This window comes from Pseudomonas sp. HD6422 (assembly GCF_025377065.1).
Classification (GTDB): Bacteria; Pseudomonadota; Gammaproteobacteria; order Pseudomonadales; family Pseudomonadaceae; genus Aquipseudomonas; species Aquipseudomonas putida_U.
This window is the reverse complement of sequence record NZ_JAHWIW010000004.1, coordinates 57357-170528: the sequence shown is the minus strand read 5'-3', so window position 1 is coordinate 170528 and position 113172 is coordinate 57357. Positions and strand designations below refer to the sequence as shown.

General features: G+C 62.8%; 104 protein-coding genes and 1 pseudogene (2 of these 105 running past the window's edge). 49 read left to right on the top strand and 56 right to left on the bottom strand.

The genetic code is table 11. The features are described from left to right. The 10 genes from KY379_RS04280 to KY379_RS04235 form a co-directional block, all read right to left on the bottom strand. Positions 1–804, bottom strand: the 5' portion of a protein-coding gene (locus KY379_RS04280) for an AraC family transcriptional regulator (protein WP_261239120.1). 6 nt of this gene lie to the left of the window's left edge; the window shows 804 of its 810 coding nt (coding positions 1–804); it begins with the start codon at positions 802–804; its stop codon lies beyond the left edge, outside the window. 297 nt (positions 805–1101) lie between these two features. After that, a complete protein-coding gene (locus KY379_RS04275) occupies positions 1102–2070 on the bottom strand; it encodes a peptide ABC transporter ATP-binding protein (protein ID WP_133326442.1) in 969 nt (322 codons plus the stop codon). Continuing rightward, the gene (locus KY379_RS04270; RefSeq protein WP_133326440.1) at positions 2070–3038 is read right to left on the bottom strand and encodes an ABC transporter ATP-binding protein; all 969 of its coding nucleotides are present in this window, start codon (positions 3036–3038) and stop codon (positions 2070–2072) included. Before KY379_RS04270 ends, KY379_RS04275 begins: the two co-directional genes overlap by 1 nt. Before the next feature lie 10 nt (positions 3039–3048). Further along, the gene (locus tag KY379_RS04265; protein ID WP_133326438.1) at positions 3049–3975 is read right to left on the bottom strand and encodes an ABC transporter permease subunit; all 927 of its coding nucleotides are present in this window, start codon (positions 3973–3975) and stop codon (positions 3049–3051) included. 8 nt (positions 3976–3983) lie between these two features. Then, positions 3984–4994, bottom strand: a complete 1011-nt coding sequence (locus KY379_RS04260; protein ID WP_133326436.1) for an ABC transporter permease subunit — start codon at positions 4992–4994, stop codon at positions 3984–3986. A 76-nt stretch (positions 4995–5070) separates the two neighbouring features. Then, positions 5071–6666 carry an ABC transporter substrate-binding protein gene (locus KY379_RS04255; protein ID WP_196171872.1) on the bottom strand — a complete coding sequence of 532 codons (1596 nt, stop codon included), beginning with the start codon at positions 6664–6666 and terminating at the stop codon, positions 5071–5073. 73 nt (positions 6667–6739) lie between these two features. Next, positions 6740–8119: an OprD family porin gene (locus KY379_RS04250; protein ID WP_261239069.1), complete on the bottom strand. Its 1380-nt coding sequence runs from the start codon at positions 8117–8119 to the stop codon at positions 6740–6742. Between the two features lie 133 nt (positions 8120–8252). Beyond that, positions 8253–9845 (bottom strand): ABC transporter substrate-binding protein, encoded by a 1593-nt coding sequence (locus tag KY379_RS04245; protein ID WP_261239068.1) that lies wholly within the window; start codon positions 9843–9845, stop codon positions 8253–8255. 118 nt (positions 9846–9963) lie between these two features. Continuing rightward, entirely contained in the window at positions 9964–11589 is a 1626-nt protein-coding gene (locus tag KY379_RS04240; RefSeq protein ID WP_261239067.1) for an ABC transporter substrate-binding protein, read from the bottom strand. Positions 11590–11884: 295 nt separating this feature from the next. Further along, positions 11885–12598: an SIMPL domain-containing protein gene (locus KY379_RS04235; protein ID WP_133326426.1), complete on the bottom strand. Its 714-nt coding sequence runs from the start codon at positions 12596–12598 to the stop codon at positions 11885–11887. Positions 12599–12797: 199 nt separating this feature from the next. Between KY379_RS04235 and KY379_RS04230 the strand changes: the two genes are divergently transcribed. From KY379_RS04230 to KY379_RS04215, 4 genes are all read left to right on the top strand, one after another. After that, positions 12798–14054, top strand: a complete 1257-nt coding sequence (locus KY379_RS04230; RefSeq protein WP_133326424.1) for an ATP-binding protein — start codon at positions 12798–12800, stop codon at positions 14052–14054. After that, positions 14054–14614 (top strand): response regulator transcription factor, encoded by a 561-nt coding sequence (locus KY379_RS04225; RefSeq protein WP_133326422.1) that lies wholly within the window; start codon positions 14054–14056, stop codon positions 14612–14614. The genes KY379_RS04230 and KY379_RS04225 overlap by 1 nt, the downstream gene beginning before the upstream one ends. 163 nt (positions 14615–14777) lie before the next feature. Further along, positions 14778–15719 carry an AEC family transporter gene (locus tag KY379_RS04220; RefSeq protein WP_196171869.1) on the top strand — a complete coding sequence of 314 codons (942 nt, stop codon included), beginning with the start codon at positions 14778–14780 and terminating at the stop codon, positions 15717–15719. 56 nt (positions 15720–15775) lie between these two features. Continuing rightward, positions 15776–17134: an amino acid permease gene (locus tag KY379_RS04215; RefSeq protein ID WP_133326418.1), complete on the top strand. Its 1359-nt coding sequence runs from the start codon at positions 15776–15778 to the stop codon at positions 17132–17134. 15 nt (positions 17135–17149) lie between these two features. Here KY379_RS04215 and KY379_RS04210 read toward each other — a convergent pair whose 3' ends face one another. From KY379_RS04210 to gatC, 5 genes are all read right to left on the bottom strand, one after another. Beyond that, the gene (locus tag KY379_RS04210) at positions 17150–18193 is read right to left on the bottom strand and encodes a calcium/sodium antiporter (protein ID WP_196171908.1); all 1044 of its coding nucleotides are present in this window, start codon (positions 18191–18193) and stop codon (positions 17150–17152) included. A 78-nt stretch (positions 18194–18271) separates the two neighbouring features. Then, positions 18272–18646, bottom strand: a complete 375-nt coding sequence (locus KY379_RS04205; protein ID WP_196171868.1) for a septal ring lytic transglycosylase RlpA family protein — start codon at positions 18644–18646, stop codon at positions 18272–18274. A gap of 126 nt (positions 18647–18772) precedes the next feature. Next, entirely contained in the window at positions 18773–20218 is a 1446-nt protein-coding gene (gene gatB, locus KY379_RS04200; protein ID WP_133326414.1) for an Asp-tRNA(Asn)/Glu-tRNA(Gln) amidotransferase subunit GatB, read from the bottom strand. Positions 20219–20229: 11 nt separating this feature from the next. After that, positions 20230–21681 carry an Asp-tRNA(Asn)/Glu-tRNA(Gln) amidotransferase subunit GatA gene (gatA, locus tag KY379_RS04195; protein WP_261239066.1) on the bottom strand — a complete coding sequence of 484 codons (1452 nt, stop codon included), beginning with the start codon at positions 21679–21681 and terminating at the stop codon, positions 20230–20232. Positions 21682–21696: 15 nt separating this feature from the next. Beyond that, positions 21697–21984 (bottom strand): Asp-tRNA(Asn)/Glu-tRNA(Gln) amidotransferase subunit GatC, encoded by a 288-nt coding sequence (gatC, locus tag KY379_RS04190; RefSeq protein WP_133326410.1) that lies wholly within the window; start codon positions 21982–21984, stop codon positions 21697–21699. A 204-nt stretch (positions 21985–22188) separates the two neighbouring features. On the opposite strand from gatC, the gene mreB reads away from it, so the two are divergent. The 8 genes from mreB (at position 22189) to tldD (ending at position 33266) form a co-directional block, all read left to right on the top strand. Further along, complete coding sequence (mreB, locus tag KY379_RS04185) at positions 22189–23226, top strand: rod shape-determining protein MreB (RefSeq protein WP_003255163.1); 1038 nt, start codon at positions 22189–22191, stop codon at positions 23224–23226. 212 nt (positions 23227–23438) lie between these two features. Then, complete coding sequence (gene mreC / locus KY379_RS04180; protein WP_243744033.1) at positions 23439–24437, top strand: rod shape-determining protein MreC; 999 nt, start codon at positions 23439–23441, stop codon at positions 24435–24437. Continuing rightward, positions 24437–24925 (top strand): rod shape-determining protein MreD, encoded by a 489-nt coding sequence (mreD, locus tag KY379_RS04175; protein WP_136916487.1) that lies wholly within the window; start codon positions 24437–24439, stop codon positions 24923–24925. The genes mreC and mreD overlap by 1 nt, the downstream gene beginning before the upstream one ends. 33 nt (positions 24926–24958) lie before the next feature. Next, positions 24959–25558: a Maf family protein gene (locus tag KY379_RS04170; RefSeq protein ID WP_133326404.1), complete on the top strand. Its 600-nt coding sequence runs from the start codon at positions 24959–24961 to the stop codon at positions 25556–25558. A gap of 54 nt (positions 25559–25612) precedes the next feature. Continuing rightward, complete coding sequence (gene rng / locus KY379_RS04165; protein WP_133326402.1) at positions 25613–27070, top strand: ribonuclease G; 1458 nt, start codon at positions 25613–25615, stop codon at positions 27068–27070. Positions 27071–27148: 78 nt separating this feature from the next. Further along, a complete protein-coding gene (locus KY379_RS04160) occupies positions 27149–30958 on the top strand; it encodes a YhdP family protein (RefSeq protein WP_261239065.1) in 3810 nt (1269 codons plus the stop codon). Positions 30959–30972: 14 nt separating this feature from the next. Beyond that, entirely contained in the window at positions 30973–31824 is an 852-nt protein-coding gene (locus tag KY379_RS04155) for a carbon-nitrogen hydrolase family protein (protein ID WP_261239064.1), read from the top strand. 2 nt (positions 31825–31826) lie between these two features. Beyond that, the gene (tldD, locus tag KY379_RS04150; RefSeq protein ID WP_133326396.1) at positions 31827–33266 is read left to right on the top strand and encodes a metalloprotease TldD; all 1440 of its coding nucleotides are present in this window, start codon (positions 31827–31829) and stop codon (positions 33264–33266) included. Positions 33267–33323: 57 nt separating this feature from the next. Here the strand turns inward: tldD and yjgA are convergent, their stop codons facing one another. Continuing rightward, positions 33324–33845: a ribosome biogenesis factor YjgA gene (gene yjgA / locus KY379_RS04145; RefSeq protein ID WP_133326394.1), complete on the bottom strand. Its 522-nt coding sequence runs from the start codon at positions 33843–33845 to the stop codon at positions 33324–33326. A gap of 252 nt (positions 33846–34097) precedes the next feature. On the opposite strand from yjgA, the gene pmbA reads away from it, so the two are divergent. The 5 genes and pseudogenes from pmbA to KY379_RS27245 form a co-directional block, all read left to right on the top strand. Beyond that, a complete protein-coding gene (gene pmbA / locus KY379_RS04140; RefSeq protein WP_261239063.1) occupies positions 34098–35444 on the top strand; it encodes a metalloprotease PmbA in 1347 nt (448 codons plus the stop codon). A 149-nt stretch (positions 35445–35593) separates the two neighbouring features. Beyond that, on the top strand, positions 35594–35995 hold the full coding sequence (locus KY379_RS04135) for a FagA protein (RefSeq protein ID WP_196171863.1): 402 nt from the start codon (positions 35594–35596) through the stop codon (positions 35993–35995). After that, positions 35988–37364, top strand: coding sequence for a class II fumarate hydratase (locus KY379_RS04130; RefSeq protein ID WP_261239062.1), 1377 nt, complete (start codon positions 35988–35990; stop codon positions 37362–37364). The genes KY379_RS04135 and KY379_RS04130 overlap by 8 nt, the downstream gene beginning before the upstream one ends. Before the next feature lie 72 nt (positions 37365–37436). Beyond that, entirely contained in the window at positions 37437–38048 is a 612-nt protein-coding gene (locus KY379_RS04125) for a superoxide dismutase (protein ID WP_133326386.1), read from the top strand. A 10-nt stretch (positions 38049–38058) separates the two neighbouring features. After that, a pseudogene (locus KY379_RS27245) lies at positions 38059–38199 on the top strand (ZIP family metal transporter); the annotation flags it as partial. A gap of 35 nt (positions 38200–38234) precedes the next feature. On the opposite strand, the gene KY379_RS04120 reads toward KY379_RS27245, so the two are convergent. From KY379_RS04120 to KY379_RS04075, 10 genes are all read right to left on the bottom strand, one after another. Beyond that, positions 38235–38507, bottom strand: a complete 273-nt coding sequence (locus tag KY379_RS04120) for an HPr family phosphocarrier protein (protein ID WP_133326384.1) — start codon at positions 38505–38507, stop codon at positions 38235–38237. A gap of 20 nt (positions 38508–38527) precedes the next feature. Then, on the bottom strand, positions 38528–39382 hold the full coding sequence (gene rapZ, locus KY379_RS04115) for an RNase adapter RapZ (RefSeq protein WP_133326382.1): 855 nt from the start codon (positions 39380–39382) through the stop codon (positions 38528–38530). A gap of 2 nt (positions 39383–39384) precedes the next feature. After that, positions 39385–39849, bottom strand: a complete 465-nt coding sequence (gene ptsN / locus KY379_RS04110; RefSeq protein WP_133326380.1) for a PTS IIA-like nitrogen regulatory protein PtsN — start codon at positions 39847–39849, stop codon at positions 39385–39387. 12 nt (positions 39850–39861) lie between these two features. Next, the gene (gene hpf / locus KY379_RS04105) at positions 39862–40170 is read right to left on the bottom strand and encodes a ribosome hibernation-promoting factor, HPF/YfiA family (RefSeq protein WP_003255135.1); all 309 of its coding nucleotides are present in this window, start codon (positions 40168–40170) and stop codon (positions 39862–39864) included. Between the two features lie 78 nt (positions 40171–40248). Then, complete coding sequence (locus tag KY379_RS04100; protein ID WP_261239061.1) at positions 40249–41742, bottom strand: RNA polymerase factor sigma-54; 1494 nt, start codon at positions 41740–41742, stop codon at positions 40249–40251. A 169-nt stretch (positions 41743–41911) separates the two neighbouring features. Further along, positions 41912–42637 (bottom strand): LPS export ABC transporter ATP-binding protein, encoded by a 726-nt coding sequence (gene lptB / locus KY379_RS04095; RefSeq protein WP_133326376.1) that lies wholly within the window; start codon positions 42635–42637, stop codon positions 41912–41914. Next, positions 42638–43162, bottom strand: coding sequence for a lipopolysaccharide transport periplasmic protein LptA (gene lptA / locus KY379_RS04090; RefSeq protein ID WP_133326374.1), 525 nt, complete (start codon positions 43160–43162; stop codon positions 42638–42640). Continuing rightward, entirely contained in the window at positions 43149–43721 is a 573-nt protein-coding gene (lptC, locus tag KY379_RS04085; protein ID WP_133326372.1) for an LPS export ABC transporter periplasmic protein LptC, read from the bottom strand. The genes lptA and lptC overlap by 14 nt, the downstream gene beginning before the upstream one ends. An 8-nt stretch (positions 43722–43729) precedes the next feature. After that, complete coding sequence (locus tag KY379_RS04080; RefSeq protein WP_133326371.1) at positions 43730–44254, bottom strand: KdsC family phosphatase; 525 nt, start codon at positions 44252–44254, stop codon at positions 43730–43732. Then, a complete protein-coding gene (locus KY379_RS04075) occupies positions 44255–45229 on the bottom strand; it encodes a KpsF/GutQ family sugar-phosphate isomerase (protein ID WP_133326369.1) in 975 nt (324 codons plus the stop codon). A 245-nt stretch (positions 45230–45474) separates the two neighbouring features. On the opposite strand from KY379_RS04075, the gene KY379_RS04070 reads away from it, so the two are divergent. The 10 genes from KY379_RS04070 to hisC all read left to right on the top strand — a co-directional run bounded on the left by KY379_RS04070 (position 45475) and on the right by hisC (position 53427). After that, positions 45475–46284 (top strand): ATP-binding cassette domain-containing protein, encoded by an 810-nt coding sequence (locus KY379_RS04070; RefSeq protein WP_133326367.1) that lies wholly within the window; start codon positions 45475–45477, stop codon positions 46282–46284. Then, complete coding sequence (gene mlaE / locus KY379_RS04065) at positions 46284–47081, top strand: lipid asymmetry maintenance ABC transporter permease subunit MlaE (RefSeq protein ID WP_133326365.1); 798 nt, start codon at positions 46284–46286, stop codon at positions 47079–47081. Before KY379_RS04070 ends, mlaE begins: the two co-directional genes overlap by 1 nt. Then, positions 47081–47566, top strand: a complete 486-nt coding sequence (gene mlaD, locus KY379_RS04060) for an outer membrane lipid asymmetry maintenance protein MlaD (protein WP_133326363.1) — start codon at positions 47081–47083, stop codon at positions 47564–47566. Before mlaE ends, mlaD begins: the two co-directional genes overlap by 1 nt. A 9-nt stretch (positions 47567–47575) precedes the next feature. Next, complete coding sequence (locus KY379_RS04055) at positions 47576–48226, top strand: phospholipid-binding protein MlaC (RefSeq protein WP_261239060.1); 651 nt, start codon at positions 47576–47578, stop codon at positions 48224–48226. Beyond that, entirely contained in the window at positions 48223–48525 is a 303-nt protein-coding gene (locus KY379_RS04050) for a lipid asymmetry maintenance protein MlaB (protein ID WP_133326359.1), read from the top strand. Before KY379_RS04055 ends, KY379_RS04050 begins: the two co-directional genes overlap by 4 nt. Before the next feature lie 118 nt (positions 48526–48643). Further along, positions 48644–48883 (top strand): BolA family protein, encoded by a 240-nt coding sequence (locus tag KY379_RS04045; RefSeq protein WP_133326357.1) that lies wholly within the window; start codon positions 48644–48646, stop codon positions 48881–48883. Between the two features lie 23 nt (positions 48884–48906). Then, on the top strand, positions 48907–50172 hold the full coding sequence (gene murA / locus KY379_RS04040; RefSeq protein ID WP_133326355.1) for a UDP-N-acetylglucosamine 1-carboxyvinyltransferase: 1266 nt from the start codon (positions 48907–48909) through the stop codon (positions 50170–50172). A gap of 110 nt (positions 50173–50282) precedes the next feature. Then, positions 50283–50918, top strand: coding sequence for an ATP phosphoribosyltransferase (gene hisG / locus KY379_RS04035; protein ID WP_046615762.1), 636 nt, complete (start codon positions 50283–50285; stop codon positions 50916–50918). A gap of 134 nt (positions 50919–51052) precedes the next feature. Further along, the gene (hisD, locus tag KY379_RS04030) at positions 51053–52378 is read left to right on the top strand and encodes a histidinol dehydrogenase (protein ID WP_133326353.1); all 1326 of its coding nucleotides are present in this window, start codon (positions 51053–51055) and stop codon (positions 52376–52378) included. Between the two features lie 2 nt (positions 52379–52380). Then, complete coding sequence (gene hisC / locus KY379_RS04025; RefSeq protein WP_261239058.1) at positions 52381–53427, top strand: histidinol-phosphate transaminase; 1047 nt, start codon at positions 52381–52383, stop codon at positions 53425–53427. A gap of 72 nt (positions 53428–53499) precedes the next feature. On the opposite strand, the gene KY379_RS04020 is transcribed toward hisC, so the two are convergent. Beyond that, positions 53500–55176, bottom strand: coding sequence for a hemopexin repeat-containing protein (locus KY379_RS04020; protein WP_261239057.1), 1677 nt, complete (start codon positions 55174–55176; stop codon positions 53500–53502). Between the two features lie 199 nt (positions 55177–55375). Here KY379_RS04020 and KY379_RS04015 point away from each other — a divergent pair, with 199 nt between their 5' ends. The 4 genes from KY379_RS04015 (at position 55376) to KY379_RS04000 (ending at position 58196) form a co-directional block, all read left to right on the top strand. Beyond that, positions 55376–56026: a FadR/GntR family transcriptional regulator gene (locus KY379_RS04015; protein WP_133326347.1), complete on the top strand. Its 651-nt coding sequence runs from the start codon at positions 55376–55378 to the stop codon at positions 56024–56026. Between the two features lie 13 nt (positions 56027–56039). Beyond that, a complete protein-coding gene (locus KY379_RS04010) occupies positions 56040–57323 on the top strand; it encodes a CynX/NimT family MFS transporter (RefSeq protein ID WP_261239056.1) in 1284 nt (427 codons plus the stop codon). A gap of 76 nt (positions 57324–57399) precedes the next feature. After that, the gene (locus KY379_RS04005) at positions 57400–57870 is read left to right on the top strand and encodes a nuclear transport factor 2 family protein (protein WP_133326343.1); all 471 of its coding nucleotides are present in this window, start codon (positions 57400–57402) and stop codon (positions 57868–57870) included. A gap of 38 nt (positions 57871–57908) precedes the next feature. Continuing rightward, positions 57909–58196, top strand: a complete 288-nt coding sequence (locus KY379_RS04000) for a GIY-YIG nuclease family protein (protein ID WP_133326341.1) — start codon at positions 57909–57911, stop codon at positions 58194–58196. Here the strand turns inward: KY379_RS04000 and yejK are convergent. Continuing rightward, positions 58193–59200 (bottom strand): nucleoid-associated protein YejK, encoded by a 1008-nt coding sequence (gene yejK, locus KY379_RS03995; RefSeq protein WP_133326339.1) that lies wholly within the window; start codon positions 59198–59200, stop codon positions 58193–58195. The genes KY379_RS04000 and yejK overlap by 4 nt on opposite strands. A 28-nt stretch (positions 59201–59228) precedes the next feature. After that, complete coding sequence (locus KY379_RS03990) at positions 59229–59492, bottom strand: hypothetical protein (protein WP_196171858.1); 264 nt, start codon at positions 59490–59492, stop codon at positions 59229–59231. Between the two features lie 103 nt (positions 59493–59595). Between KY379_RS03990 and KY379_RS03985 the strand changes: the two genes are divergently transcribed. Then, on the top strand, positions 59596–59877 hold the full coding sequence (locus KY379_RS03985) for an HU family DNA-binding protein (RefSeq protein ID WP_008098055.1): 282 nt from the start codon (positions 59596–59598) through the stop codon (positions 59875–59877). A gap of 51 nt (positions 59878–59928) precedes the next feature. Here KY379_RS03985 and rlmF read toward each other — a convergent pair whose 3' ends face one another. The 5 genes from rlmF to KY379_RS03960 all read right to left on the bottom strand — a co-directional run bounded on the left by rlmF (position 59929) and on the right by KY379_RS03960 (position 66381). Then, complete coding sequence (rlmF, locus tag KY379_RS03980; RefSeq protein ID WP_133326335.1) at positions 59929–60879, bottom strand: 23S rRNA (adenine(1618)-N(6))-methyltransferase RlmF; 951 nt, start codon at positions 60877–60879, stop codon at positions 59929–59931. A gap of 148 nt (positions 60880–61027) precedes the next feature. Next, positions 61028–63874 carry a valine--tRNA ligase gene (locus KY379_RS03975; RefSeq protein ID WP_133326333.1) on the bottom strand — a complete coding sequence of 949 codons (2847 nt, stop codon included), beginning with the start codon at positions 63872–63874 and terminating at the stop codon, positions 61028–61030. 163 nt (positions 63875–64037) lie between these two features. Continuing rightward, a complete protein-coding gene (locus tag KY379_RS03970; RefSeq protein WP_133326331.1) occupies positions 64038–64403 on the bottom strand; it encodes a DNA polymerase III subunit chi in 366 nt (121 codons plus the stop codon). Positions 64404–64408: 5 nt separating this feature from the next. Further along, the gene (locus tag KY379_RS03965; protein WP_133326329.1) at positions 64409–64837 is read right to left on the bottom strand and encodes a DNA polymerase III subunit chi; all 429 of its coding nucleotides are present in this window, start codon (positions 64835–64837) and stop codon (positions 64409–64411) included. Positions 64838–64887: 50 nt separating this feature from the next. Continuing rightward, on the bottom strand, positions 64888–66381 hold the full coding sequence (locus KY379_RS03960; protein WP_133326327.1) for a leucyl aminopeptidase: 1494 nt from the start codon (positions 66379–66381) through the stop codon (positions 64888–64890). A gap of 314 nt (positions 66382–66695) precedes the next feature. On the opposite strand from KY379_RS03960, the gene lptF reads away from it, so the two are divergent. Further along, positions 66696–67811 (top strand): LPS export ABC transporter permease LptF, encoded by a 1116-nt coding sequence (gene lptF / locus KY379_RS03955; protein ID WP_133326325.1) that lies wholly within the window; start codon positions 66696–66698, stop codon positions 67809–67811. Further along, positions 67804–68865, top strand: a complete 1062-nt coding sequence (gene lptG / locus KY379_RS03950) for an LPS export ABC transporter permease LptG (RefSeq protein ID WP_133326323.1) — start codon at positions 67804–67806, stop codon at positions 68863–68865. The genes lptF and lptG overlap by 8 nt, the downstream gene beginning before the upstream one ends. A gap of 92 nt (positions 68866–68957) precedes the next feature. Here lptG and KY379_RS03945 read toward each other — a convergent pair whose 3' ends face one another. The 12 genes from KY379_RS03945 to arcD (KY379_RS03890) all read right to left on the bottom strand — a co-directional run bounded on the left by KY379_RS03945 (position 68958) and on the right by arcD (KY379_RS03890) (position 83270). Next, entirely contained in the window at positions 68958–69446 is a 489-nt protein-coding gene (locus tag KY379_RS03945) for an RDD family protein (RefSeq protein WP_261239050.1), read from the bottom strand. A 91-nt stretch (positions 69447–69537) separates the two neighbouring features. Continuing rightward, positions 69538–69750 (bottom strand): cold-shock protein, encoded by a 213-nt coding sequence (locus tag KY379_RS03940; RefSeq protein WP_133326319.1) that lies wholly within the window; start codon positions 69748–69750, stop codon positions 69538–69540. 345 nt (positions 69751–70095) lie between these two features. After that, complete coding sequence (gcvT, locus tag KY379_RS03935; RefSeq protein WP_196171856.1) at positions 70096–71217, bottom strand: glycine cleavage system aminomethyltransferase GcvT; 1122 nt, start codon at positions 71215–71217, stop codon at positions 70096–70098. Between the two features lie 27 nt (positions 71218–71244). Further along, positions 71245–72621 carry an L-serine ammonia-lyase gene (locus KY379_RS03930; RefSeq protein WP_261239048.1) on the bottom strand — a complete coding sequence of 459 codons (1377 nt, stop codon included), beginning with the start codon at positions 72619–72621 and terminating at the stop codon, positions 71245–71247. Between the two features lie 134 nt (positions 72622–72755). After that, positions 72756–75611: an aminomethyl-transferring glycine dehydrogenase gene (gcvP, locus tag KY379_RS03925; protein ID WP_261239047.1), complete on the bottom strand. Its 2856-nt coding sequence runs from the start codon at positions 75609–75611 to the stop codon at positions 72756–72758. Positions 75612–75623: 12 nt separating this feature from the next. Continuing rightward, complete coding sequence (gene gcvH / locus KY379_RS03920) at positions 75624–76007, bottom strand: glycine cleavage system protein GcvH (protein WP_133326311.1); 384 nt, start codon at positions 76005–76007, stop codon at positions 75624–75626. A 340-nt stretch (positions 76008–76347) separates the two neighbouring features. Next, entirely contained in the window at positions 76348–77859 is a 1512-nt protein-coding gene (locus KY379_RS03915) for a sigma-54-dependent transcriptional regulator (protein WP_261239045.1), read from the bottom strand. A 120-nt stretch (positions 77860–77979) separates the two neighbouring features. Continuing rightward, positions 77980–78354 (bottom strand): DUF5064 family protein, encoded by a 375-nt coding sequence (locus tag KY379_RS03910; protein WP_133326307.1) that lies wholly within the window; start codon positions 78352–78354, stop codon positions 77980–77982. A gap of 54 nt (positions 78355–78408) precedes the next feature. Then, on the bottom strand, positions 78409–79338 hold the full coding sequence (arcC, locus tag KY379_RS03905) for a carbamate kinase (protein WP_133326305.1): 930 nt from the start codon (positions 79336–79338) through the stop codon (positions 78409–78411). A 121-nt stretch (positions 79339–79459) separates the two neighbouring features. Beyond that, the gene (locus KY379_RS03900) at positions 79460–80470 is read right to left on the bottom strand and encodes an ornithine carbamoyltransferase (protein ID WP_261239044.1); all 1011 of its coding nucleotides are present in this window, start codon (positions 80468–80470) and stop codon (positions 79460–79462) included. A gap of 84 nt (positions 80471–80554) precedes the next feature. Next, a complete protein-coding gene (gene arcA, locus KY379_RS03895; RefSeq protein WP_133326301.1) occupies positions 80555–81808 on the bottom strand; it encodes an arginine deiminase in 1254 nt (417 codons plus the stop codon). Positions 81809–81842: 34 nt separating this feature from the next. Continuing rightward, positions 81843–83270 (bottom strand): arginine-ornithine antiporter, encoded by a 1428-nt coding sequence (arcD, locus tag KY379_RS03890; RefSeq protein ID WP_133326299.1) that lies wholly within the window; start codon positions 83268–83270, stop codon positions 81843–81845. Positions 83271–83681: 411 nt separating this feature from the next. On the opposite strand from arcD (KY379_RS03890), the gene arcD (KY379_RS03885) reads away from it, so the two are divergent. Continuing rightward, positions 83682–85109 carry an arginine-ornithine antiporter gene (gene arcD / locus KY379_RS03885; RefSeq protein WP_196171853.1) on the top strand — a complete coding sequence of 476 codons (1428 nt, stop codon included), beginning with the start codon at positions 83682–83684 and terminating at the stop codon, positions 85107–85109. Here the strand turns inward: arcD (KY379_RS03885) and KY379_RS03880 are convergent. From KY379_RS03880 to gap, 6 genes are all read right to left on the bottom strand, one after another. Further along, positions 85089–85502 (bottom strand): YbaN family protein, encoded by a 414-nt coding sequence (locus KY379_RS03880; RefSeq protein ID WP_261239040.1) that lies wholly within the window; start codon positions 85500–85502, stop codon positions 85089–85091. The two genes, arcD (KY379_RS03885) and KY379_RS03880, sit on opposite strands and share 21 nt — an antisense overlap. A gap of 52 nt (positions 85503–85554) precedes the next feature. Then, positions 85555–86148 carry a biliverdin-producing heme oxygenase gene (locus tag KY379_RS03875; protein ID WP_133326293.1) on the bottom strand — a complete coding sequence of 198 codons (594 nt, stop codon included), beginning with the start codon at positions 86146–86148 and terminating at the stop codon, positions 85555–85557. A 142-nt stretch (positions 86149–86290) separates the two neighbouring features. Continuing rightward, positions 86291–88897 carry a TonB-dependent receptor gene (locus KY379_RS03870; RefSeq protein WP_261239039.1) on the bottom strand — a complete coding sequence of 869 codons (2607 nt, stop codon included), beginning with the start codon at positions 88895–88897 and terminating at the stop codon, positions 86291–86293. Positions 88898–89039: 142 nt separating this feature from the next. Further along, a complete protein-coding gene (locus tag KY379_RS03865; protein ID WP_261239038.1) occupies positions 89040–89999 on the bottom strand; it encodes a FecR family protein in 960 nt (319 codons plus the stop codon). A gap of 91 nt (positions 90000–90090) precedes the next feature. Next, complete coding sequence (locus tag KY379_RS03860) at positions 90091–90603, bottom strand: RNA polymerase sigma factor (RefSeq protein ID WP_133326287.1); 513 nt, start codon at positions 90601–90603, stop codon at positions 90091–90093. Positions 90604–90755: 152 nt separating this feature from the next. After that, complete coding sequence (gap, locus tag KY379_RS03855; protein WP_261239035.1) at positions 90756–91757, bottom strand: type I glyceraldehyde-3-phosphate dehydrogenase; 1002 nt, start codon at positions 91755–91757, stop codon at positions 90756–90758. 265 nt (positions 91758–92022) lie between these two features. Between gap and edd the strand changes: the two genes are divergently transcribed. The 11 genes from edd to KY379_RS03800 all read left to right on the top strand — a co-directional run bounded on the left by edd (position 92023) and on the right by KY379_RS03800 (position 105209). Continuing rightward, a complete protein-coding gene (gene edd, locus KY379_RS03850) occupies positions 92023–93849 on the top strand; it encodes a phosphogluconate dehydratase (protein WP_196172881.1) in 1827 nt (608 codons plus the stop codon). Then, positions 93846–94805 (top strand): glucokinase, encoded by a 960-nt coding sequence (locus KY379_RS03845; protein WP_196172879.1) that lies wholly within the window; start codon positions 93846–93848, stop codon positions 94803–94805. The genes edd and KY379_RS03845 overlap by 4 nt, the downstream gene beginning before the upstream one ends. A 90-nt stretch (positions 94806–94895) precedes the next feature. After that, the gene (locus tag KY379_RS03840; RefSeq protein WP_409977261.1) at positions 94896–95594 is read left to right on the top strand and encodes a response regulator; all 699 of its coding nucleotides are present in this window, start codon (positions 94896–94898) and stop codon (positions 95592–95594) included. Continuing rightward, positions 95575–97026, top strand: coding sequence for an ATP-binding protein (locus tag KY379_RS03835; RefSeq protein ID WP_306466378.1), 1452 nt, complete (start codon positions 95575–95577; stop codon positions 97024–97026). Before KY379_RS03840 ends, KY379_RS03835 begins: the two co-directional genes overlap by 20 nt. A gap of 123 nt (positions 97027–97149) precedes the next feature. After that, positions 97150–98391, top strand: a complete 1242-nt coding sequence (locus KY379_RS03830; RefSeq protein ID WP_261239026.1) for an AGE family epimerase/isomerase — start codon at positions 97150–97152, stop codon at positions 98389–98391. A gap of 104 nt (positions 98392–98495) precedes the next feature. Then, the gene (locus KY379_RS03825; RefSeq protein WP_261239025.1) at positions 98496–99812 is read left to right on the top strand and encodes an ABC transporter substrate-binding protein; all 1317 of its coding nucleotides are present in this window, start codon (positions 98496–98498) and stop codon (positions 99810–99812) included. 134 nt (positions 99813–99946) lie between these two features. Then, positions 99947–100855, top strand: a complete 909-nt coding sequence (locus tag KY379_RS03820; RefSeq protein WP_261239024.1) for a carbohydrate ABC transporter permease — start codon at positions 99947–99949, stop codon at positions 100853–100855. Further along, entirely contained in the window at positions 100848–101693 is an 846-nt protein-coding gene (locus tag KY379_RS03815) for a carbohydrate ABC transporter permease (protein ID WP_133326269.1), read from the top strand. The genes KY379_RS03820 and KY379_RS03815 overlap by 8 nt, the downstream gene beginning before the upstream one ends. Before the next feature lie 3 nt (positions 101694–101696). Further along, on the top strand, positions 101697–102851 hold the full coding sequence (locus tag KY379_RS03810) for an ABC transporter ATP-binding protein (RefSeq protein WP_261239022.1): 1155 nt from the start codon (positions 101697–101699) through the stop codon (positions 102849–102851). A 42-nt stretch (positions 102852–102893) separates the two neighbouring features. Next, positions 102894–104237, top strand: a complete 1344-nt coding sequence (locus KY379_RS03805; protein ID WP_261239021.1) for a carbohydrate porin — start codon at positions 102894–102896, stop codon at positions 104235–104237. A 117-nt stretch (positions 104238–104354) separates the two neighbouring features. Further along, on the top strand, positions 104355–105209 hold the full coding sequence (locus KY379_RS03800) for a D-hexose-6-phosphate mutarotase (protein ID WP_261239020.1): 855 nt from the start codon (positions 104355–104357) through the stop codon (positions 105207–105209). Here KY379_RS03800 and hexR read toward each other — a convergent pair. Continuing rightward, positions 105202–106065, bottom strand: a complete 864-nt coding sequence (gene hexR, locus KY379_RS03795; RefSeq protein ID WP_196172888.1) for a DNA-binding transcriptional regulator HexR — start codon at positions 106063–106065, stop codon at positions 105202–105204. The two genes, KY379_RS03800 and hexR, sit on opposite strands and share 8 nt — an antisense overlap. Before the next feature lie 210 nt (positions 106066–106275). On the opposite strand from hexR, the gene zwf reads away from it, so the two are divergent. From zwf to KY379_RS03780, 3 genes are read left to right on the top strand one after another with little or no spacing between them, the layout of a single operon-like run. After that, a complete protein-coding gene (gene zwf, locus KY379_RS03790) occupies positions 106276–107745 on the top strand; it encodes a glucose-6-phosphate dehydrogenase (RefSeq protein ID WP_133326259.1) in 1470 nt (489 codons plus the stop codon). Continuing rightward, positions 107732–108445, top strand: a complete 714-nt coding sequence (gene pgl, locus KY379_RS03785) for a 6-phosphogluconolactonase (protein WP_261239017.1) — start codon at positions 107732–107734, stop codon at positions 108443–108445. The genes zwf and pgl overlap by 14 nt, the downstream gene beginning before the upstream one ends. Positions 108446–108462: 17 nt before the next feature. Then, positions 108463–109143, top strand: coding sequence for a bifunctional 4-hydroxy-2-oxoglutarate aldolase/2-dehydro-3-deoxy-phosphogluconate aldolase (locus KY379_RS03780; protein ID WP_133326255.1), 681 nt, complete (start codon positions 108463–108465; stop codon positions 109141–109143). 171 nt (positions 109144–109314) lie between these two features. Here the strand turns inward: KY379_RS03780 and leuA are convergent, their stop codons facing one another. From leuA to xseA, 3 genes are all read right to left on the bottom strand, one after another. Continuing rightward, positions 109315–110988, bottom strand: coding sequence for a 2-isopropylmalate synthase (gene leuA, locus KY379_RS03775; protein WP_133326253.1), 1674 nt, complete (start codon positions 110986–110988; stop codon positions 109315–109317). A gap of 328 nt (positions 110989–111316) precedes the next feature. Then, positions 111317–112144 carry a peptidoglycan DD-metalloendopeptidase family protein gene (locus tag KY379_RS03770; protein WP_261239015.1) on the bottom strand — a complete coding sequence of 276 codons (828 nt, stop codon included), beginning with the start codon at positions 112142–112144 and terminating at the stop codon, positions 111317–111319. 3 nt (positions 112145–112147) lie between these two features. Continuing rightward, positions 112148–113172, bottom strand: the 3' portion of a protein-coding gene (xseA, locus tag KY379_RS03765) for an exodeoxyribonuclease VII large subunit (RefSeq protein ID WP_261239013.1). Its footprint extends 355 nt past the window's final position; the window shows 1025 of its 1380 coding nt (coding positions 356–1380); its start codon lies beyond the right edge, outside the window; its stop codon occupies positions 112148–112150.

Here is a 113172-nt window from a genome sequence, read left to right as displayed (position 1 = left end):
GCGTGCACGCAGGGAAATTTGCCGCAGGTAGGCCTTGGGCGTGAGCCCTGTGTGCTCGCGGAAGCACTTGTAGAACGCCGACAGGGAATTGAAGCCGGCATTGAAAGCCAGATCGTCGATGGTCGCTTCGGCGCTGTCAGCGTCCAGGCTGGCCAGCAAGTGTTGCAGACGCGCCTGGTTGACGTAGCGGTAGAAGCTCTGGCCCAGCACCTGATTGAGCAGATAGGAGATCTGGTTGCGGCTGTAGCCGCTGGCGTCGGCCACCTGTTGCAGGTTCAGTTCCGGGTCGAGATAGGGGCGTTGGCGCTGAAAATAGTGCTCCAGGTCCTGGGCCATGGTCGACAGCTGTCGGGGTGACAGGCCCAGCCGGCTGGTGGCAGGGCGTGGGCCGCCGCTTTCCGAGCCGGCGCCATTGCTGCGAACCAGCGTGGCGTATTCATTGACCCGCCAGATCAGGCCATCGCGGACCGTGATTGCCTCGCTGGACTGGAATGCCACCAGACCCGCGCCACCCTGCACCGTGACCTGGTACTGGATGAACGCGGTGCAGCCATCCACGCGGATACGGTCACTGTGTACGATGTCTTCGCCGGCCTCGTGGGGCAGGCAGGCGCTTACGTACTCACGCAGTTCGTGGTAGTCGAGCATGCGGTTCTGAAAGAAGTCGTGGTACTGCACTTCCGGGTGATAAAGCGCGATCACGCCCTCGAGGTCGCGATGCTTCCAGCACAGGTGATAGCGCAGCACGGTATCGGCCGTGAGCGGGGTCTGCTCGGGGCCGTCGGGGAGGGCAGGCGTGGTCATGAAGCGATAGTGCATTGCAGAACACCCCGACGCAATATCGGCGATCTGGCATTTTGCACGGTTTCTTCAAGCGGCTTGGTCGCTAACCTGTTGTTTCATATGCATGTAATTTTTTGACACGTCTGGCATGGGCGCTGCAATGACTTATCCAACCTCACACAAGGAGAAAGGTTATGCGCTCGATACTGCTATGGATGATTGGTGTACCGATTCCGGTGATCATTCTGATCTGGTTCTTCATGCATTGAGGGTTCGCGGGTCCATCGCCGGCTTGCCGGCGATGGAGGCGATACTGTTCTAGAGGAACTGCTCCGCGTAATGACACGCCACCTGCCGCGTCCCAACCAGCCGGAACGCCGGCACCTCACTGGCGCAACGCTCAGTGGCGTAAGGGCAGCGCTTGTGGAACGCACAGCCCTCCGGTGGGTTCAAGGGGTTAGGGAGCTCCCCGGCAATGCGAATCTTAGGTTTCAGCGGGTCCGGGTGAATCGCCGGGGTCGCTGACAGCAAGGCCTGGGTATAGGGGTGCAGCGGCTTTTCGTAGATGTCCTCTTTCGGCCCCATCTCTGCCGGCCGGCCCAGGTACATCACCAGCACTTGATCGGCCACGTGACGCACCACCGCCAGGTTGTGCGAGATGAAGACGTAGGCGGTGTCGAATTCCTTCTGCAGGTCCATGAACAGGTTGAGCACCTGTGCCTGGATCGAGACATCGAGCGCCGACGTCGGTTCGTCCGCCACCAATACCTTCGGCTGCAGCATCATGGCCCGGGCCAGGGCGATACGCTGGCGCTGGCCGCCCGAGAACATGTGCGGATAGCGCTGATAATGTTCCGGTCGCAGACCGACCTGCTCCATCATCCGCTGGACTTTGTCACGCCGTTCGGCCTTGGTCAGCGAGGTATTGATCAGCAACGGCTCGGCCAGTTGGTCGCCGATCTTCTGCCTTGGGTTGAGCGAGGCGTAAGGGCTCTGGAAGACCATCTGCACGTCGCGGCGTAATTGCTTGCGGGCAGCCTTGCTGGCACCGGCCACCTCGGTTCCGGCGATCTGCAGCGAACCGGAGGTGGGTGACTCGATCAGGGTCAGGGCCCGTGCCAGGGTCGACTTGCCGCAGCCGGACTCGCCCACCACGGCCAGGGTCTTGCCGGCCTCCAGTTCGAACGAAACGCCGTTCAGTGCACGCACCAAAGCGTTACCCTTGAACAACCCTCGGGACACCTCGTAGTGGCGGGTAAGCTCCCGCGCGGTGAGTACCACAGCCATCAGGCCACCTCCTGGTTCAATGGGTAGAAGCAGCGGGCCAGGCTGTGGGCCTGGGGTTCCAGCGCCGGGCGCTGTTGCCGGCAGTTGTCTTGCACGTAAGGACAGCGTGGCGATAACAGGCAGCCCTGCGGTCGGTCGTAGCGGCCGGGAACGATACCCGGTAGGGTGGCCAGACGCTCGGCACCGATACTGTGCTCGGGGATGGCCGCCAGCAGGGCCTCGCTGTAGGGGTGGGCAGGAATGTCGAACAACTCCGGCACCTGGCCCACCTCGACCGCTTGGCCGGCATACATCACGCACACCCGTCGGGCGGTCTCGGCGACCACCGCAAGGTCATGGGTGATCAGGATCAGCGCCATGTTGCGCTCTTTCTGCAGGTTCACCAGCAGCTCCATGATCTGCGCCTGGATGGTCACATCCAGGGCGGTGGTCGGTTCGTCGGCGATCAGCAGCTTGGGTTCACCGGCGATCGCCATGGCGATCGCGACGCGCTGGCTCATGCCGCCTGACAGTTGATGTGGATAGGCGTCCAGGCGGCTTTCCGGGGCCGGGATCTCGACCTTTCTCAGCAGCTCCAGGGCTCGCTGGCGAGCGGCCTTGCCTTTGAGACCCAGGTGCTGGCGCAGCACCTCCTCGATCTGGAAGCCTACGGTATAGCTGGGGTTGAGTGCGGTCATCGGGTCCTGGAAGACCATGGCGATGTCCTTGCCGACGATCTTGCGCCGCTGCCGGGCGCTGAGCTTGAGCATGTCGGTGCCGGCAAAACTGAGGGTGTCCGCGGAGATCCGCCCGGGGGCGTCGATCAGGCCCATCAGCGCCATCATGGTCACCGACTTGCCGGAGCCGGATTCGCCGACGATGGCCAGGATCTCGCCGGCGTCCACCGCCAGGTCGAGGCCGTCCACTACCGGTACTGCATTGGCGTCGCCGAAGCGCACGTTGAGGTTGTTGATCTGCAACAGTGACATGACGGGCTCCTCAGGCGGCGTTCTTGAGTTTCGGATCCAGCGCATCGCGCAGGCCGTCGCCCATCAGGTTGATTGCCAGCACGCTGAGCAGGATGGTCAGGCCGGGCAGGCTCACCACCCACCAGGCGCGCTCGATATAGTCACGCGCCGAAGCCAGCATCGTGCCCCATTCGGGGGTCGGGGGTTGCACACCCAGGCCGAGGAAGCCCAGGGCTGCGGCGTCGAGGATGGCCGACGAGAAACTCAGGGTGGCCTGGACGATCAACGGCGCCATGCAGTTGGGTAACACGGTCACGAACATCAGCCGTGGTAGCCCGGCACCGGCCAGGCGCGCAGCGGTGACGTAGTCGCGATTGAGTTCGCCCATCACTGCAGCGCGGGTCAGACGGACGTAGGACGGCAACGACACGATGGCGATGGCGATTACCGTGTTGATCAGGCCAGGGCCGAGGATGGCGACGATCGCCACTGCCAGCAACAACGATGGCAATGCCAGCATCACGTCCATCAGGCGCATGATCGACGGGCCGAGCAGGCGCGGGAAGAAGCCGGCCAGCAGACCCAGAAGAATGCCGGGGATCAACGACATCACCACCGATGACAGGCCGATCAGCAACGACAGGCGTGCGCCGGTGATCAGCCGCGAAAGCAGGTCGCGGCCCAGTTCGTCGGTGCCCAGCACGAATTGCCAGGTGCCTCCTTCGAGCCAAACCGGTGGGGTCAGCAGGTAGTCGCGAAATTGCTCGCTTGGGTCATACGGCGCCACCCACGGCGCGAACAGCGCGCAGAACACCACCACGCACATGAAGGCCAAGCCCAGCACCGCACCTTTGTTGCGGGCGAAGGCATGCCAGAACTCCTTGAACGGGGAGGGGTAAAGCAGACTGGTGTCCACCGGCTGCGCCGGTGCGACGGTTTTGATTGTCGGACTGGTCATGGAGGGCCTCAGCGCTGATGACGGATGCGTGGGTTGGCCAGGCCGTAGAGGATGTCCACCACGAAATTGACCAGGATGACCAGGCAGGCGATCAACAGGATGCCGTTCTGGACCACGGGGTAGTCACGGGCGCCGATGGCTTCGATCAGCCATTTGCCGACGCCCGGCCAGGAGAAGATGGTTTCGGTCAGTACGGCGCCAGCCAGCAGCGTGCCGACTTGCAGGCCGAATACCGTCAACACCGGGATCAGCGCGTTGCGCAGGCCGTGCACGAACACCACGCGGGCCGGCGACAGGCCCTTGGCCCGTGCGGTGCGGATGTAGTCTTCGCGCAGTACCTCGAGCATCGACGAGCGGGTCATGCGGGCGATCACTGCCAGGGGGATGGTGCCCAGCACGATGGCCGGCAGGATCAGGTGCATGACCGCGTCCTTGAACGCGCCTTCCTCATCGCTGAGCAAGGTGTCGATGAGCATGAAGCCGGTTTTCGGCTCGATGTCGTAGAGCAGGTCGATGCGGCCTGATACCGGCGTCCAGCCCAGGCTGACCGAGAAGAACATGATCAGGATCAGGCCCCACCAGAAGATCGGCATGGAGTAGCCGGCCAGCGAAATGCCCATCACCCCGTGGTCGAACAGCGAGCCCCGTTTGAGCGCAGCGATCACCCCGGCGAGCACGCCGATGGTACCGGCGAACAGCAGGGCTGCGAGCGACAGTTCCAGGGTCGCCGGGAACAGCGTGAGGAACTCGGTCCAGACGCTCTCGCGGGTACGCAGCGACTCTCCCAGGTCACCTTGGGCGAGCTTGCCCACGTAATCCAGATACTGGACCGGAAGCGGTTTGTTCAGGCCCAGGCGCTCCATGGCCTGGGCGTGCATCTCGGGGTCCACTCTGCGCTCGCCCATCATCACTTCCACCGGGTCGCCGGGGATCAGGCGTATGAGCGCGAAGGTCAGCAAGGTGATACCGAAGAAGGTCGGTATCAACAGGCCCAGGCGCCGGGCAATAAAACTCAACATTGTCAGGGTTACCTCAATCGGCCGGTCAAGGCAGTGCCGCCAGTCCCCTCGTGGGTTGCCGGCGGTCGTTGTTGTTCTACTTCACCTTGGTCGTGGCGAAGTTGTTGTTGGTCAGAGGGTTGATCACGTAACCCTCCACGTTGCTGCGCATGGCGGTGAACATCTTCGGATGGGCCATGCTGATCCAGGGCTGGTCTTCATCGTACACCTTCAAAGCCTCGGCATAGAGCCTTGCACGCTCGTCTGTGTCGGTCACCTCGCGGGCACGGGTGATCAGTTCCTGGAATTTCGAGTTGCACCAGCGCGCGTAGTTCTCGCCGGTCTTGGCGGCGTCGCAACTGAGCAGGGGACTGAGGAAGTTATCCGGATCGCCGTTGTCGCCGGCCCAGCCAGTGGACACCAGGTCGGCTTCGCCATTCTTGGCGCGGCGCAGCATTTCGGCCCACTCCATGACGCGGACATTCAGCACCAGGCCGATCTGTTTGAGGTCGGCTTGCAGCATTTCCGCCGAAAGGCGAGGGTTGGGGTTGGTCGGACCGCCGCCGCTGCGGGTGAACAGCGTGAACACCGTGCCAGGTGGCACGCCCGCTTGTTCGAGCAGTTCGCGGGCTTTGGCCAAGTCGCGGGGTGGGTTCCTGTTGTCGGTGTTGTAACCGATCATGGTCGGGGGGTAGGGGTTCACGGCGACCAGCGCATTGCCCTTGCCGAACAGTTGGTCCACGTGGGTCTGGCGGTCGAAGGCAATGTCGATGGCCTTGCGCACGCGCACATCGCTCAAATACGGGTGTTCGGTATTCATGGAGATGTAACCGGTGACCAGAGCCTCGATCTCTTCGACCTTGAGCGCAGGGTCGGCCTTGATCGAGGGCACGTCGTCCGGTTTGGGGTACAGCGCGACCTGGCACTCGTTGGCGCGCAGCTTCTGCAGGCGCACGTTGCCGTCGGTGGTGATGGCGAAAATCAGCGAATCGGACGGCGGCTTGCCGCGGAAATAGTCCGGGTTGGCCTTGAAGCGAACCTGGGCGTCCTTGCTGTAGCGCTGGAAGATGAACGGGCCGGTGCCGATCGGTTTGCTGTTGAGGTCGGCGGTCCTGCCGGCCTTGAGCAACTGATCGCCGTATTCGGCGGAGTAGATCGACGTGAAAGCCATGGCCATGTCGCGCAGGAAGGGGGCTTCCGGGCGGGTGAGGGTGATGACCACGGTGTGGTCGTCGGTCTTGGCCACCGACTTGAGCAGGTCCTTGAAGGCCATGCTCTCGAAGTACGGGTATCCGACACTGGCTTTGTCGTGCCACGGGTGCGTTGGATCGAATTGGCGGTTCAGGCTCCACAGCACGTCATCGGCATTGAAGTCGCGGGTCGGCGTGAAGTAGTCGGTGGTATGGAACTTCACCCCCTCACGCAGGTGGAAGGTGTAGGTCAGGCCGTCGGGTGAAATCTCCCAACGCTCGGCCAGGGCTGGCTGGATGTCGGTGGTGCCGGGCTTGAAGTCGACCAGACGGTTGAAAACCGTCTCGGCCGAGGCATCGGCGGTGACGGCGGTGGTGTACTGCACGATGTCGAAACCTTCCGGGCTGGCTTCGGTGCACACTACCAGGGGTTTGGCGAACCCGTGGCTGGCGGCGCTCAGCAAGATCGCTGCCAAGGCAGCACGTAGCGGTAGCGATGTCATGGAAACTCCCTGCGTGTGTTGAATCCAGCGTAGCTGCCACGGCCCGGAGCGATTCGGGCCGTGGCGCCAGCGGTCAGAGAATGTTGAACGGAATGGTGGTGACGATACGTAGCTCGTCCAGGCTGCCATCGGCTTGGGCCTTGCTGGCCCGGTGCGCGGTGTAGGTAGCGCGGATGCTAGTGTCTTTCAGCGCTCCGCTCTGCACCGCGTAGCTGGTGCCGATGCCCCACTCGTAGTGGGTCTCGCCGTCCATGCCGCGGACGTCGTAGGCCGTCCCCTTGTAGTGAGTGCCGTCGATCCCCCAGCCGCGTGCGTTGTACAGGTTGAACTTGAGGCCTGGCACACCGTACTGCGCCATGTTCAGCACGTAGGAGATCTGCAGGGATTTTTCATTAGGGCCGTTGAAGTCCGACAGCAACGAGTTGGCCAGGAAAATGCCATTGGTTTCGTGCAGGTAGTCGAAGTATTCGTTGCCGTTGACCTGCTGCCAGGAGGCGCTGAGGGTATGGGCCTGGTGAGTGAGGCCGAACGACACACTGTAGGTGTCGTTGTCGATCTCCCCCATCTTCTTGCTGCCGGCATCGACGGTCTTGTAGTAGTTCAGCCCGGTACTGAGGCTGAGCGCGGCACTGTCGCCGAGCACGTGGCTTGCGCCGACGTAGTACTGGTTCCAGAAATCCTCGACCTTGGTGGCGTAGAAACTGGTGGTCAGGCTTTTCAGGGGCTGGTAGTTGATGCCCGCCGTGCTGGCCCGATCGGTTTCGACGCCGGTGGCGCTGTATTCGCTGCGAAACTTGCTCAGGCTCTGCTCGGTGCGTGGCGAAACGCGATCGAAGGTGCCCAGGTCGAGGCTCAGGTTCTCGAACTCGGCGCTGTGCAGGAACGCGCCCTGGAAGCTCGACGGCAAGGCGCGGTTGCCGATGTAGGCGATCATGGGCGTATCCACCGACTGGCGGCCGACGGTGAGGGTAGTGTTGGACAGGCGTGCCTTGACGTTGGCCAGGCCCATCTTGCTCCACTGGCCGACCGGGTCGCCGTCACTGTGGGTCAAGGTTCGGTTGTTCGGCCCGGCGACCGCCGCGCGCCCCTGTTCCAGGGCGATGGCGTTGTAGCCAGCGGCCTCGACGGCAAAACCGACGGTGCCTTGGGTGAAGCCCGAGCTGTAGTTGAGAATGGTGCCCTGCACCCAGTTGTCACGGCTGTGGCTGTCATGCCGGCTGCCGTCGCTTTTGTAGTACTTGAACAGCGGAGCACGGGTGGCACGCTCACGGGCGTACCAGTTGCGTGTGCTGCCGGACAGGCTCTGGCCATCGATGAAGCCTTTGGCCTGCTCTTGTTCGCTGCTGGACTTGAGGCTGAACGGGACGTACTCCTGGCTCTGGGTGTCGGCCTGGGCGGTCGCGGACAGGGTGCCGATGGAAACGGCCAATGCGGTTAAGGTGAATAGTCTCAAGGTTGAAGCTCCCTTTCTTTGTTTTAGTTATTGCCTGGCCTTGTGGGCTGGGTCGTTTGTTGCGGTATTGCCAGGGTTGCCCGGGATCGCCGGGGCAAAACGGGGTGTTGTGCGGCTCGAAAGGGGCTATCGCTCAATCGACACTCACACCGGAAAAATCATTGCGCCCGAATGGGCTGACCTTGAAGTCGGCCACCTTCATGCTCAGCGGTTGGTTGACCGTGGAGTGCGCCACCGGGGTGATCGGCACCTGCTGCTTGAGACGCTGCTGGGCCTGCTGGTAGAGGGCCGTGCGCTGTTCCCGGTCGGTGATGCGTTTGGCCTGCTTGACCAGGTCGTCGTATTGCCGATCGCACCACAGCGAGTAGTTGTTGCTGCCGATGGCATCGCAGCTGTAGAGGGTGCCGAGCCAGTTGTCCGGGTCGCCGTTGTCGCCGGTCCAGCCGATCAGGGCGATGTCGTGCTCGCCGCTTTTCATGCGCTTGAGGTACTCGCCCCATTCATAGCTGACGATGCGTACCTTGAACCCCAATGCGCTCCAGTCGGCCTGAAGCATTTCGGCCATCAGCTTGGCGTTGGGGTTGTACGGGCGTTGTACGGGCATGGCCCACAGGGTGATTTCGGTGCCAGGTTGGACGCCGGCCTGCTGGAGGAGCTGCTTGGCTTTTTCCGGGTCGAACGGAGCATCCTTGAGGCTGTCGTCATAGGACCACTGGGTCGGCGGCATGGCGTTGACCGCCAGCTGACCGGAATCCTGATAGACGGCCTGGATGATCGCTTGTTTGTTCACCGCCATGTCCATGGCTTGGCGCACCTCCAGGCGGTCGAACGGCGGGTGTTGGGTGTTGTAGGCGATATAGCCGAGGTTGAAGCCTGGCTGCTGCAGTACCTGGAGCTTGGGGTCGTCCTTGAGCGCTGGCAGATCGGCGGGGCGTGGGTGCAGGGTGACCTGGCATTCGTTGCGGCGCAGTTTCTGGATGCGCACCGATGGGTCGGTATTGATGGAGAACACCAGGTTGTCGATCTTCACCTCATCTGGCGCCCAGTAGTCCTGGTTGCCTTTGTAGCGGATCTGCGAGTCCTTCTGGTAGCGCTGGAACACGAACGGACCGGTGCCGATCGGTTGCTGGTTGATGTCGCTGGGGCGCCCGCTTGCGAGCAATTGCTCGGCGTATTCGGCGGAAAGAATGGAGGCGAAACTCATCGCCAGGTTCTGGATGAATGCCGCATCGACGTGGTTGAGGCTGAACACGACGGTCAGCGGACCGGTTTTCTCGACCCCGGCGATGTTCTTGTCCAGGCCCATGCTGACGAAATAGGGAAACTCGGTGGGGTAGGCCTGGCGGAACGGCTGGTTCTTGTCGAGCATGCGATTGAACGTGAACAACACGTCGTCGGCGTTGAAGTCGCGGCTCGGAGTGAACGCTTTGTTGGCATGGAACTTCACACCTTCGCGCAAGTGGAAGGTGTAGCGCAGTCCATCGTCGGAAACTTCCCATCTGCTTGCCAGCGCGGGCTGCACCGCGGTGCCGCCACGTTCGAACTCGACCAGCCGGTTGTAGATCGGTTCGGCGGCGTCATTGTCGGTGGCGCTGGTGTACTGGGCGGTGTCGAAACCGGCCGGACTGCCTTCGGAGCAGAACACCAAGTTCTTGGCCGCAAGTGCGGGAGCCTGGCTCAGCAGGCCCAGGGCGAGCAAGGTTGAAAGGCGGGTGGCATGGCGCATGGCGATTCCTTTTCCGGCTGTCTACGCCGCCTGACGCGAAGAATGGCGGCAACAGTTACCCGACTCCGCCGCAGGGGGCGGCGGAGTGGGCGCGAAGTGCTTGCTAGTGGGGGCTGGCCTATTTCTCGACGCTGACGCCGTAGAAGCTGTTCAGCGCGAACGGACTGATCTTGAAGTCCTTCACCTTGGCGCTCATCGGTTGGTAAACCGTCGAGTGGGCGATCGGAGTGATCGGCACTTGTTCCTTGAGGATGTGCTGGGCCTGCTTGTACAGCTCGGTCCGCTTGGCCTGGTCAGGGGTGGCCTTGGCTTGCTTGATCAGGTCGTCGTACGGCTTGTAGCACCACTTGGAGAAGTTGTTGCCGTCGATGGCATCGCAACCGTACAGGGTGCCCAGCCAGTTGTCGGGGTCACCGTTGTCGCCGCTCCAGCCGATCAGCATGGCGCCCTGCTCGCCGGCTTTGGAGCGCTTGATGTACTCGCCCCACTCATAGCTGACGATCTTCGCCTTGATGCCGACCTTGGCCCAGTCCGCTTGCAGCATCTCGGCCATCAGCTTGGCGTTGGGGTTGTAAGGGCGCTGCACGGGCATCGCCCACAGGGTGATCTCGGTCCCTTCCTTGATGCCGGCTTCCTTGAGCAGTTGCTTGGCTTTTTCCGGGTCGTAGGGGGTGTCCTTGATGCTTGTGTCATAGGACCACTGGGTCGGCGGCATGGCGTTGACCGCCAACTGCCCCGCGCCCTGGTAGACCGATTCGATGATCTGTTCCTTGTTCACCGCCATGTCCAGCGCCTGGCGTACCTTCAATTGGGACAGTGGGTTTGGCGTGTCGCTGCCCTTGAGCTTGTCCATCACGTTGTAGGCGATGTAGCCAAGGTTGAAGCCCGGTTGCTGGGGCATCTGCAGCTGCTTGTCGGCCTTGAGCGGCTCGATGTCGGCCGGACGTGGGAAGAGGGTGACCTGGCACTCGTTCTTCTTCAGTTTCTGCATGCGCACCGAGGCATCGGTGGTGATTGCGAAGATCAGGTTGTCGATCTTCACATCATCGGGCTTCCAGTAGTCCTTGTTGCCTTTGAAGCGGATCTGCGCGTCCTTCTGGTACTTGCTGAACACGAAGGGGCCGGTGCCGATCGGCTTCTGGTTGATGTCGGCGGCCTTGCCCTGTTTGAGCAATTGATTGGCGTACTCGGCAGACTGGATCGAGGCGAAGCTCATTGCCAGGTTCTGGATGAATGCAGCATCGACCTGGTTGAGCGTGAAGCGCACCGTGTGGTCGTCGAGCTTCTCGACCTGGGCGATGTTCTTGTCCATGCCCATGTCGGTGAAATACGGAAACTCGGTGGGGTATGCCTTGCGGAACGGGTGGTCCTTGTCGAGCATGCGCTGGAAGGTGAACAGCACATCGTCGGCATTGAATTCACGGCTTGGCTTGAAGTAGTCGGTAGTGTGGAACTTGACGCCTTCGCGCAGGTGGAAGGTGTAGGACTTGCCATCTTCGGACACATCCCAGCGGGTGGCCAGGCCAGGAATCACGGCGGTGCCGCCGCGCTCGAACTGGGTCAGACGGTTGAACACGGTCTCGGCCGAGGCATCGAAGTCGGTTCCGGTGGTGTACTGCCCTGGATCGAAACCGGCCGGACTGCCTTCGGAGCAGAACACCAGGTTGGACGCGGCGAGGGCGTCAGGTGCACTGGCGAGCAAACCTGCGCCGAGCAGAAACGGAATGACTGCATGTTTGAGCATGGTGGCCTCATTATTGTCATTGTTGAATGCGAGGTGGCCTCGTGAGCCGACCTGCGGATACTTATGCAGGGGGTATTCCAATGCAATCCTTGAAAGGATAGTCGGCGGGCAAAACGTAGGACGAACGTACACGGATGTCGCATCCATGTAATTTTTGCCGAAGTTGAACGTTTGCGAAGGGGAAAAGGTGGGGTTTTTCTGGATGTTTCTGGATCGGAAGTTTGTAGGACGCAGCCGAATGGTGCGTAGGAACGGTCTGAAAACGCCGTCCCTCTGGCGAGGGACGGCGTGCTGATCAAGGCATCTGCACTTCGATCAAGCCATCGGCATTCATGCTGACTTCGCTGGTGCCCGCTTCGATGTCCGGTGCCGGGGCGGCCTCGTCGGCAACCATGGACTTCATGGCCATCGGTGCGCTGCGCAGGTAGGGGCGAGGGTAGCCGCTGCTGTTGAGGTTGAGGCTGACGATCTTGTAGCCTTTGCCGCCCAGCGCCTCAGTCGCCAGTTGGGCACGGGCCTTGAACGCATTGACCGCATCCTTGAGCAGGGCGTCTTCGCTGGTCTTGCGGGTAGCCGGGGCGATGGAGAAGTCCATGCCGCCCATTTTCAGTTCCTGCAGCAGGTCGGCGGTCAGTTGCGACAGGGCCGGGAAGTCGGCGCTTTCCAGACGCAACTCTGCGCGTTCGCGCCATCCAGTGATCTTCTGGCCCTTGCTGTCATAGACCGGGTAGCTGTTGCGGCTGCCCTGGCTGAGCTTCACATCCTTGACCTGGCGAGCCTGCTGCACCGCCTTGTTCATGGTTTCGGTGATCTGCTTGGCGAGCTTGCCTGGATCGCTGTCCTGGGCTTCGCTGTAGAGGGTCACGACCATCAGATCGCGGGCCACTTCCTTGCTCACTTCGGCGCGCAGCGATATCTGGTTGTAACGCGGCTCATCGGCCAGGGCCGGTAGGCTGGCAAGCAGGCCGCAGGACAGGATCAGGGCGGCGCCGCGACGTGGTATTGGCATGTGTTACTCCTTGGCAATAAAGGCGTGGTTAGAGGTTCTAGGCCACGCATGGCCCATCAGACCGACCCCAGTGTAGTGGGTTCAAAAGTGCCATCATCAACCTGTGACAAAGTGTGGCGCTTTGCCGCATCGCTGCAGCGAGGCGCCCGGCTTCGGTATACTCCAGCCGATTTTCCTGGAGCACTCATCAGGAGAGCTCATGCTCGCTGTCGTACAACCGCTGTCCGCTACCCGCCAGAACCTCTGGCGCTTGACTGTCATTCGTGTGCTGGTGCTGGCCGCCCAGGCGGGCTCCGTGGGGGTCGCCTACTGGACCGACCTGCTGCCGCTGCCGTGGTTGTCCCTGGCCGCCACCCTGGCCCTGTCGTCGATCCTGTGTGCCTTCACCGCCTTGCGCCTGCGCCTGTCGTTGCCGGTCACCGAGCTCGAATATGCCCTGCAACTGGCCTGCGACCTGCTGATCCACAGTGCCTTGCTGTACTACTCCGGCGGTTCGACCAATCCGTTCGTGTCCTACTACCTGGTGCCACTGGCAATTGCCGCAGTGACCCTGCCCTGGCTGTATTCGCTGATTCTGTCGGGTATCGCGCTGACGGCCTACAGCCTCTTGCTGGTGCAGTTCTACCCGCTCGAAGGGCTGCCGATGGCGCGGGACAAGATGCAGGTTTACGGCATGTGGCTGAGCATCGCCCTGGCCGCTGCGGTCATCACCTTTTTCGCCGCGCGGATGGCCGAGGAGCTGCGTCGTCAGGAACAATTGCGGGCCGAGCGCCGTGAAGAAAGCCTGCGTGACGAGCAACTGCTGGCGGTGGCGACTCAAGCCGCCGGGGCTGCCCACGAACTGGGCACGCCGCTGGCGACCATGAGCGTGCTGCTCAACGAGATGCGCCAGGATCACGCCGATCCGCAATTGCAGGAAGACCTGGCGATCCTTCAGGATCAGGTCAAGTTGTGCAAGGAAACCCTCCAGCAGCTGGTGCGCGCCGCCGAAGCCAACCGCCGTCTGGACGTCGGCGAGCAGGAGGTGACCGCCTGGTTGGACGAAGCGTTGAATCGCTGGCACCTGATGCGCCCCGAGGCCAGCTATCGCTTCCAGCGACTGCGTGACGGCCAGGTGCCGCGCCTGACGCCGCCGCCAGATCTGACCCAGGCCTTGCTGAACCTGCTGAACAATGCTGCCGATGCCTGCCCGGATGACCTGGAGGTACGTCTGGACTGGGACGCCGAGGACATCCTGATCAGTATTCGCGACCATGGCCCGGGCGTGCCCCCGGCGATTGCCGAAGCCATCGGTAAACCCTTCATTACCACCAAAGGCAAAGGCTTCGGCCTGGGCCTGTTCTTGAGCAAGGCCAGCGTGACCCGTGCGGGCGGCTCGGTAAAACTCTATAGTCATGAACAGGGTGGCACCCTGACCGAACTGCGCCTGCCCTACGGCAAGCGAGGAGATGAATGATGAGTGACGAAAACCAGGTCGAAAGCGAAGAGCTGCCGCACCTGCTGCTGGTGGACGACGATGCCACTTTCACCCGCGTCATGGCGCGTGCCATGAGCCGCCGCGGTTTCCGCGTCAGCACTGCCGGTTCCGCCGAAGAAGGGCTGGCGCTGGCCAAGCAGGACCTGCCCGACTATGCGACGCTGGACTTGAAGATGGAAGGCGACTCCGGCTTGGTGCTGCTGCCCAAGCTTCTGGAACTCGACCCGGAAATGCGCGTGGTGATCCTGACCGGTTACTCGAGCATCGCCACCGCAGTCGAGGCGGTCAAGCGTGGGGCATGCAACTATCTGTGCAAGCCGGCCGATGCCGACGACGTGCTGGCGGCGCTGCTGTCCGAGCACACCGATCTCGACACCCTGGTGCCTGAGAACCCGATGTCGGTCGACCGCTTGCAGTGGGAGCACATCCAGCGAGTGCTCAACGAGCACGAGGGCAATATCTCGGCCACCGCCCGGGCGCTGGGCATGCACCGCCGGACCTTGCAGCGCAAGTTGCAGAAGCGGCCGGTCCGGCGCTGATCCTCCCGGCCTCTTCGCGGCGGTTCGGCGCCCCGACTGCCCGCGAAGAGGCCGTTACAACCTCCAGAAGAACTGAATTTTCCCTCTAGATCCCCGCATTTCCTGACGCGTTGGCGTATCATCTGCCCCTTGAACGGCAACCCTTCCTCAGGACCGCTTGCGCATGCTCGCCCTTCTCATCCAGACGCTGAACATCACGGCGCCCGTCTTTGCCATGCTTTTCTTGGGTATATTGCTCAAGCGCATCCACCTCATCGACGACAACTTCAATCGCGTGGCCTCGCAATTGGTGTTCAACGTCTGCATGCCGGCGCTGCTGTTCCTCGGTATCTATCACGCCGACCTGGCCGCGGCGGTCAAGCCAGGGGTCATGCTCTACTTCGTCGCCGCTACCCTGGTCGGCTTCGCCCTGTCCTGGGGCTTGGCGATTTGGCGCAGTCCGCTCGCCGAGCGAGGCATCTACACCCAGGGGGCGTTTCGCGGCAACAACGGCGTGATCGGCTTGGCGCTGGCTGCCAGCCTCTATGGTGACTACGGTATTTCTCTCGGGGCTGTGCTGGCTGGTCTGGTCATCCTCATGTACAACGCTCTGTCGGCAGTGGTACTGGCGGTATACAGCCCCGATCTCAAATCCGACCCCTGGAGCATCTGCAAGAGCATTTTCAGCAACCCGCTGATCATCAGCGTGCTGGTGGCCGCGCCCATGGCCTACGGACAGGTGCCGTTGCCCAACTGGCTGCTGACTTCGGGTGACTACCTGGCGCAGATGACGCTGCCCCTGGCACTGATCTGCATCGGTGGGACCCTGTCACTCGCGGCCCTGCGCGACAGCGGCAAGCTGGCCATCGATGCCAGTCTGGTGAAGATGGTCTGGCTGCCGCTGCTCGGCACCCTTGGCGCCTGGCTCTGCGGTTTCCGGGGCGCCGAACTGGGCATCCTGTTCCTCTACATCGGCAGCCCCACCGCAGCGGCCAGCTACGTCATGGCCCGAGCGGCCAACGGCAACCACGAGTTGGCAGCGTCGATCATCGTGATCACCACGCTGATGGCGGCCATTACCACCAACATCGGCATTTTCATCTTGCAGTGGGGCGGATGGATCTAGATCCTCGACTGCATATAACAGCAACAACATTGCCTCACTGAACCAAAGGACACTTCATGCAAGACCAGAGCACGCCCGAGCAGTTGCAGCGCGGGCTGAAGAATCGTCATATCCAGCTCATCGCGCTGGGCGGAGCCATTGGCACCGGGTTGTTCCTGGGGATCGCCCAGACCATCCAGCTAGCCGGTCCCTCGGTATTGCTGGGGTATGCCATCGCCGGCCTGATGGCCTTCCTGATCATGCGCCAGCTGGGCGAGATGGTGGTCGAAGAGCCGGTCGCAGGCAGCTTCAGCCACTTCGCCCACAAGTACTGGAGCGAGTTCGCCGGATTCGTTTCGGGCTGGAACTACTGGGTGGTCTACGTGCTCGTGGGGATGGCCGAGCTCACCGCCGTCGGTATCTACGTGCAGTACTGGTGGCCGGGCTTTCCGACCTGGGCAACAGCGGCGATCTTCTTCGTGGTCATCAACCTGATCAACCTGACCCAGGTGAAGGTCTACGGCGAGCTGGAGTTCTGGTTCGCCCTGATCAAGGTGGTGGCGATCGTCAGCATGATCGGTTTCGGTGCCTGGCTGCTGGGCAGTGGGCAGGGGGGCGCGCAGGCCAGTGTGGCCAACCTCTGGCAGTACGGCGGCTTCTTCCCCAACGGCGTCGGCGGCCTGGTCATGGCGCTGGCGGTGATCATGTTTTCGTTCGGTGGTCTGGAGCTGGTCGGCATCACTGCGGCTGAGGCCGCCAATCCGAAGGTGAGCATTCCCAAGGCCACCAACCAGGTGGTGTACCGCATTCTGATCTTCTATATCGGCGCATTGGCGGTGTTGCTGTCGCTGTACCCGTGGCAGAAGGTGGTGCAGGGCGGCAGTCCGTTCGTGATGATCTTCCACGAACTGGACAGCGACGTGGTGGCGACCATTCTCAACGTGGTGGTGCTCACCGCGGCGTTGTCGGTGTACAACAGCTGCGTGTATGCCAACAGCCGTATGCTGTTCGGCTTGGCCAGCCAGGGCGATGCGCCGCGTCAGCTGCTCAAGGTGAGTCGCCGTGGCGTGCCGTTGACCGCGCTGGGCGTATCGGCGTTCGCTACGGGGTTGTGCGTGTTGATCAACTACTTGATGCCGGGTGAGGCGTTTGGCCTGTTGATGGCGCTGGCGGTGTCGGCACTGGTGATCAACTGGGCGAGCATCAGCATCACTCACCTGAAGTTCCGCAAGGCCAAGTTGGCGGCGGGTGTCACGCCGTTCTACAAGAGCCTGGGTCACCCGCTGACCAACTACCTGTGCCTGGCGTTCATCGTGCTGATCCTGGTGGTCATGTTCCTGACCCCCAGCGTGCGTATTTCGGTGATGCTGATCCCTGCCTGGATCCTGGTGCTGTGGGGGGCGTTCTGCGTCAAGAAAGCCCGGCAAGCTCGGTAACTCAGGCAGTTCCGATCAGTGCTGGCGGCGCCAGGCGCGTAAGGTGGTGTAGAGCAGCACCGCGCCTAGCACCGGCAGCACATAGAACAGCATCAACCGCTCCAGCCGGCCGGCCAGCGGCATGCCCATGGTGAAGGCTGCCACATGCAGGCCATAGGCCAGGTAGAGGCAGAGCAGTACCAGGCCCTCGGCGCGGGTGATGCGGTAGCCGGAGTAGAACATCGGCAAGGCCAGGGCAGCGACGCCGAGCATCACCGGCAGGTCGAACCCGAGGGCATTGGGTGAAATGCTCAAGGGCTCGGGGGTGATCAGTGCGGTCAGCCCCAGCACCCCAAGCAAATTGAGCAGGTTGCTGCCGATCACCGTGCCCACGGCGATTTCCCGTTCACCGCGCAACGCCGCGACCAGTGCGGCGGCCAGTTCTGGCAGTGAGGTGCAGACCGCTACCACTGTCAGGCCGATGACGCGCTCGGAAAGCCCCAGGTCGGTTGCCACCTCGACGGCGGCCTGCAGCAGCAGGTGGCCGGCCAGGCTCAGCAGCACCAAGCCAATGGCCACTTGCAGCAAGGTGGCGGACCAGAAGCGGCCAGGGCGCACGGCGACCAAGGCGGGCGCTGGGTAGGTGCGGGCATAGTGGCGAGACTGATGCCAGAGCATGGCCAGGTAGCCGACCAGGCCGAGCAACAGTACCAGCCCTTCGAAGCGCCCCAGCTGGCCATTGACGCACAGGGCGTAGACCAGGACGCTCGCCAGGATCATCAGTGGGATATCCAGACGCACCAGCTGACGGGAAACCCGCAAGGGAATGATCAGTGCGGCCAGGCCGAGAATGACCAGAACGTTGAAGATGTTGCTGCCGATCACGCTGCCCACGGCAACGTCCGGTGCACCTTGGTAGGCAGCTTGCAGGCTCACCGTGAGCTGTGGCGCCGTGCTGCCGAAGGCCACCAGACTGAGGCCGATGATCAGCGGTCGCACATGCAGATGCTGGGCCAGGCGCAGGGCGGCACGCACCATCAATTCGGCACCGCCGATCAGCAATACGAGTGCCGCGCCCAGTTGCAGCAGGCTGAGGGTGGGAAGGGTGGCCAGGTCGAAGATGGTCAGGGCTCCTGTCAGATGGGGCGTCAGGTCGGATCAGTCGCTCAGCCCTTGTACCCGCACGCGCGCAGTTCCGCTACGCAGCATGCCGATTTTTTCCGCTGCAGCACGGGATAGATCGATCAGTCGGCCCCGGGTGTGTGGGCCGCGGTCATTGATGCGGACCACCACGCTGCGCTGGTTCGACAGGTTGGTGACCAGCACCTTGCTGCCAAACGGCAGGCTGCGGTGAGCGGCGGTGAGGCCATGTTGATTGAAGGCTTCGCCGCTGGCAGTACGTTTGCCATGGTGGCGCGAGCCATAGTAGGACGCGGTACCGGTCTGGTCGTAGCCGCGTGGGTCGATGTCGTGACTGGCACAGCCGGCCAGGAAGGAGATGAAGGCAAGGGTGCCCAGTGATCGCATCAGCAAGTCAGGGGTTCTCCAGGGTGGCCATTCGCGGGCAACCCCGCTCCCACAGGTGAGGCGCCGCCTGGGAGGGTGGCGCGGGGGCTGCGAGGGCGGGCTTGCCCGCGAAGGATTACAGGGACAAAACCGTCACCCTTCGAGCTTGGCCTTGAGCAATTGGTTCACCTGCCCCGGGTTGGCCTTACCTTTGGATGCCTTCATCGCCTGGCCGACGAAGAAGCCGAACATCTTGCCTCGCTTGGCCTCGTCGGCTGCGCGGTATTGTTCGACCTGCTCGGCGTTGGCAGCCAGGACTTCGTCGAGCATCTTGTCGATCGCACCGGTGTCGGTGACCTGCTTGAGGCCTTTGCTTTCGATGATGCTGTCGGCATCGCCTTCACCGGCAGCCATCGCTTCGAACACGGTCTTGGCGATCTTGCCACTGATGGTGTTGTCGCGGATGCGCAGGAGCATGCCGCCCAAGTGCGCGGCGCTGACCGGTGCCTGGTCGATCTCGACCCCAAGCTTGTTGAGCAGACTGCCCAGCTCGACCATGACCCAGTTGGCGGCAAGCTTGGCGTCGCCGCCGATCTTCACCACTTCCTCGAAGTAGTCCGCCTGTTCGCGGCTGGAGGCCAGGACGTTGGCGTCGTAGGCCGACAGGCCGTACTGCTGCTGGAAGCGCTCGACCTTCTGGGTCGGCAGCTCTGGCAGGCCGGCGCGGACGGTTTCCAGGAAGCTGTCCTCGATCACCACTGGCAGCAGGTCCGGATCGGGGAAGTAACGGTAGTCGTTGGCCTCCTCCTTGCTGCGCATCGAGCGGGTCTCGTCCTTGTTTGGATCGTACAGGCGAGTTTCCTGAACGACCTTGCCGCCGTCTTCGATCAGGTCGATCTGGCGCTGGATCTCGCTGTTGATGGCGCGCTCGATGAAGCGGAACGAGTTGACGTTCTTGATCTCGCAGCGGGTGCCGAACTCAGTCTGGCCTTTTGGCCGGATCGACACGTTGCAGTCGCAACGCAGCGAACCTTCGGCCATGTTGCCGTCGCAGATGCCCAGGTAACGCACCAGGGCGTGAATCGCCTTGACATAGGCGACGGCTTCCTTGGCACTGCGCATGTCCGGCTCGGAGACGATTTCCAGCAGAGGCGTGCCGGCACGGTTCAGATCGATGCCGGTGGAACCACTGAAGTCTTCGTGCAGGCTCTTGCCGGCATCTTCTTCCAGGTGCGCGCGGGTCACGCCGATACGCTTGATGGTGCCGTCTTCGAGGGCGATGTCCAGGTGGCCCTTGCCGACGATCGGCAGGTCCATCTGGCTGATCTGGTAGCCCTTGGGCAAGTCGGGGTAGAAGTAGTTCTTGCGCGCGAACACGTTACGCTTGCCGATTTCGGCGTCGATCGCCAGGCCGAACATGCAGGCCATGCGCACGGCTTCGGCGTTGAGCACCGGCAGTACGCCGGGCATGCCCAGGTCGACCAGGCTGGCCTGGGTGTTCGGCTCGGAGCCGAAGGTGGTGGCACTGCCGGAGAAGATCTTCGACTGGGTGGCCAGCTGGGTATGAATCTCCAGCCCGATCACAACTTCCCATTGCATGTGTGAATTCCTCAGAAGCCGTTAGGAGCGCGGGTATGCCAGTCGGTGACTTGCTGGTAACGGTGCGCGACGTTGAGCAGGCGGCCTTCCTGGAAGTACGGTGCCAGCAGTTGCACGCCCACCGGCAGGCCGTCCACGAAGCCGGCCGGCATCGACAGGCCCGGAAGGCCGGCCAGGTTGGCGGTGATGGTGTAGACGTCTTCCAGGTAGGCGGCGACCGGGTCGCTGCTCTTGGCGCCTAGCTTCCAGGCCGGGTTCGGCGTGGTCGGGCCGAGGATCAGGTCGACGCCTTCGAAAGCCGCCATGAAGTCGTTCTTGATCAGCCGGCGGATCTGTTGCGCCTTGAGGTAATACGCATCGTAGTAACCCGCCGACAGGGCATAGGTGCCGACCATGATGCGGCGTTGCACTTCGGCGCCGAAGCCTTCGCCACGGGAGCGCTTGTACAGGTCGGTGAGGTCCTTGGGCGCATCGCAGCGATAGCCGAAACGCACGCCGTCGAAACGCGACAGGTTGGAGGAGGCTTCCGCAGGCGCGATCACGTAGTACGCCGGAATGGCGTGCTGCATGTTCGGCAGGCTGATTTCCTTGACCACCGCGCCGAGCTTTTCCAGCTCCTTGACGCTGGCCTGGACCAGCTCGGCGATGCGTGGGTCGAGGCCGGCGCCGAAGTATTCCTTCGGCAGGCCGATGCGCAGGCCCTGCAGCGAATCGTTCAGGCTGGCGCTGTAGTCAGGCACCGGCTCGTCGATGCTGGTGGAGTCCTTGGCGTCGAAGCCGGCCATGCCTTGCAGCAGCAGGGCGCAGTCTTCGGCGGTGCGCGCCAGCGGGCCGCCCTGATCGAGGCTGGAGGCGTAGGCGATCATGCCCCAGCGCGAGACACGACCATACGTCGGCTTGAGGCCAGTGAGGTTGGTGAGTGCCGCCGGCTGACGGATCGAGCCGCCGGTATCCGTGCCGGTGGTGGCCGGCAGCAGGCGCGCGGCTACCGCCGCAGCCGAACCGCCGGACGAACCGCCTGGCACGTGCTCGAGGTTCCATGGGTTCTTCACCGCGCCGTAGTGGCTGGATTCGTTGGCCGAACCCATGGCGAACTCGTCCATGTTGGTCTTGCCCAGCGTGACCATGCCGGCTTCGGCCAGCTTGGCGACCACCGTGGCGTCGTAGGGCGCCTTGAAGTTGTCGAGCATCTTCGAGCCGCAGCTGGTGCGCACGCCGAGGGTGCAGAACAGGTCCTTGTGAGCGATCGGTGCGCCGAGCAACGCGCCGTTTTCGCCAGCGGCGCGACGGGCGTCGGCGGCCCGCGCCTGGCCCAGGGCCAGCTCTTCGGTGACGCTGATGAAGCTGTTGATCTGTGGGTCCAGTTGCTTGACACGCGCCAGCAGGGCGCCGGTCAGCTCTTCGGAGGAAAACGACTTGTCGGCGAGTCCGCGGGCGATCTCGGCCAGGGTCAATTCATGCATGGCAGGCTCTATCCCTTACTCGATGACTTTGGGAACCAGGTACAGACCGTTTTCGGTCGCGGGTGCGATGGCCTGGTAGGCGTCGCGCTGGTTGTGCTCGGTGACCTGGTCGGGGCGCAGGCGCTGGCTGGCCTCCAGTGGGTGTGCCAGTGGCTCGATGCCAGTGGTGTCGACGGCCTGCATCTGGTCGACCAGGCCGAGAATGCTGTTCAGGGCATCGGTAATGCGCGGAAGTTCGCCTTCATTGAGGCCCAGACGGGCCAGATGAGCGATCTTTTCCACGTCGCAGCGTTCGAGCGCCATGGGAATCTCCAGGGGAAACAAAGAACGGAATAGGGTCCGTGATGAGGAACATGCCAGCATTTTGGCGGTCATACGGCCGCGATCATCTGTCGGCATGCTCGGAAAAACAGCCAATTTAACATATTGGCTCCTTGCCCAAAATCCCTGCCATTGTTAGAGTTTGCCGCACTTTTTTACCCACGCTTTCCCCAGGGTCACTTTCCCATGTTCAAGAAACTGCGTGGCATGTTTTCCAGCGATCTCTCCATCGACCTGGGTACTGCCAACACCCTTATTTACGTGCGTGAGCGCGGTATCGTCCTGAATGAGCCCTCGGTTGTTGCCATCCGTACCCACGGCAACCAGAAAAGCGTCGTGGCCGTCGGTACCGAAGCCAAGCGCATGCTGGGCCGTACACCTGGCAACATTGCCGCCATTCGCCCGATGAAGGACGGCGTCATCGCCGACTTCAGCGTTTGTGAAAAAATGTTGCAGTACTTCATCAACAAGGTTCACGAGAACAGCTTCCTGCAGCCGAGCCCGCGGGTCTTGATCTGCGTGCCGTGCAAGTCGACCCAGGTCGAGCGCCGGGCGATCCGTGAGTCGGCCCTGGGTGCCGGCGCCCGCGAAGTGTTCCTGATCGAAGAGCCGATGGCCGCCGCTATCGGTGCCGGCCTGCCGGTCGAGGAAGCGCGGGGCTCGATGGTCGTCGATATCGGTGGCGGTACCACCGAGATCGCTCTGATCTCGCTCAACGGCGTGGTGTATGCCGAATCCGTTCGTGTTGGCGGCGACCGCTTCGACGAAGCCATCGTCACCTATGTGCGCCGCAACTACGGCAGCCTGATCGGCGAATCCACCGCTGAGCGTATCAAGCAGGAAATCGGCACCGCCTACCCAGGTGGCGAAGTGCGTGAAGTCGACGTGCGTGGTCGCAACCTGGCGGAAGGCGTGCCGCGTGCCTTCACCCTGAACTCCAACGAGGTGCTCGAGGCGCTGCAGGAGTCGCTGGCGACCATCGTTCAGGCGGTCAAGAGCGCGCTGGAGCAATCGCCACCGGAGCTGGCCTCCGACATCGCCGAGCGTGGTCTGGTGCTGACCGGTGGGGGTGCGTTGCTGCGTGACCTGGACAAGCTGCTGGCCCAGGAAACCGGTTTGCCGGTGATCGTCGCCGAAGACCCGCTGACCTGCGTCGCCCGTGGCGGTGGTCGCGCCCTGGAGATGATGGACAAGCACGCGATGGACCTGCTCTCCAGCGAGTGATTTCGCTCGCTGCATCCGAGCGCCCGGTTTACAGGTAGCACGCGCAGTGCTACCTGTATGCGTTGGGCAGGCGCAAATCGTGCGCCGTTTCCGTCAACCCGCAACCAGGCTGGTGCGTTGTCCCATGTCCCATGACTTCCTGAGTCGTCCACGAGGAACGGCCCATTAAACCGCTTTTCTCCAAGGGCCCCTCGCTGGGCGTGCGCTTGCTCGTGCTCGTGGTGTTGTCCGTCGCGCTGATGGTGGTCGACGCACGTTTTGCCGTGCTCAAACCGGTGCGCAGCCAGATGGGCCTGGTCCTGATGGAGTCGTACTGGATCACCGACCTGCCGCAGCGCCTCTGGCAGGGCGTGGCTGGCCAGTTCGGCAGCCGCAACGAACTGATCGCCGAGAACGAGAAGCTCAAGACCGAAGCCCTGCTGCTGCAGGGGCGGCTGCAGAAGCTGGCGGCCCTGACCGAACAGAACGTGCGGTTGCGCGAGTTGCTCAACTCCTCGGCGCTGGTCAACGAGAAGGTCGAAGTCGCCGAGCTGATCGGCGTCGATCCCAATCCGTTCACCCACCGGATCATGATCAACAAGGGCGAACGTGATGGCGTGTTCCTGGGCCAGCCGGTGCTCGATGCCCGTGGCCTGATGGGCCAGGTGGTCGAATTGATGCCCTACACCTCGCGCGTGCTGCTGCTGACCGACACCACCCACAGCATTCCGGTGCAGGTCAACCGCAATGGCTTGCGCGCGATCGCCAGCGGTACCGGCAACCCTGAGCGTCTCGAACTGCGTCATGTGGCCGATACCGCCGACATCAAGGAAGGCGACCTGCTGGTCAGTTCCGGCATGGGCCAGCGTTTCCCCGCCGGCTACCCGGTGGCCACGGTCAACGAAGTGATCCACGACTCCGGCCAGCCGTTCGCCATCGTTCGCGCCATCCCCACTGCCGCCCTCAACCGCAGCCGCTACATGCTGCTGGTGTTCAGTGACCGACGCACACCGGAGCAACGCGCGACCGACGCCGCCGTCGCCCAGGAAGAGGCCGATCGCAAGGGCGCGACGTCCCCGGCCCAGCCGGCGACCGAGACCGGCGCTTCCGGGGCGACCGCTCCCGCAGCGGCTGTCCCGGCGGCTCCGGCTGCGACTGCACCTGCCGCCGTGCCTGAAGCTCCGGCGCCAGCCGCGGCTCCGGCGACGCCGACCCAACCCCGGAGACAATGATGGCTGCTTCGCGACGCAACCACGGCTGGGTGATCTGGCTGACCTTCGCCATCGGCCTGCTGCTCAGCGTGTCGCCCATGCCGCAGTTCATGGAAGTGTTCCGGCCCATGTGGCTGGCCCTGCTGGTGTCGTTCTGGACCCTGGCGGTGCCGAACAAGGTCGGCATGACCACAGCCTTCGTCCTCGGTCTGGCCGAGGACGTGCTGTATGGCACACTGCTCGGCCAGAACGCCCTGATTCTCACCCTGATCACCTTCCTGGTGCTGTCCCTGCAACAGCGCCTGCGCATGTTTCCCATGTGGCAGCAAAGCCTGGTGATCCTGGTGATCTTCGGCATCGCCCAGCTCATCCAGCTGTGGCTCAGCGCGCTCACCGGCAACCGCTTGCCGACCCTAGCGTTGGTCTGGTCTGCGGTCATCAGTGCCTTGCTCTGGCCTTGGATCAGTTTCGCCCTGCGCGATCTGCGCCGGCGCCTGCACATCAACTGACGGCGATGCCGCGACTGACAGGGAGATGTCCGAATGACCCCGCTTTACCTGGCTTCCGGCTCACCGCGGCGGCGTGAACTGCTGACTCAGATCGGCGTGCCGTTCAGTGTCGTCACTGCTCCCATCGATGAATCCCCTCTGCCCGACGAGGCCGTCACCGAGTACGCCCTGCGCCTGGCCCGCGCCAAGGCTGCCGCAGGCTTCGCTCGACTGAGTGGCCCAGGCGTAGTGTTGGCCGCCGACACCGTGGTCGTGGCCAAGGGCCAGATGCTGGGCAAGCCCCGTGACCAAGCGCATGCCTTGGCGATGCTCGCAGATCTTTCCGACGGCCAGCACCAGGTGCTCACCGCCGTTGCGGTGACCGACGGCCAGCGCTGCCTGGACGTGTGCGTGGCCACCGATGTGCATTTTCGCGCCATCGGTCACGACGAGGCGCTGCGCTATTGGGCCACGGGCGAGCCGTTGGACAAGGCCGGCGGTTACGCCATCCAGGGCCTGGGTGCGGTGTTCGTCAAATCCCTCACGGGTAGCTACTCCACGGTGGTCGGCCTACCGCTGTTCGAGACCGCCCAACTGCTGGCACAGTTTTCCATCGCCTGCTGGCAGCAACACGAGGTTTCAGCACCGCGCTAGCCAGCGATTCGACAGCGATCCATCATTACCGAAGACTTTGGACGAGAGCCTGCCATGAGTGAAGAGATCCTGATCAACATCACCCCGATGGAATCACGCGTGGCAGTGGTGGAAAACGGCGTGCTGCAAGAGGTGCACGTCGAGCGCACGCAACGCCGAGGCATCGTCGGCAACATCTACAAGGGCAAGGTCGTGCGCGTCCTGCCAGGCATGCAGGCGGCCTTCGTCGACATAGGCCTGGAGCGCGCTGCGTTCATCCACGCCTCGGAGATTTCCCAGCGCGAAGGTTCGGCGGTTGAAAACATTACCGCCCTGGTCCATGAGGGCCAGGCCCTGGTGGTCCAGGTGACCAAGGATCCGATCGGCACCAAGGGCGCGCGTTTGACCACGCAGTTGTCCATTCCCTCGCGTTACCTGGTGTACATGCCCCGCAGCAGTCATGTCGGCATTTCGCTGAAAATCGAGGACGAAGCCGAGCGTGAGCGCCTCAAGCAGGTGGTCAGCGATTGTGTGGACAGTGAGAACATCAAGGACGCCGGCGGGTTCATCCTGCGCACCGCGGCCGAAGGCGCACGCAGCGAGGAAATCCTCCAGGACATCCGTTACCTGCGCAGGTTGTGGGAGCAGATCGGCAGCCAGATCCAGACCTGCGGGGCGCCGACGGTCATCTACGAGGACCTCGGCCTGGCCTTGCGTACGCTGCGCGACCTGGTCAATCCGAAAATCGAGAAGATTCGCATCGATTCCCGGGAAACCTTCCAGAAGACCACGCAGTTCGTCGCCGAATTGATGCCGGAAATCGCCGACCGCCTCGAACATTATCCCGGCGAACGGCCAATCTTCGATCTCTACGGTGTGGAGGACGAAATTCAGCGCGCCCTTGAGCGCAAGGTGCCATTGAAGTCCGGCGGTTATCTGGTGGTCGATCCGGCCGAGGCCATGACGACCATCGACGTCAACACCGGCGCATTCGTCGGCCACCGCAACCTCGAAGAAACCATCTTCAAGACCAACCTCGAGGCGGCCACGGCCATTGCCCGGCAGCTGCGCCTGCGCAACATTGGCGGCATCATCATCATCGATTTCATCGACATGGAAGATGAGGAGCATCAGCGCCAGGTATTGCGCACCCTGGAAAAGCAGCTCGAACGTGACCATGCCAAGACCAACATCATCGGCATCACCGAGCTCGGTCTGGTGCAGATGACCCGCAAGCGCACCCGCGAGAGCCTTGAGCAAGTACTGTGCGAGCCCTGCGTGGCCTGCCAGGGGCGCGGCAAGCTGAAAACCCCTGAAACCATTTGCTACGAGATTTTCCGCGAAATCCTTCGCGAGGCCCGCGCCTACCAGGCCGAGGGCTATCGTGTACTGGCCAACCAGAAAGTGGTCGACCGGCTGCTCGATGAAGAGTCGGGCAACGTGGCTGAACTGGAAGCGTTCATCGGTCGAACGATTCGCTTCCAGGTCGAGTCGATGTATTCACAGGAACAATACGATGTGGTGCTGCTCTGACCCGCAATAGAAGCCGCTCGGGCTGGCAAAACCGGTACATCGGGCCATGATGGATAGACGACTTGGAGGGCCACGGCAATGGGGCGTCTGACCCGCGTTCCGGTTGCCATGACCCGCTGGGGTCTTGGCATCTGCGCGCTGCTGGCAGTACTCGTCGCGTTGTATGTCAGCCTCGGACGGCAACTGGTGCCGCTGGTGGCCGAGTACCGCGCAGACGTTGAAACCAAGGCCGAGCAGGCCTTGGGCCTGCCGGTGCACATCGGTGCGCTCGAAGGGCGTTGGAGCGGCCTGGTGCCCGTGCTGCGCCTGCGTGATTTGCAGCTGGGCGAGGGGGCCTCGGCCCTGCGCCTGGACGATGTGCGGGTCGTGCCCGATCTGTGGGGCAGTCTCATGGCCCGCCAGGTGCGTCTGGCGCACATCGAGCTCAGCGGCCTGCAATTGATCGCCCGCGAAGACGAGCAGGGCGGCTGGGCCCTCGAAGGCCTGCCGAAGAAAGACGATGCACCGCTGGATCCGGCCGAAACCCTGGAACGTCTGGAGCGGTTGGGGCGGGTCGACGTCTTCGACAGCCAAGTCACCTTGCAGCCTTGGCAGCGCGATCCGCTGACCCTCACCTATGTCAGTCTCGGTTTGCAGGCCGGCGCTTCGCGCCAGGCCCTCGACCTGCGGGCCACCTTGCCCGATGGTCAGCCCCTTGCGTTGAACCTGCGCAGTCGCGCTACCGCCGATGCCTGGCGCCAAGGCAGTGCCGAGGTCTACCTGAGCTTGCCGCAGAGCGACTGGTCGCGTTGGCTGCCGCCGCGGCTGTTGGGCCAGTGGCAGGCGCAAGCCCTGCGCGCCGGTGGCGAATTCTGGATCGATTGGCGCAAAGGGGGGCTCGAACGAGCGGTGGTGCGCCTCAATGCGCCCGAGCTGCGCGGTGCCTACACCGGGCGCAAAGCGGTGAAGCTGGACAACCTCGCCCTGGGGGTCTGGTTCCAGCGCCGTGAGCAGGGGTTCGACGTCGTAGTCGACTCACTCGCCGCCAGCATGGGTGAAAAACGCTGGGAGTCCCACCTGCAGCTGCAACAGCGTGAGGGGCAGGATGCAGGGGGACCGACCTGGCAGGTTCAGGCGGACCGTCTCGACCTTACGCCATTGACGCCATTGATCGATGCCCTCGCGCCACTGCCGGAGAAGCTCATGGCGGTGGTCGATGGCCTGAAGGTGACCGGTACCCTGCGCAATGTGCGCCTGGATATCCGACCCAAGGCAGAAGGCGATCAACGTTTACAGTTCGCCGCCAACCTGGACAAGGTCGGCTTCGACGCATACCACGGCGCGCCGGCTGCCGGCAACGTCAGCGGCAGCATCAGCGGCGACTTGGGGCATGGCGAATTGCGCCTGGATAGCGACGCCTTCATGCTGCATCTGTATCCGATCTTCGGAAAACCCTGGCATTACCAGAAGGCCAATGCGCGGCTGACCTGGGCGCTGGACCAGGAAGGCTTCACCCTCATCGCGCCCTATATCAAGGTGCTCGGTGAGGAGGGCAAGATCGCCGCAGACTTTCTCATCCGGTTGTTCTTCGAGCCTGGACACGAAAGCTACATGGACCTGCGGGTGGGCCTCACCGACGGCGATGGCCGCTACACCGCCAAATACCTGCCCGAAGTCCTCAGTCCGGCCTTGGACGAGTGGCTGCGTAGCGCCATCGTCAAAGGCAATGTCGAGCAAGGCTATTTCCAGTACCAGGGCTCGCTCAACCATGGTGCCCCGGCTGAGGCTCGCAGCATCAGCCTGTTTTTCAAGGTCAATGACGCGGCGCTCGACTTCCAGCCCGGCTGGCCCCAGGTGCAGCATGTCGATGGCGATGTCCTGATCGAAGACAGCGGCGTGCGTATCAACGCGCGTCATGGGCTGTTGCTCGATACCCAGGTCAGCGACGTCAACGTCGACATTCCGCATGTGGAGGAGGGCCAGCACAGCCACTTGCACCTGGATGGCGACTTTGCCGGCACCCTTGGCGATGGCCTGAGGATTCTCAAGCAAGCTCCCATCGGCACCGGCGAAATCTTCGCCGGCTGGGAAGGCGAAGGCCCGTTGAACGGCAAGATCAAGCTGGACATTCCGTTGGCCCATGGTGAGCAGCCGAAGGTGCTGGTGGATTTCGCCACCCACGATGCTCGTCTCAAGATCGCGCCACCGACGTTGGAACTCAGTCGCCTGAAAGGTGATTTCAGTTTCGACCTGGACAAAGGCTTGAGTGGCAAGGGCATCAGTCTGCAGGCGTTTGGCAAACCGGTGACCGCACAGATCGTCGCCCAGGGCGCGCCGGGGCAGATGCAGACGCGCATCGAAGCCAGCGGCCAGGTGGCGCTCAAGGCCCTGACCGACTGGTTGCAGTTCGACCAGACGCTACCGGTTTCGGGCGAACTGCCCTACCAGTTGCAGGTCAACCTGGGCAAACGCGACAACAGTCTGAATGTCCGCTCGTCGCTCAAGGGCCTGGCCATCGACCTGCCGGCCCCTTTCGGCAAGTCAGCCGCCGAGACCCGCGACGGTCGTTTCAGCATGAACCTGCAAGGCGCCGAACGTCGTTTCGATGCAGCTTACGACGAGTTGGCGCGGCTCGCCTATGCAGCACCCGCCGACAAGCTGGCCCAGGGCCGTGGCGAGTTGCTGCTGGGCACTGGCACGGCGCAACTGCCGACCGGCCAAGGCCTGCGTGTTCGTGGCCGGCTGCAAACCCTCGACCTGGCCCCTTGGCAGGCTCAGGCCGAACGGCTGGGCGGCAGCGATCCCGGTGGCAGCGCCCGACAGAGCCTGCAGAGCGTCGACCTGAGCATCGGCCAGCTCAAGGCCTTCGGTATGGATCTGAACCAGGCTGTGGTGCGCCTGGCCCGCAGTGGTCCGGCCTGGGATCTGCGCCTGGACAGCCGAGAGGTGATCGGCAATGCCCGGCTACCGGACGCCAAGGGCGCAGCGATGGCGGTGCGCCTGCAGACTTTGCGGCTGCCGGCGGCCGATCCGTCCCAGGCGCAGGACGAAGACGGGCCGGATCCGCTTGCTGACTTCGACCCGCGTAAAGTGCCGGCCCTGGACCTGTCCATCGACAAGCTCTACCGTGGCGATGACTTCTACGGCAGTGCTGCGATCAAGTTACGTCCTACCCCCCGCGGGGTCTCAGCAGACGACATCGACCTGTCGTTCAAGGGGCTGCGGGTCGACGGCAGCGGTGGTTGGGAGGGCGTGCCGGGGGCCACCAGCAGTTGGTACAAAGGCCGGCTGGATGGCAAGAACCTGGGCGACGTGCTCAAGGCGTGGGGCTTCGCGCCGACCGTCACCAGTCGCGACTTCCGCCTGGACGTCGATGGTCGCTGGCCCGGCTCGCCAGCCTGGGTCGGTCTCAAGCGTTTCTCCGGCAGCATGGACGCGGCGTTGCGCAGCGGCCAGTTCGTCGAGGTGGAAGGCAGTGCCCAGGCACTGCGGGTGTTCGGCTTGCTCAACTTCAATGCCATTGGCCGGCGTCTGCGCCTGGACTTTTCCGACCTGTTCTCCAAAGGCTTGGCCTACGATCGGGTCAAGGGCCTGCTGGTAGCCAGCGACGGGGTGTATGTCACCCGCGAACCGATCACCGTCACCGGGCCTTCCAGCAATTTCGAACTCGAGGGCACCTTGGACATGGTTCGCGATCAGGTCAACGCCAACCTGCAGGTATCCCTGCCGGTCACCAATAACCTGCCCCTGGCAGCACTGATCGTGGGTGCACCGGCAGTGGGCGGCGCCTTGTTCCTGGTGGACCGCCTGGTCGGCGATCGGGTGTCGCGTTTCGCCAGCGTGCACTATCGCGTCGAGGGACCGGTCAAAGAGCCTAAAATCACATTTGTGAAACCTTTCGATAAATAAAGCCAGGGATAACCATGAAGGCAGCGGTGATCCAGATGGTCAGCCAGGACGATGTGCTGGCCAACCTGCAACGTGCTGGCGCTTTGCTCGAGCAGGCGGCCATGGCAGGCGCACGGCTGGCCGTGCTGCCGGAAAATTTCGCGGCCATGGGGCGGCATGATGCCGCCGCCATTGGTGGCGCCGAGGCTTCGGGCGATGGACCGATCCTGCCCTGGTTGAAACGCACTGCCCGCGACCTCAGGTTATGGATAGTCGGTGGTACCTTGCCGCTGCCACCGCAGGGTCAGCCAACGGCCAAGGCCCACGCCTGCTCCCTGCTGATCGACGAGCATGGCGAGATCGCGGCGCGCTATGACAAGCTGCACCTGTTCGATGTGGACGTGGCCGATCAGCGGGGTCGTTATCGTGAGTCCGACGACTATGCCCACGGCTCCCAGGTAGTGGTCGCTGACACACCCGTCGGGCGGCTCGGCTTGAGTGTCTGCTATGACCTGCGTTTTCCGGAGCTTTACAGCGCCTTGCGCGCTGCCGGAGCAGAATTGATCACCGCTCCGGCCGCGTTCACTGCCGTGACCGGAGCGGCGCACTGGGAAGTGCTGATCCGCGCACGGGCCATCGAGACCCAGTGCTACGTGCTGGCCGCTGCCCAGGGCGGTATCCATCCAGGGCCACGGGAAACCCATGGTCACGCGGCGATCGTCGACCCCTGGGGGCGGATCGTTGCTGAACGGGCGCAAGGCGAAGCGGTATTGCTGGCCGAGCGCGACATCGATGAACAGGCGTCCATACGGACGCGCATGCCGGTGGTTTCACACCGGCGCTTTTTCTCGCAGGACGCATTGCGGCCTGCGCACACCGCGGAGTGAATATGAGCCAGATGTTATCCACCGTCAGCGAGCAGCTCCTGGCCCCCGGCGGGCTGACCCTGGACAGCCTGCAGGCTGTGCTGGGCGAGCTGGCCGGCCCCGGTATCGACGCTGCCGATCTGTATTTCCAAGGCCAAGTCTCCGAAACCTGGGCGCTGGAAGACGGCATCGTCAAGGAAGGCAGCTTCAACCTCGACCAGGGCGTGGGTGTAAGGGCCCAGTCTGGCGAGAAGACTGGCTTTGCCTACAGCAACGCCATCAATCTTGAAGCGCTGACGTCCGCGGCCCGTGCCGCCCGATCGATTTCGCGTGCCGGTCAGAACGGCAAGGTCCAGGCGTTTCGCACCCAGGACGTACCGGCCCTGTATGGGGCGGACAATCCGCTGGAGGTGCTCAGCCGCGCCGAAAAGGTCGAGCTGCTCAAGCGCGTCGATGCAGCGACCCGAGCCCTGGATCCACGCATCCAGCAAGTCAGCGTGAGCATGGCCGGGGTCTGGGAGCGGATTCTGATCGCTGCCGCCGATGGCAGCCTGGCCGCCGATGTGCGGCCTCTGGTGCGTTTCAACGTGAGCGTCATCGTCGAGCAGAACGGCCGGCGTGAGCGTGGTGGGCAGGGCGGCGGCGGGCGTACCGACTACCGCTTCTTCACCGAGGAACGGGTCATGGGCTATGCCCGCGAGGCCCTGCGTCAGGCCCTGGTCAATCTCGAAGCGATTCCCGCGCCCGCTGGCACCCTGCCAGTGGTATTGGGCTCTGGCTGGTCCGGTGTGCTGTTGCACGAAGCAGTGGGCCATGGCCTGGAAGGTGATTTCAACCGCAAGGGGAGCTCGGCGTTCAGTGGTCGGATCGGCGAGAAAGTCGCTTCGAGCCTATGCACCATCGTCGATGACGGCACCCTCGAAGGCCGCCGTGGATCGCTCAGCGTCGATGACGAAGGCACCCCGACCGAGTGCACCACGCTGATCGAGAACGGCATCCTCAAGGGCTACATGCAGGACAAGCTCAATGCCCGCCTGATGGGCATGGCGGTTACCGGCAACGGCCGCCGGGAGTCCTATGCGCATCTGCCGATGCCACGCATGACCAACACCTACATGCGTGCCGGCGAAAGCGACCCGCAGGAGATCATCGCCTCGGTGAAGAAGGGCATCTACTGCGCCAACCTCGGCGGCGGGCAGGTCGACATCACCAGTGGCAAGTTCGTGTTCTCCACCAGCGAGGCGTACCTGATCGAGGACGGCAAGATCACTGCGCCGGTCAAGGGCGCGACGCTGATCGGCAACGGCCCCGAGGCCATGAGTCGGGTATCGATGGTCGGTAACGACCTGGCCCTGGACAGCGGCGTGGGGACGTGCGGCAAGGATGGGCAGTCGGTGCCGGTGGGCGTCGGGCAGCCAACCTTGAAACTGGATGCGATCACCGTGGGTGGGACGGGGGCTTGATGACCCGGCGCGCCTATGTGGAAGCAGGTGTGGCTGCCTCCACGGGCACCCCGGCGATCAGCGCAGACCGCGCTGCAGTTCGTCGAGTTCGCGGATGTACTTGAACACCTTGCGCGCAGCGGCAGGCGGTTTGTTGCGCGCCTTTTCGTGCTGGGCATGGCGGATCAACGAGCGTAGCTGCTGGCGATCGGTGTCGGGGTACTCGTTGACGAAACGTTCGAGGTCTTCGTCGTTACCGTCGATCAGTCGGTCGCGCCAGCGCTCGAGGCCGTGGAAGCGCTCGTTGTACTGGCGTGTGGAGCTGTCGATCTGCTCCAGCACGGCATGGATGGCGTCCAGGTCCTGGACACGCATCAGCTTGCCGACGAACGACATGTGCCGCTTGCGTGCGCCGTGGGCGGTGTGCTTGGAGGCTTCGTCAAGGGCCTTGCGCAGTTCGTCGGTCAGCGGCAGTCGCGCCAGTGTATCGGCCTTGAGCGTGGTGAGGCGCTCGCCGAGTTCGACCAGGGCATGCAGCTCGCGCTTGATCTGGGTTTTGCTTTTTTCGCCGTCGAAGGCGTCGTCGTATGAATCAACCATGGTGGCAGTCCGCTTGGGTTTTTATGAAAAGTCGCCGAGCGGCGAGCAGGCAAGGCGAAAACAGGCGAGGAAGCGGAGTTTACAGGTTGTAAATGAGCATTCCGAGCCTGTTTTCAACGCAGCATGGTCGTCGCGCAGGCACTTTTCGTACAAAGCATAGAAATTGCCGCCATGATAACCAGCCGGGGGCCGCTTGTCCGGCCCGGTCGTAGAATGACCTTTGCCGAACGAAGAATTTGAGTGGAGAAAACCATGAGTGCAGTCCAGAGCGTAGGCCCCAAGGACCTGCCAGCATTGCAGGAGCAGGTCGAGGCAATCGTCGCCGAGGCGCGCCGCCAGGGCGCCAGCGCTTGTGAGGTGGCGGTATCGTTGGAGCAGGGCCTGTCCACCAGCGTGCGTCAGCGCGAGGTGGAGACGGTCGAGTTCAACCGTGACCAGGGTTTTGGCATCACCTTGTACGTCGGCCAGCGCAAAGGCTCGGCGAGTACCTCGGCCAGTGGTCCGGAGGCGATCCGCGAAACCGTTGCCGCTGCTCTGGCCATTGCCAAGCACACCTCCGAGGATGAATGCGCCGGCCTGGCCGATGCGGCGTTGATGGCCCGGGAAATTCCGGACCTCGATCTTTATCATGACTGGGCACTGGAGCCTGAGAAGGCCATCGAGATGGCCCTGGAGTGCGAGGCTGCAGCGTTCGATGCAGACCCGCGCATCCTCAACGCCGACGGCACCACACTCAACACTCACCAAGGTTGCCGGGTATATGGCAACAGCCACGGCTTCATCGGCAGCTACGCCTCGACCCGACATAGCCTCAGCTGCGTGATGATCGCCGAAGGCGAGGGGCAGATGCAGCGCGACTACTGGTACGACGTCAACCGCCAGGGCAACCTGTTGGCAGACCCACGCAGCATTGGCCGGCGCGCCGCGCACCGCGCGGCCAGCCGCCTGGGTGCGCGTCCGGTGCCGACCTGCGAGGTACCGGTGCTGTTCTCCGCAGAGCTTGCCGGTGGCTTGTTCGGCAGTTTCCTGTCGGCGATCTCCGGCGGCAACCTGTACCGCAAGTCATCCTTCCTCGAAGGGGCGATCGGGCAACGCCTGTTCCCATCCTGGTTGTCGCTCGACGAGCGCCCGCATATTCCCCGGGCCCTGGGGAGCGCCGCATTCGATGGCGACGGCCTGGCGACCTATGCCAAACCGTTCGTCGACAAGGGCGAGCTGGTGTCGTACCTGCTCGGCACCTACTCCGGGCGTAAGTTGGGGCTGCCGAGCACGGCCAACTCCGGTGGTGTGCATAATCTTTATGTCAGCCATGGCGTCGAGGATCAGGCAGCTTTGATTCGGCGGATGGGACGCGGCCTGCTGGTGACCGAGCTGATGGGGCACGGTTTGAACATGGTGACGGGGGACTACTCCCGAGGTGCGGCGGGCTTCTGGGTCGAGAACGGCGAGATTCAGCATGCCGTGCAGGAAGTGACCATCGCCGGCAATATGAAGGACATGTTCCAGCAAATCGTGGCAATTGGCAGCGATCTTGAGACACGCAGCAACATCCATACGGGTTCTGTGCTGATCGAGCGGATGACTGTCGCGGGTAGTTGATCCACGGCCTGTGCAGGCACCAGGAATTTTCCAGATATCTTCAATACTCCAGAGACCCGGCCACCGCGCCGGGTTTTTCTTTCATCAGTTTCTTGTTGAAGTGATTCTACTTATCAATTAATAATGAATATCATTACCTGCTTTCGGCGATGATCTTCATGAAAACCGTCCTCCACGAACTGCCCTACCTGGAAAACTGGCGCTGGCTCAGCCGGCGCATCCGCTGCGCCCTCGAGCCCGACGAGCCACGCCTGATCGAGCACTACCTGGCCGAAGGTCGTTATCTGGTGTGCTGCACCCAGACTTCGCCATGGACGGTGGCATTGACCTCTTTCCGCCTGCTCCTCGATACCGCCTGTGACCGCATGCTGCCCTGGCATTGGCGCTGCCTGTGCCTGGATCAGGCCTGGCGCCCATTGCTGCAGTTGCGCAACCTCGATCGCCAGGAACAGAACCAGCGTTGGCAGCCTTACGCCTTGCAACTGGCCAACTGCGTGCTGCTGCCTTCGATTTCCCCCGATGATCTGATGCAAGGACTTGATGATGAGTGACACCCGAATCGAACGTGACAGCATGGGCGAGCTGCAGGTGCCGGCCCAGGCCCTGTACGGTGCGCAGACCCAGCGTGCGGTGAATAACTTCCCGATCAGTGGCCAGCGCATGCCGGCCCAGTTCATTCGCGCGCTGTTGCTGGCCAAGGCGGCTGCGGCCAAGACCAACGTCGAGCTGGAGCAACTGACGCCTGCTCAGGGCCAGGCCATCGTCAGGGCCGTCGAGCAGTTGCTGGCAGGGGATTTCATCCAGCATTTCCCGGTGGATGTGTTCCAGACAGGCTCCGGCACCAGTTCCAACATGAATGCCAACGAGGTGATCGCTACCCTGGCCAGCCGTGTACTCGGTGAACCGGTCAATGCCAACGACCACGTCAACTGTGGCCAAAGCAGCAATGACATCATCCCCACCACCATTCACGCCAGCGCTGCACTGGCCTTGCACGAACAGCTGCTCCCTGCGCTGGAACACCTGGTGCAGGTGATCCAGGTCAAGTCCGCACAAGTGCATCATTACGTCAAGACTGGCCGTACCCACCTGATGGATGCCATGCCGGTGCGCATGAGCCAGGTGCTAGACGGCTGGGCTGCGCAGCTCGGCGCCGCCAAGGCGCACATCGAAGCGACCCTGCCGAGCCTTCAGTCCCTGGCTCAGGGCGGCACTGCCGTAGGCACCGGGATCAACGCCCACCCGCAGTTCGCTGCGGGCTTCTCCCGCCAGCTCAGTAGCCTCACTCAGATCGAGTTCACCCCAGGGCAAAATCTGTTTGCCCTGATCGGCTCCCAAGATACCGCCGTGGCGTTGTCGGGCCAGCTCAAGACCACCGCAGTGGCGCTCATGAAGATCGCCAATGACCTGCGCTGGATGAACTCCGGCCCCCTGGCCGGGTTGGGCGAGATCGAGTTGCAGGGCCTGCAGCCAGGTTCGTCGATCATGCCGGGCAAGGTCAATCCGGTGATTCCCGAGGCCACCGCCATGGTCGCCGCTCAGGTGATCGGCAACGACGCCACCATCGCCGTGGCCGGGCAGTCAGGCAACTTCGAGTTGAACGTGATGCTGCCGGTGATCGCACGCAATCTGCTGGAAAGCATCGAGCTGATGGCCAATGCCAGCCGTCTGCTGGCCGACAAGGCCATCGCCAGCTTCAAGGTCAACGAAGGCAAGCTCAAGGAGGCCCTGGCGCGCAACCCGATTCTGGTCACGGCCCTGAACCCGATCATCGGTTACCTCAAGGCAGCGGAGATCGCCAAGACCGCCTACCAGCAGGGGCGCCCGATCATCGACGTGGCGCTGGAACACACCGATCTGTCGCGCGACCAGCTGCAGGCGCTGCTGGACCCGGAAAAACTCACTGCTGGCGGTATCTGAAGCGCCACAGCGGCCTGAAGAGAAACGTCATCCGATGCACCGCTTCGTACCCTGCCTACGGAATTCACTGACATGCCTCATACCTTGCCTGCACTGCCTTACGCCTATGACTCACTCGAACCGCACATCGATGCTCAGACCATGGAAATTCATCACAGCAAGCACCATCAGGCCTATATCAATAACCTGAACGCCGCCATCGAAGGCAGCGAGTGGGCCGACTGGCCGGTGGACAAGTTGGTGGCCGCGGTCAAGCAACTGCCAGCGAATCTGCAAGGCGCAGTGACCAACCAAGGCGGCGGTCACGCCAACCACAGTTTGTTCTGGACCGTCATGTCGCCCCGCGGTGGTGGGCTGCCGCAAGGCCAGGTGGCCCAGGCCATCGACTCCGAGTTGGGCGGTTTCGAGGCGTTCAAGGAGGCGTTCACCAAGGCCGCGCTGTCGCGCTTTGGCAGTGGCTGGGCATGGCTGACCGTCACCCCGCAGCGTGCGCTGGTGGTAGAGAGCAGCGGCAACCAGGACAGCCCATTGATGCACGGCAATACACCGATCCTTGGCCTGGATGTCTGGGAGCACGCGTATTACCTCAAGTACCAGAACCGTCGCCCGGAATACATCGGTGCGTTCTACAACGTCATCGACTGGGCGGAGGTGGAACGCCGCTATCTCGAAGCCTTGAAGTGAGCCGACTGGCATGCACTCAAAGGTGATGTCTGTCAGCAGCGTGCGCCTGTTCCGGATGGCGGTAGGTATTTTGCTGTTGCTAGTGGGGACTGCGTTGCTGGTGGCTCGTGGCATTGCCTGGCTGGATCTGGAGCCGCGCATGCTGCGCGCAACCTCGGCAACTCCGGGACACCCACGCCAAGCCAGTTACTCGCCTTCGTCGAAGAAGTTCTCGATCAATGCCACGAGCGCGTCCATGGCTTCGCCGTCCTGCTCGCCTTCGGTATGCAGGTGCACCTGGGTGCCTTTGCCAGCGGCCAGCATCATCACGGCCATGATGCTCTTGCCGTCCACCAGTTTGTCCGGTGCGCGACCGACCCGGACCTGGCAGGGGTAGCGCCCGGCCACGCCGACGAACTTGGCGGCCGCGCGGGCGTGCAGGCCAAGTTTGTTGATGATGGTGATTTCGCGGGCGGGCATTGTACGGTGGGTCCTGTGGGCTAGAGGTCGCGGTGGCGGACCTGAACGTTTTTCAGGGATTGCTGCAGCAATTGGCCGAGGCGTTCGGTGATGTATACCGAGCGGTGATGCCCCCCCGTGCAGCCTATGGCAATGGTGACATAGGCACGGTTGCTGGCGGCGAAGCGTGGCAGCCATTTCAGCAGATAGGCGGCGATATCGTTGAACATCTCTTCGACATCCGGCTGGGCTGCCAGATAGTCGATCACCGGCTGCTCGAGCCCGGAATGCTCGCGCAGTTCCGGTTTCCAATAGGGGTTAGGCAGGCAGCGTACGTCGAACACCAGATCGGCATCGACCGGCATGCCGCGCTTGAAACCGAACGACTCAACCAGGAACGCGGTACCGGGTTCGGGTTGATTGAGCAGGCGTAGCTTGATCGAGTCGCGCAACTGGTACAGGTTGAGGCTGGTGGTGTCGATCTTCAGATCGGCCAGGTCGGAAATCGGTCCCAGCAACTCGCTTTCGACGCGGATGGCCTCGGCCAGCGAGCGGTTGGCGTTGGTCAGCGGATGGCGCCGGCGAGTCTCGGAAAAGCGTTTGAGCAGCGTGTCTTCGTCAGCGTCGAGAAACAGCACGTCGCATTGAATATGACGGGCACGGGCTTCTTCGAGCAGCTCTGGGAAGCGCGACAGATGACTGGGCAGGTTCCGTGCATCGATTGACACCGCCACCTTGGGTTGCAGAAGCTCGGTGTTGATCAGGGCATTTTCCGCCAACTGCGGGAGCAGGCCGGCGGGCAAATTGTCGATGCAGTAGTAACCGTTGTCTTCCAGGACATCGAGGGCGGTGCTCTTGCCAGAGCCAGACCGTCCGCTGACGATGATCAGGCGCATGTTCAGGACTCGTTCTGTACGTCCAGGACAACCTGGTACAAGGCTTCGCTGCTGTTGGCGCCACGCAGGCGATCGCGAACCTCCTTGCGATCGAGCATGCTGGCGATCTGGCGCAGCAATTCGAGGTGGGCATCGGTTGCAGCTTCCGGCACCAACAGCACGAACAACAGGTCGACCGGTGCGCCATCGATGGCGTCATAGTCGATCGGGGCGTCCAGGTGCAGCAGAGCGCTGACGGGGGCAGTGCATCCTTCGATCCGGCAATGGGGAATGGCGATGCCATTGCCGAACCCGGTGGAGCCGAGCTTTTCACGAGCGATGAGCTTTTCGAAGACGTCTTGCATCTCCAGCTCGGGTACTTGTTCGGCAATCAGGTTGGCGACCTTTTCCAGGGCGCGCTTCTTACTGCCACCCGGCACGTTCACGAGGGAACGGCCGGGGGTCAGGATGGTTTCAAGTCGGATCATGGATGAGGGGTATCAGCGAGCTGCTGCACCTTGCAGCAGGCTTTGCTGTTTTTCCTTGTGTTTTTTCAGTTGGCGGTCGAGCTTGTCGGCCAAGGCGTCGATCGCTGCATACATGTCTTCGTGTTCTGCGTTGGCAACCACTTCGCCGCCGGGAATCTGCAAGGTCGCTTCGACCTTCTGCTGCAGCTTCTCGACCTTCATGATGACCTGCACGTTGGTGATCTTGTCGAAGTGACTCTCCACGCGGGCGAGCTTTTCAAGCACGTAATCGCGCAGCGGCTGGGTGACTTCTACATGCTGTCCACTGATATTGACTTGCATACAGCTTCTCCTTTATTGCCCGTGCATAAGGAGGCAGGTATTGCACCTGCCCCGAAAACGCGTTGGCATACCCAGGGGCTACATCAGTCGCTTGCGCTCACTCGACGGTGCGATGCCGAGGGACTCGCGGTACTTGGCGACGGTGCGACGGGCTACCTGGATGCCTTGTGCCTCCAGTAAACCAGCGATCTTGCTGTCACTCAATGGCTTTTTCTGATTTTCCGCAGCCACCAGTTTCTTGATGATTGCGCGAATCGCCGTGGACGAGCATTCGCCGCCTTCGGCGGTGCTGACGTGGCTGGAGAAAAAGTATTTCAGTTCGTAGATGCCACGGGGCGTGTGCATGTATTTCTGCGTGGTCACCCGGGAAATGGTCGATTCATGCATGCCCACTGCCTCGGCGATGTCGTGCAGCACCAGGGGCTTCATCGCCTCGTCGCCGTGGTCGAGGAAGCCGCGCTGGTGCTCGACGATCTGCGTCGCGACCTTCATCAGCGTTTCGTTGCGGCTCTGCAGGCTCTTGATGAACCAGCGCGCCTCTTGCAGCTGATTGCGCATGAAGGTGTTGTCGGCGCTGGTGTCGGCGCGCCGTACGAAGCCTGCATACTGCGGGTTGACCCGCAGGCGGGGGATGGCTTCCTGGTTCAGTCCGACCAGCCAGCGGTCGCTGTCCTTGCGCACGATCACGTCCGGCACCACGTACTCCGGCTCGCTGGACTCGATCTGCGAGCCCGGGCGGGGATTGAGGCTCTGCACCAGCTCGATCACCTGGCGCAGTTCATCTTCCTTGAGCTTCATGCGGCGCATCAACTGGCTGTAGTCGCGGCTGCCGAGCAGGTCGATGAAGTCGCTGACCAGGCGCTGGGCCTCGGCCATCCATGGCGTGTTCTTCGGTAATTGACGCAGTTGCAGCAGCAGGCATTCGCCCAGGTTGCGGGCTCCGACGCCGGCCGGCTCGAATTGCTGGATGCGGTGGAGCACGGCCTCGACTTCGTCGAGTTCGATGTCCAGTTCGGGGTCGAAGCCCTGGCAGATTTCCTCGAGGGTGTCTTCCAGGTAGCCCTGGCCGTTGATGCTGTCGATGAGGGTGACGGCGATCAGGCGATCGGTGTCGGACATCGGCGCCAGGTTCAACTGCCACAGCAGGTGGCTCTGCAGGCTCTCGCCAGCGGAGGTGCGAGTGGTGAAGTCCCACTCGTCGTCATCGTTGCTGGGCAGGCTGCTGGCGCTGGTCTGGTAGATGTCTTCCCAGGCCGTGTCGACCGGAAGTTCGTTGGGGATGCGCTCGTTCCACTCACCTTCTTCCAGGTTCTCGGCACTGGCCGTGGTTTCCTGGAAGCTGTTGTCCTGGGCTTCGGCAACCGGCTTGTTCTCGGCGTTGTCCGCCATCGGGTCGCTGTTGTCGAAGTCTTCGCCGTCTTCCTGACGTTCGAGCATCGGGTTCGACTCCAGCGCTTCCTGGATTTCCTGCTGAAGATCCAGGGTCGAAAGCTGGAGCAGACGGATGGCCTGTTGCAACTGCGGGGTCATCGTCAGTTGCTGGCCCATTTTTAGGACGAGCGATGGTTTCATGGCTGGGGCTAAATACCTTGTTCGCCGGCGCGCATGCGCCATCCACTACAGGGCGCCGAGGCGCCGAATTCAAGCAAGTTTTATGCCTTAATTTGTAGCGTTTGCCTAGAGCACTGTAACAACTTAGGCCAGCTTGAGCCCCGTTTACCAGTGCCCAGGCAAGCCCGGGTCAGAGTCGGAACTCGTGGCCCAGGTATACCTCTTTCACCAATTCATTGGCCAGGATGGTTTCGGCGTCGCCTTCGGCGATCAGCTGGCCATCATTGACGATGTAGGCGGTCTCGCAGATATCCAGCGTCTCACGGACGTTGTGGTCGGTGATCAGTACCCCGATACCCTTGGCTTTGAGGTGATGGATGATCTGCTTGATGTCGCCGACGGAAATCGGGTCGACCCCTGCGAACGGTTCGTCGAGCAGGATGAATTTCGGTGCGGTGGCCAGGGCGCGGGCGATCTCGACACGGCGGCGTTCGCCACCGGAGAGGCTCATGCCGAGGTTGTCGCGGATGTGGCTGATGTGGAATTCCTGCAGCAGGCTTTCGAGCTCTTTGCGTCGCCCGTCACGGTCGAGGTCCTTGCGGGTCTCGAGAATGGCCATGATGTTGTCGGCCACCGACAGCTTGCGGAAGATCGAGGCCTCCTGTGGCAGGTAGCCGATGCCGGCGCGAGCTCGACCGTGCATGGGCTGGTGGCTGACGTCGAGGTTGTCGATCAGTACACGGCCCTGTTCGGCCTGGACCAGGCCGACGATCATGTAGAAGCAGGTGGTCTTGCCGGCGCCGTTGGGGCCTAGCAGGCCGACGATCTGGCCGCTGTCGATGGACAGGCTGACGTCGCGTACGACCTGTCGGCCCTTGTAGCTCTTGGCCAGGTGCTGGGCTTTGAGGGTTGCCATTTACTCGGCCTTCTTCTTCGGCTGGATGACCATGTCGATGCGTTGGCGCGGAGAGGTCACGTTGCCACCGCGACCTGCGGTCGCCACCTGGGTCTTGGTGTTGTAGACGATTTTCTCGCCTTCGGTGGTGTTGCCCTCGTTCTCGACCTTGGCGCGGTCGGTGAGGATCACGATGTCTTTCTGGGCCTGGTACTGGATGGTCACCGCCCAGCCTTTCATCTTGTCGGGCTTGGCTGCGCTCTGCTGCTGCTCGAAGTAGGCCAGGTTGCCCACCGAGGTCACCACGTCGATGTCGCCCGATTGGGCGCGGGTGATGGTCACGGTGTTGCCTTTGATCATCATCGAGCCCTGGGTGATGATGACATCGCCGGTGTAGGTGGCTACGCCTTGCTTGTCGTCCAGGTGAGCGTTGTCGGCCTGGATACGGATCGGCTGGTCACGGTCGTTAGGCAGGGCGAAGGCGCTCGCGCTTCCCAGTGCTGCGCTCAGGCTGAGCAGAAGGGGGAGGGTTTTAACGAGCCTCATACTGTCCTCTTACGTTAGAGAGCAAGTCCATCTTGCTTTCTTTCAAATACGCTTTCATTCCTTTGCCCGTAGTTGTGCCACCGGCGCCGTCGATTCTAACGGCTTGATCGGTCTGCGCATATTGCTTCTGCGGGAAGACGGTCATGCGTGAACTGGTAATGATGGTTTCGCGCTGCTTTTCGTCGGTGCGGGCCACGCGAACCTTGTCGATCAGTTCCACCTCGGTGCCGTCCGGATTGACTTCGGCGCGAACGCTCTGTACGTGCCAAGGGTACGCGGTGCCCCGGTACAGATGCAGGTCGGGTGTGGTCACCAGGGTGACCTCGCTGGCCTTGAGGTGCTCGACCTTGTCGGCGGTCATCTCGTACTGCAGCTTGCCGTCGGGCAGGAACTGCAAGGTATGGGCATTGACCGCATAGTAGTCGATGGCGCTTTCGTCGACCTGTGCCACCGGCTTGTCGAGGAAGCTCTCGGGGCTGACGTTCCAGTAGCCGACGGCCACCAGCAGGGCGGCGATGACCCCGAGCAGCGCGATGTTTCGGGCTTTCTTGCTGAACATGGGCAGCCTTAGAGGTAGTTGGCGTTGGCAGCGTCCAGGGTACCCTGGGCCTGCATGATCAGTTCGCAGAACTCGCGGGCGGCCCCTTCGCCGCCACGTGCCTGGGTCACGCCGTCGGCGTGCTGGCGAACGAACGGTGCGGCGCTGGCTACCGCCATGCCCAGGCCGACGCGGCGAATCACCGGCAGGTCAGGCAGGTCGTCACCCAGATAGGCGACCTGCTCATAGCTTAGGCCCAGTTCGGCGAGCAGGCCGTCCAACACCACCAGTTTGTCTTCGCGGCCCTGGTACAGGTGCGGTATGCCGAGATTCTTCGCCCGGCGCTCGACTACCGGCGTCTTGCGTCCGCTGATGATCGCCGTGGTCACCCCGGAAGCCATCAGCATCTTGATGCCCTGGCCGTCGAGGGTGTTGAAGGTCTTGAATTCGCTGCCATCTTCGAGGAAGTACAGGCGCCCATCGGTGAGCACGCCGTCGACGTCGAATACGGCCAGCTTGATGGCCTTGCCGCGTTGCATCAGGTCTTGGTTCATTTACATCACTCCGGCGCGCAGCAGGTCGTGCATGTTCAGGGCGCCGGACGGGCGGTCGTCCTGGTCGACCACCACCAGCGCGCCAATCTTGTGGTCTTCCATGATCTTCAGGGCCTCGGCGGCGAGCATTTCGGCGCGGGCGGTCTTGCCGTGCACGGTCATCACCTGGTCGATCAAGGTGGTGTGCACGTCGATGTTGCGGTCCAGGCTGCGACGCAGATCACCGTCGGTGAACACGCCGGCCAGTTTGCCGTCTGCTTCGAGGACCACGGTCATGCCCAAACCTTTGCGAGACATTTCAAGGAGTGCGTCCTTGAGCAGGGTGCCACGTTTCACCGATGGCAGCTCGTCGCCGCTGTGCATGACGTTCTCGACCTTGAGCAGCAGGCGTCGTCCGAGGGCGCCGCCGGGATGCGAGAAGGCGAAATCCTCGGCAGTGAAGCCGCGGGCCTCGAGCAGCGCGATGGCGAGGGCGTCGCCAAGCACCAATGCCGCCGTGGTCGAGGAGGTGGGCGCCAGGTTCAGCGGGCAGGCCTCCTGCGGGACGCGGGCATCGAGATTGACCTCGGCGGCCTGGGCCAGGGGCGAGTCGGGGTTGCCGGTAAGGCTGATCATCTGGATGCCCAGGCGCTTGATCAGCGGCAGCAGGGTGACGATCTCGGCGGTGCTGCCGGAGTTGGACAGGGCCAGGATGACATCGTCGCGGGTGATCATGCCCATGTCGCCGTGGCTGGCTTCGGCAGGGTGCACGAAGAATGCCGGGGTTCCGGTGCTGGCCAGCGTGGCGGCGATCTTGTTGCCGATGTGTCCGGACTTGCCCATCCCGACCACGACGACCCGGCCCTTGCTCGCCAGGATCAGCTCGCAGGCCTTGACGAAACTGGCGTCGATACGTGCCAGCAGGCCCTCCACGGCTTCGAGTTCAAGGCGCAGGGTACGCTGGGCGGATTGGATCAGCTCGCTGGATTGGCTCATGTCGAAAAAGCAATGCCTGATGAAAAGGCGCCGATTATAGCGGCAATGTGCAAAAGCCTCATCATTCGATTGTCACATGGCGACAGGGTTGCCTGTCGCCGGGCTGAACGAGCGCGGTGATGGCCTTGGGGACGGGCGGTCAGCGGTGCTATAGTTCGCCGCTATTCGGCCCGTCAGGGATGCGTGTGCCTTCATGAAGGGGGCCAGCGTCCATAAGGACGAGGTTGCATCAGCAAGGAGTCTAGATGAGTGTGGATAGCGCCTACGCGGTCGAGTTGAAGGGTGTCACCTTCAAGCGCGGTTCGCGCAGCATTTTCAGCAACGTCGACATCCGCATCCCGCGTGGCAAGGTCACTGGGATCATGGGGCCGTCGGGTTGCGGCAAGACCACGCTGCTGCGCCTGATGGGCGCGCAGCTGCGCCCCTCGAGCGGCGAGGTGTGGGTGGCCGGGCAGAATCTGCCGGCGCTGTCGCGCAGCGACCTGTTCGATGCGCGCAAGCAGATGGGCGTGCTATTCCAGAGCGGCGCCCTGTTCACCGACCTCGACGTGTTCGAGAACGTGGCGTTTCCGCTGCGGGTGCATACACAGCTGTCGGACGAAATGATCCGCGACATCGTCCTGATGAAGCTCCAGGCGGTGGGCCTGCGCGGTGCCATCGACCTGATGCCCGACGAACTCTCCGGCGGTATGAAGCGTCGTGTGGCGTTGGCCCGGGCGATCGCCCTGGACCCACAGATCCTCATGTACGACGAGCCGTTCGTCGGCCAGGACCCAATCGCCATGGGCGTGCTGGTGCGTCTGATCCGCCTGCTCAACGATGCCCTGGGCATCACCAGCATCGTGGTGTCGCACGACCTGGCCGAAACCGCCAGCATCGCCGACTACATCTACGTGGTCGGTGATGGTCAGGTGCTCGGTCAAGGCACGCCCGACGAGCTGATGGGCTCGGACAATCCGCGTATCCGCCAGTTCATGAAGGGCGACCCGGACGGTCCGGTGCCATTCCACTTCCCTGCGCCTGATTACCGCGCCGACCTGCTGGGAGCGCGGTGATGCGCAAGAAATCCTTACTCGAACGTATCCGCCTGTTCGGTCGCTCGGCGATCGACGTGCTGGCGGTCCTGGGGCGCTCCGGCCTGTTCCTGTTCCATGCGCTGTTTGGCCGGGGTGGAATCGGCGGTGGCTTCCAGCTACTGACCAAACAGCTGTATTCGGTGGGCGTGCTGTCGCTGGCGATCATCGTCGTTTCCGGCGTGTTCATCGGCATGGTGCTGGCGCTGCAGGGCTATAACATTCTGACCAAGTACGGGTCGGAGCAGGCGGTGGGGCAAATGGTTGCACTGACCCTGCTGCGCGAGCTCGGACCAGTGGTCACCGCGCTGCTGTTCGCTGGCCGTGCAGGCTCGGCGCTGACCGCCGAGATCGGCAACATGAAGTCCACCGAGCAGCTGTCGAGCCTCGAGATGATCGGCGTCGACCCGCTCAAGTACATCGTCGCACCACGCCTGTGGGCCGGTTTCATCTCGCTGCCGCTGCTGGCGCTGATCTTCAGCGTGGTCGGCATCTGGGGTGGTTCGTGGGTCGCGGTCGACTGGCTGGGCGTCTACGAAGGCTCGTTCTGGGCCAACATGCAGAACAGTGTGTCCTTTACCGACGACGTGCTCAACGGGCTGATCAAGAGCCTGGTGTTCGCCTTCGTCACCACCTGGATCGCCGTGTTCCAGGGGTATGACTGTGAGCCCACCTCCGAGGGGATCAGCCGTGCCACCACCAAGACCGTGGTCTACGCCTCGTTGGCGGTACTGGGTCTGGACTTTATTCTGACCGCCTTGATGTTTGGAGATTTCTGATGCAAAACCGCACCCTGGAAATCGGTGTCGGCCTGTTCCTCCTGGCCGGGATCCTGGCGCTGCTGCTGCTGGCCCTGCGTGTCAGCGGGCTTTCCGCCAGCCCGAGCAGCGATACCTACAAAGTTTATGCGTACTTCGACAATATCGCCGGTTTGACGGTCAGAGCTAAAGTGACCATGGCCGGTGTGACCATCGGCAAGGTCACCGCCATCGATCTGGATCGCGATTCCTACACGGGTCGGGTGACCCTGCAGTTGGACAAGTCGGTCGACAACCTGCCGACCGACTCCACTGCCTCGATCCTGACCGCCGGATTGCTTGGCGAGAAGTACATCGGCATCAGCGTGGGCGGTGAAGAAGACGTGCTCAAGGATGGCTCGACCATCCATGACACCCAGTCTGCGCTGGTGCTGGAAGATCTGATTGGCAAGTTCCTGCTCAATACCGTGGGCAAGGAACCGAAAGAAGCGCAACCGGCTAATTAAGGAGTTTCCATGATTTCGATCCTGCGACGTGGCCTGCTGGTCCTGCTGGCGGCCTTCCCTCTGCTGACCTTTGCAGCCGCGCAGTCGCCGCACGACGTGGTTCAGAGCACGACCAACGAACTGCTCGGCGACCTCAAGGCCAACAAGGAGCAGTACAAGTCCAACCCCAGCGCCTTCTACGATGCGCTCAACCGCATCCTTGGCCCGGTAGTGGACGCCGAGGGTATTTCGCGCAGCATCATGACCGTCAAATACTCGCGCAAAGCTACGCCCGCACAGATGCAGCGCTTCCAGGAAAACTTCAAGCGCAGCCTGATGCAGTTCTACGGCAACGCCTTGCTCGAGTACAACAATCAGGGCATCACCGTCGATCCGGCCAAGTCCGATGACGGCAAGCGCGCCAGCGTCGGCATGAAAGTCACCGGCAACAACGGCGCCGTGTACCCTGTGCAATACACCCTGGAAAACATCGGTGGCGACTGGAAGGTCCGTAACGTGATCGTCAACGGCATCAACATCGGCAAGCTGTTCCGCGACCAGTTCGCCGATGCCATGCAGCGCAACGGCAACGACTTGGACAAGACCATCGACGGTTGGGCTGGCGAGGTGGCCAAGGCCAAGCAGACCGCCGAGAACTCGCCTGAAAAGGAAGTGCAATGAGCGAGGCCGCTGTAAGCATGGCCGAGCCAGGTGTATTGCGCCTGGCCGGGGTGCTCGATTACCGCAGCGGCCCGGCCCTGCGCAAGCAGGGCAAGGGGCTGATCGCCTCCTGTCGCGAATCACGCCTGGTGCTCGATTGCTCTGGCGTGGTCAAGACCAGCAGTGTCGGCTTGTCGCTGCTGCTGGCGTTCATCCGTGATGCCCAGGGCGCCGGCAAGGCCTGTGAGGTGCGCGGCATGCCCGACGACATGCGGGAAATCGCCGAGGTCTACGACCTCGATGAGGTATTGGCAAGCTGACCGCTTGCCCGAGTGAAAGGCCCCTCGGTCAGCGTACTCCTCTGTTGGGCTTCGCAGGCGAGGGGCTTTTTTGTATGATGGCCGACCCGTGCGCATCGGGCGCCGATTGAGGTTGAGCATGCAGGCCGTAGAAGTTAAAAGCTTCCTTGAAGAAAAATTGCCGGGATCCCGGGTTGAAGTTGAAGGCGAAGGCTGCAACTTCCAATTGAACGTGATCAGCGACGAGCTGGCCGGCCTGAGCCCGGTCAAGCGCCAACAGGCGATCTATGCTCACCTGAATCCCTGGATCGCCGATGGCAGCATCCATGCGGTAACCATGAAATTTTTCAGCAGCGCAGCCTGGGCTGAGCGCACCTGAGCCAACTTGGCGGCGAGACTCCAATGGACAAACTGATTATCACTGGCGGCGCGCGTCTCGACGGCGAGATCCGCATTTCGGGCGCGAAAAACGCGGCCCTGCCGATCCTGGCGGCGACCTTGTTGGCCGATGGCCCGGTCACCGTGGGCAACCTGCCACACCTGCATGACATCACCACCATGATCGAGTTGTTCGGTCGCATGGGCATCGAGCCTGTGATCGACGAAAAGCTCGCGGTGGAAATCGACCCACGCACCATTAAGACCCTGGTCGCACCCTACGAGCTGGTCAAGACCATGCGCGCCTCGATCCTCGTGCTGGGCCCGATGGTCGCCCGTTTCGGCGAGGCCGAAGTGGCCCTGCCAGGCGGTTGCGCCATCGGCTCGCGCCCCGTCGACCTGCACATCCGCGGCCTCGAGGCCATGGGTGCGAAGATCGAGGTCGAAGGTGGCTACATCAAGGCCAAGTCGCCTGAAGGTGGCCTGCGTGGCGCGCACTTCTTCTTCGATACCGTCAGTGTGACCGGTACCGAGAACATCATGATGGCAGCGGCTCTGGCCAAAGGTCGCAGCGTGCTGCAGAACGCCGCCCGCGAGCCTGAAGTGGTCGACCTGGCCAACTTCATCAATGCCATGGGCGGCAAGGTACAGGGCGCCGGCACCGACACCATCGTCATCGATGGCGTCGAGCGTCTGGATTCGGCCAACTACCGCGTCATGCCGGACCGTATCGAGACCGGTACTTACCTGGTCGCCGCTGCCGTCACCGGCGGTCGCGTCAAGGTCAAGGACACTGATCCGACCATCCTCGAAGCGGTACTGGAAAAGCTCAAGGAAGCCGGCGCCGACATCACTACCGGCGAAGACTGGATCGAGCTGGACATGCACGGCAAGCGTCCCAAGGCCGTCAACCTGCGTACCGCTCCGTACCCGGCATTCCCGACCGACATGCAGGCGCAGTTCATCTCGCTCAACGCCATCGCTGAAGGTACTGGCGCGGTGATCGAGACTATCTTCGAGAACCGCTTCATGCACGTCTACGAGATGCACCGCATGGGCGCGCAGATCCAGGTCGAGGGCAATACCGCCATCGTCACTGGTGTCCCGGCGCTCAAGGGTGCACCCGTCATGGCTACCGACCTGCGGGCCTCGGCCAGCCTGGTGCTGTCGGCCCTGGTTGCAGATGGCGATACCCTGATCGATCGCATCTACCACATCGACCGTGGCTACGAATGCATCGAAGAGAAACTGCAGATGCTCGGCGCGAAGATCCGCCGCGTACCGGGCTAGTCGCCCGCTGGCGCAAAGTGTGCGAGCGGGCTGGCCCGCTCCCACACACGAATTGAATACGGTCGGGCCTGTACCCGGCCGGCTGTAGCCGCTTAAGGACCGACGTTCCAATGTTGACCATCGCGCTTTCCAAAGGCCGCATCCTCGACGATACCCTGCCATTGCTGGCCGAAGCCGGCATCGTGCCGACCGAGAATCCGGACAAGAGCCGCAAGCTGATCATCCCCACCACGCAGGATGACGTGCGCCTGCTGATCGTGCGTGCCACCGACGTGCCGACCTATGTCGAGCATGGTGCCGCCGACCTTGGCGTTGCCGGCAAGGACGTGCTGATGGAGTACGGCGGCCAGGGCTTGTACGAGCCTCTGGACCTGCAGATCGCCCGTTGCAAGCTGATGACCGCCGGGGTAGTCGGCGCGCCGGAGCCCAAGGGGCGCCTGCGGGTGGCCACCAAGTTCGTCAACGTCGCCAAACGCTATTACGCCGAGCAGGGCCGTCAGGTCGACATCATCAAGCTGTACGGCTCCATGGAGCTGGCACCGCTGATCAACCTCGCCGACAAGATCATCGACGTCGTCGATACCGGCAACACCCTGCGTGCCAACGGCTTGGAGCCCCAGGAACTGATCGCCACGATCAGCTCGCGTCTGGTGGTCAACAAGGCTTCGATGAAGATGCAGCACGCCCGCATCCAGAGCCTGATCGACACCTTGCGCGAAGCGGTCGAATCGCGACACCGCGGCTGACGCTCTACCTTCTGTGCGCGACCTCTGTCGTCGCGCCCGTCTATCCGCGTCATAGCCATTTTTCTCGGGTGCCCGCGCGGATGGACTGGTAGCCTAGGGCGCCTGAGCATTCGCTAATCATCGAGGCCCTCGCCATGACCGTGTCCACTGCAATTGCCCGTCTCAACGCCGCTGATCCGGATTTCGCCCGACATCTGGATCATCTGCTGAGCTGGGAAAGTGTGTCCGATGATGCGGTCAATCAGCGTGTGCTGGACATCATCAAGGCCGTCCGCGAGCGCGGCGATGCGGCTCTGGTCGAGTTCACCCAGCGTTTCGATGGCCTCGAAGCCGCTTCGATCGATGACCTGATCCTAGGTCGCGAACGCCTCGAACTGGCACTGACGCGCATCACGCCGGTTCAGCGCGAGGCCCTGGAAAAGGCCGCAGAGCGCGTGCGGGTGTATCACGAGCGGCAGAAGCAGGACTCCTGGCAATACACCGAGGCCGACGGCACCGTGCTCGGCCAGAAGGTCACGCCGTTGGACCGTGCCGGCTTGTATGTGCCAGGTGGCAAGGCTTCCTATCCATCGTCGGTGCTGATGAACGCCATCCCGGCCAAGGTTGCCGGTGTCGGTGAGGTCGTGATGGTGGTCCCCACCCCGCGTGGCGAGGTCAATGAGCTGGTGCTGGCTGCCGCCTGCATCGCCGGTGTCGACCGGGTGTTCACCATCGGCGGGGCGCAGGCCGTCGCAGCGCTGGCCTATGGCACCGAGAGCGTGCCGCAGGTGGACAAGATCGTCGGCCCCGGCAATATCTACGTGGCCACTGCCAAGCGCCATGTGTTCGGCCAGGTCGGCATCGACATGATCGCCGGCCCGTCGGAAATTCTCGTGGTGTGTGATGGCCAGACCGACCCGGACTGGATCGCCATGGACCTGTTCTCCCAGGCCGAACACGATGAGGACGCCCAGGCCATCCTGGTCAGCCCTGACGCCGCTTTCCTCGATCGCGTTGCCGCCAGCATCGACAAGTTGCTGCCGACCATGGAGCGCGCCGAGATCATCGAAAAATCGATCAATGGCCGTGGCGCGCTGATCCAGGTGCGGGATATGCAGCAGGCCATCGAAGTGGCCAACCGCATCGCTCCCGAGCATCTGGAGCTGTCGGTGGCCGATCCGCAGGCCTGGCTGCCGCAGATTCGCCATGCCGGCGCGATCTTCATGGGCCGCCACACCAGCGAGGCGCTGGGCGATTACTGCGCCGGCCCCAATCACGTGCTGCCGACCTCCGGTACCGCGCGTTTCTCCTCGCCGCTGGGGGTGTATGACTTCCAGAAGCGTTCGTCGATCATCTTCTGCTCCGAGCAGGGCGCATCCGAACTGGGCCACACCGCTTCGGTCCTGGCCCGGGGCGAATCGTTGACCGCCCACGCCCGCAGCGCCGAATACCGCATCCTGACCCAAGACAAGGGGAACTGAACATGAGCCGTTTCTGGAGCCCCTTCGTAAAGGACCTGGTGCCTTACGTACCGGGCGAGCAACCCAAGCTGGCCCGTCTGGTCAAGCTCAACACCAACGAGAACCCCTATGGCCCGTCGCCCAAGGCGCTGGAAGCCATGCGCGGCGAGCTCGACGATAACCTGCGGCTGTATCCGGACCCGAACGGCGAGCGCCTCAAGCAGGCGGTGGCCGACTACTACGGCGTGACGCCGCAACAGGTGTTCGTCGGCAATGGCTCGGACGAGGTGCTCGCGCACATCTTCCATGGCCTGTTTCAACACGGGGGGCCGCTGCTGTTCCCAGACATCAGCTACAGCTTCTACCCGGTGTATTGCGGCCTGTATGGTATCCCGTTCGAGCAGGTGGCGTTGGACGAGCAGTTCCAGATCCGTGTCGAAGACTACGCCAAGCCCAACGCCGGCATCATCTTCCCCAACCCCAACGCGCCGACCGGCTGCCTGCTGCCATTGCAGGCCATCGAGCAGTTGCTGCAAGCCAACCGCGATTCGGTGGTGGTGGTGGATGAGGCCTACATCGATTTCGGTGGCGAAACGGCGATCGGTCTGGTGTCGCGCTATGACAATCTGCTGGTGGTCCAGACCCTGTCCAAGTCCCGTTCGCTGGCGGGCCTGCGGGTGGGCCTGGCAGTCGGCCACCCGGAGCTGATCGAGGCGCTGGAAAGGATCAAGAACAGCTTCAACTCCTACCCACTCGATCGCATGGCAATTGTCGGCGCTGCGGCAGCCTTCGAGGATCGCGCCTATTTCGAAGCGACTTGCCGCAAGGTCATCGACAGCCGCGAAACCCTGGTCGAGCAGCTGGTGGCCAAGGGCTTCGAGGTGCTGCCATCGGCCGCCAACTTCATCTTCGCTCGGCATCCCCAGCAGGACGCCGCTCAGCTGGCGGCCCGCCTGCGTGAGCAGGGCGTGATCGTGCGGCATTTCAAACAAGCGCGGATCGCTCAGTTCCTGCGCATCACCATCGGAACGCCTGAGATGAACCAGGCACTGCTCGATGCATTGAACTGATCATGCGCTGACATGACCTCATGCTCATCGGCGCAGGCGCCGATGAGCATGGTCATCCAGCCGCCACCTCGGTCACCAGTACAGACCGGGCCAGTAACGTGGCAGCTTGACCGGATAGAGGTCGGAAACCCCGTCTTTATCCATGTCGTATTTCAGATAGGTCATGTCATCAAGAAAGAAGAATGCGGAGTTCGTCTCGCCGTTCCTCACGGCCGCGACGATCTTGTCCTTGTGCGGTGCAACGCCTGGCCATAGATTGTTGCTGACTTGCAATGGATAACCCGCATCCATTCTGTCTGCCTTCACGTCATAGCGCAGGTAGCGGTTGTCGTTCAGGAAGATGAAAACCTTGTCGCGCTTCCAGCGCACAGCGGTTTTTATTCGCTTTGCATAGGGCTCCAGGCCTGGCCAGTTACTGTTGCGAATGGGGCGTGGATAACCGGACATGTCGCCGGTGGGCCGGTTGTACTTGATGTAACTGCCATCGTTCAGGAAGAACATGACATTCTCCGCATCCCATTTGAACGAAGCGACGATGCTGGATTGGTAGGCGGCGAGCCCTGGCCAGTTGCTCGGTGTGATTGCCCTTGGATAGCCAGGCTCCATCCTGTCCTTGGTCAAGTCGTAACAGCTGTAGTTGCCGTGATCGAAGAAGAACATGAGCTTGTCACTTCCCCAGTCCAGTACTGACCGAATGTAGGGGGCGCCGACTGGAGACTGGGTGGCGTTCTGCAAGATCGAGAAAGCGTTGCCCGGTGCGGCCACTGCATCATCTTCCCACTGCTGGGCATCGCTACGCTGATAGGCTTTGAACGTTTGGTTCTTATAGATACCGACGTTGCCGGTGTTATCCGAATGCCATGTCAGCGTTTTGTTTCGCTTATCCAGCCGGGGCTTGCGAACGCCAAGGTCACCGATGAACGGGATGGAGTCCAGACGCCATGTTTCAATCTGCTGCAGCGCTCCCATATGACGGAGGATGGTCGGCACGATGGAAGTATGGGCTGCATGACCGTAGAGCGCATTCAGTCCTGGAATCGTCACAGGGTCTGTCAACTCGGCGTTGGGTGCAAGATTGGTGGCAATGAAGACGGTCTTCTCGGCGATGCTGTGGCCGCCGTGGCTATGACCATTGCCGGCGCGCCCATGGTCGGTCGTCAGCACGATCAACCATTGTTCCTCAGGATGTGCGCGCTGACGTTCCTCGACGGCGTTGCGTAGCTCCTCGATCTGGGCGAATGCGGTGACCAGAGATTCATCGTAGCGGGCGCCGTAGCCATAGCTATGGCCGGCGTAGTCTGGATCGCTCAGTTGCAGGAAATTGATATCTGCGCCGCTTTCAATGTGCGATTTCACATGCCTGACTGCGCCTGCGTCATCTTTCTCGAAGCTTGCAACGTCGATGTCGCTGAGCTGATTGGCAAAGAAATCGTGGATCGGTAACCAGGTCACCGTGCTGGTGATGTTCAGCTCCCGGTTGTAGTCCTTCATGTGGCGCAATATGCAAGGGTAGAGCGGGTTGGCGCGTTGTGAGTCGCTATTACCGGTGATGAGGTGCTTGTTGGCCCAGACGCCTGTCAGTGCCGTGGCCCAGCCGGGGCCGCTCCAGGTGCCGACTTGCGTTTCTTCGCCGACGATGCCCCAGGTGTAGGCCTTGTGATAGTGCCAATGACTCGGCGTACCGAAGAATTTCTCGAAACGGCTGTGATCGACGCCATCGATACCGATGTACAAGGTTTTAGGAATCATGTTGGTGTCCTGCTCGTGGTGAACCCTCAGGGTGTGGCCAGCCTGCCCGTTGCGGGGGATGGTCTGGCCGCTCGCTACACTCGACGCCAGACTGCCTGGGGCGGGTTCAGCGGCCTATTCGCAGGTCTGGGAGTTGTGTCCTGGTCCATCTCGTGGTTCACTGGCGCGCAGTTAAACATCGGATGATTGGTTGAATGTGATGAGTATGGAATTACCCAAGCGCTCCTTGGTCGAGCTGGCCGTGGACCGCATGCGCCAGCGCATCCTTCAGGGCGATTGGCACGTAGGTCAGCGTCTGCCCACCGAACCCGAGCTGGCGGTGGAACTGGGGATCAGCCGCAATACGGTGCGCGAGGCCATGCGCGTGCTGGCCTTCAGTGGCCTGGTCGAGATCCGCCAGGGCGACGGCAGTTATCTGCGCACTGCCCAGGACCCTTTGCAGGCGGTGCAGGCCATGTCCCGCTGTACAGCTGAGCAGGCCCGTGAAACCCGCCATATCCTCGAAGCCGAGGCGATCGGCCTGGCCGCGCTGCGTCGCACCGAGCAAGACCTCGAAGCGCTGCGTGCTTCACTGGCAGGCAGCGCCGAGCATTTCCATGGCGATCTGGATACCTATATCGCCTGCGACATGGTCTTTCACCAACAGTTGATCGATGCCGCCCACAACCCTGCGTTAAGTGAGCTCTACCGGTACTTTTCGGGTGTCGTCGCCGCAGCGGTCCAGGACAACCTGAGCGCCGTGCCGCGCTGCCAGGCGACCTTCGACCTGCACGGACAGATCCTCGATGCCATCGAGCAACGCGACCCCGAACGGGCCAAGCGCCTGAGCCGGGCACTCATCGAATCCTGACAACGAGAAGGCCATGACTGAATCAATGGGCCGTGCCCAGCGTGCGGCTGCACACGAACGACCGATCGAAGAACTGCTCATCGACGCCGAAGCCGACGATGCACAGGTGCAGCAGCCGTTGGCACCTCGGCGGCCATGGTTGCTGCTGTTGGGCCTGGTCCTGGTGGCGCTGAACCTGCGCCCGGCGCTGTCGAGCATGGCCCCGGTGCTCGGCCAGGTGTCCGAGGCATTGGGCCTGAGTGCCTCGCTGGCTGGTCTGCTGACCACCTTGCCAGTATTGTGCCTGGGGCTCGCCGCGCCGTTGGCACCGCTCCTGGCCAGGCGCTTTGGCAGTGAGCGGGTGATCTTCGGGATCCTCGCCACCCTGGCGTTGGGTATTGCCCTGCGCAGTAATCTGGGCGCCCTTGGGGTGTTTCTCGGCAGCCTGCTGGCAGGTGCCAGCATCGGCATCATCGGCGTGTTGTTGCCGGGCATCGTCAAACGTGACTTTCCACGCCACGCCGGGGCCCTGACCGGCGTCTACACCATGGCCTTGTGTCTCGGTGCCGCCATGGCCGCAGGAAGCACGGTGCCGCTGACCCAGCACTTTGGCGACAGCTGGGCCCTGGGCCTGGGGTTCTGGGTGGTGCCGGCGATCCTGGCGATGCTGGCCTGGTTGCCCCAGGTCCGCCAGGGGCATGGTGCGCACAAGGCGGCCTACCGTGTGCGGGGGCTGTGGCGCGACCGGCTGGCTTGGCAGGTCACCCTGTACATGGGTTTGCAGTCTTCGCTGGCGTATATCGTCTTCGGTTGGTTGCCTTCGATTCTCATCGGCAGGGGCTTGAGCCCGACCCAGGCGGGGTTGGTGCTGTCCGGGTCGGTGATCGTGCAGTTGGCCAGCTCGCTGGCTGCACCCTGGTTGGCCACTCGGGGCAAGGATCAGCGGTTGGCGATCGTGGTGGTGATGCTGACCACCCTCGCCGGGCTGTTCGGGTGCCTGTATGCCCCGCTGTCTGGTCTGTGGGGCTGGGCCGTGGTGCTTGGCATAGGGCAGGGCGGGACCTTCGCCTTGGCCCTGACCTTGATCGTGTTGCGTTCCAGCGATGCCCATGTCGCTGCCAACCTGTCGAGCATGGCCCAGGGCGTTGGCTACACCCTGGCTTCGATGGGGCCGTTCGCAGTGGGCCTGGTGCATGACCTGACCGGTGGATGGGCGGCAGTGGGCTGGATCTTCGCCGTGCTGGGCGTGGCCGCGATCGTGTCCGGGCTGGGCGCGGGGCGGGCGTTGCATGTGCAGGTGACCAGCGAGAAGCTTTGACGACTGCATGGGATGTACAGACCCCCACGGCGCGGACTATCTTTCAGCTTTTTCCGCCCCAGGATGGACCCGTCCCATGAACGACGCCAACCGCGATTTGATTACCCGCTTCTACGAGGCCTTCCAGCGTCTGGATGCCGAAGCGATGGTGGCTTGCTACAGCGACGATATCGTCTTCAGCGATCCGGTGTTCGGTACGTTGCGTGGTCAGGACGCCGGCGACATGTGGCGCCTGCTCACCCGGCGTGCCAAGGACTTCTCGCTGACCTTCGATCAGGTCCGAGCCGATGCCCAAAGCGGTTGCGCGCATTGGGTAGCGACCTACCTGTTCAGCCAGACCGGACGCACCGTGGTCAATGACATCCAGGCGCGGTTCGTCATCCGCGACGGCTTGATCTGCCAGCACGACGACAGCTTCGACCTGTGGCGTTGGTCACGGCAGGCGCTGGGCATGCCCGGCCTGTTGCTCGGTTGGTCGCCCTTGCTGCAGAACAAGATCCGCCAGCAGGCATTCAAAGGGCTGCGAGCGTTCCAGCAGGCGGGTTAAGCTGGCGGCTTTCTATCGGCCCATCGGCAAGAAATATCGTGAGCGACGCATCCGAAATCCAGGCGGGCAAACCCTGGTACGTGTATCTGGTAAGAGCTGCCAACGGCTCGTTGTACTGCGGCATCAGCGATGATCCGCAGCGGCGTTTCGTCGCTCATCAGAAAGGGCAGGGCGCCCGCTATTTCAAGACCAGTCCGGCCCAGGCGTTGGTCTATGTCGAGCAGTGGCCGGACAAGGGCGAGGCGCTGCGCCAGGAGCGCCTGGTGAAGAAGCTGCGCAAGTCGGCCAAGGAGGCCTTGGTGGCCTCCTATGTCGCTGCCGTCTAGTCCTTGCGGCGTTTGAGCTGGTCCACCAGTTGCGTCGGCAGGCCCTTGATGATCAGGGTGCCGGCTGCCTCGTCGTATTCCACCTTGTCGCCCAGCAGGTGGGCCTCGAAGCTGATCGACAGGCCTTCGGCGCGCCCGGTGAAGCGGCGGAACTGGTTGAGCGTACGTTTATCGGCGGGGATTTCCGGCGAAAGGCCATAGTCCTTGTTGCGGATATGGTCGTAGAACGCCTTGGGGCGGTCTTCGTCGATCAGGCTCGACAGCTCTTCGAGGGTCACCGGCTCGCCCAGCTTGGTCTGGGTGGTGGCGTACTCGACCAAGGTCTGGGTTTTTTCCCGAGCAGATTCTTCCGGCAAATCCTCACTTTCGACGAAATCGCTGAAGGCCTTGAGCAGGGTGCGTGTCTCGCCCGGGCCGTCGACGCCTTCCTGGCACCCGATGAAGTCGCGGAAGTAGTCGGATACTTTCTTGCCGTTCTTGCCTTTGATGAACGAGATGTACTGCTTGGAGGCCTGGTTGTTCTTCCACTCCGACAGGTTGATGCGCGCGGCCAGGTGCAACTGGCCAAGGTCCAGATGGCGCGACGGGGTGACATCCAGCTCGGCGTTCACGGCAACCCCTTCGCTGTGGTGCAACAGGGCGATCGCCAGGTACTCGGTCATGCCTTGCTGGTAATGGGCGAAGAGGATGTGCCCGCCGGTAGACAGGTTGGACTCTTCCATCAGTTTCTGCAGGTGCTCGACCGCTTCGCGGCTGAACCCGGTGAAGTCTTTTTCCTCATCCAGGTACTGTTTCAGCCAGCCGCTCAACGGGTAGGCGCCGGACTCGCCGTGGAAAAACCCCCAGGCTTTGCCCTGCTTGGCGTTGTAGCTGTCGTTGAGGTCGGCCAGGAGGTTTTCGATGGCGTCCGACGGCCCCAGTTCGGTGTCGCGGGCGTGGAGCACGGCGGGGCTGCCATCGGGCTTCTTGTCGATCAGGTGAACGATGCAATGACGGATTGGCATGGTAGTTCTCGGGTGATCTGGGGCGGTGCTAGGCCGCGCTGCAAAAGTGGGTCAGTTTACCCCAGCCGGCAGGCGCTGCAGTGGCCGGATGTTGGCAGAAATGTCGGTTGTTCAGTTTTTGTTCGATTTTTTGCGTTTCCAGGTCAAACCCCCGAAAAACCTGCATTAAATCTGGGTTGGCAGCGGATATTTCCGTATTCCTGTGGTAGCTTTGCGCGGTCTTGCGCACCTTGGGTGGCGCATTGCTGGCAGTGCGCTCACGCCGTGTCGAACCAAACGCCAAATTACGCATCTACATGCGCGGTTGGCACGGCCCTCCAACTTTCAGGGGCTGGCCCGATAACGTCGTAGCACGCTGCATAACCACTGAATTTTGATAGGGAAGGAACACCACCATGGCATTGACCAAAGACCAACTGATTGCCGACATCGCCGAAGCCATCGACGCCCCGAAAACCACCGCACGTAACGCACTGGAGCAACTGGGCCAGATCGTTGCCGACCAGCTGGAAAACGGCGCTGAAATCACCCTGCCAGGCATCGGCAAGCTGAAAGTCTCCGAGCGTCCTGCCCGCACCGGCCGTAACCCTTCGACTGGCGCTGCCATCGAAATCGCTGCCAAGAAAGTCGTCAAGTTCGTGCCGGCCAAAGCCCTGAGCGACTCCATCAACAAGTAATCTGTTGAGGCGTTGACCCAACCGCGCCCGGCATGTCCGGGCGCGGTTTTTTCATGCCTGCGTTTTGCCTTGGGCGAGCCAGGCACGACGTGCCTGATCGTCGTGGAAGCTCCAGGCGATCATGCGGCTCTGCTTCTGCCCCTGACCCATCTCGACCACGCGCGATGCCCTGGCGCCGGCCCGCTGCAACGCTGCCTCGATGCCGGGCAAGTTGCTGGCCTTGGATACCAGGCTGGTGAACCACAGCACCTGGGCGGCGTACTGCTGGCTTTCTTCGACCAGTTGGGTGACGAAGCGGATTTCTCCACCTTCGCACCAGAGTTCGTTGTTCTGCCCGCCGAAGTTCAGGACCGGGAGCTTGCGCTTGGGGTCCTGCTTGCCGAGGTTCTTCCATTTGCGCTGGCTGCCGCGCGTGGCTTCCTCGCGTGAGGCATGGAACGGCGGATTGCACAGGGTCAGTTCGAAGCGCTCGTCAGCCTGCAGCAGGCCGCTGAGGATGTGCTTGCGGTCGTGCTGCTGGCGCAGGCCAATCGCCTTGCTCAGGCCGTTGGCCTGGATGATGGCCTTGGCCGAGGCCAGTGCCAGCGCATCGATGTCCGAGCCCAGGAAGCGCCAGCGGTAGTCGCTGTGGCCGAGCAGTGGGTAGATGCAGTTGGCACCCACACCGACGTCCAGGACTCGCACCCGGGCGCCTCTGGGGACTTCGCCGGTATTGTCCGCGGCCAGCAGGTCGGCGGCGACGTGGATGTAGTCGGCGCGCCCGGGAATGGGCGGGCACAGGTAATCGGCCGGAATATCCCAGTGCTGGATACCGTATTGCGCCTTGAGCAGGGCGCGGTTGAACACCCGCACGGCCTCGGGATTGGCGAAGTCGATGCTGGGTTTGCCGTGGGGGTTGGTGATGGTGAAGCGCGCCAGGTCAGGGTGGGCCTTGATCAGGCTGGGGAAGTCATAGCGACCCTGGTGGCGATTGCGCGGATGCAGGGTAGGTTTCACGGTCATGGTCGGGTCCGGTGGAGCAGCCCTTTCGCGGCACAAGGCCGCTCCCACAGGATAGCGGCGCTCCTCGAAGGTAGCGCCATTGCCATGGGAGCGGCCTTGTGCCGCGAACGAGGGCGAGGCCCTCGTCGGTCAGGTCTGCGATGTCAGGTTACAGCGCTGCAATCCGCGCATGCTGCTCGGTGAAGTTGGCCAGAGCCTGCTCAGACTCGGCCAGCTTGGCGCGTTCCTTCTCGATCACCGCAGGCGGAGCCTTGTCGACGAAGGCGGCATTGGACAGCTTGCCGCCGACCCGTGCCACTTCGCCTTGCAGGCGCTGGATTTCCTTGTTCAGACGCGCAAGCTCGGCATCCTTGTCGATCAGCCCGGCCATCGGTACCAATACCTGCAGGTCGCCCACCAGCGCGGTGGCCGAAAGCGGCGCCTCCTCGGCATCGCCAAGCACGGTGAACGATTCGACCTTGGCCAGCTTCTTGAGCAGGGCTTCGTTTTCCTGCAGGCGACGCTGGTCTTCGGCGTTGGCATTCTTGAGGAACAGCGGCAACGGTTTGCCTGGGCCGATGTTCATCTCGGCGCGGATGTTGCGCAGGCCGACCATCAGCTCCTTGAGCCATTCGATGTCGCCTTCGGCGGCGGCATCAATGCGCGCTTCAACGGCCACCGGCCACGGTTGCAGCATGATGGTCTTGCCTTCGACGCCGGCCAGCGGCGCGATGCGCTGCCAGATTTCTTCGGTGATGAATGGCATGAACGGATGGGCCAGGCGCAGCGCCACTTCCAGCACCCGCACCAGGGTCCGGCGGGTACCACGGGCACGCTCGACCGGGGCATTCTCGTCCCACAGCACCGGCTTGGACAGTTCCAGGTACCAGTCGCAGTACTGGTTCCAGATGAACTCGTAAAGCGCCTGGCTGGCCAGGTCGAAGCGGAACTGCTCGAGCTGGCGGGTCACCTCGGCTTCGGTGCGTTGCAACTGGGAGATGATCCAGCGATCAGCCAGCGACAGCTCATAGGCCTCGCCGTTCTGGCCGCAGTCTTCGCCCTTGTCCAGTACATAACGGGCGGCGTTCCAGATCTTGTTGCAGAAGTTGCGGTAGCCTTCGACGCGGCCCATGTCGAACTTGATGTCGCGACCGGTGGACGCCAGCGAGCAGAAGGTGAAGCGCAGGGCATCGGTGCCGTAGCTGGCGATACCTTCCGGGAACTCGGCCTTGGTCTGCTTGGCGATCTTCTCGGCGAGCTTGGGCTGCATCATGCCGCTGGTGCGTTTTTCCAGCAGGGCGTCGAGGGTGATGCCGTCGACGATGTCCAGCGGGTCGAGGACGTTGCCCTTGGACTTGGACATCTTCTGACCCTGGCCATCGCGCACCAGGCCGTGCACGTACACGGTCTTGAACGGTACCTGCGGGGTGCCGTCCTCGTTCTTGATCAGGTGCATCGTCAGCATGATCATCCGGGCGACCCAGAAGAAGATGATGTCGAAGCCGGTGACCAGCACGTCGGTGGAGTGGAAGGTCTTGAGGAACTCGGTCTGCTCCGGCCAGCCCAGCGTGGAGAAGGTCCACAGCCCCGAGCTGAACCAGGTGTCGAGCACGTCGTCGTCCTGGCGCAGCTTCACGTCGGCGGCGAGGTTGTGCTTGGCGCGCACTTCCTCTTCATTGCGCCCGACATACACCTGGCCGGCTTCGTCGTACCACGCCGGAATCCGGTGGCCCCACCACAACTGGCGGCTGATGCACCAGTCCTGGATGTCGCGCATCCAGGAGAAGTACATGTTCTCGTACTGTTTGGGCACGAACTGGATACGACCGTCTTCCACGGCAGCGATGGCAGGCTCGGCCAGCGGCTTGGTGGACACGTACCACTGGTCGGTCAGCCATGGCTCGATGACGGTGCCGGAGCGGTCGCCCTTCGGTACCTTGAGGGCGTGGTCATCGATGCTGACCAGCAGGCCCTGGGCGTCCAGGTCGGCAACGATCTGCTTGCGCGCGACGAAACGATCGAGGCCGGCGTATTGCGCAGGCAGGCTGGTATCGACCTCGTCGTTGACGCTGCCGTCGAGGTTGAAGGCCTGGGCGCTGGCGAGCACCAGGGCGTTCTTGTCGAAGATGTTGAGCAGCGGCAGGTTGTGGCGCTTGCCGACCTCGTAGTCGTTGAAGTCGTGGGCCGGGGTGATCTTCACGCAGCCGGTGCCGAACTCAGGGTCGCAGTAGTCGTCGGCGATGATCGGAATGCGTCGGCCCACCAGGGGCAACTCGACGAACTTGCCGATCAGGGCCTGGTAGCGCTCGTCGGTCGGATTGACCGCGACTGCAGCGTCACCCAGCAGGGTTTCCGGACGGGTGGTGGCGACCACCAGGTAATCCTTGCCTTCTGCGGTCTTGGCGCCATCGGCCAGCGGATAGCGCAGGTTCCACAGGTGGCCCTTCTCGTCATGGTTTTCCACTTCGAGATCGGAAATGGCGGTGTGCAGCTTGGTGTCCCAGTTGACCAGGCGCTTGCCGCGGTAGATCAGGCCGTCTTCGTGCAGGCGGACGAAGGCTTCCTTGACCGCTTCGGACAGGCCGTCATCCATGGTGAAGCGCTCGCGACTCCAATCGACGGACGAACCCAGGCGACGGATCTGACGGCTGATGTTGCCACCGGATTGTTCTTTCCATTCCCAGACCTTGTCGAGGAACTGTTCACGCCCCAGGTCGTGACGGTTCTGGCCCTTGGCCTCGAGCTGGCGTTCGACCAGCATCTGGGTGGCGATACCGGCGTGGTCGGTACCTGGCTGCCACAGGGTGTTGCGGCCTTGCATGCGGCGGAAACGGATCAGGGCGTCCATGATCGCGTTGTTGAAGCCGTGGCCCATGTGCAGGCTGCCGGTCACGTTCGGCGGTGGAATCATGATGGTGTAGGACTCGCCTGCACCTTGCGGAGCGAAATAGTTCTCTGACTCCCAGGTGTTGTACCAGGAAGTTTCGATAGCGTGCGGCTGGTAGGTCTTATCCATGCGCGGCGGGACCCTGTGCATTTATTCGGGAAAGCCGAGAAGTATAACCAAGCTAGGGCCGGCAAGCGACAAGCTGCTGCTATCTGGCACGGCAGCAATGGCCTCTTCGCGGGCCCTGTGGGAGCGGGCTTGCCCGCGCAGGAGACGCCGCCGACGTTTGCCGCTACTCGGAACGTTTGATCAAACGCTCCATGCGCGCATCCAGGCGGCGCTTGATCTCGGTTTCGATATGCGGGGTGAAGTCGTTGATCACATCCTGCATGATCGCCTGCGCGGCGGCACGCAGCTCGGCTTCCAGGTGCAGCAGGGTGTCCTGGCGGCGAGTCTGAGCATCGTCCTCGGCGGCAGGGGGGGCAGGTTCGACAGCCGGTGCCGGGTTGCCGGCAGGCTCGTCGAGCAACAGCGGGATCTGTTCGACCGTATCGGTCAACAGGGGGGGCTGCAGGTCGGCATCGCCCAACAACTGGCGAATCGACTCCAGATCGTCGAGCAGGTGGGTGGAGTCAGGCAGGGTGGAAGGCTTGTCCATCATCGTCAGAGTCGCTGTAAGCGGTGGTCTTGCAGAGCATAGCCCTGTTCGCGGTAGAAACGGAATCGCTCGCGGGCCGATTGGCGAACCTCGGGTTCCTCGACGACGATTTCGGCCACCCGTTCGAACTGGCCGACGAACCCGGGCACGCTGGCCCCGAGGTTGATCAGCAAATCCTTGTGATCGCCGGGATCATCGCCCAGCCCCAGGGCTACCGCGGCGTCGGCATGGGACTCGGCCAGGTCGTGGGGCACGAATGCCTCGCCTTTGAAGCGCCATAGGCGCGTATCCAGTTCCTCGCGCTGTGCCGCGTCCTGGCAATGCAGGTACACCCGGTGGCCGAGGCGCCAGGCCTTTTCGCACAGCTTGCAGGCGAAATCGAGCCGCGCCGACAGCGAGTCGGTGGGCAGGATATAGAAATCGACTTTGCTCATGGTTCGGTCTGCCGACCGATGGCGCACGGGGCGCCACCGGTCTCACGGCATCAGGCGCCAGCGCGATCCAGCAGGTACTGGGTCAGCAGGGGGACCGGGCGACCGGTGGCGCCTTTGTCCTTGCCACCGCTGATCCAGGCGGTACCGGCGATGTCCAGGTGGGCCCACTGGTACGCCTTGGCGAAGCGCGACAGGAAGCAACCTGCGGTGATGGTGCCGGCCTTCGGCCCACCGATGTTGCCCATGTCGGCGAACGGGCTGTCGAGTTGCTCCTGGTATTCGTCGAACAGCGGCAGTTGCCAGGCGCGGTCGTCGGCACGCTTGCCGGCATCGAGCAGTTGCCCTACCAGGGTCTCGTCATTGCCCATCAGGCCCGAGGTGTGGCTGCCCAGGGCGACGATGCAGGCGCCGGTGAGGGTGGCGATGTCGATCACCGCCTGCGGTTTGAAACGCTCGGCGTAGGTCAGGGTATCGCACAGTACCAGGCGGCCTTCGGCGTCGGTGTTGAGGATCTCGACGGTTTGCCCGCTCATGGTGGTGACGATGTCGCCGGGGCGGGTGGCGCCGCCGCTGGGCATGTTCTCGGCGCAGGCCAGCAGGCATACCAGGTTGATCGGCAGCTGCAGCTCCAGCACGGCACGCAAGGTGCCGAACACGCTGGCAGCACCGCACATGTCGTACTTCATTTCATCCATGCCGGCGCCCGGCTTGAGGCTGATGCCACCGGTGTCGAAGGTGATGCCCTTGCCTACCAGCACGAAAGGCTTTTCGGCTTTCTTGCCGCCTTGGTAGTTGAGGACGATCAGGCGTGGCGGTTGATCACTGCCCTGGCCCACGGCATAGAACGCCCCCATGCCCAGGTCCTTGATCTTCTTCTCGTCGAGCACCTCGACCTTCAGGCCCTTGTGCGCCTTGCCCATTTCCTTGGCCTGCTCGGCCATGAAGCTTGGGTGGCAAAGGTTAGGCGGCAGGTTGCCCAGGTCGCGGGTGAACGCCATGCCGGTGGCGATGGCGCTGGCATGCTTGACCGCACGCTCGGCCTCGCCCTGGCCGGTCTTGGCGGCCAGCAGGGTGATCTTCTTGAGGGTGCGCGGTTCGGCTTTCTGGCTCTTGAACCGGTCGAACACGTAGGTGCCGTCGAGCAGTGTCTCGGCCAGCAGGCGGTACTTACCGTAGTAGGCATCGCGGTTGGTCACGGCGATATCGTCCAGGGCCAGCACTGCATCGCTGCCGCCCAGGCCCTTGAGCACCCCGGCGACGCTGGTCACCAGCTTGCGCCAGGCGCGGTCGCCCAGTGCCTCGTCCTTGCCGCTGCCGACCAGCAGCACGCGCTCGGCCTTGAGGCCCGGCAGGCTCTGTAGCAGCAGGGTCTGGCCCGGCTTGCCGGCCAGGTCGCCCCGCTTGAGCACGGCGCTGATGGCGCCGCCGGCCGCTTCGTCGATGGCCTTGGCGATGCTGCCGAGTTTGCGCCCTTCGCCGACCGGCACGACCAATGTGGCGGTTTTTACCGATGCAGCAGCTACGCTTTTTACAACCAGTTCCATGTCAGGGTCCCCGAATGATCTCTACAGTGGGCGCCACGTGCTCTGATGGGTGTCGTGGCGCTCTGGGCGGACCCGGCCACTTGCTCGCGTGCCGGGTGGAAAACTGCCAGTTTGAGCCCGTGGCAAGCGTGCTGACAACCCCGATGTACGGTCGACATGCCTGGCCAAGTGACAGGCGAGGTCAATCACAGGATAATGCGCGCACTTTACATGGAGGTTCGCCTTTGGCGAACCGGCATTGGTTTCGGTTGTACTAAGTCATCGTCTGGCGCCAGTGTCTGGCAGTCCACCCTGACAACCCAGGAGTGTCTGGTTTGATCGTCTTTCGTTATCTGTCCCGCGAGGTCCTGGTGACCTTGAGCGCCGTCAGCGCCGTGCTGCTGGTGATCATCATGAGCGGGCGCTTCATCAAGTATCTGGCCCAGGCCGCCCAGGGCGTGCTCGACCCAGGCGTGTTGTTCCTGATCATGGGCTTCCGTCTGCCGGGCTTCCTGCAACTGATCCTGCCGCTGGGGCTGTTCCTCGGTATCCTGCTGGCCTATGGCCGGCTGTACCTGGAGAGCGAGATGACCGTGCTCTCCGCCACCGGCATGAGCCAACAACGGCTGCTGGCGCTGACCCTGGCGCCGGCCGCGCTGGTCGCCCTGCTGGTCGCCTGGCTGAGCCTGAGCCTGGCACCCCAGGGCGTTGCCCAGGTGCAGAAGATCATCAACCAGCAGGACGCCCTGACCGAGTTCGACACCCTGTCGCCGGGTCGCTTCCAGACTCTGCGCGATGGTTCCCGGGTGACCTATACCGAGCAACTGTCGGACGACCGCATCAACCTGGGCGGCGTGTTCATCTCGGAAAAACGCTTCAACTCCGACAAGACCAAGGACCGTGCGCCTTCGGTACTGGTCGCCGAAAAGGGTCACCAGGAAATCCAGGCCGATGGCAACCGCTACCTGGTCCTGGAAAACGGCTACCGCTACGACGGCAACCCAGGTCAGGCCGACTACCGCGCCATCAAGTACGACACCTACGGTGTACTGCTGCCCAAGCCAGAGGTCAGTGAAGAGGTCACCGAGCGCGAAGCCATCCCGACCTCCGAGCTGTTCGGCCAGAAGGGCCTGCGCGAGCGTGCCGAGCTGCAATGGCGGTTGTCGTTGCCGATCCTGGTCTTCATCGTGACTCTGCTGGCCGTACCGTTGTCGCGGGTCAACCCGCGCCAGGGCCGTTTCCTCAAACTGCTGCCGGCGATTCTTCTGTACATGGCCTACCTGACGATGCTGATTTCCGTACGTGGGGCCCTGGAGAAGGGCAAGTTGCCCATTGGCCTGGGCATGTGGTGGGTCCACGGCCTGTTCCTGCTCATCGGCCTTGGCCTGATGTATTGGGAGCCGCTGCAACTCAAGCGTGCCGCGCGCCGTGCGGAGGTGGCCCATGGCTAAGCTCGACCGCTACATCGGCCAGAGCGTGCTGCTGGCCATTCTGGCGGTACTGGGGATCATCCTCGGCCTCGCCTCGCTGTTCGCCTTCATCGACGAAATGAGCGACCTCTCCGATACCTATACCGTCGTCGATGCAGGCGTCTACACGCTGCTGACCGCGCCCCGCCGGCTGTATGACATGCTGCCGATGGCGGCCCTGATCGGTTGCCTGATCGGCCTCGGCAGCTTGGCCAGCAGCAGCGAACTGACCATCATGCGCGCTGCCGGCGTGTCCATCGGCCGTATCGTCTGGGCGGTGATGAAGCCCATGCTGGTGCTGATGCTGGCAGGTGTGTTGATCGGCGAGTACGTCGCCCCGATCACCGAGAACAAGGCCCAGGCCGACCGTTCCCTGGCCCAGGGCGGCGGTGAGGCGCAGAGCTCCAAACGGGGCATGTGGCATCGCCAGGGCGAAGAGTTCGTGCACATCAACTCGGTGCAACCCAACGGCCTGTTGCTGGGCGTGACCCGCTACCGTTTCGATGACGAGCGCAAGATCGTCACCTCCAGCTTCGCCCGCCGTGCCCAGTACCAGGACGACCACTGGGTGCTCAGCGACGTCAGCACCACGCATTTCCGTGGCGACCATACCGAGGTCATCAAGAGCCCGCAGGAGCAGTGGGACGTCACGGTGACTCCGGAGCTGCTCAATACCGTGGTGGTCGCGCCGGAGTCGTTGTCGATCACCGGCCTGTGGCAGTACATCCACTATCTGGCCGACCAAGGCCTGAACAATGCGCGTTATTGGCTGGCATTCTGGACCAAGGTCCTGCAGCCTGCGGTCACGGCGGCGCTGGTACTGATGGCGATCTCGTTCATCTTTGGCCCGCTGCGTTCGGTGACCCTTGGCCAGCGCGTATTCACCGGTGTGCTGGTGGGCTTCGTGTTCCGCATTGCCGGCGACCTGTTGGGGCCTTCGAGCCAGGTGTTCGGCTTCCCGCCGTTGCTGGCGGTGGTGATACCCGCCGGGATCTGTGCGATCGCAGGGCTTTGGTTGTTGCGTCGGGCAGGGTAGCGAGCAAAAGCCAACGTTGGGGAAATCCCTGACAGTCAAGCGTTTTGGGGCTGCAAAGCAGCCCCATTAAAGCTTGAAGAGACCTCAACTGATCATTTTTTCCGCTTCGGCAGCCGCACCAGTTGGGTGTCCGAATAGATGTCATGCCAGCCGCGCTTGCGCTTGTCGACCAAGGCCCAGAAAAACCCCAGCCCCAGGCACAGCCACGAAGCGATCGAAACCACGAAGCGCAACAGCGCCTGCCACAGGCTGATGGCACTGCCATCGGCGTTCTGCACCCGCACCCCCCATACCTGCATGCCCAGCGTCTGGCCGCCATGGGTCCAGAACTTGGCGAAGAAACCGAACAGCGCGAACAGCAGGATCGTCGCCAGCAGAGGATCGCCATCCAGGGCGCCGGCTTCGGTGAGTTCACGCATGCGGGCTTCGCCAATGATCGCCATCTGGATCATCTTGTAGGCACCCGCGGTGACGATCAGCAGTGCCGTACAGAGCAGGAAGTCATAGAACATCGCCGCCAGGCGTCGGCCCAGACCGACTGGGGGGAAATCACCCTGGGGGGAGAGCAAAGGCTTGGACATGCAGGACGGCTCCGAATGGCGAAGCCAGTATTCTACGGGCAAAAAAAAGCCCCTGCACATGGCAGGGGCTTTTCTTCGAAGTCGGTGCGGCTTAGCCGGTGACTTGAACCTTGTCAGCCTGCATGCCTTTCTGGCCTTGGACTGCTTCGAAGGACACCTTCTGGCCTTCTTTCAGGCTCTTGAAGCCGTTACCTTCGATGGCACGGAAGTGCACGAACAGATCCGGACCGCTTTCTGGAGTGATGAAGCCGTAACCTTTTTCGTCATTGAACCACTTGACGGTACCGTTCTGACGCTCAGCCATTGTCTTATTTCCTATGAAGCTTAAATTTTGATGACAGTTTCTTTCACATTTTTTGAAGTGAAAGAGTACTGGGCTGGGTTGCAGGAAAGTAAGAGACGTCGAACGGGTTGTAGCAGATTGCGGCTACTGGCCCAGGTCACGAACTGTTGCGACCCATGCAAACACAGTGCAGTGACTCTACGCCAACTCCTGAGAAAAAAACAAGCCCTTCGAGCTGCAGGAAATCGCGCTTTTGCCGATAACCGACAAATTTGTCGGAAACGGCATGGCGCCTGGCCTGGCGCCATGTTCCGAGGTTATGGAAAAGGTTCGTAATCGAATATCGACGAACCTCAGATTACGCATTCAGCCTCGATAGTAACGCTGCGCAACGAAAGGCATTTTGCTGACTTTAAGGGCAACTTGCTTGCCCCTTACTACGGCAAACAAAGCGGTATCGAGCGCCGCATGTTCGACTTCGACATAACCCATGGCCAGTGGGGCACCGAGCGTCGGACCAAAGCCGCCGCTGCATACCCGGCCAACGGTCTTGCCATCGGCATCGACGATGTCAGCACCCTCACGGACCGGCGTACGTTCCTGCGGCAAGAGCCCTACGCGCTTGCGTGCAACGCCCTGTTGCTGTTGGGCGAATACCGTTTCGGCACCTGGGAAGCCGCCGGCGCGTGCGCCATCGGCGCGGCGCACCTTGGAAATGGCCCATAGCAGGCTGGCTTCGATCGGCGTGGTGCTGGTGTCCATGTCGTGGCCATACAGGCACAATCCGGCTTCCAGACGCAGCGAATCACGAGCACCGAGGCCGATCGGCTGTACCTCGGGTTCGGCCAGCAGCCGACGGGCCAGGGCTTCGGCGGCGGGGGCCGGCACGGAGATCTCGTAGCCGTCTTCACCGGTGTAACCCGAACGGCTCACATAGCAGTCTTCGCCCATCAGCGTGACGGGGCGGAACTGCATGAAGGTCATGCCTGCCACTTCCGGTGCCAGTCGCTCGAGCACCTTGACGGCGGCCGGACCTTGCAGTGCGAGCAGGGCCCGTTCCTCGAACAGTGGCTGAATCTCGCAACGGTCGCCGATATGCCGTTGCAGGTGGGCCAGGTCCTGGTCCTTGCATGCGGCGTTGACTACCAGGAACAGCTCGCCATCGCCCAGGTTGGCGACCATCAGGTCATCGAGGATGCCACCTTGCTCGTTGGTGAACATGGCATAGCGCTGCATGCCCACCGGCAGGTCGACGATATCCACCGGCACCAGGGTTTCCAGCGCCTGTGCGGCATCGCTGCCGCGCAGGCGAATCTGGCCCATGTGCGAAACGTCGAACAACCCAGCCTGGTCGCGGGTGTGCAGGTGCTCCTTGAGCACGCCCAGCGGGTACTGCACCGGCATGTCGTAGCCGGCGAACGGCACCATGCGTGCGCCCAGTTCCAGGTGCAGGGTATGCAGTGGGGTCTTGAGCAGTGTTTCGGACATCGATGACTCCTTGGTTTGCTGTTCGGATCAACATTCGATGATGTTGACGGCCAGACCGCCGCGGGCGGTCTCCTTGTATTTGCTTTTCATGTCCGCGCCGGTCTGGCGCATGGTGCGGATGACCTTGTCGAGCGAGACGAAATGCTGCCCGTCGCCCCGCAAGGCCATGCGCACCGCGTTGATCGCCTTGACCGAGCCCATGGCGTTGCGCTCGATGCAGGGCACCTGGACCAGCCCGCCGATGGGGTCGCACGTCAGGCCCAGGTTGTGTTCCATGCCGATCTCGGCGGCGTTCTCCACCTGCTGTGGCGTTCCGCCCATCACTTCGCACAGTGCACCGGCCGCCATCGAGCAGGCCACGCCCACTTCGCCCTGGCAACCGACCTCGGCGCCAGAGATCGAGGCGTTTTCCTTGTAAAGAATGCCAATGGCGGCAGCGGTGAGCAGGAAGCGCACCACGCCATCCTCGTTGGCTGCGGGCGCGAAGCGCATGTAGTAATGCAGCACAGCAGGGACGATGCCTGCCGCGCCGTTGGTCGGTGCGGTGACCACGCGGCCGCCGTAGGCATTCTCCTCGTTGACCGCCAGGGCATAGAGGTTGACCCAGTCGAGCACCGACAAAGCATCGCGCAGACCGGCTTCCGGGTGCTGGCTGAGCTGGCGGTACAGGGCCGGCGCGCGGCGCTTGACCTTGAGCCCGCCAGGCAGGATGCCTTCATGGCGACAGCCGGCGGCGACGCAGTCCTGCATCACTTGCCAGATGCGCAGCAAGCCGGCGCGGGTTTGGGCTTCTGGGCGCCAGGCCGACTCGTTGGCGAGCATGACCTGGCTGATCGACAGCTGCTGGGCGACGCAATGGCCGAGCAGTTGCTTGGCGGTGGTGAACGGGTAGGTCAGCACGGTACGGTCTTCGACGATGCGGTCGTGGCCGGCGGCATCTTCGTCGACCACGAATCCACCACCTACCGAGTAGTACTCGCGGCTGCGAATCTGCAGGCCGGCTGCGTCGAAGGCACGGAAGATCATGCCATTGGGGTGGTAGGCCAGCGGCTTGCGAATCATCGCCAGGTGCTGCTTCTCGACAAAGGCGATGGGGTGTTCGCCCAGCAGGCGCAGGCTGCCGCTGTCGCGGATGGCCTGGAGGCGGGTGGGGATGGTTTCGGTATCGACGCTATCGGGGTGCTCGCCCTCCAGGCCGAGCAGCACCGCCTTGTCACTGCCGTGACCCTTGCCGGTGGCGCCGAGCGAGCCATACAACTCGGCCTTGACGCTGGCGGTGCTGGCCAATAGGCCGTCCCGGCGCAGGCCTTCGGCGAAGCGCGCGGCAGCCCGCATCGGGCCGACCGTGTGGGAGCTGGAAGGGCCGATACCGATCTTGAACAGGTCGAAGACACTCAAAGACATGATGACCTCCTAACCGGCTCTTGAGGTAGACGGTGACTTGTAGCAGCGGGTTTACCCGCGAAAGCGACGGTGAAGCCTGCATCGCATTCGCGGGTGAACCCGCTTCTACAGGGCAGTAGCGAGCCCAAGGGCCATTAGACGTCCTGATAGCTCTCGATCGACGGGCAGGCGCAGACCAGGTTACGGTCGCCGAACACGTTGTCGACGCGGCCGACCGGTGGCCAGTACTTGCCCTCCACCAGGCTCGGCAATGGGTACACCGCCTGCTCGCGGCTGTAGCCATGGGACCACTCGCCAACCAGTTCGGCCGCCGTGTGTGGGGCGTTCTTCAGCGGGTTGTCGTCCTTGTCCAGACTGCCGGTCTCGACCGCGCGGATTTCTTCGCGGATGCGGATCATCGCGTCGCAGAAGCGGTCCAGCTCTTCCTTGGATTCGCTTTCGGTCGGTTCGATCATCAGCGTACCCGCTACCGGGAACGACATGGTCGGGGCGTGGAAGCCGAAGTCGATCAGGCGTTTGGCCACGTCATCGACACTGATGCCACTGGTGTCCTTGAGCGGGCGCAGGTCGAGGATGCATTCATGCGCTACCAGGCCGTTACCGCCGCTATACAGAACAGGATAGTGCTCTTCCAGGCGACGGGCGATGTAGTTGGCATTGAGGATGGCCATCTGCGAGGCACGCTTGAGCCCGGCGCCACCCATCATGCGGATGTACATCCAGGTGATCGGCAGGATGCTGGCGCTGCCGAACGGCGCTGCGCAGACCGCGCCGCCCGTGTTTTCGAGCTGAGCGTGGCCGGGCAGGAACGGCGCCAGGTGCGATTTAACGCCGATCGGGCCGACGCCAGGGCCGCCACCGCCGTGCGGAATGCAGAAGGTCTTGTGCAGGTTCAGGTGGGACACGTCGCCGCCGAACTTGCCGGGGGCGCACAGGCCGACCATGGCGTTCATGTTGGCGCCGTCGATGTACACCTGGCCGCCATTGTCGTGGATGATCGCGCAGATTTCGCCGATCGCCTCCTCGAACACGCCGTGGGTCGACGGGTAGGTGATCATGATCGCCGCAAGGCGCTCGCGGTGCTCGATCGCCTTGGCCCGCAGGTCTTCGACGTCGACGTTGCCGCGGGCGTCGCAGGCGGTGACCACAACACGCATGCCGGCCATGTGCGCGGTCGCCGGGTTGGTACCGTGGGCCGAGGACGGGATCAGGCAGATGTCGCGATGGGCTTCGCCGCGGCTGCGGTGGTAGGCGCGGATAGCCAGCAGTCCGGCATATTCGCCCTGGGAACCGGCGTTGGGTTGCAGCGACACGGCATCGTAGCCGGTGGCGGCACAGAGCATGGCTTCCAGCTCGGTGGTCATCTGCAGGTAGCCCTGGCTTTGCTCGGCTGGGGCGAAGGGGTGCAGGTTGCCGAACTCGGCCCAGGTCACCGGGATCATCTCACTGGCGGCATTGAGCTTCATGGTGCACGAGCCCAGCGGAATCATGCTGCGGTCCAGCGCCAGGTCCTTGTCGGCCAGGCGGCGCAGGTAGCGCATCAATTCGGTTTCGCTGTGATAGCGGTTGAACACCGGATGTTCGAGGATGGCCGACTGGCGCAGCAGGGCCGCTGGCAGGCGTGAGGCGGTGCTGGCGGCGAGGGCGGCGAAGTCAGGCTGCACCTGGCCGGCGCCGAACAGCTGCCACAGACCTTCGACGTCGGCCTGAGTGCTGGTTTCGTCGAGCGACAGGCCCAAGTGCTCGGCATCGATCTGGCGCAGGTTGATGCGCTGGGCGCGCGCCTTGTCGTGCAGCTCGGCGGTAGCCGTGCCGGTGGCCAGGGTCAGGGTGTCGAACGCGGTCTCGCCGAGTACCTTCAGGCCCAGTCGCTCGAGGCCGGCGGCCAGGATCGAGGTCAGGTTGTGGGTGCGCAGGGCGATGCGCTTGAGGCCCTCGGGGCCGTGGTACACGGCGAACATGCTGGCGATGTTGGCCAGCAGGACCTGGGCGGTGCAGATGTTGCTGGTGGCTTTCTCGCGGCGGATGTGTTGCTCGCGGGTCTGCATGGCCAAGCGCAGGGCGGTCTTGCCGAAGCGGTCGATCGACACGCCGACCAGGCGGCCCGGCATGTCGCGCTTGAACGCGTCGCGGGTGGCGAAGTAGGCCGCGTGCGGGCCACCGAAGCCCAGCGGTACACCAAAGCGCTGGGCGCTGCCGATAGCCACGTCGGCGCCGAACTCACCCGGTGCGGTGAGCAGGGTCAGGGCCAGCAGGTCGGCGGCGACCGCAACCAGGGCGTTGGCGGCGTGGAAGCGCTGCACCAGTTCGCGGTAGTCGTACACCTCACCGTTGCTGGCTGGGTATTGCAGCAGTGCGCCGAAGAACGCGGATACATCGCTCAGCTCGGTTTCGTCGCCGACCACGATGTCGATGCCCAGCGGCTCGGCGCGGGTGCGCAGCACGTCGAGGGTCTGCGGGTGGCAGTGCTGCGAAACGAAGAAGGCGTGGCTGGACTTGTTCTTCGACAAACGCTTGCAGAAGGTCATGGCCTCGGCAGCGGCAGTGGCTTCGTCGAGCAGGGAGGCGTTGGCGATCGGCAGACCGGTCAGGTCGCTGACCAGGGTCTGGAAGTTCAGCAGCGCTTCCAGTCGGCCTTGGGAGATTTCTGGCTGATAGGGGGTGTAGGCGGTGTACCAGGCTGGGTTCTCCAGCAGGTTGCGCAGGATCGGTGCAGGGGTGTGGGTGTTGTAGTAGCCCTGGCCGATGTAGTTCTTGAACAGCTGGTTCTTGCCGGCGATGGCCTTGAGCGCGGCGAGGGCATCGGCTTCGCTTTGGCCGTCCTCGCTGCCGAGCACGCTGGTGCCCTTGATGCTGTCGGGAATGACTGCGGCGGTCATGGCCTCCAGCGAATCGAAACCGAGGCTGGCGAGCATGGCTTGCTCGTCAGCGCTACGGGGGCCGATGTGGCGGGCGATGAATTCGTTGGCGGTGCCGAGGTTGATGGTCATGGTGGCGGCTCCTCAGGCGTCGTCGTTGGCTTTGATCAGGCGATCGTAGGCGTCCTGGTCGAGCAGGGCGGACACGGCCTGGGCATCGGTTGGCTTGAAGCGGAAGAACCAGCCTTCGCCCAATGGGTCTTCGTTGACCAGTTCGGGGCTGTCGTTGAGGCCATCGTTGACTGCGATCACTTCACCGGCCAGTGGCATGTACACGCCGCTAGCGGCCTTGACCGATTCGACGGTCGAGGCTTCGGCGCCTTTGTCGTAGTGCTGCAGCTCCGGCAGTTGCACGTAGACCACATCACCCAGGGCGTTCTGGGCGTAGGCGGTGATGCCCACGGTGACACTGCCGTCGGCTTCGGCACGCAGCCATTCGTGATCTTCGGTAAAACGCAACTCGCTCATGGGAATTCCTCAGGAAGCAGGGCTAGGAGGCGCGGTGGGCCACGCGCTTTTAGTAGCGGTTCCTAAGCAAGAATGTTGCCATTGATAAAAAATGTATATTTATCAGTAACTTAACGATAACCCGTAACGTGACTCGGGTTTTATTTGGAATGAAATCGATACAGTGCAATTGCTGTTGAAAAGATTTAATCCATCAAACACTTGGCTATAAAGGTCCGTCGCCTTTTGTATTGATATCGATACGATGTACTGATATCGATACACATCAGACGGGCACCGTTATCTATCAGGCTGCAAATTGCGGGGCTGAGGCCCTGGGCACGCGAAGCTCTGCACGAATTCAACCGTTCGCCTTTGGGATGCCGTACTTGCGCAACCGCTGGGCGATGGCGGTGTGCGAGGTCTGCAGACGCCCGGCCAGTTGCCGGGTCGAGGGATAGCTCGCGTACAACCGTTGCAGCAGTTCGCGCTCGAAATCGCCCATCGCCTGTTCCAGGCTCGCCACTTCGCCATCCTGGCCGCGGGCCACGGATGTGCCGGCGATGTCCAGATCGCCGATGTCCACCACGGAGCCCTCGCAGATGGCCGCTGCGCGGAAAATCACGTTCTGCAACTGGCGTACGTTGCCCGGCCAGGGATTGGCCAGCAGCGCCGCGTGGGTAGCCGGGGCCAGTCGGCAGGCTGGGCGCTGGATCTGCGTGCAGGCTTGCTGCATGAAGAAGTGCGCCAGCATCAGGATGTCCTGGCCACGGTCGCGCAGCGGCGGCACCTGCAGGTTGAGGACGTTCAGGCGGTAGAACAGGTCTTCGCGGAAGCTGCCGTCGGCGACCATGCGCTCCAGGTCGCGGTGGGTGGCGCTGATGATGCGCACATCGACCTTCACTTCGCGGTCGCCGCCGACTCGGCGGAAACTGCCATCGTTGAGAAAGCGCAGGAGCTTGGCCTGCAGGTAGGGCGACATTTCGCCGATCTCGTCGAGAAACACCGTGCCCTGGTTGGCCAGTTCCATCAGCCCTGGCTTGCCGCCGCGCTGGGCGCCGGTGAAGGCGCCTGGGGCGTAGCCGAACAACTCGCTTTCGGCCAGGCTTTCCGGCAGGGCCGCGCAGTTCAGGGCGAGGAAAGGTGCCGTGTGGCGGCTGCTCACGGCATGGCAGGCGCGGGCGACCAATTCCTTGCCGGTGCCGGTTTCGCCGTGCACCAGCAACGGCGCGTCGAGGGCCGCTACCCGCAGCGCGCGAGCCTTGAGGGTACGGATTGCCGGCGATTCGCCAAGCAAGGCATCGAAGCCTTCGGCATGGTCGTGGTGCAGGGCCGACAGACGCTCCCCCATGCGCGTGGGTGGGTACAGGGTCAGCAGGCCACCGGCGTTGGTGATGGGCGTGGCATCGAGCAGCAGGCTCTGGCCGTTGAGCTGCATTTCGCGCATCGGCAGGTGGAAGTTGTTGTCCAGCAGGGCCTGGAGCAGGCCAGGGTCGGCGAACAGTTCGCCGATCGAGCGTCCTGCCGATTCGCGCCCGCACAGGGCGATCAGGGCCGGGTTGGCCAGCAGCACCTTGCCTGCGCTGTCTACCGCCAGAACCGGGTCGCTCATCGCGGCGAGCAAGGCGTCGAGCTGCAGGTGGCGGCGTTGGCCGGGAAGGATGTCCACCACCTCGACCGATTGCACGCCCTGCACTTCGAACAAGGCATCGTGCAGTTCTTCGAGCACGGCGGGGCTTAGGGTCGGGGCGTCGATATAGACGTTCGGCGGCACCATTTCCACGGCATCCAGGTTGAGGTTGCGGGCGCCGAGCAGGGCCAGGACTTCCTGGGTGATGCCGACGCGATCGATGAAGCTGACGTGGATACGCATGGGAAGGCGGGGATGATGGCCGGGGAGGGCGCTATTATGCCCCTAGTCGGGGTGCATGCCCAAGGCTGGCGCTGCGGGTGTCCGTGACAAGCCGGCTCCAGGGAGCCGGCCTGGCGGTAATCAGGGGTTTCCCAGATGTTCCGGTTTGACCGGGTCGCCCGACTTCACATCGAGCTTTTCGCGGATGTCATTGAACATGTGGTCGTAGATCTTGTGCGGCGAACCCAGGCTTTCGAATTTCTTCGGCGGTGTCAGATAGGACTGTGCCTTGCGCGACAGGACCATGAGAAAGCTGGGCAGTACCTGGTCCTTGGACAGGAAGAAGTGCTCGTCGACCGGCTTGCCTTCGATGGAACCGTGCATGCGGAAGCGGATGCCTCTGCCTTCATTGGGGTCGGTCTCAGCCTGGTAATCGACCTTGAGATCGTAGCTGTGGTCGTTCTTGTTCAGCGCGGTGCGCTCGATGTGTACATGACCGGGCTCGTAGGTGGCCATGGCGAATCCTCCGGAAGCTTGAAGTTGGCGGGCGAACGGCGCCCGCCTGGTGCATCAACGGTAGCTGATTCCGGGCTTGGCGGTGGAAACCCGAGTACCGGCAGTGCCTTTGACGATGTCCTCGATGTTCTCCAGTGAGCTGATCACGGCCACCTTGCCGGTGTTGCGGGCGAAGTTGCTGGCAGCCTGCACCTTCGGCCCCATGGAACCGGCGGCGAAGCCCAGGCGCTCGAGCTCATCGGGATGGGCCTCGGCGATGGCCTTCTGGGTCGGTTTGCCCCAGTCGACATAGGCAGCGTCGACGTCGGTGGCGATCACCAGGAGGTCGGCCTCGAGCTGTTCGGCCAGCAGTGCCGAGGCCAGGTCCTTGTCGATCACCGCCTCGATGCCCTTCAGCTTGCGGTTTTCATCGTACATGGTGGGAATACCGCCACCGCCGGCGCAGATCACGATGCTGCTCTTTTCCAGCAGCCACTTGATCGGGCGGATCTCGAAGATGCGCTTGGGTTTCGGGCTGGCCACCACGCGGCGGTACTTGTCGCCGTCGGGCTTGACCACCCAGCCTTTTTCCTTGGCCAGTTTTTCGGCTTCTTCCTTGCTGTAGACCGGGCCGATGAACTTGGTCGGGTCCTTGAAGGCGGGGTCGTTGGCGTCCACCTCGACCTGGGTGAGCAGAGTGGCGAACGGCACTTCGAAGGCCAGCAGGTTGCCCAGCTCCTGCTCGATCATGTAACCGATCATGCCCTCCGTCTCGGCGCCCAGCACATCCAGCGGATAGGCCTCGTCAGGCTTGTAGGCCATGCCCTGAAGCGACAGCAAGCCGACCTGTGGGCCGTTGCCATGGGCGATGACCAGTTCGTTGCCGGGGTGAATCTTGGCGATCTGTTCGGTGGCGGTGCGGATGTTGGCGCGCTGGTTTTCAGCGGTCATCGGCTCGCCGCGACGCAGCAGGGCGTTACCGCCCAAAGCTACAACGATACGCATGGGGAATGTCCTTTAACGAATGGAAAGGAGCCGCCGGTATCTAAGGCTGCCTGGCCCCTGTGGGAGCGGGCTTGCCCGCTCCCACAGTGACCGTGCAGATCTCGGCTATCGCGGTCGCTACTTACAGATCGGCCAGGGTCGAGACCAGGATCGCCTTGATCGTATGCATGCGGTTTTCCGCCTGCTCGAAGGCGATGCAAGCCGGCGACTCGAACACGTCATCGGTCACTTCGATGCCGTTGGCCAGGTCCGGATACTGTTCGGCGATCTGTTTGCCGACCTTGGTCTCGGAGTTGTGGAAGGCCGGCAGGCAATGCATGAATTTGGTTCGTGGATTGCCGGAAGCCTTCATGAGCTCCTTGTTCACCTGATAAGGCTTGAGCAGCTTGATTCGTTCGCCCCAGGCTTCGATCGGCTCGCCCATCGACACCCAGACGTCGGTGTGGATGAAGTCGACCCCCTTGACCGCCGTCTTGGCATCTTCGGTCAGGGTGATGCGCGCGCCGCTTTCCTCGGCGTATTGCTTGCAGCGCTCGACCAGGTCGTCATGGGGCCACAGCGCCTTGGGCGCGGCGATGCGCACGTCCATGCCGAGCTTGGCACCAATCAGCAACAGCGAGTTGCCCATGTTGTTACGGGCATCGCCCAGGTACACGTAGCTGATGTCATGCAGCGGCTTGTCGCTGTGCTCGCGCATGGTCAGCACGTCGGCGATCATCTGGGTTGGGTGGTATTCGTCGGTGAGACCGTTGAATACCGGCACGCCGGCGAACTTGGCCAGTTCTTCGACGATCTCCTGCTTGAAGCCGCGGTACTCGATGGCATCGTACATACGCCCGAGCACCCGGGCAGTGTCCTTCATGCTTTCCTTGTGGCCGATCTGCGAGGAGTTGGGATCGATGTAGGTGACGTTGGCGCCCTGGTCATAGGCGGCGACCTCGAAAGCGCAGCGGGTGCGAGTGGAGGTCTTCTCGAAGATCAGGGCAATGTTGTTGCCCTTCAGGTGCTGCTGCTCGGTGCCGGTGTACTTGGCGCGCTTGAGGTCGCGGGACAGGTCCAGCAGGTACTTCAGCTCGCGAGTGGTGTGATGTTCGAGGCTGAGCAGGTTGCGATTGTGGATGTTGAACGCCATGACGGAGTCTCCTTAGGCTTTCAATGAATTCGGGACGTTGGTGGCCCGGCGTGCGCCCGCTGGGCGCTGCCGGGGTCGGGCGTGCTAGTAATCGACTGGATCGCGCACGATCGGGCAGGTCATGCAGTGACCGCCGCCACGGCCGCGGCCCAGTTCGCCGGCGCTGATGGTGATGACTTCGATGCCGGCCTTGCGCAGCAGGGTGTTGGTGTAGGTGTTGCGGTCATAACCGACCACCACGCCTGGCTCGATGGCCACCACGTTGTTACCGTCGTCCCACTGCTCACGCTCGGCGGCGAAGCTGTTGCCACCGGTTTCCACCACCCGCAGCTTGACGCCCAGCTGCTCGCCGACCACTTCGATGAAGGATTTGTTGATCCGGCGCACATCCATGCCGTATGGCTTGCCCTCGTCGGGCCGGATGATGAACGGCACGATCTCGCTCACCACTTCCGGGAAGACCGTCACCAGGTCGCGGTCGCAGAAGCTGAACACGGTATCCAGGTGCATGGCGGCGCGAGATTTCGGCAGGCCGGCGACGATGACTTCGCTGGCCGCACCCTTGGCGAACAGGTTCTGTGCCAATTGGCCGATGGCCTGACGCGAGGTGCGTTCGCCCATGCCGATCAGCACGATGCCCTTGCCGATCGGCATCACGTCGCCGCCTTCGAGGGTGGCGCTGCCGTGGTCCTTGTCCGGGTCGCCGTACCAGACCTGGAAGTCGGCCTTGGTGAACTCCGGATGGAACTTGTAGATGGCGGTGGTCAACAGGGTTTCCTGGCGTCGAGCCGGCCAGTACATCGGGTTGAGCGTCACGCCGCCGTAGATCCAGCAGGTGGTGTCGCGGGTGAACTGGGTGTTGGGCAGCGGCGGCAGGATGAAGCTGGAGTGGCCCAGGTAGTCGTTGTACATCTTGACCACGTCGGCGCCTTCGCTCTGTGGCAGGTCCTGGCCGGCAACGCCGCCAATCAGGAACTCGGCCAGATGGCGAGCCTCCAGGCCTTCGAGCCAGCTGCGGACCTCATTGGTCAGCCCCACGCCGACGGTGTCCGGGGTGATCTTGCGATCGAGGATCCACTTGAGGGCCTCTTTGTTCTGCACGATGTCGGTCAGCAGGTTGTGCATTTCCAGCACCTCGACGCCGCGTTCGCGCATCTTGGTGACGAAGTCGAAGTGGTCACGCTTGGCCTGGTCGACCCAGATCACGTCATCGAACAGCAATTCATCGCAGTTGCTGGGGGTCAGGCGTTTGTGCGCCAGCCCCGGAGCGCAGACCATCACCTTGTGCAGCTTGCCGGCCTCCGAGTGGACACCGTACTTCTGTTTTTCAGTGGACATGGTTCGAATCCTCCAATTAGTGCGAAGACCAGGATCAAAGGGTCAGGAAACCGTCGTAGAGGCCATAGGCGGCCACGATCGCACCGACGATCACGGCGGCGAAGACCAGTTTTTCGATGTTGGTGAAGATGGGTTGACCTACCTCGCGCTTGGCCTTGGCGAACAGGATCGCGCCTGGGGCGTACAGCAACGCGGAAAGCAGCAGGTACTTCACGCCACCGGCGTACAGCAGCCAGATGGCGTACACCAGGGCGATGCCACCGATCAGCAGGTCCTTGCTGCGCTCGGAGGCGGCTTGTTCATAGGTCTCGCCGCGCAGGGCCAGCAGGAAGCCGTAGGCCGCCGACCACAGGTAAGGCACCAGGATCATCGAGGTGGCGAGGTAGATCAGCGACAGGTAGGTGCTGCTGGAGAACAGGGTGATGACGAGGAAGATCTGTACCATGGCATTGGTCAGCCACAGCGCGTTGGCCGGCACCTGCTTGCTGTTTTCGCGGCGCAGGAACTCCGGCATGGTGTGGTCCTTGGCGGCGGCGAACATGATCTCGGCACACAGCAGCACCCACGACAGCAAGGCACCGAGCAGCGAGATGACCAGGCCGACGCTGATCAGCACCGCGCCCCAATGACCGACCACATGCTCGAGCACGGCAGCCATCGACGGGTTCTGCAGTTTTGCCAGCTCCGGCTGGGTCATCACCCCCAACGACAGCACGTTGACCAGTACCAGGAACAACAGCACGGTGATGAAACCGATGACCGTGGCCTTACCCACGTCCGAGCGCTTTTCGGCCCGGGACGAGAAGATGCTCGCACCCTCGATACCGATGAACACCCACACGGTGACCAGCATCATGTTGCGGACCTGGTTCATCACGCTACCCAACTCGGGCGCGTTCACGCCCCAGATGTCGGCGGTGAAGATGTCGAGTTTGAAGGCGAACAGGCAGATCAGCACGAACAGCGCCAGCGGCACGACCTTGGCCACGGTGGTGACCAGGTTGATGAATGCCGCTTCCTTGATGCCGCGCAGCACCAGAAAGTGCACCGCCCAGAGCAGGACCGATGCGCCGATGATGGCCGCTGGGGTGTTGCCTTCGCCGAAGATCGGGAAGAAGTAGCCGAGGGTGCTGAACAGCAGCACGAAGTAACCGACGTTGCCCAGCCAGGCACTGATCCAATAGCCCCAGGCCGAAGAGAAACCCATGTAGTCGCCGAAACCGGCCTTGGCATAGGCGTACACCCCGCCGTCGAGGTCAGGCTTGCGATTGGCCAGGGTCTGGAACACGAACGCCAGCGTGAGCATGCCGACTGCGGTGATGGCCCAGCCGATCAAGACGGCCCCCACCTCCGCACTGGCTGCCATGTTTTGCGGCAGTGAGAAGATCCCCCCGCCAATCATCGAACCTACAACAAGTGCAACTAAAGCGCCGAGTTTTAGTTTTCCGGAAGAATCAGACATTTAACAACTCCTGCCAGGAGAAAGTTGACGACAGATTAAATCCGACGCCTGAGTCATGAACTGACACAAGTCAGCTCATGATCACGTGAAGTAGGAAATTTCCTTCACGTGGCTCCTGGAGCGTGCCGACAGCTCAATTGCAGGCCTTGGATGCTGGCACCTCCATGTCCTTGCAGAGCAAACGCTCTGTGTGGCCTGCGAAATCTCAAGCTAGCCGCTTTTGGGGTTTTCGCAAATTTTTCACAAGGACGCCGTTTAAACACGTTTCGCTTACAATTTGTTTCTTTACGTCGGTTGTAACAGAACAAGTCAATAGACAAAGCAGTTATTAGTGCTATAGATAATGTCGGTGCTTATATGATCCGTGGGGCTGTTTCAAATGAATGACAGCGTGCAGAAAAAAGGGATGCCATGAGTGAACCGGGACAGAAGCTACGCCTAGGCGCACTGATCGCACTGGTGGTCGGTTCGATGATTGGCGGGGGGATCTTCTCGCTGCCGCAGAACATGGCGGCCCGTGCCGACGTCGGTGCGGTACTGATCGGCTGGGCCATTACCGCAATCGGCATGCTGGCGTTGGCCTTCGTGTTCCAGACCCTGGCCAATCGCAAGCCAGAGTTGGACTCCGGCGTCTACGCCTATGCCAAGGCGGGCTTTGGCGAGTACATGGGCTTCTCCTCGGCGTGGGGCTACTGGATCAGCGCCTGGTTGGGCAACGTCGGTTACTTCGTGCTGCTGTTCAGCACCCTGGGGTTCTATTTCCCGGTGTTCGGCGAGGGCAACACGCCGATCGCCATCGCCTGCGCCTCGCTGCTGCTGTGGACGGTACATTTCGTGGTGCTGCGCGGCATCAAGGAAGCGGCGTTCATCAACCAGGTCACCACCGTGGCCAAGGTCGTGCCGCTGCTGATCTTCGTGGTGATCGCCGCATTCGCCTTCAAGGCCGATGTCTTCACCCGCGATATCTGGGGCCTGAGCAATCCTCAGTTCGGCAATGTGCTCGAGCAGGTCCGCAACATGATGCTGGTGACGGTGTTCGTGTTCATCGGCATCGAGGGCGCCAGTGTCTATTCGGGGCGGGCGCTGAGGCGCTCGGACGTGGGCAAGGCCACGGTGATCGGCTTTCTCGGCGTACTGGCCCTGCTGGTGCTGGTCAACGTGCTGTCGTTGGGCGTGATGACCCAGCCAGAGCTGGCCAGGCTGCAGAATCCGTCCCTGGCAGCGGTGCTGGAGTACATCGTCGGGCCTTGGGGCGGGCTGTTGATCAGTGTCGGGTTGGCGGTTTCGCTGCTGGGGGCCTTGCTGTCGTGGGCGCTGCTGTGTGCGGAAATCCTTTTCGCCACCGCCCGGGACAAGACCATGCCGCGTTTTCTGGCCAAGGAGAACGCCAATCATGTACCGGCCAATGCGCTGTGGCTGACCAACTGCATGATCCAGGGTTTTCTGTTGATCACGCTGTTTTCGGCGGGGACCTACACCAGCCTGATCTACCTGGCCTCGTCGATGATCCTGGTGCCGTACTTGTGGTCGGCGGCCTATGCGGTGCTGCTTGCAGTGCGCGGCGAGACCTACGCGGGCCAGGCAAGACGGCGGAACAAGGACCTGCTGGTGGGGCTGGTGGCTTTGCTCTATGCGGTCTGGCTGTTGTATGCCGGCGGTTTGAAGTACCTGCTGCTATCGGCGCTGCTGTATGCGCCTGGCGTGATCCTGTTCGCCCGAGCCAAACGTGAGCAGGGCCAGACGCTGTTCACCACCTGGGAGAAACTCATCTTCGCCGCTGTGCTGATCGGTGCGGCGGTCGCCGCGTACGCGTTGTTTTCAGGGCTGCTGAGTCTGTGACCGCGGTACGGCGGCGTGCTCCGGGCGCGACCAGATCCACAGGTTGCCCAAGGTCATGCCGCCAATGGCCAGAAACACCGGCCAGCGATGTTCGAGAAACACCAGCATCAGTCCTGCGCACACCAGCATGCTCACCGTAGCGCTGACCTTCGCCCGGCGTTGGATCACCTTGCCGTTGCGCCAGTTGTGCAAGATCGGGCCAAACAGCCGGTGGCTTTCCAGCCAGGCAGAAAGCCGCGGCGAGCTGCGTGTCGCGGCCCAGGCGGCGAGCAGGATGAACTCGGTGGTTGGCAGGCCGGGGATGACGATGGCCACCAGGCCGATGCCCAGGCTCACGTAAGCCAGGATGCCATACAGCAGGCGCGACATTTTGGAGCGGGCAGGTCGGGTCATGGTCTCACTGCGAAAAACGGTCCGGCCACCTGCGAGGTGACCGGGAGTTGCATCAGGCCGGCGTCGCATCCATGGCATAGGCATGCTTGAGCAATGCGGTGAAACGCTCGAAAGCGGCGACCGCGCCACGCTCGGCGGCGGCATCTTCTTCGGGCGACAGCGCCAGGCCATCGAGGATCCGGGTGAACTGCTTCCAGCCCTCGGCCCGGCCACCGGCCGGCTCGCCCAGGTGCCTGGCGCCAAAATCTTCGGACAACTGCAAGGCCTGAGCACGCTTGATCAGAAACGCAGCGCCCAGTTTGGAGCCTTCGGAGACGAAGATCCAGCCCATCGCTTCACCCAGGCTCGGATTGCTCAAAGCACCGGGCACAGCGGCGGGCACGTCGCGGCCGAGATCGGCAAGGTCCAGACGGGCCTGCCCGGCACGGCAGCGCTGGGCCAGGTCGGGGACGATGGCGATCAGTTGCGGGTCGTTGTACAGCGCTTTCAGCTCTGCCTGGAACAGGTATTGAGCGGCCACGAAGTGGGCGAAGTTTTCGCGACTGGCGAACGGCGCATGGGATTTGACCAAGGCGTCGAGCTCAGTGTGCGGGGCGTGGGTGACTTGGTTCAGGCGTTGCGAGCGGAGGGCGGGGCGATCGGTCATGGGGTGTCCTTGAAAGAATCGGGCGTCTGGTGACAAGACGAATCAGGGGCGCGGGGACAGTAAAAAATGTGGGCTTCTCGTGGCGGGTGTTGCGGTGCGGCGCTCGATCTGCGCCGCACCGCTAAACCCCAGGCAATCCAAATCAGATATCCCACACCACATTGACCGCGAAATTGCGCCCCGGCATGGTCAGGCGATCGAGGTTGGCCGGCTGGGTCACGCCTGCCTCGCCTTGCCCGTCATAGCTGCGGACCGAATCCCACTGCCAGTACTTCTTGTCGGTGAGGTTGTACAGGCCGGCATTGACGGTCATATCGTCGGTCACCTTGTAGAAGCCGGTCAGGTCCAGCACGCCGTAGCCGGGGGTGCGGAATTTGCTGCTGGTGCCATCAGGCGCGTAGAAGGTGGTGTCGTCCACTCGTGTCTTGCGCTTGACCAGCGTCCAGCTCAGCAGACCTCCGTAGTTATCCTGGTCGTAGCCCAGGCCGAACACGCCCTTGAGCGGATTCACGGTGTTCAGTGGCTGGCCGGTGTCATCGTTGCGTCCGTAGCTGTATGCGATCGAGCCCTGGGTGTAGAGGCCGTGCGGTGCGCCGAAGCTGTCCAGGTTCAAGCGGCCCTTGACCTCGGCGCCCTTGATGGTGGCGTGCTTGATGTTGTTGGCCTGGAAGGTGGTTTCCAGGTCGGCGCTCTGGACTGCGTCTTCATCGATGAAATCGCGGTACTTGTTGTAGAACACCGCCAAATCGAAGTTGCCGGCATCGAAGTTACCGCGCAGACCGGTCTCGAAGCCTTTGCTCTTCTCCGGTTCGAGCCCGGGGTTGCCTTTGACCACATATCCCAACGTCTGGTTGGTGAAGCGGCCATACATGGACTTGGCGGTTGGCGTACGGAAACCTTCGGCGTACTGACCGTACCAGGTGTAGTTGTCGTTGAAAGCGTAGGTGATGCCGAACTTCGGCGACACCCGGTGCCACTTCTTCGCCGAATCGTCGAGCGAATCGGCACCGGTGCTGCTGGAGCCCTGAATACCGCGCAGGAATGCGTCGGTGAATTTCGGCTCCATGCGTGTGTAGTCGTAGCGGGCACCGGGGAGGAAGGTCCAGTCGTTCCAGCGGATCTGGTCCTGGGCGAACAGGCTGTAGGTGTGGGTGGTCGGGTCGGGGAAGTCGCTGACCAACTGCTGGCGATCAGTTGCGCTGTCGGCGCCCACAGCGCTGCAACCTGAGCCCACGGCCAGGCAGGTACCGCTACCGCTGCGCGAGCCGGTGACCTTTTCATGCTTGAAGGTGGCACCGTAGGTCAGTTCGTGGTCGGTCTGGCCGATGCTGAAAGCCTTGTCCAGCTGGGCGTCGAATACCCACTGGCGATCCTTGTAGGTGGTATTGCGGGTACGCAACACCTGACGGACACGGGGCACGTAGATTTCTTCGGTGTCCTGATTGGTCTTGGCGATCTGGTAATTCAGGCTCCACTTCATGCGATCGGCCACCGCCGAGTCCAGGCCGAACTCGTGGTTGAGGCCGAAGCGTTCGCGGGTGATGGTGTCCTCGGCCTGCCTCGACTTGTACATGCCCATGGCGTTGCCGTTGGCATAGGGACCGTTGACGGCACTCAGGACGTTCTGGTCGCGGTCATCCTTGTAGTTCTCGTAGGTAAAGCCCAGGCGCGCATCGTCGGCGTAGTTCCATCCCAGCTTGGCCAGCACGTTGGTGGTGCGCACGTCCATCGGGTTGGCCTCGGTGCGGTCGATGCCGCTGCCGCCATGGCTGCCGTAGGACTCCGTCTCATGGCCGTTGCGCTGGCTCAGGTGCAGCAGGCCGTCGAAGTCGCCGTGGCGACCGGCGATGGTGGCCGAGGTCAGCCAGCTTTCATCTGCCGAGCTGTAGCCGGTTTTCAGGCGGGCACCGACGTCCTTGCCGGGCTTGATGATGTCGTCTGGGTCGAGGGTGAAATAGCTCACCGCGCCGCCGATCGCATTGCTGCCATACAGCACCGAAGCCGGGCCCCGGAGGATTTCCACGCGCTTGACGATCTCGGGGTCGACATAGTTGCGTTGGGTCTGGGCGTACGGGCCGTAGAAGAAGCTGTCGGGGATCGACACGCCGTCGATCTGGGTGAGGATTCGTTCGCCGTCGATGCCGCGGATGTTGTAGCCGTTCAGGCCGCTGCGCTGCCCCGTGCCGGCGACCGATACGCCGGGCTCGTAACGTACCAGGTCCTGGATGTTGTTGACGTTGTCGCGGTCCAGTTGCTCGCGGCTGTGCACGCTGACCGTGCTGGGCACCTGGCTGACGTCCTGGGCGCTGCGGGTGGCACTGACGGTCATCTGCTGCAGGGCGATGGCATTGCCTGCGGCTTGGCGTTCGAGCACCACGTTGCCCGTACCGATGCTGCGGAAGTTCAGGCCGGTGCCGTGCAGCAGGCGCTTGAGTGCAGCTTGTGGCGACAACGATCCCTGTACGCCGGGTGAGGCGATGCCATCGGCCAGCTCGGCGCTGAAGCCGACCTGCCAGCCGGTGACCTGGCTGAAGGCGTTGATGGCCGAAACCAGCGGTTGCTGGGCGATTTCGAAGCGGTAGTCGCCCGTTCGCGGGCTGCTGACCTGGCTCGATTCGGCGGCCAGTGCCGGCAGGCTGTAGGTGCCGCTGGCAAGCAGTGCCAGATTCAACAGCGAAAGGCTGAGCAGCGGCAATTGCCCGTTACGACGACGGGGAAGGGTTGAGGGGCGATTTTGACCTGTGGACATCGAAGGCGCTCCCAGACGCGCGAACTGTTATAGGTGGCTGATCTCATCTGAAACAAGAATCAGTTGCATTGGCTATAACGAGACGGCTGGGCAGTCGGGATTGCGTAAAAATAGTCAGGCGCGCAGTAGCGGACGCACTTCGTCAGTTCAGGATGACCAGGGCAGGGTACTCGTGCAGTTTCGCCGAGGTGATCTGCGCGAGCGCGCGCAAGGTCTGCAACGGCTGGTCGAGACGGTAGTTGCCAGTGACAGCCACCTGGTCGAGCTGGCGGTTGCGATTGATGATCCAGCCGGGGTAATAGCGACGCACCTCGGCCAAAACCTCGCTGAGCGGGCAGTTCTCGAACACCAGACGGCCGTCGATCCAGGCCAGTTCCTTGCGCATGTCACGGCGTTGGCGCTGGCCGAAGCCCTTAGGGCCAACACTGATGGTGTCGCCGGCACTGAGGCGGATGCGCTGGTCGCTGGGGGCCTGGAGATCGACGTCGCCACGCTGGACCCGCACCTGCGCCTGTCCATCGAGATAGCGCACGGCGAAATCGGTGTCACGCACCTGGGCACGCAGCGGGCCGGCCAGGACCTCCAGTGGTGGCTGTCCACCTGCGACTTGGAAGTATGCTTCGCCTTGCAGCAGACGCGCGACATCGTGGCCGTTGCGTCGTTCGCTGGAGAAAGCCGAGTCGGTGTTGAGCAGTACCTTGGTGCCACCACTCAGCTCCAGGCGTTGGCGTTCGCCGACCACGGTCAGGTGGTCGGCTTGCAGGCGTATCGGCAGGTTGCCGAAAGTGAACAGTCCGACCAGCAGCACGGCAGCCGTGGCCAGCGGTTTCCAGTGCGCGCGCAAGCGTCCGCGAAGCGACCGGCGCTGGTTCTGGTGCAGTTGCGCGGCGGCCTGGCGCAGCGGTTTGCCGTTCCATAGCGCTTCGGCTTGCACATAGGCTTCGGCGTTCTCGGTGGCCGCCCCCAGCCATTGCTCGAACGCCAGGGTGTCCTGCTCGGTGGCGCATTGCAGGCGCACGAGCCAGTCCAGCGCTTCGTCCATGGCGCGTGCCCGTGCGTCGGACACGGTGGATGGCGGTTGAGGGGCAGGGCTGTCGGTCACGGTGGATCTCTGGATGGGTTTTTCGCGCATGATCAAGGCAACGCTTGGGTCTGGCAAGGGAGTCGGATTACCCCGAAGGCTGCTGGTGGTTTCACTTGAGTCGATCGGCCACGCCCATGCAGATGGCCATGATCAGTTTCAGCTCCTTTTGCACGGTGCTCGCCGAGACGTTCAATTGCTGGGCGATTTCCAGATAGCTGGCGCCATGCACGCGGCTCAGGATGAAGATCCGCTGCTGGCGCTCACTCAGTTGCCCGAGGCTAGCGCTCAACTGCTTGAGCAGGCGTTCGGCATGCGCGGCCTCCTCATGGTGACTGGTCGGCGCGGCGACGTTGTGCAGCACCTCCTCGGGTACATCGTCGATCAGCGTCCGCGCTTGGACCCGTCGGCTGCGCAAGTGGTCTAGGGCCAGATTGCGGGCGGTCTGGAAAACGAAGGGTTCAAGGTGCGCGATGGGACGCTCGCTCAATGCCCGCGACACCCGCAGGTAGGTTTCCTGCAGCAGGTCTTCAGCCGTGCTGGGGTTGCCGACCATGCGCTGGAGGGTGCGCAGTAGGGAAAGGCGCTGGAGGAGAAAGATGGAATTGAACCGGGACTGACTCACGGAGGGAAACCTGACCTACGAGGGGTTAATGATAATGCTTATCATCTGCTCCTCGGGTCAAGTCCGGAAGGATTAGGAAAAGGTAAAGATTGTGAGGGGAGGGGCGAGCGCCGCGCGGGCGGCGCTCGATCTCACCGACGCCAAGCGTCTTCTCAGCGAGCGCTGCAGAGCGCCAGGCAGTTGTCCAGCATGCGGTTGGAGAAGCCCCACTCATTGTCGTACCAGGCCAGTACCTTGAGCATGCGGCCGTTGGCGCGGGTATGGTTGGCGTCGAAGATCGACGACAGGGGATTGTGGTTGAAGTCGCAGGACACCAGAGGCAGGGCGTTATAGCCCAACACCCGCGAATGCCGGCTGGCTTCGAGGAACAACTGGTTGACCTGTTCGGCGCTGGCCTCACGTTTGAGATTGACGGTGAGGTCCACCAGCGACACGTTGATCACCGGGACCCGCACCGCCATGCCGGTGAGCTTGCCGGCCAGTTCCGGCAGTACCAGGCCCACGGCCTCGGCGGCGCCGGTCTTGCTCGGGATCATCGACTGGGTCGCCGAGCGAGCCCGATACGGGTCGCTGTGGTAGACGTCGGTCAGTACCTGGTCATTGGTGTAGGCATGGATGGTGGTCATCAGGCCCTGCTCGATGCCGAACTCGCGGTCCAGTACCTGGGCGATCGGCGCCAGGCAGTTGGTGGTGCAGGAGGCATTGGAAATGATTTGGTGCGAGGCACGCAGGATGTCGTGGTTGACCCCATACACCACCGTGGCGTCGGCACCCTTGGCCGGGGCCGAGACGATCACCTTGCCAGCGCCAGCCGTCAGGTGCGCGGCAGCCTTGGCCCGCTCGGTGAAGAGCCCGGTACACTCGAACACCACATCGATTGCTTCGGCCTTCCAGGGCAGGTCGGCGGGGTTGCGGATGGCGCTGACGGCAATGCGGTCACCATTGACCGTGAGGCTTTCATGGTCGGCCTCCACCGTGGCGTCGAAGGTGCCGTGCACGCTGTCGTACTTGAGCAGGTGGGCGTTCATGGTGCTGTCGCCCAGGTCGTTGATGGCGACGACCTGCAGGTCCTGGCGGTAGCCTTGGGTATACAGTGCGCGCAAGACGTTGCGTCCGATGCGGCCGAATCCATTGATGGCGATGCGTAGGGTCATGGCAGTACCTCTGGCAGTTCGAGTGAGACCTGTGGCACAAAGGGGGTTCACTGAAACGGTTTTGTTGTTGGAATTACAAGATTATTCACTATCAGATAGAAAACAAGCCTTTTTACTGGCAGTATTTTGTTTAAACATACAACGAGTGGTCGGCTCGGTCGCCTCCTCGATGCGTCATGCTCCCCTCCAGTGAGCCTAGGACGCGATCGGCAGGAGGGGAAATGCCAGGTATGGCCACCCTTACAGTTAGCCTGGAGTCCAGTACATGCATCCGCGCATCCTTGAGGTCACCCAACGGCTGGTCGAGCGCAGCCGCGCTACCCGTGAACGCTACTTGCGGCTGATTCGCGGCGCGGCCAGTGACGGGCCCATGCGCGCCAGCCTGCAGTGCGCCAACTTCGCCCACGGCGTGGCCGGGTGCGGCAGCGAAGACAAGCAGAGCCTGCGCCTGATGAATGCGGCCAACGTGGCCATCGTCTCGGCGTACAACGACATGCTCTCGGCGCACCAGCCGTACCTGCATTTTCCCGAGCAGATCAAACAGGCCCTGCGTGCGGTGGGCTCGGTCGGTCAGTTCGCCGGCGGTGTGCCGGCCATGTGCGACGGTGTCACCCAGGGCGAGCCGGGCATGGAACTGGCCATCGCCAGCCGTGAGGTGATCGCCATGTCCACGGCCGTGGCCCTGTCGCACAACATGTTCGATGCCGCACTGATGCTCGGCATTTGCGACAAGATCGTCCCTGGCCTGATGATGGGGGCGCTGCGCTTCGGCCATCTGCCGACCATTTTCGTACCGGGCGGTCCGATGACGTCGGGCATTTCCAACAAGCAGAAAGCCGATGTGCGCCAGCGCTACGCCGAAGGCAAGGCCAGCCGCGAAGAGCTGCTGGAGTCGGAAATGAAGTCCTACCATGGCCCAGGCACCTGCACCTTCTACGGCACTGCCAACACCAATCAACTGGTGATGGAAGTGATGGGCCTGCACCTGCCTGGGGCTTCGTTCGTCAACCCGTACACCCCGCTGCGCGATGCGCTCACCGCCGAGGCGGCGCAGCAGGTCACGCGTATGACCAAGGCCAGTGGCAGCTTCATGCCGCTGGGCGAGATCGTCGACGAGAAGGCCCTGGTCAACGCCGTGGTCGCCCTGCACGCCACCGGCGGCTCGACCAACCATACCTTGCACCTTCCGGCCATTGCCCAGGCTGCCGGGATCCAGCTCACCTGGCAGGACATGGCAGACCTCTCCGAAGTGGTCCCGACCCTGTCTCACGTCTATCCCAACGGCAAGGCCGACATCAACCACTTCCAGGCCGCTGGCGGTATGTCCTTCCTGATCCGCGAACTGCTCGACGCCGGGTTGTTGCACGAGGACGTCAATACGGTCGCCGGTCCTGGCCTGCGCCGCTACACCCAGGAGCCGTTCCTCGACGATGGCCGTTTGGTCTGGCGTGAAGGACCACGCCAAAGCCTCGATGAGAACATCCTGCGGCCGGTGGCGCGGGCATTTTCGCCCGAGGGCGGGCTGCGGGTGATGCAGGGTAACCTGGGCCGCGGCGTGATGAAGGTGTCCGCTGTGGCGCCCGAACATCAGGTGGTCGAGGCGCCGGCGCGGGTGTTCCACGATCAGCAATCGCTGGCCGACGCGTTCAAGGCGGGCGAACTGGAGCGCGATTTCGTCGCGGTAGTACGCTTCCAGGGGCCACGCTGCAATGGCATGCCGGAACTGCATAAGCTCACGCCGTTCCTGGGGGTACTGCAGGACCGCGGCTACAAGGTCGCGCTGGTGACCGACGGGCGCATGTCCGGCGCTTCGGGCAAGATCCCGGCGGCCATCCATGTCTGCCCCGAAGCCTTCGACGGCGGCCCCCTGGCGCGGGTGCGCGAGGGTGATATCGTACGGGTCGATGGTGTCGAAGGCACGCTGCAGGTGATGGTCTCGGCCGAGGAACTGGCCAGCCGCGACCAGCCACCCGCTCCGCAGGGCAACGACGAAGGATGCGGGCGCGAGCTGTTCGGCTTCATGCGCATGGCGTTCAGCCCGGCCGAGCGGGGCGCGAGCGCCTTCACCTCGGACCTGGAGAACCTCAAATGAAGGAACTGCTGGTTGGCGACATTGGTGGTACCAACGCCCGTTTCGCGCTGTGGCGTGACAACCAGCTGCACGCGGTGAAGGTTTTCGCCACCGCTGACTACACCAGCCCCGAGCAGGCCATCGAGGCCTATCTCGACGACCAGGGCCTTGCCCGTGGCGGCTTGGCCGCCGTGTGTCTAGCTGTGGCCGGCCCGGTCGACGGCGATGACTTTCGTTTCACCAACAACCATTGGCGCCTGAACCGGCAAGCGTTCTGCCAGGCGCTGGGGGCCGATCGCCTGCTGTTGACCAACGATTTCTCGGCCATGGCGCTGGGCATGACGCGGCTGCGCCCCGGCGAGTTTCAGGAAGTATGCCCAGGCCAGGCCGACCCTTTGCGCCCGGCGCTGGTGATCGGCCCAGGCACTGGCCTTGGCGTCGGTAGCCTGTTGCCTCTGGACGCAGGCGGATGGCTGGCGCTGCCCGGTGAAGGCGGGCATGTCGACCTGCCCGTTGGCAATGCCCGTGAGGCGGCCATTCATCAGCAGATTCATCAGCAGATCGGCCATGTCAGTGCCGAGACCGTGCTCAGCGGCGGTGGCCTGGTGCGCTTGTACCAGGCAATCTGCGCCCTCGACGGCGATAGCCCTCGACACAAGACCCCGGCGGCGATCACCGATGCCGCGCTGGCCGGCGAGCCACGGGCGGTGGCGGTGATCGAGCAGTTCTGCCGATTCCTCGGCCGGGTGGCCGGTAACAATGTGCTGACATTGGGCGCGCGCGGCGGGGTCTACATTGTCGGTGGGGTGATCCCGCGTTTCGCCGAACTGTTCCTGCGCAGCGGGTTCGCCGCCAGTTTTGCCGACAAAGGCTGCATGAGCGGTTATCTTGCCGGAGTGCCAGTGTGGCTGGTCACGGCAGAGTTCTCTGGCCTGCTTGGAGCAGGGGTGGCCCTGCAGCAAACCTTGGATCGCTGAGATCCTCCAGCCGCACCGCAGCAGGCGAGACGACCTGTAATAACAACAAGAGGGCGGGATACCTTGAGCACTGCCGGAAAAACCATTCTCATGGTCGACGACGACCAGGAGATTCGCGAATTGTTGCAAACCTACCTGAGCCGTTCCGGCTACCAGGTGCATGCCGAAGGCGACGGTCAGGGCTTTCGCCAGGCATTGGACGAGATCCCTTGCGACCTGGTGATCCTCGATGTGATGCTGCCCGACGAGGATGGCTTCAGTCTGTGCCGTTGGGTACGCCAGCATCCCCGTCAGGCGCGGGTGCCGATCATCATGCTGACCGCCAGCTCCGACGAAACCGACCGGGTCATCGGCCTGGAGCTGGGCGCCGACGACTACCTGGGCAAGCCGTTCAGCCCGCGCGAGCTGCAGGCGCGGATCAAGGCCTTGCTGCGTCGTGCCGAATTCACCCAGGCGGCGCCGGCAGGAAAGGTGTTGGCCTTTGCCGACTGGCGGCTGGATATCATCAGTCATCGCCTGTTCCATCGCGATGGTGAAGAAGTGATGCTGTCGGGTGCTGACTTCGCCCTGCTCAAACTGTTTCTCGATCACCCGCAGCAGATTCTCGACCGCGACACCATCGGTAATGCCACCCGCGGTCGCGAGCCCATGCCCCTGGATCGCATCGTCGACATGGCCGTCAGCCGCCTGCGCCAGCGCCTGCGTGACACCGAGCGTCCGCCACGGCTGATTCGGACCGTGCGTGGCAGTGGCTACCTGCTGGCTGCCCATGTCCGCTGCACGGCTTGAGCGGCGCTGGCGCCTGTTGCCGCGCTCGCTGCTCGGCCGCATGTTGCTGCTGACCCTGTTGGCCGTTCTGCTCGCCCAGGGGCTGTCGAGCATGATCTGGGTCGCGCAGCTGCGCTCCAGCCAGTTGCAGGGCCTGCGGGCCAGTGCTAGCAGCCTGGCGCATTCGATGAGCTCCAGCGTCAGCTATTTCCGCTCGTTGCCGGTGGCCTACCGGCCGATGGTCCTGGATCAGTTGCGCAGCATGGGCGGCACGCGCTTCTTCGTCTCCCTCAACATCAAGCCGCTGGCCATGCCGATGCTGCCGCAGACGCCGCGCAAGCAGGCGGTCGTCGATGTCGTCCAACAGGTACTGCATGAACGGCTAGGGGCGCAGATGGACATTTCGGTGGCGTTCGTCGGTCCTGATGACCTGCGCATCTTCAACAGCGGGTTGAAACTCGACGAGTTGCCCCGCTCGTGGGCGCACTATTCGCTTACCCTCGAACCCCTCAACCCGCCGGTACTGGTCACGCAGATACGCCTTGGGGAAGGGGAGTGGCTGTACATCGCCTCGTTGCTGCCAGAGCCCTATACCAGCCTCGAGGCCGAGGGGCTGCCTCGCCAGCAGGCCGGTTTCATCGCCCTGACCACGGCGTTGTTGCTGTTGTTCATCGGTCTGCTGGTGCATTGGCAGAGCTGGCCGCTCAAGCGCCTGGCTCGGGCCGCCCGTGAGCTTTCCCTTGGCGCCGAGGTGGCGCCGGTGGTCGGTCGTGGCGGTAGCGAGGTGGTGGAGGTCGGGCGGGCTTTCAACACCATGCGCGAACGGATCAGCCGCTACCTGACCGAACGCAGTCAGTTGTTCAGCGCGATTTCCCATGACTTGCGCACGCCCATCACGCGCCTGCGCCTGCGGGTCGAGTTGCTCGAGGATGAGGGCCTGCAAGCCAAGTTCAGCGGCGACCTCGACGAGCTGGAGCTGCTGGTCAAGGGCGCCCTGCAATGCGTGAAGGACACCGATATCCACGAGAACATCGAGCCGATCGACCTCAATCAGGTCCTCGAGCTCCTCACCGAGCCTTATCTGGCCGATGGCCGTATCACCGTCGAGGGGCAGGCGTTGGCGCCCTATCCGGGCAAGGCGCTGGCCTTGCGCCGCTGCATCGGCAACCTGATCGACAATGCCATCAAGTACGGTGAGCGGGCGCGCCTGCGCATCATCGACAGCGCCGAGAGTTTCGTCCTGCAGGTGGACGACCAGGGCCCCGGCGTTCCAGAGCTGCAACTGGAGCAGGTGTTCGAGCCGCATGTGCGACTGGCAGGGCGCCAGCAGGGTTATGGCTTGGGTCTGGGAATCGCGCGCAACATCGCCCATAGCCATGGTGGTGAAGTCAGCCTGCTCAACCTGCGTGGCGGTGGGCTGCGAGTGACTCTGTACCTGCCACGTGGCGATTGAGGCCGTCGGCGACGGCCCGGGTTGCAACGTAACGGGTCTGTGACATTGCGCAACGGCTTTGTGACATGCCAGCGGGAACATCTGGTTAGACTCGGTAAACGACTGGCAAGGATACGCTGGCCCATGAACGAAACCTGCCTCCATTGGCTCGACTCCCCGGTGCATGCTGCCTGGCGCATGGCGGAAGGCCAGCGTCTGCTGTCCTTCGCCAAGGCCTCCAGGTTGCCCGACGGCTTTGGCAACCTTGATGCCAATGGCCGTCTGCTGCCGGGAGCTACTGCCGAAACCATGAACACCGCGCGCATGACCCACTGCTTCGCCCTGGCCCATATCCAGGGGGTGCCGGGTTGCCTGGCCTATGCCGAGCATGGGGTTGCCGCCCTGGCCGGGGCGATGCGCGATGCCACCTACGGCGGCTGGTTCGCCCATCCCGGAGGGCAGGACGACAGCGGCAAGTCCGCCTACCTGCATGCGTTCGTCGCCCTGGCCGCCAGTTCCGCGGTAGTGGCCGGCGCTGCGGCGGCAAAAGACTTGCTGGCCGACGCCATACGGGTCATCGAAGAGCATTTCTGGAGTGAAGGCGAGGGTGCCCTGCGCGAGACCTTTTCCCGTGCGTGGCAGTTGCCCGAAGCGTATCGCGGGGCCAACAGCAACATGCACGCCACCGAGGCGTTCCTGGCGTTGGCCGATGTCACGGGCGATCCTGTGTGGCTCCAGCGCGCCCTGCGCATCGTCGAGCGCATCGTCCATGTTCAAGCTGCAGCCAGCCAGTACCGGGTAGTCGAGCATTTCGACGCGCTCTGGCAAGCGTTGCCGGACTACAACCTGGCGCATCCCGCCGACCATTTCCGGCCTTATGGCACCACCCCCGGCCATGGTATGGAATGGGCTCGCCTGCTGCTGCATCTGGAAGCCAGCCTGCGTCTGGCGGGTCTGGAGGCGCCAGGGTGGTTGCTGCCCTGTGCACGAGGGTTGTTCGAAAGCGCCTGTACCCTGGCCTGGAACGTCGATGGCGCTGCGGGCTTCATCTACACCCTGGATTGGAACAACCGTCCGGTGGTGCGCGCACGTTTGCACTGGGTCCAGGCCGAAGGCTGTGCAGCCGCCGCGGCCCTGCTGATGCGTACCGGCGAGGCGCAATACCAGCGCTGGTACCAGCGCATCTGGGACTTCATCGACAATCACTTCATCGATCGCGAGGCGGGCAGTTGGCATCACGAACTGGATGCCGACAACCGTCCTGCGGGGACGATCTGGCCGGGCAAGCCCGACCTCTATCACGCTTACCAGGCATTGTTGCTGCCGGGACTGGCGCTGGCACCGAGCCTGGCGACCCAACTGGCGCGTAATGTCACCAAACGATGACATTTGCGCATCGCTTCGTTACCTGACGAAGCGGTTGCGCTGATTAGACTTCATGCAACGCAAGCGACCGACTTGCACGGCATAACAACAAGAAAGGTACTTCCATGAACGCTGCAGCCCTTCGCCTCGTTGGCGCCCTGTCCCTCGTGCTTCCACCTCTGGTCACTCCACTCAATGCCTTCGCCGACGATGCCAAAGAGGGCGCCTCGCCCAAAGGTAGCATCGAGGTCGTGCACTGGTGGACCTCGGGCGGCGAGAAGGCTGCCGTCGATGTACTCAAGGCCCAGGTCGAGAAAGACGGCTTCACCTGGAAAGATGGCGCGGTCGCCGGCGGTGGCGGGGCCACGGCCATGACCGTACTCAAGAGCCGCGCAGTGGCTGGCAATCCACCGGGTATCGCGCAGATCAAAGGGCCGGACATCCAGGACTGGGCCGCCACCGGCCTGCTCGACAGCGATGTGCTCAAGGACGTGGCCAAGCAGGAACATTGGGATGGCTTGCTCGACAAGAAGGTTGCCGACACCGTGAAGTACGAAGGTGACTACGTCGCCGTACCGGTGAACATCCACCGCATCAACTGGCTGTGGATCAACCCTCAGGTGTTCAAGAAGGCCGGTATCGAACAGGCACCCACGAACCTCGAGCAGTTCTACGCCGCCGCTGACAAGCTCAAGGCTGCCGGCTTCATCCCGCTCGCCCATGGCGGTCAGCCGTGGCAGGACAGCACCGTGTTCGAAAGCGTGGTGCTGGCGGTGATGGGCCCTGAGGGCTATGAGAAAGCGCTGGTCGAGCTCGATCAGCAGGCGCTTACCGGACCGCAGATGATCAAGGCGTTGACCGAACTGAAGAAGGTCGCCACCTATATGGATCCTGATGGCAAAGGGCAGGACTGGAATCTCGAAGCGGCCAAGGTCATCAACGGCAAGGCCGGTATGCAGATCATGGGTGACTGGGCCAAGAGCGAATGGACGTTGGCCGGAAAGGTCGCCGGCAAGGACTACCAGTGCGTGCCGTTCCCCGGCACCGAAAAGGCGTTCCTCTACAATATCGACTCGTTGGTGGTGTTCAAGCAGAAGGACGAGGGCACTGCCGCTGCCCAGCAGGACATCGCGCGCAAAGTGTTGGGCCAGGACTTCCAGAAGGTGTTCAGCATCAACAAGGGATCGATCCCGGTACGCAACGACATGCTTGCCGACATGGGCAAGTATGGCTTCGATAGCTGCGCGCAGACGTCGGCCAAGGACTTCCTCGCCGATGCCAAGACCGGTGGCCTGCAACCAAGCATGGCGCACAACATGGCCACCTCGCTGGCCGTGCAGGGGGCGTTCTTCGATGTGGTGACCAACTACATCAACGACCCGGCTGCCGATCCGGCTGATGCCGCGAAAAAACTGGCGGCGGCAATCCAGGCGGCCAAGTAAAGGCCATTGGCGGGCAAGCCCGCTCCCACAGGTCCGGCGTCCTGCCCAAGGCCTGTGGCGAGCAGGGCTCATGTGGCGGTGCCGCCCCGGCGTCAACCGGTGCCAAGTACCGCCCCAACCTCGAGATTCATGACATGACGACCGTGACCGCTCAACTGCGGGCCTCCCCTTTGGACGCCTTGCAACGCTGGCTGCCGAAGCTGGTGCTGGCCCCAAGCATGTTCATCGTCCTGGTGGGCTTTTATGGCTACATCCTGTGGACCTTCGTGCTTTCCTTCACCACCTCGACGTTTCTGCCGACCTACAAATGGGCGGGCCTCACGCAGTACGCCCGGCTGTTCGACAACGACCGCTGGTGGGTAGCGAGCAAGAACCTGCTGCTGTTCGGCGGCCTGTTCATCGCCATCAGCCTGGCCATCGGGGTGCTGCTGGCGGTGCTGCTCGATCAGCGCATCCGCCGCGAAGGTTTCATCCGCACGATCTATCTGTACCCGATGGCGCTGTCGATGATCGTCACCGGTACTGCCTGGAAATGGCTGCTCAATCCCGGCATGGGGCTGGACAAACTGTTGCGCGACTGGGGCTGGGAAGGTTTTCGCCTGGACTGGCTGATCGACCCCGACCGAGTGGTGTACTGCCTGGTGATCGCCGCCGTATGGCAGGCTTCGGGGTTCATCATGGCGATGTTTCTCGCCGGCTTGCGTGGCGTCGATTCGTCGATCATTCGCGCCGCGCAGATCGACGGTGCCAGCCTGCCGCGCATCTATTGGACCGTGGTGCTGCCCAGCTTGCGACCGGTGTTCTTCAGCGCATTGATGATCCTTTCGCACATTGCCATCAAGAGCTTCGACCTGGTGGCGGCGATGACCGCCGGTGGGCCTGGCTATTCCTCCGACCTGCCAGCGATGTTCATGTACACCTTCACCTTCAGCCGTGGGCAGATGGGTATGGGCTCGGCCAGCGCCATCCTCATGCTCGGCGCGATCCTCGCCATTCTGGTGCCCTACCTGTACTCGGAACTGAGGAGCAAGCGCCATGCATAGCCCAGTCGACAAACCGACTTCGAGCCTGAGTCGCCTCATCATTCACGCCGTGCTGTTGCTCGCTGTGCTGCTGTACCTGGTACCCCTGGTGGTGATGTTGCTGACCAGCTTCAAGACCCCGGAAGACATCGGCAGCGGCAACCTGCTGAGTTGGCCGACAGTGGTCACCGGCATTGGCTGGGTCAAGGCCTGGGGCACGGTCAGCGGCTACTTCTGGAACTCGGTGCTGATCACCGTGCCGGCCGTGGCGATCTCCACCGCCATCGGTGCGCTGAACGGTTACGTGCTGTCGATGTGGCGTTTCCGTGGCTCGCAACTGTTCTTCGGCCTGCTGCTGTTCGGCTGCTTCCTGCCGTTCCAGACCGTGTTGCTACCGGCGTCCTTCACCCTCGGCAAACTGGGCCTGGCGAGCACCACCACTGGCCTGGTACTGGTGCATGTGGTGTACGGCCTGGCCTTCACCACGCTGTTCTTTCGCAACTTCTACGTCAGCATTCCCGACGCCCTGGTCAAGGCTGCTCGCCTGGACGGCGCCGGCTTCTTCACCATTTTCCGACGCATCATCCTGCCGCTGTCGACACCGATCATCATGGTCTGCCTGATCTGGCAGTTCACCCAGATCTGGAACGATTTCCTGTTCGGCGTGGTGTTCTCCAGCGGCGATTCACAGCCGATCACGGTGGCCCTGAACAACCTGGTCAACACCAGCACCGGGGCCAAGGAATACAACGTCGACATGGCCGCGGCGATGATCGCCGGGCTGCCAACCCTGCTGGTCTACGTGGTAGCAGGCAAGTATTTCGTCCGCGGGCTGACGGCCGGCGCGGTAAAGGGGTAAGTCATGGCAACGCTCGAACTTCGCAATGTGAACAAGACCTACGGCAGCGGCCTGCCGGACACCCTCAAAGACATCCAGCTGGCGATCAAGGAAGGGGAATTCCTGATCCTGGTCGGTCCTTCGGGGTGCGGCAAGTCGACCCTGATGAATTGCATCGCCGGCCTCGAACAGATCAGCGGTGGGGCGATCCTCATCGATGGCGAGGACGTCAGCGGCATGAGCCCGAAGGACCGTGACATCGCCATGGTGTTTCAGTCCTATGCGCTTTATCCGACCATGAGCGTGCGGGAGAACATCGAGTTCGGCCTGAAGATCCGCAAGCTGCCCCAGGCAGCCATCGACGAGGAAGTGGCGCGGGTGGCCAAGCTGTTGCAGATCGAGCACCTGCTGACACGCAAGCCGGCGCAGTTGTCCGGGGGCCAGCAACAGCGGGTGGCCATGGGCCGTGCGCTGGCGCGGCGACCCAAGCTCTATCTGTTCGACGAGCCGTTGTCGAACCTCGATGCCAAGCTGCGGGTCGAGATGCGCACCGAAATGAAACTGATGCACCAGCGCCTGAAGACCACCACGGTCTATGTCACCCACGACCAGATCGAGGCCATGACCCTCGGTGACAAGGTAGCCGTGATGAAGGATGGCATCATCCAGCAGTTCGGCACGCCTCAGCAGATCTACAACGACCCGGCCAACCAGTTTGTCGCCAGCTTCATCGGCTCGCCGCCGATGAATTTCATTCCCGTGCCGGTGGTCAAGCGCGACGGCCGGCTGCTGGCAGTGCTCGACAGTGGCCTGGCGCGCTGCGAGGTGCCGCTGGGGGCGATGGGGGACGAGCTCGAGGGGCGCCAGGTGATCCTCGGCCTGCGGCCCGAGCAGGTGAGCCTGGGGGCGGGGCAGGAGCCCGGGCCAGTCGGCATACGTGCCGAAGTGCAGGTCACCGAGCCGACAGGGCCCGACCTGCTGGTATTTGTCACCCTCAACCAGACCAAGGTGTGTTGCCGCCTGGCACCGGACGTGCCGTGCCGTATCGGTGACCACCTCGACTTGCAGATCGACCCCGCCCGGGTCCTTCTGTTCGACGCCGAAAGTGGCGAGCGCCTGGACCTGCGTAGGTCCAGCGAAGCAATAAGGGACAACGTGGCTTTGTTCAAAGGCCGTTGAAATCGTCTACATCACCAATAAAAAAAAAGAGGACGTATCAGGATGAAACAGCGCAATCGCATCAGGACGTTGGGCTCGTTGGCCTTGCTGGCGCTCGTCGGCAACAGCGGGGTGCAAGCCGCCGAGGCCTTCTCCAGCGAATCCAAATGGATGACGGGTGACTGGGGTGGCACGCGCACCGAGCTGTTGGAAAAAGGCTACGACTTCACCCTCGACTATGTCGGTGAGGTGGCTGGCAACCTCAATGGCGGTTACAACGATGACAAGACCGCACGCTACAGTGACCAGTTCGCGCTGGGCGCGCACCTTGACCTGGAAAAGATCTTCGGCTGGAAGGACACCGAGTTCAAGTTGGCGATCACCGAGCGCAGTGGCCGCAACCTGTCCAACGACCGCATCAGCGACCCGCGTGCCGGGCAGTTCAGCTCGGTGCAGGAAGTGTGGGGCCGTGGCCAGACCTGGCGGCTGACGCAAATGTGGATCAAGCAGAAGTACTTCGACGGCGCCCTGGACGTGAAATTCGGTCGCTTCGGTGAAGGCGAGGACTTCAATAGCTTCCCTTGCGACTTCCAGAACCTGGCATTCTGTGGCTCGCAGGTGGGCAACTGGGTCGGTGGCATCTGGTACAACTGGCCGGTCAGCCAGTGGGCCCTGCGGGTCAAGTACAACATCACCCCGGAATTCTTCGTCCAGGCCGGTGCCTTCGAGCAGAACCCTTCCAACCTCGAAACCGGCAACGGCTTCAAGCTCAGCGGCAGTGGGACCAAGGGGGCGATCCTGCCGGTGGAGATGGTCTGGTCACCCAAGGTCAATGGATTGCCCGGCGAATACCGCCTGGGCTATTACTACAGCACGGCCAAGGCCGACGATGTGTACGACGACGTCAACGGCAATCCCCAGGCGCTGACCGGCGCAGCCTTCAAGTCGCATTCGAGCAAGCATGGCTGGTGGGTGGTGGCGCAGCAGCAGGTCACCGCCCAGGGCGGCGATGTGAACCGGGGCCTGAGTCTGTTCGCCAACTTCACCGTGCACGACAAAGCGACCAACGTGGTCGACAACTACCAGCAGGTCGGTCTGGTCTACAAAGGGGCCTTCGACGCCCGACCCAAGGACGACATCGGCTTTGGCGTGGCGCGCATCCATGTGAACGACGATGTGAAGAAGCGCGCCGAGCTGCTCAATGCCCAGAGCGGTATCGACGACTACGACAACCCAGGGTTCGTGCCATTGCAACGCACCGAGTACAACGCCGAGCTCTACTATGGATTCCATGTCACCAACTGGCTGACCGTGCGGCCCAACCTGCAGTACATCAAGAGCCCCGGTGGGGTGGATGAGGTCGATAATGTGTTGGTCGCAGGTTTGAAGATTCAGTCGTCATTCTGAGTCGGTTTGTTGTAAATTTACGCCAATCCACCTCGTTACCTGGCATCCACTGGCATTGCAGTGGTTTGCCAGGATAGGTCGAGACAGCGCTATCTCAAACAACAAGAGCCCGTCACCATGCCCGAACATCCGCTTCATCGCTTCTTCTGCGCGCAACGGCCCAGGCCGACGTTCGAATGGGAGCGTTACCAGCAGCGCGATGTTCTGGTCATCGATCACCCGCGCTGCCAGGCGGTTTTCAGCCGCCAGGGCGCGCAGTTGCTGCATTTCCAGCCTGCCGGCGAGCGGCCCTGGCTGTGGTGCGCCGAGCAATGGCCGCAAGTGGGTGCCATCCGCGGCGGTGTACCGGTGTGCTGGCCTTGGTATGGCCGCCATCCCAGCGAGGACCTGTGGCCGGCCCATGGCTGGGCCCGCCTGCTCGACTGGAAGCTGATCGACAGCGCTGAGGACGAGGAGGGCGTCACCCTCAACTGGCGGCTGGAGCTGTGCGACTGGCAGGTCGACCTGCACACTCGGTTAGGCAGCCGCATGGAGCTGCGTTTGAGCACCGAGCACCAGGACAGCGAACCCTGCCAGTTGAGCCATGCGCTGTTGGCCTACTGGCGTATCAGCAACGTGTCGCAGATAGCGCTGTCTGGACTGGAAGATGTCGAAGGCTACGATCGCCTCAGCCGCCAGGTGTGCCGCGACGAGGGGGCTCTGAAAGTCCAGGGCGGTTGTCAGCGGGTCTACCCGGGCACCGCTCAGGTGCAATTGCAGGACCCGGCCTGGCAGCGGGCTTTGTGCATCGACACCGGTGACAGCGACGATACCGTGGTCTGGCACCCCGGCAACCGACCGCTCATGGGCGTGACCGGGCGCGAGCGTCAGGGTTTTGTCTGCGTCGAGGCCGCCAGCGGCAGCGGTGAGGGCTTGAGCCTGGCACCCGGGCAGCGCGCGCACCTGTGTTTGCAGGCGCACCGGCTCAGTTGAACTGGTCGTCCTCGATCGGGTAGCGGCTGGCATTGAGGCTTTCTTTGATCTTGCGCAGATGCGGTTGGAAATCCACACCCCGGCGCAAGGTCATGCCGGTGGCCAGTACGTCGAGCACGGTCAATTGGATGATCCGCGAGGTCATCGGCATGTAGATGTCGGTGTCTTCCGGAAGCGGAATGTGCAGGCTCAAGCTGCAGGCGTTGGCCAGTGGCGAGCCGGCGGCGGTGAGGCCGAGCACCGAGGCGCCGTTTTCCCGGGCAAGACGCGCGACTTCGACCAATTCGCGGGTTCGACCGGTGTAGGAGATGATCACGAACAGGTCACCGGTGTGGGCGACCGAGGCCAGCATGCGCTGCATCAGCACGTCGGCGTGGGCTGAAACGGCCAGATTGAAGCGGAAGAATTTGTGCTGCGCGTCCAGTGCTACCGGCGCTGAGGCACCGAGGCCGAAGAAGTGGATCTGGCGCGCCTGGATCATCATGTCGACAGCACGGCTGACCTGCTGGGGATCCAATTGCTGGCAGGCGCTGTCGAGCGAGGCGATGGCACTGCCGAAGATTTTCTGGGTGTAAGCTGCCGGATCATCGTCCGCTTCCACCGCGCGACTGACGTAAGCGGCACCGCTGGCCAGGCTTTGCGCCAATTGCAGCTTCAGTTCGGGGTAGCCACTGACGCCGAACGAGCGGCAGAAACGGTTGACCGTGGGTTCGCTGACCTTGGCGGCCTGGGCCAGTGCGGCGATGCTGAAGCGGGTGGCTTGTTGCGGATTGAGCAGGATGACTTCGGCGACTTTGCGTTCGGCCTTGTTCAGCTCGTCGAGGCGTCCCTGGATCTGCTCCAGGAGATTTCGCACGCGGTCCATGGGGGTTTCCTTGGGTCGAAAGGCAGGCGGCTGACGAGACAGCAGGCCTTTATCAGAGTTGTCTATCGTACTGTCGGTGCGGTGCGCGCACCACTTATCTGTATCATTCGCTGGTAATGTTGTTGTTATTACTACATTACCCCTTGAAAACCGTGTGTGAAAGCGGTATTCCTAGTCCAACTTTAGGAAAGAACCAACATCATGGCTGCGATCAGTGTAGAACCTTGCACCTTTGCCCTTTTTGGCGCCCTCGGCGACCTGGCATTGCGCAAGCTCTTTCCCGCCCTCTACCAGCTCGACCGTGCCAACCTGCTGCACGGGGGCACTCGCCTGCTGGCGCTGGCCCGCGAGCCAGGCAGCGTCGAGGACCACCTGGCCACCATCGAAGCCCATCTGCGCCAGCATGTGCCGGCCGGGGACATCGAGCCGGCGGCGCTGGAGCGCTTTCTTGGGCGCCTGGGTTATCAGCACCTGGATTTCCTGCAGCCGGAGGGCTACCAGGCTTTGGTCGAGCAGGTCGCCGGTGGCATGCCGCTGATCGCCTACTTTGCCACTGCAGCGGCGGTCTATGGCGCAATCTGCGAGAACCTCGAACGAGTCGGTCTGGCCGAACGCACCCGGGTGGTGCTGGAAAAGCCCATCGGTCACGATCTGGAGTCGTCGCGCCGGGTCAACGACGCCGTGGCACGCTTCTTCCCGGAAAGCCGGGTCTATCGCATCGACCACTACCTGGGCAAGGAAACGGTCCAGAACCTGATCGCCCTGCGTTTCGCCAACAGTCTGTTCGAAACCCAGTGGAACCAGAACTCGATCTCCCACGTGGAGATCACCGTGGCTGAAAAGGTCGGCATCGAGGGCCGTTGGGGTTACTTCGACAAGGCTGGCCAGTTGCGCGACATGATCCAGAATCATCTGCTGCAGCTGTTGTGCCTGATCGCCATGGACCCACCCAGCGACCTTTCGGCCGACAGCATTCGCGACGAGAAGGTCAAGGTCCTCAAAGCCCTCACACCGATCACTGGCGAGGCCCTAGGCACCCATGTGGTGCGTGGTCAGTACATCGCCGGTTACAGCGACGGCAAGCCGGTACCGGGTTACCTCGATGAGGACAACGCCAATGCCCAGAGTGACACCGAGACCTTTGTCGCTCTGCGCGCCGATATCCGTAACTGGCGCTGGTCGGGCGTGCCGTTCTACCTGCGTACCGGCAAGCGCATGCCGCAAAAACTGTCGCAGATCGTCATTCATTTCAAGGAAACGCCGCACTATATCTTCGCCCCGGAACAGCGTTTGCAGATCGGTAACAAACTGATCATCCGCCTGCAGCCGGACGAAGGTATCTCTTTGCGGGTGATGACCAAGGAGCAGGGGCTGGACAAGGGTATGCAACTGCGCAGCGGGCCCTTGCAGCTGAATTTTTCCGACGCCTGGCGCAGTGCGCGGATTCCGGATGCCTACGAACGCCTGCTGCTCGAGGTGATGCGGGGTAATCAGAACCTGTTCGTGCGCAAGGACGAGATCGAATATGCCTGGAAGTGGTGCGATCAGTTGATCGCCGGCTGGCGCACCAGCGGCGATGCGCCCAAGCCCTATGCGGCTGGGTCATGGGGGCCGATGAGCTCGATTGCACTGATCACGCGCGATGGGAGGTCGTGGTATGGCGATATCTGAATTGCAACTGCCGGCGCCGGTGCAGGTTCATGACCTGCCCACTGGCAAGGCGCTGGCCACCACCTTGGCCCGTGACGTCGCCGAACGTCTGCGCACGGCGATTGCCAGTAAGGGCCAGGCCTGTGTGGTGCTTTCCGGCGGTCGTAGCCCGGTGCCGTTTCTCGAGCAGTTGGCTAGTGAGGCGCTGGATTGGTCGAAGGTGACCGTGAGCCTGGCCGACGAGCGCTGGGTGCCGGTCGAGCATCCCGACAGCAATGCTGGCCTGTTGGCCCGTCATCTGTTCAAGGGCGATGTCGCCCGTGCCCGTTTCGTCGGTCTCTACCATCAGGCCGAAAGCCTCGACGCTGCCGCCGACAAGGCCGACCAGGCGTTGGCCGAACTGGCGCCGATCGATGTATTGGTGCTGGGCATGGGCGACGATGGCCACACCGCTTCGCTGTTTCCCCACAGCCCCAATCTCGCGCAGGGCCTGGACCTCACTTGCACCCGCCGATGCTTGCCGATGCTGGCGCCGAGCGTGCCGCACCAGCGCCTTTCGATGACGCGCTCGCTGCTTGCCAGCGCCGATTACATCGCCCTGGCCGTGCAAGGTCCGGGCAAACTCGCTACCCTGCGCGCCGCGTTGGCTGGTAGCGACATCACTGAAATGCCGATTCGCGCTTTTCTTCACGACCCCTTGGGCATCTACTGGTGCCCGTGAGCCAAGGACATACTGTCATGACCACCCTTGAACGCCCCCAGCCTTTGCTCTCGATGGTCGAGAAAATCCAGCGGATCGATGCGATCTGTGGTCAGGCGCGCATCCTGCCGGTGATCACCATCGCCCGTGAACAAGACATCCTGCCGCTGGCTGACGCCCTGGCTGCTGGCGGGATCCGTACACTGGAAGTGACACTGCGCTCCCAGTATGGCCTGAAGGCCATCGAAGTGTTGCGCGCGCAGCGGCCGGAATTGTGCGTCGGCGCCGGTACCGTGCTCGACCGCGGTATGTTCGAGGCGGTCGAGGCCGCCGGCGCGCAGTTCGTGGTGACGCCCGGCGTGACCCAGGACATCCTTGAGGCTGGTGTCGCCAGCGACATTCCGCTGCTGCCCGGCATCAGCACGCCGTCGGAGATCATGATGGGTTATGCCCTGGGCTACCGTCGCTTCAAGCTTTTCCCTGCGGAAATCAGCGGTGGCGTTGCGGCGATCAAAGCCTTTGCCGGCCCATTCGGCGATATCCGCTTCTGTCCCACCGGCGGGGTCAATCCGGCCAACGTGCGCAACTACATGGCACTGCCCAATGTGATGTGTGTGGGCGGCACCTGGATGCTCGATAGCAGCTGGATCAAGAACGGCGACTGGGCCCGCATCGAGGCCTGCAGCGCTGAGGCGATGGCATTGTTGGACGCCAACTGAATTTGTTGTGTGCTTGACGGCTTATGGGGCGCTTGGTCGGCGCCCCTTTTTTTTGCTTTGGATTTGTAGGGCGGCGCTCGATATCCGCAGCGCTGCAGCTCTCCCGACGGGTTCCGCGCCCCAAAAAAAGCCCGCATACAGGATGCGGGCTCTGGTGTTGCGCAGTTAGCCTTAGGCCGCTTTGGCAGCCTGCTGGCTCAAGGAGCGGTTCAGTGCACTGAACAGTGCCTTGAAGCTGGCGGTGGTGATGTTTTCATCGATGCCCACGCCATGTACCGGACGGCCGCCGGCCACACGCAGTTCGATGTAGGCCGCCGCCTTGGCGTTGGTGCCGGCACCGATGGCGTGCTCGTTGTAGTCCATGATCTCGACGGCGATCGGCAGGCCGGCCACCAGTGCCTCCAGGGCGCCATTGCCCTTGCCGCGCCAGTGCAAGGTGGTTTCGCCTTCGCCGGCGACTTCCACTTCCACAGCGCTATGGCCGTTTTCTTCCTGCAGACGGTGGCTGACCAGTGCGTACGGTGCGTTGGCCTGGAGGTATTCCTTGTGCAGCAGGCTGTAGATCTGTTGGGCGGTCATTTCCAGGCCCAGGCGGTCCGTTTCGCCTTGGACGACCTGGCTGAATTCGATCTGCATGCGGCGTGGCAGGCTGATGCCGTATTCCTGCTCGAGCAGGTAGGTGATGCCGCCCTTGCCGGACTGGCTGTTGACGCGAATGACCGCCTCGTAGCTGCGGCCGATGTCCGCTGGGTCGATCGGCAGGTAAGGCACTTCCCACAGCTCGCCTTCTTTCTGCTTGGCGAAGCCTTTGCGGATGGCATCCTGGTGCGAGCCGGAGAAAGCGGTATGGACCAGATCGCCCACGTATGGGTGGCGTGGGTGCACCGGCAGTTGGTTGCACTCTTCGACCACCTTGCGCACGCCGTCGATGTCGGAGAAGTCCAGTTGCGGATCGACGCCCTGGGTGTACAGGTTCAAGGCCAGTGTCACCAGGTCGACGTTGCCGGTGCGCTCGCCGTTGCCGAACAGGCAGCCTTCGGCACGGTCGGCGCCGGCCATCAGGCCCAGCTCGGTGGCGGCGATGCCGGTGCCACGGTCGTTGTGGGTATGCAGGCTGATGATCACGCTGTCGCGACGGTTGATATGGCGGCAGAACCATTCGATCTGGTCGGCGTAGATGTTCGGGGTGGCGACTTCCACGGTGGCCGGCAGGTTGAGGATGATCTTGTGCTCAGGCGTCGGATTCCAGACCTCGATGACCGCATCGCAGACTTCCTTGGCGAACTCGAGCTCGGTGGCGCTGAAGGTTTCCGGCGAGTACTGGAAGGTCCACTGGGTTTCTGGCTGTTGAGCGGCATATTTGACGAACAGCTTGGCCGCGTTCACGGCGATGTCCTTCACGCCTTGCTTGTCCTGGTTGAAGACGATGCGGCGGAACGACGGGCTGGTGGCGTTGTACAGGTGGACGATGGCCTTTTTCGCGCCGCGCAGGGATTCGAAGGTGCGGGCGATGAGGTCTTCACGGGCCTGGGTGAGCACCTGGATGGTGGTGTCGTCCGGAATGTGGCCGTCTTCGATCAGGGTGCGCACGAAGTCGAAGTCGGTCTGCGAGGCGGAGGGGAACGAGGCTTCGATCTCTTTCACGCCGACCTGCACCAGGGTTTTCCAGAACCGCAGCTTCTTCTCGGAGTCCATCGGCTCGATCAGCGACTGGTTGCCATCACGCAGGTCAGAGCTGCACCAGATCGGCGCCTGGGTGATGGTCTTCGACGGCCAGGTACGGTCGGGCAGGTCGATAGTCGGGAAGGCGCGGTACTTCTTCGAAGGGTCTTTGAGCATGGTCATGGAAGCAATCCTTTTGTGTGCGGCCGAGATCGGGCCTGCCGAGCAATAACGAGATGAGGGGCGAGGCGACGCGATTCAGCCTGGTAGTCGGGCGCTGACCAGGCAGAGGCTGCGGTGTTGTCGGAGCAGAATGAGGGTGCTGAAGGTTTTCATGCCTTCAACCCTAACCAGTGAGATGAGGGATGGCAAGGGCTGGAAAAAAATTGAGATAAATGCTCAAAAAAAGCAGCAATGCGAAATTTTATGGCTGAAAATTTCCCAGTGCTTCTTTTTTGTTGCACGGTATTTTTCGATGGCGCAACACGCTCGAAGGGCGCAAAGCCCCCTTTCAGGGCTGGAACGCCCCGATGAAAATCGCCGGATCCACACGCGCATCATTGAGGCTGACGTTCCAGTGCATGTGCGGGCCGGTCGCCCGCCCTGTCGAGCCTACGCGACCTACCACATCACCTCTGCGCAGCGCTTGGCCAACTTTCACATCGATCTTCGACATGTGGCAGAACATGCTGATGAAGCCCTGCCCATGGTCGACGAACACCGTGCGGCCATTGAAGAAGTAGTCACCCACCAGGATCACCTTGCCATTGGCCGGGGTCTTGATCGGCGTGCCGGCCGGCACGGCGAAGTCCAGGCCCGCATGGGGGTTGCGCTCCTCGCCGTTGAAGAAACGGCGCACACCGAACTTGCTCGACAACGGGCCGTTGACCGGTTTGTCGAGCACCAGATTGCTGGGCAGGTTGGGGCTGAAGCTGCGGTAGGCCTTGATCTGTTCGGCCAGTTCGCGGTCGATGCGCTTGAGGTCGGCAGGGTTGGGGTTGACCTGGCGCTTGTTCTTCAGGGTGATGTGCTGTTCGGGGTATTTCTTGTGCCCAACGCTGAAGGGCAGCTCGCGACCGCCCTGGCTCAGGACAGCGGTGCCGGGTTTCTGGGTCAGCGGGAGGCCGACGATGGCCAGCCAGTTGTTCTGCTCCTTGACCACCAGCACCGGCTTGCCATCGAAGCGCGCGCTGGGCGCTTGCGCCGCCGGGCCTAGGTCGATCACGGCAACCCCGCCGGGCACCGGTTTGTTCAGCGTGCGGGTGATGTAGCTGGCTTGGGCGACGCCAGCGAGCGTCAGAAGGCAGAGGGCAAGCAGTGGCGCGAACAGGCGGGGCATGAGTCAGTCCAGTAGGGAAAGGGTGACCGGGGTCAGGTGGTTGTCCTCGACCCGCACCTGCAGTTCGCCTTCATTGAGGCGGGCAGTGAGGCGCTGGCCATTGCGGGTCTGCTCGGCGCTGCGGATGGCTTGGCCACGGTCGTCGAGCAGGATGCTGTAGCCGCGTGCCAGGGTGGCCAAAGGGCTGACGACCTGCAGTGTTTGCAGTTGTGCCTGGAAGCGCTGGCGACGGTCCTTGAGCACTTCGCGCATCGCCCGCGGCAGGCGTTCGGCCAGGCTGTCCAGGCGCTGCCCAAGCAACTTCAGCGTGCGCCCTGGATGCTGCGCGGCCAGGCGGGTGTCCAGGCGTACCAGGCGCTCGCGGCGCTGGTTCAGATTGAGCGTGAAAGCGCGGCGCAGGCGCATGTCCAGGTCGTCCAGGCGCTGGGCCTGTTGCCGCAGACGCTCGCCTGGATGGCGCAGGCGTCGGGTCAGCGACTCCAGCCGCAGGCGGTCGTGGGCCAAGCGGTTCTGCATGCGCAGCAGCAGGCGCCGCTGCAGGCCGTCGAGGCGTTGCTGCAGGCCGCTGTTGTCCGGTGCCAGTAGCTCGGCGGCGGCGGAAGGCGTCGGGGCACGCACATCGGCGACGAAGTCACTGATCGACACATCGGTCTCATGCCCCACCGCGCTGACGATCGGCGTGACGCAAGCGGCCACGGCCCGGGCCACTGCTTCTTCGTTGAAGCACCACAGGTCTTCGAGCGAGCCGCCGCCACGGGCCAGGATCAGTGCGTCGAAGCCGCGGCTGTCGGCCAGTTGCAGGGCGCGGACGATCTGTTTGATGGCCTCGCGCCCTTGCACGGCGGTGGGGATCAGGTTGAGCTCGACCTGGGGGGCGCGACGTCGGAACACACTGATGATGTCGCGGATCACCGCGCCAGTGGGCGAGGTGACGATGCCGATGCGTTGGGGGTGTGCCGGCAGGGGTTTCTTGCGCTCGGCGCTGAACAGCCCTTCGTTGCCGAGTTTTTCCTTCAACGCTTCGAAGG

Excerpts from the sequence above, each read along its gene's own strand:
- KY379_RS04075 (WP_133326369.1), bottom strand. The coding sequence starts at position 45,229 with ATGAGCCAATCCAGCGAGCTGATCCAATCCGCCCAGCGTACCCTGCGC.
- KY379_RS03820 (WP_261239024.1), top strand. The coding sequence starts at position 99,947 with ATGACGACCGTGACCGCTCAACTGCGGGCCTCCCCTTTGGACGCCTTG.
- KY379_RS03970 (WP_133326331.1), bottom strand. The coding sequence starts at position 64,403 with ATGGACAAGCCTTCCACCCTGCCTGACTCCACCCACCTGCTCGACGAT.
- lptC (WP_133326372.1), bottom strand. The coding sequence starts at position 43,721 with ATGTTCAGCAAGAAAGCCCGAAACATCGCGCTGCTCGGGGTCATCGCC.
- KY379_RS03825 (WP_261239025.1), top strand. The coding sequence starts at position 98,496 with ATGAACGCTGCAGCCCTTCGCCTCGTTGGCGCCCTGTCCCTCGTGCTT.
- KY379_RS04235 (WP_133326426.1), bottom strand. The coding sequence starts at position 12,598 with ATGCCAATACCACGTCGCGGCGCCGCCCTGATCCTGTCCTGCGGCCTG.
- hisD (WP_133326353.1), top strand. The coding sequence starts at position 51,053 with ATGACCGTGTCCACTGCAATTGCCCGTCTCAACGCCGCTGATCCGGAT.
- mreB (WP_003255163.1), top strand. The coding sequence starts at position 22,189 with ATGTTCAAGAAACTGCGTGGCATGTTTTCCAGCGATCTCTCCATCGAC.
- KY379_RS04225 (WP_133326422.1), top strand. The coding sequence starts at position 14,054 with ATGAGTGACGAAAACCAGGTCGAAAGCGAAGAGCTGCCGCACCTGCTG.
- KY379_RS03975 (WP_133326333.1), bottom strand. The coding sequence starts at position 63,874 with ATGGATAAGACCTACCAGCCGCACGCTATCGAAACTTCCTGGTACAAC.
- gcvT (WP_196171856.1), bottom strand. The coding sequence starts at position 71,217 with ATGTCCGAAACACTGCTCAAGACCCCACTGCATACCCTGCACCTGGAA.
- gatB (WP_133326414.1), bottom strand. The coding sequence starts at position 20,218 with ATGCAATGGGAAGTTGTGATCGGGCTGGAGATTCATACCCAGCTGGCC.
- KY379_RS04260 (WP_133326436.1), bottom strand. The coding sequence starts at position 4,994 with ATGTTGAGTTTTATTGCCCGGCGCCTGGGCCTGTTGATACCGACCTTC.
- KY379_RS04005 (WP_133326343.1), top strand. The coding sequence starts at position 57,400 with ATGAACGACGCCAACCGCGATTTGATTACCCGCTTCTACGAGGCCTTC.
- rapZ (WP_133326382.1), bottom strand. The coding sequence starts at position 39,382 with ATGCGCCTGATCATCGTCAGCGGACGGTCTGGCTCTGGCAAGAGCACC.
- lptG (WP_133326323.1), top strand. The coding sequence starts at position 67,804 with ATGGCTAAGCTCGACCGCTACATCGGCCAGAGCGTGCTGCTGGCCATT.
- KY379_RS04265 (WP_133326438.1), bottom strand. The coding sequence starts at position 3,975 with ATGACCAGTCCGACAATCAAAACCGTCGCACCGGCGCAGCCGGTGGAC.
- KY379_RS04130 (WP_261239062.1), top strand. The coding sequence starts at position 35,988 with ATGAGTGACACCCGAATCGAACGTGACAGCATGGGCGAGCTGCAGGTG.
- lptA (WP_133326374.1), bottom strand. The coding sequence starts at position 43,162 with ATGAGGCTCGTTAAAACCCTCCCCCTTCTGCTCAGCCTGAGCGCAGCA.
- hpf (WP_003255135.1), bottom strand. The coding sequence starts at position 40,170 with ATGCAAGTCAATATCAGTGGACAGCATGTAGAAGTCACCCAGCCGCTG.
- KY379_RS03815 (WP_133326269.1), top strand. The coding sequence starts at position 100,848 with ATGCATAGCCCAGTCGACAAACCGACTTCGAGCCTGAGTCGCCTCATC.
- leuA (WP_133326253.1), bottom strand. The coding sequence starts at position 110,988 with ATGACCATGCTCAAAGACCCTTCGAAGAAGTACCGCGCCTTCCCGACT.
- KY379_RS03840 (WP_409977261.1), top strand. The coding sequence starts at position 94,896 with ATGGTCGACGACGACCAGGAGATTCGCGAATTGTTGCAAACCTACCTG.
- KY379_RS03960 (WP_133326327.1), bottom strand. The coding sequence starts at position 66,381 with ATGGAACTGGTTGTAAAAAGCGTAGCTGCTGCATCGGTAAAAACCGCC.
- KY379_RS04255 (WP_196171872.1), bottom strand. The coding sequence starts at position 6,666 with ATGACATCGCTACCGCTACGTGCTGCCTTGGCAGCGATCTTGCTGAGC.
- KY379_RS03780 (WP_133326255.1), top strand. The coding sequence starts at position 108,463 with ATGACCACCCTTGAACGCCCCCAGCCTTTGCTCTCGATGGTCGAGAAA.
- KY379_RS03805 (WP_261239021.1), top strand. The coding sequence starts at position 102,894 with ATGAAACAGCGCAATCGCATCAGGACGTTGGGCTCGTTGGCCTTGCTG.
- pmbA (WP_261239063.1), top strand. The coding sequence starts at position 34,098 with ATGAGTGCAGTCCAGAGCGTAGGCCCCAAGGACCTGCCAGCATTGCAG.
- arcD (WP_196171853.1), top strand. The coding sequence starts at position 83,682 with ATGAGTGAACCGGGACAGAAGCTACGCCTAGGCGCACTGATCGCACTG.
- KY379_RS03910 (WP_133326307.1), bottom strand. The coding sequence starts at position 78,354 with ATGGCCACCTACGAGCCCGGTCATGTACACATCGAGCGCACCGCGCTG.
- yejK (WP_133326339.1), bottom strand. The coding sequence starts at position 59,200 with ATGCCAATCCGTCATTGCATCGTTCACCTGATCGACAAGAAGCCCGAT.
- mreD (WP_136916487.1), top strand. The coding sequence starts at position 24,437 with ATGGCTGCTTCGCGACGCAACCACGGCTGGGTGATCTGGCTGACCTTC.
- rlmF (WP_133326335.1), bottom strand. The coding sequence starts at position 60,879 with ATGACCGTGAAACCTACCCTGCATCCGCGCAATCGCCACCAGGGTCGC.
- gcvP (WP_261239047.1), bottom strand. The coding sequence starts at position 75,611 with ATGACCATCAACCTCGGCACCGCCAACGAATTCATCGCCCGCCACATC.
- yjgA (WP_133326394.1), bottom strand. The coding sequence starts at position 33,845 with ATGGTTGATTCATACGACGACGCCTTCGACGGCGAAAAAAGCAAAACC.
- KY379_RS03835 (WP_306466378.1), top strand. The coding sequence starts at position 95,575 with ATGTCCGCTGCACGGCTTGAGCGGCGCTGGCGCCTGTTGCCGCGCTCG.
- KY379_RS04275 (WP_133326442.1), bottom strand. The coding sequence starts at position 2,070 with ATGGCTGTGGTACTCACCGCGCGGGAGCTTACCCGCCACTACGAGGTG.
- KY379_RS03945 (WP_261239050.1), bottom strand. The coding sequence starts at position 69,446 with ATGTCCAAGCCTTTGCTCTCCCCCCAGGGTGATTTCCCCCCAGTCGGT.
- gatC (WP_133326410.1), bottom strand. The coding sequence starts at position 21,984 with ATGGCGCTCGAACGCTGCGACGTGGAAAAGATCGCTCATCTGGCCCGT.
- KY379_RS04125 (WP_133326386.1), top strand. The coding sequence starts at position 37,437 with ATGCCTCATACCTTGCCTGCACTGCCTTACGCCTATGACTCACTCGAA.
- KY379_RS04155 (WP_261239064.1), top strand. The coding sequence starts at position 30,973 with ATGAAGGCAGCGGTGATCCAGATGGTCAGCCAGGACGATGTGCTGGCC.
- KY379_RS04100 (WP_261239061.1), bottom strand. The coding sequence starts at position 41,742 with ATGAAACCATCGCTCGTCCTAAAAATGGGCCAGCAACTGACGATGACC.
- pgl (WP_261239017.1), top strand. The coding sequence starts at position 107,732 with ATGGCGATATCTGAATTGCAACTGCCGGCGCCGGTGCAGGTTCATGAC.
- KY379_RS04120 (WP_133326384.1), bottom strand. The coding sequence starts at position 38,507 with ATGCCCGCCCGCGAAATCACCATCATCAACAAACTTGGCCTGCACGCC.
- KY379_RS04230 (WP_133326424.1), top strand. The coding sequence starts at position 12,798 with ATGCTCGCTGTCGTACAACCGCTGTCCGCTACCCGCCAGAACCTCTGG.
- KY379_RS04160 (WP_261239065.1), top strand. The coding sequence starts at position 27,149 with ATGGGGCGTCTGACCCGCGTTCCGGTTGCCATGACCCGCTGGGGTCTT.
- KY379_RS04045 (WP_133326357.1), top strand. The coding sequence starts at position 48,644 with ATGCAGGCCGTAGAAGTTAAAAGCTTCCTTGAAGAAAAATTGCCGGGA.
- murA (WP_133326355.1), top strand. The coding sequence starts at position 48,907 with ATGGACAAACTGATTATCACTGGCGGCGCGCGTCTCGACGGCGAGATC.
- gcvH (WP_133326311.1), bottom strand. The coding sequence starts at position 76,007 with ATGAGCGAGTTGCGTTTTACCGAAGATCACGAATGGCTGCGTGCCGAA.
- KY379_RS04215 (WP_133326418.1), top strand. The coding sequence starts at position 15,776 with ATGCAAGACCAGAGCACGCCCGAGCAGTTGCAGCGCGGGCTGAAGAAT.
- KY379_RS03800 (WP_261239020.1), top strand. The coding sequence starts at position 104,355 with ATGCCCGAACATCCGCTTCATCGCTTCTTCTGCGCGCAACGGCCCAGG.
- zwf (WP_133326259.1), top strand. The coding sequence starts at position 106,276 with ATGGCTGCGATCAGTGTAGAACCTTGCACCTTTGCCCTTTTTGGCGCC.
- KY379_RS04020 (WP_261239057.1), bottom strand. The coding sequence starts at position 55,176 with ATGATTCCTAAAACCTTGTACATCGGTATCGATGGCGTCGATCACAGC.
- KY379_RS03930 (WP_261239048.1), bottom strand. The coding sequence starts at position 72,621 with ATGTCTTTGAGTGTCTTCGACCTGTTCAAGATCGGTATCGGCCCTTCC.
- KY379_RS04170 (WP_133326404.1), top strand. The coding sequence starts at position 24,959 with ATGACCCCGCTTTACCTGGCTTCCGGCTCACCGCGGCGGCGTGAACTG.
- KY379_RS03870 (WP_261239039.1), bottom strand. The coding sequence starts at position 88,897 with ATGTCCACAGGTCAAAATCGCCCCTCAACCCTTCCCCGTCGTCGTAAC.
- edd (WP_196172881.1), top strand. The coding sequence starts at position 92,023 with ATGCATCCGCGCATCCTTGAGGTCACCCAACGGCTGGTCGAGCGCAGC.
- hisG (WP_046615762.1), top strand. The coding sequence starts at position 50,283 with ATGTTGACCATCGCGCTTTCCAAAGGCCGCATCCTCGACGATACCCTG.
- KY379_RS03940 (WP_133326319.1), bottom strand. The coding sequence starts at position 69,750 with ATGGCTGAGCGTCAGAACGGTACCGTCAAGTGGTTCAATGACGAAAAA.
- KY379_RS04050 (WP_133326359.1), top strand. The coding sequence starts at position 48,223 with ATGAGCGAGGCCGCTGTAAGCATGGCCGAGCCAGGTGTATTGCGCCTG.
- KY379_RS04270 (WP_133326440.1), bottom strand. The coding sequence starts at position 3,038 with ATGTCACTGTTGCAGATCAACAACCTCAACGTGCGCTTCGGCGACGCC.
- KY379_RS03900 (WP_261239044.1), bottom strand. The coding sequence starts at position 80,470 with ATGGCGTTCAACATCCACAATCGCAACCTGCTCAGCCTCGAACATCAC.
- KY379_RS03810 (WP_261239022.1), top strand. The coding sequence starts at position 101,697 with ATGGCAACGCTCGAACTTCGCAATGTGAACAAGACCTACGGCAGCGGC.
- KY379_RS04135 (WP_196171863.1), top strand. The coding sequence starts at position 35,594 with ATGATCTTCATGAAAACCGTCCTCCACGAACTGCCCTACCTGGAAAAC.
- KY379_RS03830 (WP_261239026.1), top strand. The coding sequence starts at position 97,150 with ATGAACGAAACCTGCCTCCATTGGCTCGACTCCCCGGTGCATGCTGCC.
- KY379_RS03880 (WP_261239040.1), bottom strand. The coding sequence starts at position 85,502 with ATGACCCGACCTGCCCGCTCCAAAATGTCGCGCCTGCTGTATGGCATC.
- KY379_RS04055 (WP_261239060.1), top strand. The coding sequence starts at position 47,576 with ATGATTTCGATCCTGCGACGTGGCCTGCTGGTCCTGCTGGCGGCCTTC.
- rng (WP_133326402.1), top strand. The coding sequence starts at position 25,613 with ATGAGTGAAGAGATCCTGATCAACATCACCCCGATGGAATCACGCGTG.
- hisC (WP_261239058.1), top strand. The coding sequence starts at position 52,381 with ATGAGCCGTTTCTGGAGCCCCTTCGTAAAGGACCTGGTGCCTTACGTA.
- KY379_RS04220 (WP_196171869.1), top strand. The coding sequence starts at position 14,778 with ATGCTCGCCCTTCTCATCCAGACGCTGAACATCACGGCGCCCGTCTTT.
- KY379_RS04070 (WP_133326367.1), top strand. The coding sequence starts at position 45,475 with ATGAGTGTGGATAGCGCCTACGCGGTCGAGTTGAAGGGTGTCACCTTC.
- KY379_RS03965 (WP_133326329.1), bottom strand. The coding sequence starts at position 64,837 with ATGAGCAAAGTCGATTTCTATATCCTGCCCACCGACTCGCTGTCGGCG.
- KY379_RS04010 (WP_261239056.1), top strand. The coding sequence starts at position 56,040 with ATGACTGAATCAATGGGCCGTGCCCAGCGTGCGGCTGCACACGAACGA.
- KY379_RS04245 (WP_261239068.1), bottom strand. The coding sequence starts at position 9,845 with ATGCGCCATGCCACCCGCCTTTCAACCTTGCTCGCCCTGGGCCTGCTG.
- arcC (WP_133326305.1), bottom strand. The coding sequence starts at position 79,338 with ATGCGTATCGTTGTAGCTTTGGGCGGTAACGCCCTGCTGCGTCGCGGC.
- KY379_RS03875 (WP_133326293.1), bottom strand. The coding sequence starts at position 86,148 with ATGACCGATCGCCCCGCCCTCCGCTCGCAACGCCTGAACCAAGTCACC.
- gatA (WP_261239066.1), bottom strand. The coding sequence starts at position 21,681 with ATGCATGAATTGACCCTGGCCGAGATCGCCCGCGGACTCGCCGACAAG.
- mlaD (WP_133326363.1), top strand. The coding sequence starts at position 47,081 with ATGCAAAACCGCACCCTGGAAATCGGTGTCGGCCTGTTCCTCCTGGCC.
- KY379_RS03915 (WP_261239045.1), bottom strand. The coding sequence starts at position 77,859 with ATGCGTATCCACGTCAGCTTCATCGATCGCGTCGGCATCACCCAGGAA.
- KY379_RS04240 (WP_261239067.1), bottom strand. The coding sequence starts at position 11,589 with ATGCTCAAACATGCAGTCATTCCGTTTCTGCTCGGCGCAGGTTTGCTC.
- KY379_RS04080 (WP_133326371.1), bottom strand. The coding sequence starts at position 44,254 with ATGAACCAAGACCTGATGCAACGCGGCAAGGCCATCAAGCTGGCCGTA.
- mlaE (WP_133326365.1), top strand. The coding sequence starts at position 46,284 with ATGCGCAAGAAATCCTTACTCGAACGTATCCGCCTGTTCGGTCGCTCG.
- ptsN (WP_133326380.1), bottom strand. The coding sequence starts at position 39,849 with ATGATCCGACTTGAAACCATCCTGACCCCCGGCCGTTCCCTCGTGAAC.
- KY379_RS03985 (WP_008098055.1), top strand. The coding sequence starts at position 59,596 with ATGGCATTGACCAAAGACCAACTGATTGCCGACATCGCCGAAGCCATC.
- tldD (WP_133326396.1), top strand. The coding sequence starts at position 31,827 with ATGAGCCAGATGTTATCCACCGTCAGCGAGCAGCTCCTGGCCCCCGGC.
- KY379_RS03845 (WP_196172879.1), top strand. The coding sequence starts at position 93,846 with ATGAAGGAACTGCTGGTTGGCGACATTGGTGGTACCAACGCCCGTTTC.
- gap (WP_261239035.1), bottom strand. The coding sequence starts at position 91,757 with ATGACCCTACGCATCGCCATCAATGGATTCGGCCGCATCGGACGCAAC.
- KY379_RS03770 (WP_261239015.1), bottom strand. The coding sequence starts at position 112,144 with ATGCCCCGCCTGTTCGCGCCACTGCTTGCCCTCTGCCTTCTGACGCTC.
- arcD (WP_133326299.1), bottom strand. The coding sequence starts at position 83,270 with ATGTCTGATTCTTCCGGAAAACTAAAACTCGGCGCTTTAGTTGCACTT.
- KY379_RS03990 (WP_196171858.1), bottom strand. The coding sequence starts at position 59,492 with ATGCGTAATTTGGCGTTTGGTTCGACACGGCGTGAGCGCACTGCCAGC.
- lptB (WP_133326376.1), bottom strand. The coding sequence starts at position 42,637 with ATGGCAACCCTCAAAGCCCAGCACCTGGCCAAGAGCTACAAGGGCCGA.
- KY379_RS04015 (WP_133326347.1), top strand. The coding sequence starts at position 55,376 with ATGAGTATGGAATTACCCAAGCGCTCCTTGGTCGAGCTGGCCGTGGAC.
- arcA (WP_133326301.1), bottom strand. The coding sequence starts at position 81,808 with ATGTCCACTGAAAAACAGAAGTACGGTGTCCACTCGGAGGCCGGCAAG.